Raw genomic sequence first — 111,532 nt, 5'->3', positions numbered from 1 at the left:
GCAGGAAGCAGCGCTCGAGGCGGCCGGCGAGCGCGTCGCCGTCGGGCCGGAGGAGCCCGTCGGTCTGCTCGGCGGCGGTCCAGAACCGGGGCAGCTCGACCAGGGCCAGGGGGTTGCCGTGCGTTTCCGCGACGATCCGGTCGCGCACGCGAGCGTCCAGCGGGCCTTGGAAAACCGAGTCCAGCAGCGTGCCGGCCGCCGCTTCGCCGAGGCCGCGGACGGTCAGCTCCGGCAGCCCGGCCAGGCCGGGGTCCCCCTCGGGCTCGCGGACGGCGGCGACCAGGGCGATCGGCTCGGCCAAGAGCCGCCGCGCGACGAACGCGAGGGTCTGCGCGGACACCTGGTCGAGCCACTGCGCGTCGTCGACCAGGCACAGCAGGGGCCGCTCTTCGGCAACGGCGCCGAGCAGGGTCAGCACCGCCAGGCCGACCAGGAACCGGTCCGGCGGGGCGCCCGCGGTCAAGCCGAACGCCGTGCCGAGCGCGGCCCGCTGCGGCGCCGGCAGGTGCTCGAGCCGGTCGAGGAAGGGCGCGCAGAGCTGCTGGAGCCCGGCGTAGGGCAGCTCCCGCTCGGACTCGACACCGGCCGTCCGCGCGACCCGGCAGCCGGTCGCCCGCGCCGCGACGTGGTCCAGCAGCGCGGTCTTGCCGATGCCCGCCTCGCCGCGCAGCACCAGGACCCCGCTGTGTCCCGCCCGCGCGGCGGCGAGCACGCCGTCCAGCGCGGCGAGCTCCTCACCGCGGCCCAGCAGCTCCGGCTCCCGACCAGACACCCCGGAACCCTAGCGCCACCCCCGGGGCACCGGCCCGGGGAACACCAGGGTGTCTCCCGGGGGCGAACGCACCCCCGGGAGACGACTGTGGTGGCGAGCGGTGAACCCGCCGCCACCCGGAAAAGGAGTCCGATCATGGACATGAAGCTCGAAGTCGTGGTCCTGCCCGTCACCGACGTCGACCGCACCAAGCACTTCTACAAGGCACTCGGCTGGCGCGAAGACGCCGACATCGAGTTCGGTACCTCGCGCGTCGTGCAGCTGACCCCGCCGGGATCGCCGGCGTCGGTCCACTTCGGCACCGGCATCACCGACGCCGCCCCCGGCTCGGTGCGCGGCACCTACCTCGTCGTCGACGACATCGAGACCGCCCGCAAAGAGCTCGCGGAGCTCGGCGTCGACGTCAGCGAGGTCTTCCACCGCGACGACACCGGCGCCTTCGCCCCCGGCGCACACCCCGCCCACGGCACCTACGCGTCGTTCGCGTCGTTCAGCGACCCGGACGGCAACACCTGGCTGCTGCAGGAGATCACCACCCGCTTCCCCGGCCGCGTCTCCGGCGCGACCTACGGCTCGGCGCAGCAGCTGGAAAAGGCCCTGCGCGAGGCCGCGGCCGCACACGGCGAGCACGAGAAGGAAACCGGCCGGTACGACGAGGAATGGCCGGTCTGGTACGCCCAGTACATGACCGACCACCAGGACGCCTGACCCGATCGGGGTGAACACACCGCGGCGGCGCGTGCTCCCACGGGACGGGTATCCCGTCCGCATGCGCGTGAAATCCGGCCGACCGGGTACCGAGTGACCATGACGACTTCACCGTTCGACCAGGCCCGGACACGGGCAAGCAGGACATCGCCGCCGCCGATCCCGGCCCGGGGGCGCCGGACACCGCCGAAGGGTTCGGTCCCGGCGACACCGGGCCGGACGTGATCATTCCGGCGGACGAGGACGCGGCGGACGAGCCGCGCTGAAACCAAGCGCCCGGAATCAGGGCGCCGCGCGGCTCGGTAGGCCGCGATCTTGATCCGCGGGTGCACCAGGTCGACGGTGAACGCCGAAGCAGGCCGGCAGCGGCGCGTCCGTCCGGCAGGGACCGGTGAGGTAGACGAACTCGTCGTCCGGGTCATGAGGGCTCGGGAGCCGCCGGTGGCGGCGTGCCTGAAGACTCCGTGCGGTCGCTTCCCCAGGTTCGGCACACCGTAGTGGATCATGCCCGCGGGCCTGTACCGCCGTCGGCACGCGGGTGGTGCGCGATCGGCGACCGGGATGCCGAAGACCCAGGTCACTCCGAGCCGAGGTCGTCGCGGTCGGCTGGCTTCACCTTGGTGCCGATGAGCTGGACAGGCCGCTCCGGCGCACGAGGCGTCGGGCGTGGTCACCGCCGTCGGCAGCGGAGACGGCGCCGTCAGCTGTCACGCTCTCTTCTCCAGGATTCTCGAAACCTCTTGCATCGACGCCGCCACGACGCGGATGTCGGGTACCGCGCGAGCACGGTTGATGGCCGCCTTGAGCAGGAGGTTCCGCTCGACAGGATCCACGGCGTGCTCGGCGAGCGTCGCCAGGCGCGTGAACCCCGGAACACCGTCCGGCACATCAGCAGTCCGCACCTCCTCCCACAGTCCGCGTCGTACTGCTTCCGGCGCGAATCGCAGCAAACCGGCCGCGACGTCGGTGCGGACGAGACCGGCGTCGAGGTGAAACCCGGGGAGGATGGTGTCATCGTCCCGCCGCGCCAGATCGGCCTCGTCGGCCGTGCTCAGCGCATCGGCGATCAGTTGTCCGACGAGGTCAGCCGGCGCCACCGCGGCTGCCTGCACGAAGGCAGCGGAGCGCGCAGCAGGGTCGGGTACGTCGGCGAGCTTGTCGAGCGCGTACTCGAGCAACGCGTCGCGGCGCGAGGAGACACGAGCGGCGATCGCCAGCACTGCCTGTACCCCGGCCGTGGCGTTTCGGATCGAGTCCACCTCGGCAAGCACGGTGCTGGGGTCCTCGTCGTCGGTCAGGAGCTGGGTGAGGACGCCGACACGGTCTTCAGGACTCGAGATCGCGGCGGCTGTGTCGCGGATGCGGGCCAGGCAGCGGTCGTGTGCCGGCCGGGGCAGGTGCGGCAGCAAGTTGAACAGTCCGACCGACAGGAGTTGTGGGTTGCTCACCGAGTCGAGGTGCGCGGACGCCTCGTCAAGCGTCCAGACCGCCGATTGGAGCAGCGGGCTCACGAGGTCAACCGGTACGTCGCCGGCGACGGCGGTACGGCCGGCGAGGAAGAGGGTGCCGAAGATTTCGAACAGGAGTGGCTCGGCGTCCGGCCGCAACGTGGGTGTCGCATCGACCAGTCCGGCGGCGTGGTCCAGCTCGGCGACGAGATCTTCCGTGTAGGCGTTCATGTCGCCGTGCTCTCGCTGGGCGGCGGACCATCCCGACGCCGGCATCAGCAGGGCGCGCAGCTCGGCCCGGCGGCCGGCTGCGCGCAGGTGGGCCGGGCAGCGGCGAAGGCCGTAACCTCCGTGGAGGCGGGCGAAGTCGCCGGGGCGTTCGCGGAACGCCGTGAGGTAGTGATCGGCAAGCTCGCCATGGGTGGCGGCGACGCGTTCGGCCAGCTCGTCGCGCAGGTCCAGCACCGCGTCGGGCAGGCCCCCGGTGGCCGGCTCGGAGAGGAACTCGCCGAAACTGCGATGCGCCGGTGAGAACCGGCGGCCACCGCCCGTGCGGTCGACGCGGAGAAACGCGCGGTACCGCAGATCGCACAACCGTCGTACGTGCGGTGCCGGCACCTTCGTCACGTCAGTGATCATGTGTGCGGAGATCGGCTCGGCGGCCGCACCCACCATTCCCAGGACCGGTAAGTCAGCGTCGGCCCATGTCGGGACGGACCGGTGCCGGACGAGGCTGTGCGCGAAGTAATACGACAACTTGTCCGGGAGCTGATCGAGGCGGTCGAGGTCGACGTCGCCCGTCCGGATGTCGGCCAGCAGGTAGCGCAGGTGGATCCACACACCTTCGCAGCGCTCGATCAACATGGCGGCGAACTCGTCGGACGTCGCCTCGTGCCGTCTCAGCAGTTCACCGATGTACGGCATGCCGGCGACGTGTCTCAAGTACGCGTTCATGTCGGCGAGGTTGCGCGGATCGTCGGCAGCGATACGCACCACCCTCGATTCGGCATCCACCAACGTGATGGGCGTCCCGGACCGCAGCAAGGCAACGATGTAGACGCCCGGTGGCGGCCGGGCCGGCAACCCCAGCGGCACTGGCATGCTCGGAGGTTCTTCCTCATCCAGCCCGTCGACGACGAGCGTGAGGTCGTGCCCGTCCGCTGTCGCCTTGCCCGCCGCGAGCCGAAGCAGCTTGGCGAAGTACTCGGGCTCCGCCGCCCATTCGGGCACCCGCGTGCGATCGAGGTCCGGAAGCATGAACGCACGCTCGATCTCCGGGAAGAGGTCGAGCTCGGTGATGAGCTGGGCACTCAAGTTCAGCAGTGCAGCCCGCCGAGAGGCCCCACCTTCCAGCTTCGTGAAGTGCCCGACGTGGTGCGGGTGTTTCGCGAGTTCCGTGGCGAAACTCGTCTTGCCCAGCCCAGCGGCCGCCTCGACGACGAGGTAGCCGGCCTCGCACGCACTCCGGAATGCGGCGAGTTCGTCGAACAGCCAGGCGCGGCCGGTGAAGTCCTCGATCGACAGCGTGGTGAAATCCTGGGTGGCCAGCCGCAGCGACGTCCCGTCGAGCGCGGTGACATGGGTGATCACCGACCCGTAGTTGCTCCCGCCGAACGCGGCGGCGCCCGGGCCGGACGCCGTCGTCTGCGGGGAGCGGGGAAACACGGCTGCCTATTCGGTTTCACTTCGGACGTCGGTCTCCACGTCGGCGACGTCGCCGCCAGCCGCGACCGACCCCGGGCCGGTGGCGCCGACACCGTCGCCGCCGGCCGAGCCGGCGGTCGGCTTACCGCGGACCTTCGTCGTGACCTTGCCGGTCAGGTCTCCTCCGCCCGCGACCGCTCCCGCTCCGGAGGCCAAAACCCGCGGAGAAGCCCCCGAGTCGCTCAGGACATAAACGGCGGTGGTGACCACGACCAACACGCCGAGCACCGCCCACCACACCCAGCCCCACCCGTCGGTGAGCACGTTGACCACGATCGCGGTTGCAGTGCCGAGCACGACAGACGACGCGGCCGCGACGATCGTCCGGGTCTTGCGGGTGCGCGCCATCCTCGTCCTTCCACTACTAGATCAGGATGTAGTTGAGCTGTTCGCAGATCCTGGCCAGCGGTTCGTCGAGGCTCGGGTGGGCGAGCGGCAGCAGGAGATCAGGCGCGCTCGGGATACACGACGCCCCCGGCGGATCCCACAGGCACAGAGCAGGCTCACCCGCGTCCATGGACGATCGAAACCACAGACCATCGATGTCGGGCAGGGCTTCACGGATCGTGCGGGCCCAAGCCTGCGACAGCGGCTTGTTCGCGCCGACCCAGATGTCTTGGGAAGCTCCCACCCTCGTGGGCCACAGCCCGGTAAGGTCGAGCAGGCGCACGGCTCGCCGCGGCCGGAAAACGGCCACGTGCGGGGAACGACCGCGTCTGTCCACGATCGATGTGACCTGGAATGTCTCGGCGATCGACGTTTGCAAGCTGAGGCTGAAGTACAGGACGCCGTGCTCCGGAAAAGTGCCCACTTGACTGTCCGGGGTGATCGGGTGTGGATCGAACTCGCCGTGCGGCAAGGGCCCGACATAGCGGAAGGTGTTCCACCGCTGTACGTGCGCACCTCGCGCCGTGAAGATCCGGACCAGGCGCGTCTTCCGCGAAACCGTCACAATGTCCTGATCCGCCCGCAAGGACGACTTGATCACCGCCGAGGCAGGGGGCTGGGGAAGACGGCCCATGGCCCTACCTCCCCTGCTTGCCGACACCGACGACGGAATTCTAGAACCAGACGGTCCACGGTCGCCTGCGGCGCCTCGTCCACGTGGTGCCACGATGAGCTGTTCATCAGCAACGCTCGGCCGGTCAGCGGCCGGGCCCAAGATCTCGCCCACCTGGCTGCCGTTCACGTAGTAGTGAGTGTGATGTCAGCGCAGGTGATAGCGGCACGAGACAACCGCTCTCGGACAGCTGTCCGGACATGATGTCTTGACAGATCGTCCGAGACGCTAAGAAGTCTGTAATGTCTTGTTGTATGGCAGGGCAGGCCCGGTGACCGCGGTGCTGTGGGTGGTGCTCGGCACAGTTGCCGGCGGCTGGCTCACCGTCCGGCTCGACGGTCTCGGCGCCCGGCTGACCGCCGACATCGGCGCCGCGGTCCTGCTGGCTCGCATCACGCTCGGAGCGATGCAGACGTGGCGGGCTCGGCCGACCGAGTGATTCGCCCCGCGGGCGGTGCCGGACAGATGTCACCGCGGCAACGTCCGCTTCTGCCGACGAGCGAGTACGTCACTTCGCGATCGCTATTCACTGAGCATGCGAAGTGCCGGCGTTGGTGCAGCCGCGGCAGCTTTCTCGCCGACGTCGAGCCCCAGTCCGACATTAAGGAGAAGTGCCAGGCGAAAGGCGGTTTCCTCCGCCGACCAACTGCACAGACGCTGCAGAGCGTCGCTCGAGGGCGGCACTGTGAGCAGCGGAAGCTCGTGATCGTGACGGGCAAATCCGCGACGCGCGTCGTCCAGCGAATAGCGCCAGTCGAGGGGCACGTAAGCCAGGTCGCGCCGCAGGTGGACTAGCACAGATTGGCCGCTCACGACCTCGATCAACACCGAATCCGGCTCGAGCGCCTCCTCGACTCGCACGCGGATCTGGACATCGGGGTCGGCGCCGTCCCGTCGTTCCACGGCGGCGCGGGCATCCGGTGACGCACGGACGAACATCGGGTGCTCCATCTCGCGTCCTTCCAGCTTGGCGAACCAGGAAGGCGGAGTCGCGATGCGCACGACCGCTTCGTGGGCCGCATCAGCCGCTTCCTCGGAAGTTCCTTCTCCCTCGGTCACTTCGGAGGCTTCCGCCTCACCAGGTGTTTCAAACTCCACTGGTTGGCGGGCTCGGAGAGCTTTGCGGACTCTGTCGATGGCGACGCCGGCCTCGGCCGACGCTGGTGTCGTGGCCAAGATTCGTTCCAACCAGGACAGTTCCTCGTCCACGGTATCCTCAGCTGTGCCCAGATGGGCGATCTGCCTTTGGCGCTCGGCCGCGCACCGGTCGATCACGGCGAGGGCCCGCGGGAGATCGACCTGCGTGACGTCGTCTCCTTGCTCGCGACGAGAGGCAACTGCATGTTGGAGGACCTGACGGCACAGAATGGCCTGATCCGCCAAGCGACGCGGTACGTTGATCCAGTGGAAGGCGTCGCGGATCGGTTCTTCGCCGTACTCGCCGTGCGCCAGCCTCACAAGAGCGGTCACGAAGGCACTCGCGCGTTCTTCGACGGTCGCCGCTTCCGCAGAATTCAGCGCTTTGGCAAGGTCCGACGCCGATTTCGTTTGCCCGTGGTAGAGGGCGGACCAAGCTGCGGCTCCGAGATGCACTGGAGTGGCGTTGTCCGGCACCAGCGGAGCCTCCCGCCATACTGCCCGCCACACCGTATCCGCCCGCAAGCCATCGCCCATCAGCGTGAAACACTCGGCTAGCCAGAGCCGGAACTCCAGCTGCGGATCGAGCTGGATCGCCTTCTCGATGTGCTCTGCGGCTTGTACGTACCGGCCCGATGCGCGTGCCGCCATGCCGAAGAGAGCCAGGCGCCATGCGTTGTCATTGACCGTCACGTCCGCAGGGATGTCGGCTTCGTCCAGGATCAAGGTCGCGCGGTCGCCGTCGCCGATGTTGATCGCGGCCACCGCCTGAGCGAGGGATGCCTGGTAGTTTCCCGGTGCCAAAGCATGTGCCCGGGCAATGACCGCGGCAGCGGCATAACCCCCCGACGCCGTGCTGAGCCGATCCCCGAGGTTCATCCAGCCGGTTGGCGAGGCAGGATTGAGCATCACATACCGGGCTGCGTGACCGACCGCTGCCCAGAGGTGGAACGGACGCCGGGCACTCACCTTCTCCGATAAGCGATACTCTGCGTTGGCCTGCACCAGGAGCGCCCACTGGTTCTCCGACGTCAGCAGCGAATCCTTCTCAGCGTCGGCACAAAGAACAAGAGCTTCCTCGAGCTGGGGCTCCGCTTCCTTTGGCGGAAGCGTCCACGTGGCGTACACCAGGGCGTCGGCGAGCTCCCGTTGCCGGTCGGCTTCGTGCGGCCGCAGACCCAGGGCCTCGCGGAACCAGCGGACTGCCTGTTCGCCCAGGTCAGCCGCCAACGCCCAACGCCCCGCCTCCGTGGCGGCATCGGCCGCTGCCTCGTCGCCACCCTGGGGAAGGTCGAGCCGGCACGTGGTCTCGTAAACCAGTTCCGCACGCCGCAATGCCACGGACGCGTTGGAGGCGGAAACGTCGGCGAGCAGCGCACGAGCGTCGTCGGTGCGGTCCTCGTCCAGGAGCCGTGCCGCGAACTCCAGTGTCAACTCGGACGGGAGTTCGTCGACAAGCGCTCGCAGCCGATCACGCAGCCCAGCCAAGCTCGCGACTCCACGCGCGAGAGCAGGAAGAACGGGGAGAACGGTCATCGGGCCGTCGGTGTTGTCCGCCGCGCCGTGCCCGTCTCCGCGCGCCGCCAGCTCGGCAGCGCAGTCCAGGTTCTCCGCAGCGCCACTCAGCGCGAGCTCCCAGCCGGACGGCGGGGCCGGAATCAAATCACGAATTCCGAGGACACGGTCCAAGTAGGACGAGGCCGCCAGCAGTCGGTACCGCAACTCGACCGTCCTGCTGGGCGCCGCTTCCTGAATCGCCAGCTCGGCCCGGCGAAGGACGTCGACGGCGGACTGGTCTCTGACGCGAGCCAGCACCCGAGCCCCGAGAATGCCCAGCGCGGCCCGCTGCTCGGGCGCCAACGTCCGACTCTCGAGACACCATTCTACGATGTCCAGTAACTGTGTAGGCGCAAAGGAATTGAGCTGCGCGGTGTTACTGAGGGCGAGCACCGCGGACAACCACCTGTCTTGGTACCACGCTGCGCCGGTGGCGAGAGAAAACGAGTGCCTGCCCAGGCGCATCACCTCGGACCAGGCACCCTGAGAAAGAGCATCAACGGCCGTGCGCAGCCAGAGGTCGGTTCCGGCATCGCGGTCACGAGCGAGCGTTCCCTCCAAGTCAAGCCGTCGCGTGTCCCAGCTGCTCTCCCCATAGCGGGCTTCCCACGCGGCATGTGCCTCCAACGCGGCCAGAGTCGAGGCCGCCTGCTCCAGGTTCCGCCTCAGCCGATCCACGTCCAATACCCGCCGAGCCAGGTCTTCTAATGCCGAATAGGCGGGTTCTGGTCCATCGTCCAGAAGCGCGGCGACGTCGTCCACCACCGACGCGACGTTGCGCAGGCGCCGGCGCAGCTCACCGGCGAGGTCCTTCGTGAAGGAAGTGCTCATGTCACACCAAACCGGCTCGGAGAAGCAGCCATCGTGTCCTCACTCGAAGACTCCGCATGCGCCTGGGATCCGGAGAGGCCGCCCTGTCGAGTCGCGGAGTTGACAGTGGCGTGCCCCGAAGTCCACCTGGGTGCCGGCTTCGCCAGGCGCACCTCTCCGTCTTGGGTTGTCGTCACACTCACGCTGCCGAACGCAGCCACGTCGAGCAGTGGTCCGTCGACACGCTCTTCCTCATCCAACTGTCGAGGGGGCTGATCGGCGATCTGCGCCCGGTAGAGCTGCACAGCCCGCTCCACCGTCTCTCCGCGTGATAGCGCATTGCAGAGCCAGACGGACAGACTGACCACGTGTTCCATGCTCGTCGCGTGCTCGGCCAGCACCAGCGCCTGGATCGAGTTCCCCAGCAGGCACAGCCAGTCAGCATCGGCAGGGATCGCCGGCGTCGGTCGGTCTTGCAATTGGAGGACCAGCACCCGGCACCCGGACTGTTCGAGTACTTTGCTGAGAACCTGGAGCTGCACGCCACTTGGCTGCTGGCCGAAGTAGCCGCGGAACGTCAGGGCATCCACGCCGTGCTGGGTGCCCACGTAGTGGATGAGGTGCCACGGGCCTTCCGCAAGGACATCGACGAGGTCGGACAGTTTCTTGTCGTGCACGATCTTGATGCGCTGGTCCGTGACCTCCAGCCCGACCTCGGTGAGGCCCTGCTTGATCGCGTCCGCGACGGACTCGGAGCGTCCACCGAGTACGTTCACCACCACGAGGACGCGGAACTCGTCAGGCACGGGCGGCGGGTCGGACGGCGGCACGTCGACGTAGCGGGCGAAGGTCAACCGCGGGTCGGCTGCGACACGCAGCCTTTCGCCGCCAGCGGTCTTTTCGGCAGCGAATTCCCAGGGGATTCGCGCGAGCGGATTTCTCGATTGCACGCGAAGCCGGAGAATGGGCAGATTCGCCCCCTTGCTGATTTTTTCCTGCAGTAGCTCGTAAACCTCCTTGGGCAACAGCAACCGGTGGAGCACTCTTCCCACGAGCTCCACATGTGGCGGACTGCTCAAGTAGTGACGCCGCGACCACTGGTCCACAGCATCGAGAACCTCCTCGCCGAGGTCCGCCACCGCCCGCGGGTACCCTTGAAGTGGTTCGGCGACCATTCTGAGCATCCAGCCGGTCTGAGGGGGTACGGAGGCATCACCCCCGAGTAGCTCTATGTCGATCGAACCGGCCGGCGGCCCGAACGGCTCGTATCGCTTTCCCTGCGGATCCCGGCCATGCTCTTTGAGGTGAATCCCGAGCAGCCGTACCCAGCCCTGCGCATTGGGTCCGGGTGCATCGAACGCGCCGCGGACTTCCCCGGCGACACCGAGCACGTCAGAGATCAGGATGGCAAAACCACCAGGAGCGTCGCTTCCCCGTCCACGCTTGAGGCGAGCGTAGCCGACGACAAGGCCGCAGCCGTTCAGCAATGGACCGCCGGAAAACCCGTGATCGACAGCCTCGCTCGTCAAAGCGAGGTAACGATGCTCTTCCTGATCTCGGTTGGACGAGTAACCCGCCTTCACACGCCGAACTTGATAGCTGACCACATCGCCAGCCGGATAGCCCGCGAGGACCAGCGTCGAGGATTGCGCAGGCACAGCGGCATCCATAAGGACGGCAGGCAGGTCATCACCCGCAGCTCCGAGTTCGAGCACGGCGAGGTCCGGCCAAGGCTGCAGTCCGGCCGAGGTGGTTCCCGGCTTCTCCGGCCAGCTGCAGCGAATCCAGGCTGGGATCCGGCGACCAAGATGATCGACTACTTCGAGGTCGCCCGGGTCGTCGTCAGGCCATCCCCCGTCAGGCCGCGTGCGCCGGAGCACCTTTTCGACGACGTGGAGACACGTGAGTGCCAGGCGAGGCCCGATGACGAACGCGGTGCCGCGGTAGGTGCCAGCCAGCACCTGCAAGACACTGCGCTCCAGCGCGTCGACATAGTCGGCTCGGACCTCTGCCATATCGCCTCAGTTCACCGCCGGCGCGGCGCCAGCCGCACTGTCCCCAGCGGAGTTCGCTTCCCACTCCAAAGTCACCGTGAGGGTGGCCTCGCCACCGGACCTGACGAGTAGCGCCACCAACCCTCCTGCCTCTGCCTTGACGGTGAAGGCCATCTCCACGGAGAACTTCTCTGGCCGTACGGCGCGCACGGCATGCGCGACCGAGCCGGCCACCGTCTTCACAGCCGCGAGAACGCGGTCCAGGTTCCCGAACTCGAAGCCGGCAACCTGTTGCCTGCTTGCTTCGGCGCGGGCCTCTACCCACAGCTCCACCGGCTCCGGAAGCAACATTCCCTCTGCGTCCCGAGTGAGGACGACTTTGACTTCCTCAGTGTCGTCGGCCATCGGTATGTCCTCGTTTCGGTTTCGAGTCAGCCACGCAACGGTGATTTTCCTGCACGTAGCCAGCCACTGGAAGCTGCGAGGGCGGAGACTGCTCCGCGGTGCGTCGCATCCGGCACCTCCCGGCTTCCGGAGATAGCCTTCAAGTCGGCTTAAGGTAAGAAGTTGTTACAGCAATCGAGGTGACAGGTTGACAACGAAGAGTGCTGGTGCCCGTTGATCACGATGTAGGGCACCAGCCAGATTGCGGCGTGACCCCTACGCGCACCGATCAATCACGTGCCGTCAAGGATCCCATTTCATCGCGCGGAAGTGGACCGCAGAGTACGCAACGCGTCCGAAGCCAGTGATTCTGATCCGAGTCATACCATTCGCATCACAAATGCAATCGCGACACTGATGAAGCGGGCCACTCGCAGCAAAGACGAGCCAAGCACGGGTCATTCTGATCGAGAGCGGCTTCGCCTGCACCGGTACCCGCCGCACCACGACACGGCGGCCTCAGTGGGGCCACTTCCCGGCCCAGGCCGTGTCGGCGCTCGCCGACCAGTAGTTTGTCCATCAATTGGGCCGTCGAGCGTGGATTGAAGCCGAGGTCGGGCGGCGGGAGTTCACGCCTCTCCGCGGGCGTGCCCAACCCCATGATGACCTGATCTAAACCGCCATTGAACGCGTGCGCGGCGCTGCGGGTGGTGAAGATGGGCAGAGCCTTCCAGCACGTCGAACGACTCAGAGGACACCGAACACCCAATACGCCGGCGCGGTATCCCTCCCGGTCATGACGGCACGCCCGGGCGGAGTCCTTCACGATCGCGTCCCTTCGGCGGCGTCCTGGGGTGCGAGCGGAAAGACGTCGGCGTCGAAGAACCGGGCGAACGGCAATGTCGCCAGGATCTCCGCCACCTGCGCCTGGTCGGCGGCGACGACCTCGACGAACGTCGCCCGCCGTGCCGGGGATACGTAGTGGGCGCCGATCTTTCCCTGTGAGCGCAACACTTCCAGCTGCTGGTGCTCGACCTCTCTCAGCGCGGCGAATTCCGCGAGGTCGGTGTCGTCCCGGAGGGTTCCGACCACCATGAACGTCTGTCCCGTGGCGAGGTTCGCGGGCATGGTTCTCCTTCCGAGGGCGCTTCGTGCACCCTGATGTCTCGTCGTGACATCACCGTAGCACTGATGTCGCGACAAGACATCACCTGCAGTACGCTGGCGCCATGCCCCGGTGGGAAGCAGGCAGCGAGGAGCGGATGAAGCAGGCCGCCATGGAGCTGTTCGAGGAACAAGGCTTCGAGGCCACCACCGCGGTCCAGATCGCCGAACGCGCCCGCGTCACCACGCGGACGTTCTTCCGCTACTTCCCCGACAAGGAAGAGATCCTCTTCGCCGACGCGGAGCTGCTCTACGCGGCACTCATCCAGGAACTCCGGCAGACGCCCGACCTCGAACAGCCACTGCTGGCCGTGGTCCGGACCTTGGCCGGGTTCGGCTGGGAGGAACTCGGCTCACGGGACGTCCTGCGCCGGCGAAGCCGGATGATCGCGGCGAACCCGAGGTTGCTGGAGCGCGATCTGATCAAGCAACACCAGCTGGCCGAAGGATTCCGCCGGGCACTCCGCGAGCGTGGCGTCGATCCCGACACCGCGGAGCTGGCGGCCGGCACGGGAAGCCACATCTTCCGTACCGCCTACCGCAAGTGGCTGGAAAGCAGCGACAACACCGACCTGAAGACGATCACCGACGCCGTGACGTCTCTGCTCACCGACATCATGCCCGCGGGCCGGCCGCCACGCAGACGCGCGCCGATCACTCCGCCGGCGAAGCAGGTCCACTAGACGCCGTCTGCCGCCGCGGCGTTGGCCCGGTCGATCGCCGGCATGTGCTCCTCCGCCCAGGCACGCAGGGCCGCCAGCGGCACTTCGAGGGAGTGGCCCAGGTCGGTGAGGCGGTAGTGCACCTTCGGCGGAACCGTCGGCTCCACGCGGCGCTCCACCAGGCCGTCGCGGGTGAGGCTCTGCAGCGTCACCGACAGCATCTTCTGCGAGACGCCGGGCATCCGCCGTTGCAGCTCGGCGAACCGCACCTCGCCCGGGCCGGCCTCGGCCAGCACCTTGACCGCCATCGACGTCCACTTCGTGCCGATGCGGTCGAGCAGCTGCCGGGTCGGGCAGGCGGGGTCGAAGAGGTCGCCGTGCGCGCCCTTCGGCGAGGGGGTCACCTGGAGCTCACCACCTGTCGGGAAAGTGCCGTCTTGGCCGGGCCGAGCCGGTTACCTAGCCTCATCTGGTAACCAATGGTAACCGCCGAGGAGGCAACGGTGCACGAGCAGCGGGTCAGGGCGAACGGCATCGACATCGCCGTGGCCGTCACCGGGCACGGACCGGCTTTCCTGCTGCTGCACGGCTTCCCGCACACCTGGCGGCTGTGGTCCGCGGTCATCCCGCACCTGGCCCGCCACCACCGGGTCATCGCTCCGGACCTGCGCGGGCTGGGTGCGACCACCCGCACCGAAGACGGGTACGACGCCGGCACCCTCGCCGCCGATGCCGAAGCGCTCCTCGACGCCTTGGGCGAGCCGGAGGCGACCGTCGTGGGTATCGACGCGGGCGCCCCTCCCGCATTCCTGCTCGCCATGCGGCGCCCCGAGCGGGTCCGCCGGCTCGTCCTCATGGAGTCGCTGCTCGGGCGCCTGCCCGGCGCCGAGGACTTCCTCGCCGGCGGGCCGCCGTGGTGGTTCGGGTTCCACGCCGTCCCCGGCCTCGCCGAAACCGTCCTCGCCGGGCACGAGGCCGGCTACATCGGCTGGTTCCTCGACGCCGGCACCCGCGGCCGCGGCGTGCCACCCGCGATCCGGGACCACTTCACCGCGGCGTACACCGGACGCGATGCCCTGCGCAGCGCCTTCGGCCACTACCGGGCCATGCCCGAAAGCGCCGCACAGATCGCGCACGCCGCCGCAACCGGCCGGCTCACCGTGCCCACCGTGGCGATCGGCGCCCACCCGGTCGGCGACACCCTCGCCCGCCAGCTGCGCCCGGTGACCGACGACCTCACGGCGCACCTCATCGAAGACTGCGGCCACATCATCCCGCTGGACCGACCCGACGCCCTGGTGGAGCGGCTGTGTTTCGACACCGGCCGGTCCGGGTAATACTGCTCTCGTAACGCAACCAGTTTCGGGGTGAGAGCGGTGAAGGCAGCCCGGTCGCGGTGTCCGATCAACCTGTCGCTGGAGATCTTCGGCGACCGGTGGACGCTGCTCGTCCTGCGTGACGTCGTTTTCGGCGGGGCGCGGCACTTCCGCGAGCTGCTCGGCGGTGAGGAACGGATCTCGTCGAACGTGCTGGCCGACCGGCTGGCCGTGCTCGTCGAGAACGGGCTGCTCACGCGGGCCGGGGACGCGTCGCACAAGCAGAAGGTCACCTACAGCCTGACCGAACGCGCGATCGACCTCGTCCCGGTGCTCGTGCAGCTCAGCGCGTGGGGGGTCCGGCACCTGCCCGTGGCCGATGCCTACGCGGCCCGCGCCGAAGTGCTCATCGCCGGCGGTCCTCCGCTGTGGGAAGCCTTCATGGACGAACTGCGCGAGATTCACCTCGGCACCCGCCGCGGGGAGACGCCGGACGGCCCGAGCGTCGCCGAGCGCCTCGATGCCGCCTACGCGGCTTCCGCGGCCGACCGAACGGAGTGACGATGGAAACCCGGCTCGACGAACGGTTCAGCGATCCCGGCACCGAGGCCACCGGCTGGGCCGAAACCACGCGGGCGCTGGAAGAGGCCCAGATCAGCTGGCTCACGACCGTCCGCGCCGACGGCCGGCCGCACGTGACACCGCTGGTCGCGGTGTGGCTGGACGGGGCGGTCCACTTCAGCACCGGCGCCACCGAGCAGAAGTACCGCAACCTCACGGCGAACCCGAACGTCGTGCTGACCACGGGCCGCAACGCCTGGGACGACGCTCTCGACGTGGTCGTCGAGGGCGTGGCCCGCCGCGTCACCGACCGCCCGACGCTCGACCGGCTCGCCGCGGCGTGGCGGCGGAAGTGGGACGGCAGCTGGATCTACGAGGCGACCGACACCGGCTTCCGGCAGGGCGGCCACGACGACGTCGCGGTCTTCGCCGTCGAACCGGCGAAGGTCCTGGCCTTCGGCCGGCGGCGGACGAACCCCTCGGAGACGTCGATGCTGTCCACTGTGGAGTTCACCCACACGAGCCACCGGCGCTGACGGTCGAGGCTTCCGATCGGCATCGGCGGTGTTGGTCGTCGGGCGCGGACAGCGCGAGTCGCCGTGGGTCGCCGCCGCCGAAGCGATCCCGACGGTGGCGGGAGGCCGGCCCCGGCCGGAGGGATCAGCCCGCGGCGGCGGCCATGATCCGGCGGACCCGGTCGCGCAGCAGTGCGTGTGTCCGGTCGTGGTGGTTGCGGGGGTGCCAGGCCATGCCGAGCACCACTTCCGGCACCGCCACCGGGATCGGGAACGTCCGCAGGCCCAGCGTTTCCAGCATCGGGCGGCCCAGCTTGGCCGGGGTCACGCAGACGACGTCGGTGCCGCGCGCCACGTGCAGCGCGCCGGCGAAGCTCGGCAGGACGGCGATCACCCGGCGGCTCAGTCCGAGCTCGGCCAGCCGCTCGTCGATCGGGCCGTGCGCGCGGCCCCGGCGTGAGACCACGATGTGGTCGGCCGCGGCGAACCTCTTCGGGGTGACCGTCTTGACCTTGCCCAGGGGGTGTTCGGGGCGGATCGCGCCGACGAGCGTTTCGGTGACGAGGGTTTCCGAGTGGATTTCGGGGTCGCCCGGGCGCAGCGTCCCGATCTCCAGGTCCACGAGTCCTTCGCGCAGCGCCGGGGTGTCCTGGAGGTGTTCCGGTCGTAGCCGCAGGGAAATCCCCGGTGCCTCGGCCCGCAGGTCGTCGATGAGGGACGGGATGAACGTCGTGGACAGCATGTCGGTGACCTGGAGGTCGAACGTGCGCACCGCGGTCCGCGGATCGGCGGCGGTCGACGGGCCGAACAGTGCGCGGGCCCGGGCGGCGACCGCGTGCACCTCCCCGCGCAGCTCGAGCGCGCGCGGGGTCGGCACGAGATCGCGGCCGGCCCGGACGAGCAGCGGGTCGTCGAACGCGCGCCGCAGCCGGGCGAGCGTGCGGCTCATCGCCGGGGCCGACGTGTGCAGGCGCTCCGCCGCCTTCGTCACGCTGCTTTCGGTGAGCAGTGCGTCCAGTGCCTCGATGAGGTTGAGGTCGTAGTCCACCGGCCGATTATCACAGGTGGAATGAGTACGTATCAACGTTGCACTGGAGTTAACCGGCGGCCGTCCTTACCGTCGAATTCGGAAGACGAAGGAGGACAGCGATGCGAGCTGTGGTGATCGGCGGCGGGATCGTGGGACTGACGAGCGGTCTCGCCTTGCGCCGCAAGGGAATCGACGTGGTGGTCCACGAGCACGCGCCGGAGGTCCGCGCGGCCGGGGCTGGACTGGGATTGTGGGCCAACGCGCTGGCGGTGTTCGACGAACTCGGCGTCGGCGACCAGGTGCGGGCCATCGGCAAACCCGGGGAGATGTACTTCCACGACACGGCCGGGCGGCTGCTCGAGACGCCCGAGTTCGGCGTCGAGGACCACCGCTTCCTGCTGGTGCACCGGGCGGAGCTCACCGACCTGCTCGCCGACGCCGTCGGCCGGGACCGCATCCGCCTCGCCACCGGGTTCGCCGCATACGAAGAGCACGCCGGCCACGTCACCGTCCGGCTGACCGACGGCAGCGAGGACACCGCCGACGTGCTCGTCGGGGCGGACGGCGCGTACTCGGCGGTGCGCGCGCAGCTGGTGCCGGGGACGCCGGCGGAGGAACACCCCGGGCACCACGCGTGGCGCGCCGTGCTCCCGGATCCGGGTCTCGGCCTGACCGGGAACCGGGTGATCCTCGGCGGCGAACGCTGCCGCGGCGGGTGGGTGCGCACCCACGACGGCGGCGTCTACTGGCTGGTGAACCAGTTCGACACGCCGGAACCGACCGGCACCCGCAAGGAGCAGGCCCTGGCCCGGGCCGCGCACCTGGACGACGGCGAGCACGGCGGGATCCTCGCCCAGCTCATCCGCGCCACGCCCGAAGAATCGATCCTGCACAACCGGATCATGATCGTGCCGCCGTTGCCGCACTGGGCGTCCGGGCGTGTCGTGCTCGCCGGGGACGCGGCGCACGCGATGTCGCCGCACATCACCGCCGGGGCGACGCTGGGCATCGAGGACGCCGCGCTGCTCGGCCGCCTGCTCGCCCCGGGCGGCGACGTGCCCGCGGCGCTGGGCGCCTACGAAGCGGACCGGATCCCCCGGTACGCCCGTGCCGCGGAACTCTCGGCGGCCGTGGAGCACGCCCCCACGCCGCAAGGGTTCGCGCGGCACTACGCCGCGTTCAGCCACTGGATGCTCACCTCGTCCGCCGGGAACCCGGTGCCGGCATGAGGTTCACGGTGGAGGTGGACGTGCCGGTGCCGATGCGCGACGGCGTCACGCTCGCCACCAACGTGTGGCTCCCGGACGGGCCCGGGCGGTTCCCGGCGCTGCTGGTCCGCACGCCCTACGGCAAGGATGACGCCGGACTGTACGGCAATCCGAAGCTCCCCGACGTGTTCGCCCTCGTCGAAGCGGGGTACGCCGTGGTGGCGCAGGACGTCCGGGGCACGTCCCGCTCCCCCGGGACGTTCGTGCCGCACGCCCACGAGGGCCCGGACAGCGTCGACACCCTCGCCTGGCTGGCCGCGCAGCCGTGGTGTGACGGTGCGATCGGCATGTGGGGCGGGTCGTACCTGGGGTTCAGCCAGTGGCAGGCCGCCGCGCGGAACGTTCCGGCGCTGCGGGCGATCGCGCCGGTGATGACCTCCGCCGATCCGTACGCGGCGCCGTGGCGCTCCCCCGGCGGCGCGCTGTCCCAGGACGCGGTCCTGACCTGGGCCACCCTCTCGGCCCTGCGCACCCTGCAGCGGGGACGCGACGAAGGGCGCGGTGACGCCGGGACACTGCTGTCCGGCCTGGCCGAGCCGCGGTCGCTGCACGAGCCGTTGCCGATCGCCGACCGCGCCGCGGTGGCCCGATCGCTGCCCTGGCTCGGCGACGTGCTCGCCCACCCGGAACGGGACGCCTTCTGGCAGGAGATCGCGGCGACCGACCACGGCGAGCGGATCACCGTCCCGGCGCTCCACATCGGAGGGTGGTACGACGTGTTCATCCATGAAACCGTGCGGTCGTACCGGATGCTGCGCCGCCGCGCCGGCAGCGCCGCCGCCCGCGACGGCCAGCGGCTGATCATCGGCCCCTGGTCCCACCCCGACGGCACCGACCTCGGCACCTACCCCGACCGGTCGTTCGGGCTCGCCGGCAGCATCAAGACCGCCGGCGTCACCGAAGCGCACCTGCGGTTCTTCGACCGCTGGGTCCGCGGCCGCGAGCTGCCCGGCGACCCCCACCGGGTCCGGATCTTCGTCATGGGAACCGACGAATGGCGCGACGAGCCGGACTGGCCGCTGCCGGACACCCGCTACACCGACTTCTTCCTCGACGGCGGCGGACGCGCCAACACCGCCGGCGGCGACGGTGTCCTGACGTCCGACGCCCCGGCCGGGAACGCCACCGACACGTTTCGCTACGACCCGCGCGATCCGGTGCCCAGCCTGGGCGGCACCGTGCTCGCCGCCGCGCCGGGGGCCTACCCCGGACCGGCCGATCAGGCCGCGGTCGAAGCGCGCGAGGACGTCCTGTGCTTCACCACCCCGGTGATCGAGCGCCCGGTCGAGGTCGTCGGGCACGTCACCCTGGTGCTGCACATCCGATCGTCCACACCGGACACCGACTTCACCGGCAAGCTCGTCGACGTGCACCCCGACGGCCGGGCGATCCTGCTGTGCGAAGGCATCCAGCGCGTCCGCTACCGCGAGTCCCTCACCGAACCGGTGCTCCTCGCGCCGGGCACGGACGCCGAACTGACTCTCGACCTGGGCGTCACGGCGAACGTCTTCCGGCCGGGGCACCGCATCCGGCTCGAGGTGGCCGGCAGCAACTTCCCCCGCTACGACCGCAACACCAACACCGGCGCGGCGATCGCCACCGACGGCGCCGACGACGTGGTGGTCGCCGTCAACCACGTCCACCACGGCCCCGCGCACCCCAGCCGGCTGGTCCTGCCGGTGGTCGAACGCCCATGAACGCCCTGCAGGAACTCCTCGACCGCGCGGCCATCGCCGACGTCGTCGCCAATCTCGCCCACGCCCAGGACGACCGCGACTGGGCCACCTTCCGGCGGCTGTTCGCCGACGAGGTGACGCTGGACCTGTCGACGCACTACCACGGCCGCCCGCCGACGACCGTGACCGCCGATGCCCTGGCCGAACTGGCCCGCGCGACCCTGGAGGGTTTCGACAGCACCCACCACACCGCCACCGACCTCGTCGTGGACTCGTCCGGCGACGACGCGACGTGCCGCGCGCACGTGGTCGCCTACCACCACGTCCCCGCCGAGCCCGGGCGTCGTCGACCACTGCACGATGCGCGGCCGCTGGGAGCTGGAGCTGCGCAAGCTCGGCGGGCGGTGGCTCATCTGCCACTGGACCGTCCTGCGCACCGCGCCCTGGGACGGCTCCCCCGACGTCTACGCCCTCGCCGCCGCCCGCCGCTCTTGATCGCCCCCGAGGAGGACCGCCGATGTTCTACGAGATCCGCACCGAGCACGCCCGCCCCGGCCGCGGCCGCGAACTCGCCCGCTACCTGGACGAGACCGTCATCCCCCTCCACCGGGAACGGGGGATGGAGGTGGTGGGCTCGTTCACCGTGGCCGGCGACGAGGACGCCGTCGTCTGGATCCGGCGCTTCGCCGGCGACGCCGACCGCGAACGTATCCTGGACGCCGTCCACCGGGATCCCCGGTGCGCGGCCCTGGCCGAGACCGTCGCCGCGCTGACCGGGGAGCCCGCGTCCACGGTGCGCCTGGTACCGACCGCCGGGTCCCTGCTCCGCTGAACATCCTTATCCGGAAAGGAAAAACCGTGGCCGAGTACCGGCTTCCCGCGACGCGGGAGACCACAGTGGACGTCCTCGACCGGGCCACCCCGCCCGTGCTGACCGTCGATCCGGGCGACTCCGTCCTGGTCGAATCGCTCGACGCCGCCGGCTACCTGGACCGGCGGGTCGATGGCCCGGCGAGGTACCCGCAGCGGCGCGGGCACTGCCTGACCGGGCCGATCGCGGTGCGCGGCGCCGAGCCGGGCATGGTCCTGGGTGTGCACTTCAGGTCGATCACGCCCGGCGACTGGGGCTGGACCACCGCCGGGGTGAAGGACACCGCGCTCAACCGCAGGCTCGGCGTCGCCGACGGCCCGGCGACGGCGCTGACGTGGGACATCGACGGCGACACCGCGACCAGCAACCTCGGCCACACCGTCGGCATCGCGCCCTTCCTCGGTGTCGTCGGCGTGCCCCCGGCCGAGCCGGGACCGCACTCGACCATCCCGCCGCGGGCGCTCGGCGGCGGCAACCTGGACTGCCGGGACCTCGTCGCCGGGTCGACGTTGTACCTGCCGCTGACCGTGTCCGGCGCGCTGCTGCACCTGGGCGACGGGCACGCGGCCCAGGGCCACGGCGAAGTCGGGGGAACGGCGATCGAGTGCCCGATGACCACCGAGGTGACCCTCACGCTGGCGGCGGACGCGGCGGTCCCGGGCATCCACGCCGAAACCCCCGAGGGCCGGGTCACCTTCGGCTTCGGGGCCGGCCTCGACGAGGCGATGGCCGACGCGCTGGCCACCATGGTGACCTGGCTGCAGCAGCTTCACGACCTCGACCGGGCCACCGCGCTCGCGCTGGCCTCACCGGTCGTCGACCTGCGGATCACCCAGGTCGCCAACGAGACGTGGGGCGTGCACGCCGTCCTCCCGCACGACGCGATCCGCTGAGGGGCATCCGGTTCACAGTCCGCGCGCGACCGGCAGCCCCGGCCGGTCGCCCGCCGGCTGGAACCGGGTCAGGCGCAGGCTGTTCGAGACGACCAGGCAGCTCGACAACGCCATCGCCGCGCCCGCGATCATCGGGTTCAGCAGGCCCGCCGCCGCCAGCGGCAACGCGGCGACGTTGTAGGCCAGCGCCCAGAACAGGTTCGCCTTGATCGTCCCCAACGTCCGGCGCGACAGCCGGATCGCGTCGACCGCGGCCATCAGGTCACCGCGGACGAGCGTGAGGTCACCGGCTTCGATCGCGGCGTCGGTTCCGGTGCCCATCGCCAGCCCGAGGTCGGCCGAGGCGAGCGCGGCCGCGTCGTTGACGCCGTCGCCGATCATCGCCACCACGTGGCCCCGCCCCTTGAGGTCGGTGATCACGTCGACCTTCTGCTCCGGGGAGACGTCCGCGATGACCTCGGTGATCCCCGCCTCGCGGGCGATCGCCTGCGCCACGGCCTCGTTGTCGCCGGTGAGCAGGATCGGCGTCAGCCCGAGCCGCCGCAGCTGGAAGATCGCCGCCGACGACGTCGGTTTCACCGTGTCGGCCACCACGAGCACGGCGTGCGCGAAACCGTCCCACGCCAGGATCACCGCGGTGTGCCCGGCCTGCTCGGCCTTCTGCTTCACCGCCAGCAGCGACTTCGGCAGCCGCACCGAAAGGCGGTGCATCAGCTCGGGCCGGCCGACGACGACGCGGTGCCCGTCGACCCGGCCCAGCACCCCGTACCCGGCGACGTTGCGGAACTCCCGCACCTCCCCCACCGAACCGAACCGGCGGAGCGCGGCGGACACCACGGCGTCGGCGATCGGGTGCTCGGAGGCGTTTTCGAGCGCTCCGGCCAGCTGCAACGCCAGGTCCGAGGGGACGCCGTCGACCGTGCGGACGGCGACCAGGCTCATCTTGCCCGTGGTCACGGTGCCGGTCTTGTCGAGCACGACGGTGTCGACGCGGCGGGTCGACTCCAGCATCTCCGGCCCTTTGACCAGGACGCCGAGCTGGGCGCCGCGGCCGGTGCCGACCAGCAGCGCCGTCGGCGTCGCCAGGCCGAGCGCACACGGGCAGGCGATGATCAGCACCGCGACCGCGGCGGTGAACGCCACCGCGGTGTCCGCGCCCGTCCCGAGCCAGAACCCCAGGGTGGCCAGGGAAAGCGCCATGACCACGGGGACGAACACGGCGGACACGCGGTCGGCCAGCCGCTGCACGTCGGCCTTGCCGCTCTGGGCGCGTTCGACCATCGCCGCGATCCGGGCCAGCCGGGTGTCCGCACCGACGCGCGTCGCCCGCACGACCAGGCGGCCGCTCATGCTGACCGTGGCGCCGACGACGGGGGTGCCGGCGGACACCTCGACCGGGACGGCCTCCCCGGTCACCAAGCTCAGGTCGACGGCGGAGTCGCCTTCCTCGACGACGCCGTCGGTGGCGATCTTTTCGCCGGGCCGGACCACGAACCGCTCGCCGACCCGCAGCTGCTCGATCGGAATCCGCTCTTCACGGCCGTCTCGCAGCACCGACACCGACTTCGCGCCGAGGTCCAGCAGCGCGCGCAGGGCCGCGCCGGCCCGGCGCCGGGACCGGGACTCGAAGAACCGGCCCGCGAGGATGAACAGGGTGACGCCGGTGGCGACCTCGAAGTAGATGCCGTCGAGGTTGTGGTCGGCGGCCAGGGTCAGTGCGAACTCGTGCCGCATCCCGATCACGCCCGCGCCGCCGAAGAACAGCGCGTAGAGCGACCAGAGGAAGGCCGCGGCGACCCCCATCGACACCAGCGTGTCCATGGTCGCGGTGGCGTGGCGCAGGTTGGTCCACGCCGCGCGGTGCAGCGGCCACGCACCCCAGACGACGACCGGAGTGGCCAGCACCAGCGACACCCATTGCCACGCGGGGAACTGCAGCGCGGGCACCATCGCGAGGACGATCACCGGCACGCTCAGGACGGCCGAGCCGAGCAGCCGCTGCCGCAGCAGATCCGGTGCCGCCGCAGCGGGCTCGGCGGCCTCCGGTTCCGGCGGGGCGGGCGGCCGCGCGGTGTACCCGGCGGCCTCGATCGCGCGGACGATGTCGTCGACGGTCAGCGCCGCCGGCACCGAGACCAGCGCTTTTTCGGTGGCGTAGTTGACCGACGCCTCGACACCGTCCAGCCGATTGAGCTTGCGCTCGATCCGCGCCGCGCACGACCCGCAGGTCATGCCGCCGATGACGAGTTCGATCTCCGTGCCCGGCACGACCGGCACCGGCGGGGCCGGAGCGGGGCGCACAGCAGGCGAGGCGGACGCTACGGGGTGCCGGGCAGGTGCATGGAGGGCGTGGATGGGGCGGGTGACGGGCTCGGGCCGACGAGGCTGCCCAGCAGCCACGCCAGGCCGAACACCAGTCCCAGCACCAGCACGAACCCGCTCACCTTGGCCGAAGTCGGCATGACGGCCTCTCTCGTTCATCGGACGAGCTGGTAGCCCGCGACCTGGACGGCGCCCTCGACCTGCCCCAGCGCCAGCACGCCCTCGCTGGTCACCAGGACGCGGCCCGAGCTCAGGTCGACCTCGACGTCACGGACCCCCGGCAGGTCGCCGACCTCCTCCTTGACCGACGCGACGCAGTGTCCGCACGTCATTCCCGTCACCACGTATGTGCTCTGGGTCATCGTCACACCTTCCGGGCCCGTGGCCGTCTCCTGACGAGGCAGTGGCCTCGTTGCAGCAGAGGTCGGCCCGGACGGCGGAATGGTTCCCGTGATTTCTTTTTGAACCATCCCGGCTCGAGCCGCGTAGTAGCCGGTGTGAGGCCACAGTCATCGGATGACGCCGACATCACCCACTGGGCCCGGCTCGCCGGCCGCGGCGATCGGGTTGCGCTCGAGCGGTTCCTGCGGGCGACCCAGCCGCACGTCTGGCGGTTCGTCGCCGGCCTGAGCGACCCCCAGTCCGCCGACGACCTGACCCAGGAAACCTACCTGCGCGCGCTGGGCAGCCTCGGCCGCTTCCGCGCGGAATCCTCGGCGCGGACGTGGCTGCTGAGCATCGCCCGCCGCGTCGTGGCCGACCACATCCGCGCCGCCCAGGCCCGCCCCCGCCCGGCGACCCTGGCCGACTGGCGGGTCGACGCGGGCCGGACCACCGAACGCACCGCGTTCGAAGAACGCGTCCTGCTCGACCACCTCGTCGCCGCCCTCGAACCCGACCGGCGGGACGCGTTCGTGCTCACCCAGACCCTGGGACTGTCCTATGCGGACGCCGCCGAGATCATCGGCTGCCCGGTCGGCACGGTCCGCTCCCGGGTCGCCCGGGCCCGCGACGACCTCGCGGCGGCGATGCGCGACACGACCGTGCGGCGGACCGCCGCCGGGTGAGTCACCCCTCCCGCTCCCCGGAACCGCCGAACGAACGCAGCCGCAGGCTGTTGGACACCACCAGCACCGAGGACAGCGACATGGCCGCGCCGGCGATGAGGGGGTTGAGCAGGCCGAGGGCCGCCAGCGGCAGTGCGGCCACGTTGTAGCCGAACGCCCAGGCCAGGTTGCCGCGGATGATCCGCAACGTCCGGTCGGCGAGCCGGATCGCGTCCGGCACCACCCGCAGGTCCTCGCGCACCAGCACCAGGTCGGCCGAGCGCAACGCGATGTCGCTGCCGCGGGCCATCGCCATCCCGAGGTCGGCGGTGGCCAGGGCCGGGGCGTCGTTGATGCCGTCGCCCACCATCGCGACCCGGGCGCCGGTGGCCCGTAGCTCCTCGATCGCGCGGGCCTTGTCCGCGGGCAGGACCCCGGCGCGGACCTCGTCGACGCCGATCTCGGCCGCCACCGCCTGCGCCGCGACCTCGTGGTCGCCGGTGAGCAGCACCGTCCGCAGGCCCTGGGCGCGCAACGCGGCGACCGCGGCCGCGGCGGACGGCTTGACGACGTCGCGGACCTCGATCAGCCCGAGGGGTTCGCCGTCGACCGCGACCAGCACCGGCACGGCCACCCCGGCGGGCGTCCCGAACTCCGAGGGGATGCCTCGTTCGCCGAACAGCCGCGGGCTGCCGACGAGGACGACGTGACCGTCCACAGTGGCCTCGGCGCCCAGACCGGGAAGAGCGGTGAACTCGGAAATTCCGGGAAGCGACGGGAGTTCGGCTCGGGCGGCGCCGACGATGGCGGCCGCGATCGCGTGCTCGGAACCCGACTCGACCGCGCCGGCGAACCACAGCAGGTCGCCTCGGGTGCGGCCGGGCGCCGGGCGGCACGCGGTGACGGTCATCCGGCCGGTGGTCACCGTGCCGGTCTTGTCCAGCACGACGGTGTCGACCTTCCGGCTCGCTTCGAGGGCGTCCGGGCCCTTGATCAGGATGCCCAGCTGCGCGCCGCGGCCGACTCCGGCCAGCAACGCCGTCGGCGTCGCCAGGCCCAGTGCGCACGGGCAGGCGATGATCAGCACCGACACCGCCGCGGTGAAGGCGGCCCGGCCCGGGTGCCCGGTGAGCAGCCACGCGCCGAGGGTCGAAGCCGCCAGGACGAGGACGACGGGGACGAACACCGCGCAGATCCGGTCGACCAGCCGCTGCACGGACGCCTTGCGCGCTTGGGCGTGCTCGGCGAGCGCGGTCATCTGCGCGAGCTGGGTGTGGGTGCCCACGGCCGTCGCGCGGACCACCAGCCGTCCTTCGCGGTTCACCGACGCGCCGATCACGCGGTCACCCGGGGCCACCTCCGCGGGCACCGGCTCCCCCGTGACCGCGCTGACGTCCACAGTGGATCGTCCACTTTCGACGATGCCGTCGGCGGCGAACGCCTCCCCCGGCTTCACCACGAACCGGTCGCCGACGGCCAGCTCCCCCACCGGGACCAGCGCCTCGACGCCGTCGCGCAGGACGCGCACCTCCTTGGCGGCGAGGGCGTCGAGCGCGGCCAGCAGCCCGGCGGCGGTGCGCCGGGACCGGCTCTCGAAGTAGCGCCCGGCCAGCAGGAACGTCGTCACGCCCGCGGCGACGTCGAGGTAGATCGCGTCCGCGCCGGCCGCGGTCGGGCCGAACCCGACCCAGTACCCCGGTTCGTGGTCGCCGAACACCGTCGCCCAGGCCGACCAGCCGAAGGACGCCAGCACCCCGAGCGACACCAGGGTGTCCATATTGGACGACCGGTGCCGCAGGTTCCGCAGCGCCGCCCGGTGGAACGGCAGCGCCGCCCAGAACACCACCGGCACCGCGAGCGCGAGGCACAGCCACGGCCAGCCGGGGAACCGCAGCGACGGCACCAGCGCCAGGGTGATCGACAGGTTGCCCAGGGGCACGGCCAGCAACGCCGCGACGAACAGCCGCCGACGCAGGTCACGCACCCGGGTCAGGGTGAGGTCCTCGTCGTCCTCGCCACGGACGCGCGCGCCGTAACCCGCCTTGCGGATGCGCTCGACCAGCAGGTCGTCGCCGACGGCGGCGGGGGCCTGCACGGTGGCGCGCTCGGTCGCGTAGTTGACCGACGCCCGGACGCCGTCGACTTTGTTCAGGGTGCGTTCGACCCGCGCCGAGCAGGCGGCACAGGTCATTCCGGTCACGGCCAGCTCGACCGTCCGGGCCTCCCCGGCGACCGGGGTGGTGGTGGACATGCGGGTTCTCCTCAGTTTCTGCGGGCCGCGAGCTCGGCGAGCATCGCGTTGTAGGCGTCGAAGTCGCCCTCGCCGTGACGGTCGGCGCGGCGGGCCTTGCGTTCGTCGTCGCGCGCCCACTGCACGAGCAGCGCGACGACCAGCACCACCATCGGGATTTCCCCGCTCGCCCAGGCGATCCCGCCGCCGAGCCGCTGATCGGCCAGGAGGTCGCCGGCCCACGGCAGGGCGAGGTAGTGGTAGTAGGTGGCGGCGATCAGGGTCTGCTTGCTCATCAGGAGCACGCCGAAGAAGGCGTGGAACGGCATCACCGCGAAGAGCATCCCGAGCCGGGCCAGGTGCGGCAGCGGCCGCGGCGTCCGGTCGGCGCCGACCGCGACCCACGCGAACAAGTAGCCCGTCCCCAGGAAGTGCAGCTTCATCAGCTGGTGCGCCCAGTGGTAGAGCATCGCCTGGCCGAACAGGTCCGAGAAGTACAGCGCGTAGAACGATCCGGTGAACAGGATCGCCGCGACCGCCGGGTGTGCGAAGAAGCGCGTGACCGGGGCGTGCAGCAGCGCGACCACCCACTCGCGGGCACCGGGGACGTCGCCGCGGGCCGGAAGGGCGCGCAGGGCGCGCAGGGCGAGCGTGACCGGCCCGCCGAGCACCAGCAGCACCGGTGCGAACATGTTCAGCGCCATGTGCGTCACCATGTGCAGGCTGAACGTCCCCGGCGCGTAGACCCCGAGGCCGGACGACGTGCCGGCCACGACGATCGCCCACCCGGCGAGCCAGGCCGCCACGCGGCCGGGCGGCCAGTGGTCACCGCGGCGCCGCAGCCGCCGGGCGCCGAGCAGGTACGCCGTCACCGCGATGACGGCGAGCGGGGCGAACAGGAGGTCCGGCCGCCAGTCCCCGAGCAGCCGGGCCAGGGTCTGGGGCGCGTCGAGGTCGTAGCCGAGGACGGTTTCCTGCACGGTCGCCGGGTGGTTCACGAACGACGGCGGCACGAGCAGGGTCAGCGCCGCCGAGCCGCCGGTGCCCAGGGCCAGCAGGAGCAGTTCCGCCACGGCCGGCCGGAAACCAGTCCGGCGCCGGCGCCACGCGGCGATGCCGAACCCGGCGGCGAGCAGCAGGACGGTCTCGACCGCGAGGACGAGCCCGTAGCGGCTCACCAGCCCGTCGGGGCGGGCGAGCGCGAAGCCGGAAACCACGCCCGACACGGCCGTCACCACGAAGCAGGTCAGCGACAGGCGGTGGTAGCGCCGCAGGACGAGATCCGCGGGTCCGCGGCGAAGCCGGGCCAGCAGGGCCACCGACGCACCGAGCCACGCGCTCGCGGCGAGCACGTGCCAGACCATCGCGTTGGTCGCGATGTCGTGCCCGGCGCCGACGGAGACGTGTCCCACGGCCACCAGGGGCAGCAACCCCACTCCGGCGACCGCTGCCGCGGCGACGACCGTGCGCCAGGCCATCGCCGGCCACGCCAGCGCCGTCGCCACCGCCGCCGCGGCCACGACGCACAGCCAGGCCTTCGGTTCTTCGGTGGCGCTGAAGGTCGGCAGGAACACCTCGGGCCGCAGGACGCGGGACACCGGCAGGCCCGCGGCGACCGCCGTCGAGAACGGCACCGCGACCACCGCGGCGGCCAGCCAGCAGGCCGCACAGCCCGCGGCGAACCGGCTCGCCCCGAAGGCGTCCGCCGACAACGAGCCGCCCCGGCGGCCCGGCGCCACGAACGCGGCGAACACCAGGCCGCCGAAGCAGCCGGCCGCGGCCGCGTCGGCGGCGAACCGGACGACCGCGAACCCGTAGGTGGTCAGCGGCCCCGGATCGGCGTTGCCCAAGGGCGCGTAAACATCGCCCGCGGTGGCGACGACGAGCAGCACCAGGGCGAGCCCGGCCACCACCGCCGTCACGACCGCGGCGCGGAACCGGGACGTCGTCACCCCTCAGCCGTCGGACCGGACCCGGCCGCGGTTCCCGCGGGTGAGCCAGCCCACAGTCCACTGAGGACGATCAGGCCATGGTCAGCAGCATCAGCGCCATGCCCAGCGCCATCACACCGTTCGCGCCGCTGCCGAGGCTGCGCAGCGGCGGCCGGGACACCCGCGCCTCGTCGATCGCCCGGGCCAGGAACACCAGCCCGGCCACGGCGAACACGACCACGAGCACCAGCGCGACGGTCGTGACGTCCGCGGGCGTGCTCCCGGCGGCGCCGGACACGGCCATCGCCATCCCGGCGTGGCCCGGCATCTCCATCGTCCCGCCGGGCCCGGCCATCCCGGCCATCGCCCGCGGCATCACGAACACCATCCACGCCATCGCCGCCATCATCACGACGTGGTAGAGCGCCGCCCGGCGGCCGCCGTGGTCCCCGTGTGCCGCCCCGGTGACCACGGTGACGGCGAACCACAGCGCCGCGAGGGCGAAGAACACCGTCTGCGGCCAGCGGGCGAAGCTCATCGTCGCCGGCCACGCCATCGCGACCATCGCCACGCACATCACGACGTGCAGCACGTCGCCGGCGCGCTCCCCCGCGGTCCGGTCCTGCAGGCACCGGTAGGCGCAGAACGCCCCGGTCAGCGCGAACAGGGCCGTCACGATCCAGCGCAGGCCTTCCGCGGTGATCATGCCGCCACCTTCCGCCGCCGGGCCTCGAGCAGGCCGTCCACGATGAGGAAACCCAGCAGCGACAGGCCGAACAGCGGCAGGTAGTAGCCGACGACGGCGACCACGACCAGCGCCGGGGCCAGCGCCCGCCCCGGGATCTTCCGCCACGTGGCCCGGGCCGGTGGCCGTCCGGCGCGGGCTTCCCCGCGCGTCGGCCGGCGCAGCCACCACATCCGGTAGCCCCAGCCGATCACCGCGATCAGCGCGACCGCCAGCAGCGTCAGCACGATCTGGTTCCAGATGCCGAAGAGGAAGCCCATGTGGGCGTCGATCCCCCATTTGCTCAGTTTCGCCGCGAGGTTGTAGTCGGCGAACCGCAGCGTGTCGGTGACGGTCCCGGTCGCCGGGTCGACAGCCATCGAATCGGCCCGCGTCGGCCAGCTGCGGCCCGTCTGCGCCACGACGTAACCCTTGCCGGGCCCGGCCGGCGGCCGCACTTCGACCGGCCCGGTCAGCCCGGCCTGCACCGTCGCTTCGCGAGCGCCGTCGAAACCGATGTCCCGGCCGCTCGACGCGGGCACGGTCGCGGACACCGACGGAGTGGTCCAGTCCAGCTGCGTACGCAACTCGCTGATGCTGTTCCCGGCGTACTCCGACCACGTCAGGCCGGTGGCCGAGAGGAACAGCAGCCCGATCGCCAGGACCAAACCGGTCCGGCCGTGCCAGGTCAGCAATTTGGCGCGCCGGCTGGCGGCGGCGGCCCGCTTGCGGCGGACCCGCCCGAACCAGAGCGCGAGCCCGGCCAGCACGACCACCCAGAGCCAGCTGGCCGCGAGTTCGCTGTACAGCCGCCCGAAATCGCCGAGGTGGAGGCTGCGGTGCAGGACGTCGATCCAGGCGCGCACCGGCATCGCCTGGCCGGAGCCGTAGGTTTCCAGCTGGCCGCGGACGTCCCCGGTGTGCGGGTCGACGAAGACCGTCCAGTGGAAGCTGGGTTCGAGGCCGGGGCGGTCGAAGATCACCTGGGTCGTGTCGGTCGGGGTGGGGCCGGGACGGACGCCGGTGAGGGTGCCGTCGGGCACGAGGGCTTTCGCCGTCGCGGCCTGCTGGTCCAGCGGAATCGTGGTGGCCGCGGCCGGGACGTGCAGTTCGTGGTCGTAGACGGCTTGTTCCGCCTGGGGCGCCCAGACGTAGGCGAGCCCGGTGATCGCGGCGATGAGCAGGAACGGCCCGACGAAGACGCCCGCGTAGAAGTGCAGGCGCAGCAGCAGCGGCCGGATCCCGGCCCAGCCGAGCCGAGGTTCGGCCGGGCTTTCCCGCTCCGGCGTGAGCTGTTCCGCGTTCTGGTCGATCGACATCGAGCTCCCTTCAGCCACCGCCCTGGTGAAAGAGTCGGCCCGGGAGCGCCGCTGGTTCCCGGCAACCGGGTGACCCGGCTCACCGCCCCCAGCTCTGGGGAGCCACGGGCCAGCCCGGCGGCGATTTCTTGTCGGGAACTTCGCCCGGCGGGCAGCCGACCACTGGTGCGCGGGGATCACGCGGCCGGGGCCGCTCCGCGCACCAGGGCCGGCGGCGCCAGGGGTTCTTCACTCCTGAGGCTCCCGGATCGCCGCCGGCCCGCTCAGCCCGCCGGGGCGAGCACCGCGTCCAGGACGCCGGATTTCACGTCGGCGACGAGCACCGCCAGCTGTGCGCGGCTCATCTCGATCCGCTGCCCGAAGTCGTCGGTGATCACCACCTCGCGTTCCGCGGGCGCACCGTCGGCCAGGAACAGCTCCGGGCACCCGCAGTTGCACTGGCCGCAGAACGTCGCGACGTGCCGCAGGCCGGAACCAAGCTCGGACATGGTGATCAGCTCCTCGTCGATCGATCCCCTCACCCGGTAGTCGGCCGGCAGACGCCTTCGGTTCCCGCCGATCTCAGGCCGCGTGGCGACCGGTGGGCCGCTGCGGGAACCGGCGCCGCTGCGGCCGGTCGCCGGATCCGAGCTCGGGAGCGTCCGAGGCGCTCGTGCCCGCACCGCCCGGCGCCGGGAGGCGGTCGGCCGATGGGGGTGCGGTCTGCCGCGTGTGCTGCCTGCGCACCGCGAACAGCAACGCGACCCCCACGACCACCAGCCCGTGCGACGCCACCCGGTCGAACGCCACCTGCCCGGTCGACAGATCGACCCCCGACACGAGACCGAGCACCACCACGAACCCACCCAGCGCGGGCAGCAACCCCGAAGCGGTCGCCGGGCGCAGCGCGGCCCACAGCAATCCGATCCCGACCGCGACGTTCCAGGCCGCGCTCTCGTTGCCCAGGTGCACCGCCGCGGCGAGGCCGCCATGACCCGCGTGGCCGACGTCCGCGCCCAGCAGCTCGGCCAGCCCGAGGCCGCTCTGCACCAGGGCCACCAGGCCCAGCGCCAGCCGCAGGCCCCACCGCTGCGGCTGCGGCGCGGGCACCTCGGCCAGGATGCGGGCCGTCAGGTCGGGGACCTGTGGCGCTTCCCGGACCAGGGTCAGGCGGCGCAACGCCATCGCGCGCTCCTGCCAGGCCCGGCACTCCGGGCACCCGGCCAGGTGCCGGTCGAGCAGTTCGTCCGGCACCGCCGGCTGCTCGCCGTCGATCCGGGCCGAAATCGATTCGCGCAGTTCGGAGCAGTCCACACCCCAATAGTCGCCCACCGGGCGGTCCCGGTTCCCGCGGGTGTCGGCTACCGTGTCCGATCGTGACTTCCGGCAGGGACCGAGACGACGAGCGGATCACCGCGCTCGCCTTGGCCGCCGTCCGCGGCGACCAGGGTGCCTTCGAGGCGTGGGTGCGGGCGACGCAGGCCGACGTGTGGCGGTTCGTGGCGCACCTCAGCGACGCGACCACCGCCGACGACCTCACCCAGGAGACCTACGTCCGCGCCGTCACGGCGCTGGCCCGGTTCGCCGGCCGCTCCTCCTCCCGCACCTGGCTGCTGTCCATCGCCCGCCGCGTCGTCGTCGACCACTTCCGCGCCCGCTCGGTCCGCCCGCGCTCGTCCGGCCAGGAGTGGGAAGCCGCCGCCGAAGCCGAGTCCGCCCGCCGCACCGGCCGCGGGTTCGAGGACCTCGTCGAGCTGGGCCTGCTCCTCGACGACCTCGACCCGCAGCGCCGGGAGGCCATCGTGCTCACCCAGGTCCTCGGGTACTCCTACGCCGAAGCCGCCGAGATCTGCGACTGTCCGATCGGGACGGTCCGGTCCCGGGTCGCCCGCGCCCGCGAAGACCTCCTCGCCGCCCGGGACGAACGGGACAACGCCGTCTGAGCCCGTTCTGCGCCACCCGCGGTCCGGAGCCGGGGAACCCGGAAGGCCGGTGGTGGCAAAGAGGGGCATGACATCGTTGCGTACCGTGGGAGACAGCGATCCGCCGGTGGCCGGGTTGCTGCGCAGCAAATTTCGAAGCACCTTGACATCGACAGTTACGACACAGGAACGGCACGCACGCACCTGACAAGTTCTCCCCCTTAACCCAGTGCGGCAACCACACTTAGATGATCTTGACCGACACGAACATCGTGCCATTTCGAAATACGCCTCCATAAGCAAGTTCGAGAAGTGCGGCGCCGGTCGGCGACCTAGCATCCACATCACGATAAACTACCCGAACGCGTGAACCCCGAGCCGCACTCGCGTTCGAATCGACGTCCGTTGCGAAAACGATCTCCTGGAGCTCTCCGCTCAAGTCATCGAAGTCGTCAGAATTCATTAGTTGAGAGAACTAACTTTGCACACCTTGAGCGCGCACCTACTGTTCCCAAACGGTCCCTTGGTGTATCTTTCTTGCGACGCGTCACATGATCACAAATGAACTTACTGGCCCCATTGCCGCCCTGGAAGGTGTGATGAGGTACGAGCAGCGCCCCGGGCACTGGACGATTTTCGCGATCGACGTCGAGGGCTACGGCGACCAGCGACGAACCGCACCGCACCGCTTGGCGTTGCGCGACGGGCTGCACCGCGCGCTGAGCAGAGCGTTCGACGACTCTGGCGTCCCCGGGGCGGACTTGCGGCGCGAAGACTGCGGGGACGGCGTGTTCGTCCTCGCCCCACCGGAGATCCCAAAAGGACCCTTCGTCGAGTTTTTGCCCACCGCTCTCGCCGTGGCGCTGCACCGGCACAACCGGACGCACCACCCCAGCGAGCGGATCCGACTCCGGATGGCGCTGCACGCGGGCGAGGTGGCCTACGACGATCACGGCGTCACCGGGACTGCGATCAACCAGACGTTCCGGCTACTAGAGGCCCCGCCACTGAAGGAGGCACTCAAGGCGTCCCGCGGTGTGCTGGCGCTGATCACGTCGGCGTGGTTCTTCGACGAGGTCGTCCGACACAGCAATAGCCTCGACTCGACGACGTTCCGGTCGGTTCAAGTAACAGTAAAGGAGACTCGCACGACCGGCTGGATCTCACTGCCCGACCGGCCGTACCCACCCGACACCAGCCTGGTAGCCAAGGATCCCACCCACGCACCGGCCACCAGTTCCGACACCGATTACGATCAAATTCGACGCCGCTACCTCGAGTTATTGCGCGATTTCAAACCTGCTGACGCCAGCCATCAAGTCGGCGATTCCCACCCAGATTCGCACGATAGCTCAATACCTACTGATAAACTTATCCTCGCACATCAGACGGATCCATCTTTCCGATCAGATCAACTCAACGACACGCACGGTCTCACCCAGATCTCGGCCACCGTCAGGGAAATTCTCGCCTCGACAGGACTGCAGGACTCGAGCACCAAAGTAGATCTTCCCTTCCGCAACCCTGAGATTAGCCGAGTCAAGCTATGGTTGCGTCGACTACTCGTCGAGTCGCCACGGCGCGGCAAACCGCCGGAGAGATCCAGTGATACGGGCATTGCGTCCGCAACCAACAACGTAAATACGGTACTGAACCTTCTTGGCCCGCCCCCAGAGCCGACTTCGCCGACCCGAGAACCGGTGCCGTCGGGTCCCGTCCCGCAAGGTGTCTCATGACCGCCTCGTCCCGTCGCTCCCACGAATCCACCTGGGAAAGCCTTACACCCTGGGAAAAGGCGGCCGAGTGGCATTCCAAGGCGCCTCAAATCGCAGACGAAGTAATGGCGCTAGCCAGAGAGCAGGCATGCCATCAACGACAGATGGAAATAGACGCTGCCCACCACAAGAGAGTTATTGCCACCCGGATTTGGATAGCTCAACTAGTCGCATTAGGGGTGAGTGTACTAAATTTTGTAATCATCTCCCTGTTGGCGTGGCACTCTATCGACACAGGAAACTTCGCACCAACCTTAACGATGCTGGGCGCCAGCGCAGGTCTTACGGCAGGAACGTACGGCGTCGGCCGATCGATCGCGGGAAGGGCGTTGGCTGCCGCAGACTCGAAAGCATCTAACGAGTAAAGCCATTATCCCTAGGGAAACCTAGCGCAACACATAAAGAGAGACCGATTCGAGGTTCAGCCAGCTCAAATTCTCAGACCTGACTTACCTCAAGGTCAGTCATGGCCATCATGAGACCGACAACCGGTCTTATGTCGGCCAGCGACCGGGGTCGGACGCGGAGCTGGTGGCCGGGAACGCCGAGCAGTTCGGCGTGTTGTTCGATCGGTACGCGGGGGTGCTGCACCGGTACTGCGCCGGCCGGGTCGGGGCGAGGTGGCGGAGGACGTCGTCGCCGACGTGTTCGGCGTGGCGTTCAAGCAGCGGGACCGGTACGACGCCGGCCGGGTGAACGCCCTGCCCTGGTTGTACGGGATCGCCACCAACCTGGTGCGGCGCCGGTGGCGGCAGGAGGTCGCGCGGTACCGCGCCATGGCGAAGGTGGTGCCGCCCCTGGCCAGTGGTGACGAGCCCGCGCAGCGGGCCGTCGAGCGCACCGATGCCGCCGAGTACGTGCGGCTGATCACTTCGGCTCTCGAACAGATGCCGAGCGCGTCGACGTCCAGGACGGCGAACAGGCTGAGCGGAACGCCGTTGTGCTCGGGCCACGGCGTGCCGGGGTCCAGCAACGCCGGACCGCCCCACCTGCCCAGGCCGGCCGCTGGGCGGCCCGGCTGCACCGGACGCAGCCCGAAGCCGGGTTCCGCCAGAGCGGCGACCTGGGTCCCGACGTGCTCGCCCAAGTGCTCGACGCACAGTTCCCGCACCCTCGCGCAGGCTTCCGCGAAGCTCACCGGCGCACCCTCCGGCGGTAGCGGATCAGGCTCGCGACGACCAGGGCGAACAGGACCAGCGCGAGGCCGCCCACCACGAAGGAGATGACGGCGGTGGTGCGGGTGTCGCCGTTGCGCTCGGGGTCTCCGGGATCGTAGTTGATCTCGAATCGGTCCCCGACGTGGGCGTTGTAGGGAATGGCCCGTTCGGTGTGGTAGGTCCGGGCGCCGACGGTGAAAACCGCGTCGCCGGTGCTGCAGGCGTTGTCCGCTGTCGCGGTGTGGCAGGCGACGACCGTCGCGGTGGCGGACGCGGGCTCGCTGGGCGCCTGCTGCCACTTGACCACGCCGATCGCGAGCAGAGCCACCGCGAGACCGCCGGACAGCACCGCGCCGACGACGAAGGCCGGCCAGTTGAAGCGTTCGGGCCTGCGCCGGGACGGCCCCGGGCGACGCTTGCGGCTCTGGTTCACCGGTCCACGATGTCATGACCCGCTCGCTCCCGGCGGCGCTCCCCCGGGTGGCGTAATCCGTCAGTTTCTGCCCGGAGTGCGCCGCGTCGGTGTTAACTTCCGTCCGTCATCCGCTGCCCGAGCGAGGTGTTCGAGTCACAGTGACACTGCACACGGACAAGTTCGCCGCCTACCTGCGCATGCTGAAAGACCGCAGCGGGCTGGGCTATGAACGGCTCGGCAAGCAGGCCGGGGCCAGTGGCTCCAGCCTGCACCGGTACTGCTCCGGCAAGAGCGTCCCCGCCGACTACCGCGTCGTCCACTCGTTCGGCAAGGTCTGCGGCGCCTCCCCGGCGGAACTGCGGGAACTGCACCAGCTGTGGGCCCTGGCCGACGCCGGCCGCGTCGACGAAGCCGAGCAGGCCGGGACCGGTGAGGACGCCGCGCCGCCACGCCGGCGGCGCGCCTACGCCGCGATCGCCATCGCGGTCGTGGTGCTGCTGGCGGCCGGTCTGGTCTGGCTCACCGCCGACGCGTCCCCGCCGGCGCCCGGCCGGTACGCCGACCGGACGCTGTTCTCCCCGGGGTGCCAGCCGCCGGTCAGCATGGGGCAGCACGACGAATGCGTCACCGAGGTGCAGAACCTGCTGGTCGCGGCCCAGGGGCGGCTCTCGGTCGACGGCTCGTTCGGACCGGAGACGCTGCGCCGGGTCACCGCGTTCCAGGTGCTGGCGGGCCTGCCCGCCCGCGGGGTGGTCGACGAGGCCACCAAGACCGCGTTGTACGACCGCCGGACCAGCATGGCGACCTGGCCGGCGGCCATGGTGGAGCAGCGGGTCCGGGCCGTGTTCACCGAAGCGCCGGACACCGCGGTCGCCATCGCGCGCTGTGCCTCGTTCCTCGATCCGCTCTGGGTGCTGCCGAACACGAACGGCAGCCGCAATTGGGGCGTCTTCCAAATCTCCGACGTCCGCCTGCTGGAGCTGGGCGGCTCGCCGCGGCAGGCGTTCGACCCCGTCTGGAACATCGACGCGGCGCACCGCCTGTGGAGCGTGCGCCACGACTTCCACGACTGGCCGGCCTGTTCGGCGGCGCTGACGGACCCGAAGCCGCACTGAGCACGGCCGGGCGCCGGGAATCCCCAGGTCTCCCGGCGTCCGGCCGCCGGATCAGACGGTGCCGTTCTCCCACCACCACGACCGGCCGAGGTCGGCCCGGCTGTCGACGTGCTGGTGGTCGGTGTTGTAGGTCTCCAGTCCGGAGAACCCGCACGTCTCGGCCTTCTGGTAGACGGTCTTGTTGGCCACGCCCGGCACGTTCAGGTCGGCCGCGGTGCCGTACAGGTGCATGCTGTCGCTCGCGCCGCCGATCTCCGCGTTGTGCGCGATGCTGCGGAACCCGGAGTTCACCGTGATCGGCTTGTTCCCGAGCTTCTTGCGCAGCGCCTCCAGCTTGTACATGCAGCGCCGGGCGTTCTCCTTGGCGGTGGCCGCGCTGACCTTGCCGCCGTTGAAGGTGCCGCTGTCGCGGTCGGTGAACTCGCTGAAGTTGAAGTGGACGGTCGACCCGTCGCTCTGCTCCAGCGCGTTGAGCGCGGCCTGGGTGGCCGGACCGACCTGGGCGTCCGCGCCGAGGCCGTAGGCCGACTGGAACCGGCGGACGGCCGCCGCGGTGCCGGGCCCGAACTCGCCGTCGATCGAGACGCGGCTCTGGGCGGCGTGGTCGGCCGCCCAGCCGGCGACCCGGATCTGGAGCTCGGTGACGTCGGCGCCGGTGCTGCCCTCCTTCAGCGTGCGGGACCACGGGTAGGCCTGGGCGGTGCCGGTCAGCAGCAGCGGGCTCACGGCGGCGGCCGCGCCGAGCACCACCGCGCCGCGGAGCACCGAACGGCGGCTCATGGGAAGACTCATTCTCGTCCTTTCCTAGCGGGGATTCAGCGGTTGGCGAGCTGGTCGAGGTCGGCCTGGGTGCCGTTGAAGACGTCGCCGGTGGCCGGCGCGGGGATGCCGGCGGGGATGGCCGCGTCGGTGTACTGCCACATCAGCCAGGTCTTCGAGCCGGCGGGCAGGGCCGGCTGCGTGACGGACTGCCGGTAGTCCGCGAGCTGCATCGGGTAGGCCGAAAACGCCGTGGTGCCGCCCAGGCACGCGTCCAGGAACGACTTCTGGGTGTAGATGATCGGGGTCCGGCCGAACGCCGCCTGGACCTTGTCCAGCCACGCCTTGGCGTCGGCGACGGTGACGTGCGGCGGGCAGCCGCCGGAACCGTCGTCCTTCCACTCCAGGTCGAACACGGGCGGCAGGTCACCGGCGCGCTTGCCGGTGTACCCGGTGGCCTTCACGGCGGCGATGAACCGGTCGGCCTGCGCGCCGCCGGTGCCGGCCGTGGTGCCCGTGTAGAAGTGGTACGGCCCCACGGCCAGGCCGGCGTTGCGCGCGGCGGGCAGGTCGGTGGCCAGGTAGTCGTCGGTGACGTTGAGGCCGCGCGTCGCTTTGACGGTCGCGAACTCGACTCCGGACGCCTTGACCGCGGCCCAGTCGATCGGCGCGCCCCCGGGGTGCTGGTACTTGGCCGTGTCGACGCCGTCGATCGGGTGCCCGGCGGGCTTCGGCGGCGTGCAGTAGGTGTTGCGCCCGGACCAGTCGGTGACCTTCGCCCAGGTGGTGGGCCCGGCGATGCCGTCAGCACTGGCGTTGACGCAGTGCTGGAACTGGATCACCCGGGTGCGGGTGCCGTCGCCGAACTGCCCGTCGATCGTCAGCGGCTGGTAGTGCCCCGGCTCCATGGCGAGGTTGAGCCGGCACTGCAGTTCCTCGACGTCGGTGCCGCTGGAGCCGCTCTGCAGGGTCGGGCGGGCCGTGGACAGGCCGCACACGACGCTCTGCGCGGCGCCGGCGGTCCCCTGGGTGGCGCACTGGCGCGGCCTCGTGGCCCAGGAGTTGAGCGCGGCCCAGGTGTTCGGCCCGATCCGGCCGTCCACGCTCAGGGCGGCGCACTTCTGGAAGACGCGGACCCGCGCGTCGGTCGCCGGGCCGAAGGAGCCGTCCGCGCCGATGGGCGTGTACCGGCTCGCCTTGGTCGCCAGGTTCAGTTCGCACTGCGCCTCGGCGACCGCGGCGCCGGTCGCCCCTTGTTCCAGGGTGGGCCGGCTGGTGGTGTGCCCGCACACCGCAACGGGTTCGGCCGCGACCGCGGCTGCGGCGGGGACCACCAGCAGCACCGCGACGGCCAGAGCGAGTCTTTGCATGGCGAGAAGGCTGGCAGCGGCCGGGCCGCCGATCGCCCTCCGGCGGCCGACCCGGGACGCCGGGACGGTCCCACCCCGCCGGACCAGCGGGAACGCCACTCCCCTGGGACGCGGCGGGGACGCCGGGCCGGCTCAGCCCCGCGGCACGCCGAGGAGTCGACCGGCCGCCGCGACGCCTGCGTACTTCACCTCGGACTGCCGTCGCGGCGGTCCCCGAGTTCGGGGGCGACGGGCGCCCGGGCCGGCGCGGAAATCCTCGCCGGCCGCGTCGCCCGGGACACGCGACGCGGTCCCCGCCGGGCGGCGGGCCACCTGGCCTCCCGCCGCCGCGGCAAGCGACCCCCTCGGAGACGAACCCCGTCAACGCCCGTCGTTGAGCTCCCCGATGCTGCGGCGCACGGCGGCACGCAACGCCGGCTCGCGAGTGTCGGCGGCACTGGCCGTCGCCACGTGACCGCCGGTGACCGGGCCGGCCACCGGGAAGACGCGCTCCTCGCCGGGCAGGGGCACGCCCGGGCAGGTGACCGAGCCCGGCCGGGAGTTCGCCGTCAGGAAGACGTTGACCATGCCGTCGACGCACGGGTTGCCGCCCAGGGCGTACTGGCCGTGGAACGCGGCGTCGTCGACCGACACCAGCGGGACCCCGGCGGCGCGGACCGCCGAACGTGCCTGCTCGTACCCGGTCTGCGGGTCGAACTCACCCTGGACCACCAGCACGTTCGCCGCCGCCTCGGGCGGCAGCCCGGCCAGGGCCTGCCGAGGCCGGTCGGACCAGAACCCGCACGGCTCGGTCAGCCCGTAGGCCCAGCCGAAGATCGGGTACTGCGGGCCCTGCCGGTCGGACAGGCGCCGGTACCAGCCGGCCGACTTGGTCGGCTGGTCTCCGCACGCCACCGCGTAGCGCGTCCCGGAAACCTTGCGGTAGTCCGGTTCCGCCGCCGCCAGCCCGGCGGCGACGTCGGCGCTGGTCAGCTGGGCCAGGCGCTTGCCGAACACGGCCGTCGACCAGGTGTCCAGCTGCCCGGCGAGGGCGGCCGGGGGCTGGACCGGCTTGCCGTCCAGCTCCCCCGCGCCGGCGACGAGCACAGCGGCGACGAGGATCCAGCGGATTTCGTTGCCGTTGCCGACGAACAGGGCGTCGAACTGGTCCGGGGCGACGCCGTGCCCGGCGTAGAACCCGCGCAGCCGCTCGATCTTCTGCTTCACCTCGGCCGGCGAAGCACCCAGCTGATCGGGGAACTGCCGGGCCAGCCACGGGACGAAGACCTCGTCGGTCTGCCGCTGCCCGATCTTCGGGAACGCCTCGAAGTCGGCCTGGAGCCGGCCTTCGAAGTCGACGCTGGAGTCGAGCACCACCTTGCCCGCGCGGGCCGGGAACAACGACGCGTACTTGGCGCCGAGCCAGGTGCCGTAGGAGTACCCGAGGTAGTTCAGCTTCTCGTCCCCGAGCAGGGTCCGGATCAGGTCCATGTCGTGCGCGGTCTGCCACGTCGTGACGAACGGCGCGACCGCGTCGCTCTGGCAGGCTTCCGCGATCGCCCGCGGTGTCTTCTGGTGCTCGGCGATGCTCGCCGCCGAGCGGTCCCGCGCGTCGAGCGGCCCCTGCGGCAGCCGTCCCGCCGGGACCTGGCAGACGAACCCGGCGTCGGTGGTCCCTTCGTGCCCGGTGCCGCGCGGGTCCATGCCGATGATGTCGTACCGCTCGTTCACGCTCGGCTCGAGGCCGGCCAGCGCACCCGCGAGGGAACTGCCCTGCCCGCCGGGGCCACCCGGGTTCACCAGCAGTGCGCCGAGGCGCTCGCCCGTTGCCGCGACGCGGCTGACGGACACGCTCAGGTCCACTCCGGAATCCGGGTTCGCCCAGTCCCGCGGCACGGTGATCACCGCGCATTCGGCCGGCTTCGCCCCGGCGGTGACCGGGAACGGGCACGCTCCCCAGGTCACCTGCTGTTCGGTGTAGCGGTCCGGCGTGGCCGCGGCGGCGGTGCCCGCGGGAACCGCCGCCGCCAGCACGACGGTGACCAGAAACCGGCTCGCTGTCTTGTTTTTCACGTGACGCCCCTCGTCCGGGTGAATGATCAACCCGGAGTATGGCGCGCATTCCCGGCGCCGGGATCAACCAAAAGTACGAGGACCGGCCCGCACCACGAGGGTCCGCGCCACCAGGTCGCCGATCCGCTGCCGCCGCCGGGAAACCGCGATGCTGACGACGGCCACCAGCCCGAGCAGCAACCCGTCGACCGTCATCAGCAGCCACCGGATCACGTAGGCACGCGCCCTGGGCGGCCCGCCGCGCAGGGTTTCCACCCGCAGCCCCATGACGAGCATGCCCGGCGTGACCCCGCCGCGGCGCAACGGGATCCAGATCTGGATCACCGCGTCACAGGCGTAGTTCACCGCGAAGAACGTGATGACCGGACCCCACAGGATCACCTTCGGCGGCACCCACCCCCACTGCAGCAAGGGAATCACGACGAGGCCGGCCGCGAGCGCGGCGAACACCCCCACCCCGGTGGCGAGCGCCTGGTCCAGCCCCGCTTGCACCACCCGGCGTCCCGCCATCCGCAGCCGCTCCGGCAGTTCTCCGGGCGCGTCCCGCCCACCGGCCGAGGTCATCCCAGCAACCCGCGCTGCCACGCCCAGACGGCGATCTCCGTGCGGTTCCGGAGTTCGAGCTTGCGCTGCACGCTCGCCAGGTGCGTCTTGACCGTCGAGAGGGAGACGCGCAGGTCGTCGGCGATCTCCGCGTTGGTCCGGCCGCGGGCGACCGCGAGCACCACATCGGACTCGCGGTCGGTCAGCAGGCCCGGTGTCCCCTGCGCGCGCTGCCGCGCCTTCTCGGTGAACCGGGCCAGCAGGCGCACGGTCACCGACGGCGACACCATCGCCTCGCCGCCGGCCGCCGCGCGGACCGCGTCCACCAGCAGCTGCGGGCCGGCGTCCTTGAGCAGGAACCCGCTGGCGCCGCCGAGCAGGGCGGCGTAGACGTTTTCGTCCGCGTCGTAGGTCGTCACCACCACCACGCGCAGCGGTTGCGCGACGCCCGGCCCGGCCAGCAGTTCGGTGGCCCGCAGACCGTCCACTTTGGGCATCCGGATGTCCATCAGCGTGACGTCCGGCCGCAGCTGCCGCGCCAGCCGGACGGCGGTCTCCCCGTCGGCGGCTTCGGCGATCACCTCGATGTCCGGCGCGGCGTCCAGCACCAGCCGGAACCCGGTGCGCACCAGCACCTGGTCGTCGGCGACGAGCACCCGGATGGTCATCAGAGCCCCCTCGGCAAGGCGTCGAAGGGCGCGTCCTCGCCGGCGAGCGGGAGCCGCGCCACGACCCGCCAGCGCGCCCCGGGCTCCGGCCCCGCGGTCAGGCTGCCGCCGAGCATGGCCAGCCGCTCGGTCATGCCGATGATCCCGAACCCGCCGGGTGCGGCCCGGCCCGGCGCGGCGACCCCGTCGTTGCGCACCTCGAGCACGAGCTCGTCGCCCTCGACGCGAGCGGAGACGACCACCTCGGTCGCGGCCGGCGCGTGCCGGCGGGCGTTGGTCAGCGCTTCGGTCACGACGCGGTGGACGGTCGTGGCCACCTGGGCCGGCACCGGCAGCTGGTCCAGTTCTTCGGCGACGTCCACGCGAGCCGAGGAGCCGGCGGCCGCGCGCACCGCGTCGCCGAGCGCGGCACCGGACAGCAGGGGCACGTCGCGGGTGTCCCGCAGCATCCCGACCAGCCGGCGCGCGGCGGCCAGTGCCGCACCGCCGGCTTCCTCGATCTCGCGGTAGACCGCCGCGTGCCCGCCGACGTCCGCGTTCGCCTCGGCGATCGCCCGGGCGGCCTGCACGCGGACGACGATCCCGCTGACGTGGTGGGACACCAGGTCGTGCAGTTCCCTGGCCAGCTGCAGGCGTTCCTGGCCGCGCACCCGGTCCAGCGCGGCCCGCTGCCGGGCGTCGGCCGCCCGCAGGATCAACCCGACGCCGAGGCAGGCGCCCCAGTACGCCGCGGCCGCCACCGCCAGCAGCGTCTCCGGCTCGCCGGCGCCGTAGCGGAGCAGCGGTGCGGCGATCATCACCGCCCCGAGGGCCGGCGCCAGCGCGGCCGCGTGCCTCGGTTCGAGCTTGCGGCCGGCGGCGGCCGTGAGCAGCCCGGCGGCCACGATCTCGGCGAACGGCGGCTGGCTCCGGGCGTGCGCGGTGACCACCACGACCGTGCTGAGCGCCGACAGCGCGGCGACGACGCTCCCCAGCACGCCGACGTGGCGGGGGAAGCGCCGCCGCAGCACGGCCAGCACCGGGATGGCCGTCCCCGTGGAAGCCAGGAGCCCGGTGAGCGGCGCCGCCCAGCCCCCGCTGCCGCCGGGGACGCGCAGCACCAGCACCACGTCGGCGACGATCGCCGCGACCAGCACGGCGAGCTCGGTGCCGAGCATGCCGCGCCGGGCCCGTGCCCCCGCTCTGCGCATGGCCGTCATGATCTCGCGCCCCGGCTCAGCCCGCGCGCCGAACCCCGGCGAGGTAGCGGTTGGACGGCGTCAGGTAGCTGAGCACCGTCGCGACGACGGCCACCCCGCAGCTCAGGTAGCCCGCCCACGACGGTTCGGTGGTGAGCAGCGACGCCGCCTGCAGCAGGGTGAAGACGGTCAGCGTGACGCGCGCCCAGTTGCGGCCGGCCTTGAGCTTGAAGGACAGCCACAGGTAGACCAGCGCGATGACCACGGCGATGGCGACCGGAACGGCCTGCGCGACCAGCGTGAGCCGGTCGAGCTGCTCCGGCGCCAGCGTGGGGTTGGTCCGCCGCAGAGCCGCCGCGATCTCGTCGCGCGCGCTGAGGACGAGCAGCCCGCCGGCGATCGCGGACACGGTGGACACCAGGAAGCCGAAGAAGGCGGCGATGATCGTGCTGGGCGGGTTTTCCCGCGCGGTTTCGGTAGTCATACCGGGAAGCTAGGACGCACCGCGCCCCGATACCGGCTGAGGCGAGCCCGTCTCGTACTTTCGGCCGAGGCACTCGTCCGCTCCGCCCGACCGGCCACGTTCCGCGAGACTGCAGTGCGACTGCAGTGCCCGCTGCCAGGCTCCCCGGCGACAGCAGGTCGATCTTGACGAGGGGACACGCACGATGACGGGCAAGACGTGGATCAGGGGAATCGCGGTGGCCGTGGCCGCGGCGGCGTTGCCGGTGGTTCTGGCCGGCCAGGCCGGCGCGACGACGACCGCGTTCCCCAACGACTCGTGGGACATCAGCAACGACGTCTCCCCGCTCGGGCTGAGTTCCGGCGGGGTCATCTGGAGCAATCGGAGCGCCGTCCTGCAGGGCAGCGTGCAGGATTTCGGCGGCAACTTCGCCACCAGGGTCTACTTCACCGCGTACGCCGGTGACACGAAGGTCGACGGCGACGGGCGCACCGCGGGCCCCGGCAAGACGGTGCCGTTCAACTTCTCCGTCGGCGATCCCGACCGGGTCGGCGGGTTCGACCGCCTCTCCATCCAGGTGTGCGAGCTCGGCGCGGACGGGCCGCAACTCTGCAGCCCCGGCGTCAACCTGCACCGGGACGACCTGGGCGAACGCCGGGTCTGGCGCCCGTAGCCTGCGCCCACCCGGTGTACCGAGCCGAGCGAAGGAAGAAATCGCCATGAAAACCCGGACCATTCTCGCCGGCGCGCTGCTGAGCGCCGCGGCCGTGGTGACGACCGCGGCGCCCGCCAGCGCGGCGACGAACCCGTACACCGCGGCCGAAGTCTGCGGCAGCGGCTACCGCGTCATCTCCTCGAAGCCGGCCAAAACCGACGCCGGACGCGAGTACGGCGGTGTCTACCTGCTCTACAAGTCCGGCGGCTACAACTGCGTCGTGACCATCAAGTGGACGTCCATCGGGGTGGCCAGCGACACGATGGCCGCGCTGTACCGGGATTCCGAGGACCACAGCCGGAACCTGATCGACCAGGGGAACTTCAAGTACTACGCGGTCGTGCGCGGCTACGCGCCCGACTGCATCAGCTACGCGGGCTGGGTCGGCGACGCCGTCGCCACCAGCGGGTGGGGTTGGTGCGACTGAACGCTCACGCGGCAGATTCGCCGTCATGAGCGATCCGAATCCCCGGTACGAAGGCCGCCGGGTGCTGAGGGTCTTGGGGGTCGGTGCGGCCGGGGCCGTTCTCGCTGCCTGCGGGAGCGGGTCCGGCGGCGCACCGCCCGGCTCCGGCGCCGGAAACTGAAAGTTTCAGCGGGAAAAGCCTCCTCCGCGGCAGTTGTGTTAGCGTTCACATTCCACCGTCACTGCCGATGGGGGTTTCCGTTGCCGCACGCGCAAGCACGCCGAACCAAGCGCTCACCGGGTCCTTTGTGGACGGTCTGCGCACTGATCGCCGCCCTCTTCTCCCTCGCGACGCCGTCGAGCGCCGCCGCCGCGCCGGCGCCGATCACCAAGCCGCCGATGGGCTGGAACTCCTGGAACTCCTTCGCCGGGGCGATCGACCACACCGTCATCGAGCAGCAGGCGGACGCGCTCGTGTCCTCCGGCATGAAGGACGCGGGCTACGAGTACGTCAACATCGACGACGGCTGGTGGACCGGCAGCCGCGACGCGAGCGGCAACATCACCGTCGACACCGCCAAGTGGCCCGGCGGGATGTCCGCCATCACCGCCTACATCCACAGCAAGGGCCTGAAGGCGGGCATCTACACCGACGCCGGCCGCAACGGCTGCGGCTACTACTACCCCACCGGACACCCCGCCTACCCCGGCACCGGCGCCGAAGGCCACTACGACCAGGACTTCCTCCAGTTCTCCCGCTGGGGCTTCGACTACGTGAAGGTGGACTGGTGCGGCGGCAACGCCGAAGGGCTCAACGCCCGCACCGCCTACACCCAGATCAGCGACTCCATCTCGCGCGCCACCGCCCAGACCGGGCGCCCGATGACCTTCTCCGTCTGCGAATGGGGCGGCAACCAGCCCTGGAACTGGGCGCCCGGCATCGCCAACCTGTGGCGGACCAGCGGCGACATCATCTACTGGGGCGAGCGCCCGTCGATGTCGAAGATGCTGGCCAACTTCGACGCCGCACAGCACCCGAGCGCGCAGAGTCCCGGCCACTACAACGATCCCGACATGCTCATCGCCGGCCTGCCCGGCTTCTCCGACGCGCAGAACCGCACCCACCTGAGCCTGTGGGCGATCTCCGGCGCGCCGCTGATCGCGGGCAACAAGCCCAGCGACATGAGCGCGGCCACCCGCGCGACGCTGACCAACCGCGAGATGATCGCCATCGACCAGGACTCGCTCGGCCGGCAGGGCACCAAGGTCGCCGAGGACGCCTCGGGCCTGCAGGTCTACCAGAAGGTGCTGTCCGGCACCGGCCGCCGGGCCGTCGTCCTGCTCAACCGCACCGGCTCGGCCGCCACCATCACCGCCCGGTGGTCGGCACTGGGCCTGTCGGGCTCGGCGGTCGTCCGCGACGTCTGGGCCGGCACCGACCGCGGCACCTTCACTTCGAGCTACGCCACCACCGTCGGCGCCGGCGAAGCGGCCCTGCTCACCGTCACCGGCACCGACGGCACACCCCCGGCGGGCGGCGGGCCGATCACCGGCAAGCAGTCCGGCCGCTGCCTCGACGTGCCCAACGCGACCACCGCCAACGGCACCCAGCTGCAACTGCTGGACTGCCAGGGCGGCCCGGGCCAGACCTGGACCCGGACGGCGAGCCGCCAGCTGACGGTCTACGGCAACAAGTGCCTCGACGCATCCGGCCAGGGCACCGCCAACGGGACGGCCGTGGTCATCTGGGACTGCAACGGCCAGGCCAACCAGCAGTGGACGGTCAACGCGAACGGCACGATCACCGGCGTCCAGTCCAACCTCTGCCTGGACGCCAGCGGCCAGGGCACCGCGAACGGCACCAAGGTCCTCCTCTGGGCGTGCAACGGCCAGGCGAACCAGCAGTGGACCGCGCCCACGGCGTGAGCGTCACCACTGAACCGGCTCGGACACAGCACTCCGCACGAGAACCTCCGTCCGCCACGGCACCGGGGACACGGAACCCCGGTGCCGGGCGGCGCCCGGCCTCCTCCCTAGCCACCTTCCTCATCGCCACCGACGACCGCCAGGTCCTCCAACGTCCACGGCAGACTTGGCTTGCCCTCGACCGTCACGCCGTACATACGCAGCTCGTCGAGAGTGGTGGTATCACCATTGGCCTTCAAGATCCGCTCGACCTTGTCCCAGACATCGGCCCGCCCACGGCAGAAGGCGACGAGATAGTGGTCCAGCGCCTTGTCGTACCGGTTCTGCCGCACCTGCCGGTCGGCCAGGATGACTCGAGCGTCCACGTTCCCCGACGTCCAGTTCGGACTCGATCATCGCGAGCGCTTCGTCGAAGTGCTTCTCCCTGATCAACGCGACCAGCAGCCGCGGATCCGTCCGGCGCAGCAGTCCCGTCGACTGCACCTCCCGCAGCAGCACCAACGCTTCGGACGTGCGATCGAACTCGAGCAGCAACTCCGCGGCTTGCAGCCGTGCGGCGGGGTAGCCGTGGCAAGCCGCCTGCTCGAACCAGTACACCGCACCACCGAACTCCCGCAAGGGCATCTCCCCCAGGAATTTCGCGGTGTTGGTGGATTCCTGCAACGACGCGTTCGCCGCCGCGGCTCTTCTCGCGGCCAATGCGAATCCCTCGGCCAGCCACTTCATCGCCGTGCCCGGGTCCGCTCCGTGGCGAGCCGAATACGCCTCGAGCGCGGCTACGGCGGCATCACCACCCAAGAAGTCCGCCACCGGCAGTGCCGTGTCCGGGTGAGCCGAATCCACTACACCGAGGTACCACCGCACCGCCTCGTGAATCGTCTCCGGCCTGTCGGGACGACACAGTGCGACGGCGATCCGAGCCGCCGCCTGCGGCGATCCCGCACCGCGGGCCCGCCGGTAGTAGTCGGCAACGGCAGCCACCTCAAAGAGGAACGCGGCTTGTTCCGCGGCCGACACCCACGACTCGTCGTGTCCGCGTGCTGCGGCCTCGGCGTAGCATTCCATCGCTCGACGGCGAAGGCCGCGCTCCACATGAACTTTGGCGACTTCGGCGAGCGCCTGCGGTCCACCTTGGCGGGCAGCATGCGGGGCGTGCGCCAGTGCCGTATCGCTGAGGCCGGCGCGCGCGTACATCCTGGCTGCGTGGATGCGCGCACCCGCGACGTTCAGCTCGATCGCTCGGTCGCACCAGCGCAGCGCCTCCTCGATCTCACCACGGCCGAGCAGCAGATCCGCCCCGACCAGGTAGGCATCGGCATCGCCGGCTTGCGCGTGCTCCCACAGCCACCGGACAGCCCGTGCTTCGTCGACGTATTCGGTAACGAGCTCAGCGATTCCGGGCAAGGTGTTCAACCCTGTCGCCTACCTCAGCACGCTGAGGAAGCTGCTTCATGCCCGCCCAGGCGAAGAGCCCGGCGGCGACCGCCATGGCCCCGCACAGCGGCCAGATGCCGCTGCCGAGCCGAGTCCAGGCGAACACCCCGAACGCAACTGCGCATCATGTCGGCGAGTTCGCGGCGCGCGCGGCCGAGGTTGCGCCGTCACGCACAAGCTTGAAAAACTGCGCCGCTTCGCGAAGGAGGCCCCGGCGCCGGCACTCGCGCCCCATCGGGATCAAGCTGCTCGGTGCCGAAAACGCGAACAGTGCGGACCACAGATGCCGGGCCGGTAGTGCATGCTTTCCCGCCTCGGTGACGAACTCGCACTCCAGGTAGTCGTTGAGCCGGTACATCTGCTCCGTCACGCTCGCGTCGGAGCCATCGCCGGAGCGCGCCAGGAGCATCCCGGTGTCGCCGACTCCACAGGCCGTCAGCTGGTCGATCGCCTCCTCGAACCAGCTCTCGCTCAGCCGGGCCCGCTCCCACGCCGGCAGGTACTCCGCGGCTCCGGCTTTCACCAGCTGAGCCCGCATCCACGGGCCGTGGCCGATGATCCTGGCGTCGATGAGGCACTGCATGATCGCTCTGGCGGCCGGGCTGGCCATCGAGAACCGAACGGCCCGGCCACACCGCCGACTTCCTCATCAGCGCGCGCCGGCAGCGCGCCGGCCGTCGCGTCGTCCACCGAGTCCGACGCTTCACAAGGGATGAAGAGCGTCCTCGGCACGCAACCGCGGCTTCAGCACGTCGTCGCGCATCGGGTGCTGACCGGGCGGCGCGGTCCCTCAGGAACCCCCGCCGACCTGGGCTGCGCAGTGGACGTCACGCGCGGGCCGCTCCCCCGTCGCCAGGAAGTTCGTCACCGCTGTGTTCGCACACTGGTTCAGACCCAGGTACACGCCGTGGCCGCCCTGGTCGGCCGTCACCATCCGGGCGCGCTCGCCGAATGCCTTGCGCAGCTTGAGGGCGTTCACCGACGGCGTTGCCGGGTCGCGGTCGTTCTGCACCATCAGGACGTTCGACGGGCCGTGGCCGGTGATTCGCACCGGCTGCTCCTTCGGGGGTGCCCAGTAGGCGCACGCCGAGATGTTCGCCGTGGCCGCTCCGAGCAAGGGGTAGCGGATGCGGTCGACCGCCACGTTGACCTGGTACGTCGCCACCGATCGCGGCCACGGCGAATCGCCGCAGATCACTGCGAAGCGGGAGGCGAAGAGGTTCTCGACCGAGCCCCACACGGGCGCCGGTTTCGGTGGCCGGCCCTGGTCGAGGGCCTGCCAGTCCGCGGCCAGCGGGGTCAGGTCCGTCGCGTACAGGCCGCTGAACGTCAAGCCGCGGAAGACCGAGCCCGTCACCTCCGCCACCGGGGTGCGGTCCAAGCGCGCCGCCAGCTCGTGGAACTTGGCCGTCACCTCCGCCGGCGTGCGGCCGAGGCCGTACTCCGGGTGCGCCGCGGCGAACTTCGCGAAGTCCGGGAAGCGGTCTTCCATGCCCCGGGCGAACGCGCGCATCGCCGTGATGTCGTAGCCGTCCGGGCCGAGATTGCTGTCCAGCACGATGCGGTCGCTGCGGCCCGGGAACATCGTCGTGTACACCGCGCCCAGGTACGTGCCGTAGGACGCGCCGAGGTAGGACAGCCTGGACTCGCCGAGCGCGGCCCGGATGCGGTCCATGTCCCGCGCGGTGTTCGCGGTGGTGACGTGGGGCAGCATCGGGCCGGTGGCGGCGTCCCGGCACTGCTGTGCCTCGGTTTTCGCCAGCTTCGCCTGCTTCACGACGTCGGCCGGGCCGTCGGCGTAGGGCAGGTTGCCGACCGCCAGCTGCTCCGGCGTCAGGTCGCACGTCACCGGCGTGCTGCGCCCGACGCCCCGCGGGTCGAACCCGATGACGTCGTAGGCGTCCAGCACGCTCTCCGGCAGCTTCAGGTACTTCAGCAGCTGCGGGTAGTCCAGGCCCTCGCCGCCGGGGCCGCCCGGGTTGGTGAACAGCACGCCGCGGCGCTTTTCCGGGTGCTTGCTCGGCATGCGCGACACGGCGAGGTCGATCGTGCGGCCGCCCGGGTCGCCGTAGTCCAGCGGCACCTTCATCGTCGTGCACTGCAGGTCCGGGACCGGGAAGGCGCCGGCCGGGCACGGTCCCCAGGCCGGGCCGGTCGCGGCGGACGCCGGGGCCACGGCCGTCGCGCCGAGCAGGGCGACCGCGGTGGTGAGCAGGGTCTTGCGCAACATCGGTGTTCCTTTCGTCCGGCCGCGGTTCAGCGGCGCGGTTCCCAGCGGAAGAGCCGCGCGGCCAGCGCGACGGCGACGACGACCCAGGCGAGCGTCGGCGCGAAGAGCACGAGCGAATCGGCGAGCGGGACGCCGCCGTTCCAGGCGTTCAGCACCAGCTCGGTCGCCGAGCCACCGGGCAGCAGGCGCTTGAGCAACGTCAGGTCGCCGGTGCCGGTGAGGCCGACCCAGCCCGACACGGCGAGCACGCCGATGCTGATCGGCAACGTCGTGACCTGCGCGTGCTCGGGCGAGTTCGTCAGCCCCGCCGTGGCCAGACCCAGCGCCAGCATCATGACCACGGTGGCCACCACGGCGGCGGTCAGCAGCAGCGGGTTCGCCGGCTTCCCGGCGACCCCGGCCAGCACGCCGAGGATGACCGCGATCTGCAGCACGGAAAGCGCGGTGATCGGCAGCAGCAGTCCGCCGAGGATGCCGGCGTCCCCCGCCGCGGTGGAGCGCAATCGCTTGAGGAACAGGTTCTGGCGGCGGGAGGCCAGCGTGGTCACCGACGTCGTGTAAAGGCCGATCCCGGCGACGAAGAACAGCGCCAGCGTCGCGATGTAGCCGATGCTGCCCCCCTCGGTGAACAGGTCGCGCTTGGCGACGAAGAACGCGCTCAGCGCGGCCGGCAGCACCAGGGCGGTGACCAGCACCAGGCGGTTGCGGAAGATCTGGATCAGCTCGCCGCGAGCGATCGTGAGCATGGGAATCCTTCTCTCAGGAGTGTTCGATGGCGCGGAAGACGTCGTCGAGCCGGGTCGGCCCGGCCGCCAGGTCCTGCAGTTCGACGGCGTGGTCCTCGGCCCAGCCGAGCAGCGTGTGCAGGTCCTTCTGGAGGCCGAAGGTCTCGACGAGGAACTTGCCGTCGCCGCCCCGCGAAGCCAGCAGCGGCGGCGCCGGCGCGTGCGGCGGCAGTCCGAAGTGGATGGTCGCGGGCAGGGTCCGGGTCAGCTCGGCGACCGTGCCCTCGCGGTGGAAGGCACCCTGGTGCATCAGGCCGATGCGGTCGGCGCGCTGCTGGGCTTCCTCGAGGTAGTGAGTCGTCAGCACGACGGTCGAGCCGTCCTCGCGCAGCCGGTCCACCGCGTCCCAGAGCGCGTCGCGGGACTGGATGTCCAGGCCGGTGGTCGGTTCGTCGAGGAAAACCAGCTCGGGGGTGCCGTACACGGCGGTGGCGAAGTCCAGCCGCCGCTTCTCGCCGCCCGAGAGCTGCCCCACCTTGGTCCCGGCCTTGCCGGTGAGGCCGACGACGCCGAGCACGCGCCCGACGTCGTCGGTGCGTTCGGTGAGCCGCCCGACCAGGCCGACGGTCTCGCGCACCGTCAGGTCCGGCGAGAACCCGCTCTCCTGCAGCATGATCCCCATCCGCGGGCGGACGGCGGCGCGGTCGCGGGGGTCCTTTCCGAACACCCGCACGGCACCCGAGGTCGGCGTGCGGTGCCCTTCGACCGTTTCCAGGGTCGAGGTCTTCCCGGCGCCGTTGGTGCCGAGCAAGGCGTACAGCTCTCCGCGTTCCACTTGGAACGAAAGGTCCTTCACGGCGGGGAAGCCGCCGTAGGTGAGGGTGAGACGATCGACGTCGATGACCGGTGTCGTGGACATGCCGCCATTCCAGCGCCGATCGCGGCGGGGCGGCAGTGCGCTCGCGTCACCACCGCACCGTGACATTCCGGCCCCGGAAGCATGACGTGGCGTCACTGGTGGGGCCCCGGGCGGTGCGGCATGCTGGCGGGTACCGCGCCGACCCCGGAGGACCATGACCGAGACCCGCCGGAGGTGGTCCGGCGGAGCCGTGCAGGACCGGCTGCGCCGGCTCAACCTCCTCACGACGGTGCCGCCGCTGGCCTTCGTCGGCGTGCTGCTGCTGGGACTCACCGCCCGGTCGTGGTGGCACGCCGGCATCCAGGTCGTCGGGCTCGTCGCGGCGCTGGCGACGGCCGAACGCTGGACGGCGGGCGACTACCTGCGCGTCGCGCGGCCGAGCCTGGCCGTCACCTCGGTCGTCTGGCTGGCCGGGGCACTGACGGACGACACCGGCGCGTTCTTCGGCGTGTCCATCGTCGGGTCGTTCCTCGTCCCCCCGCTGCGCCGGCACCGGCTCGCGGCCCTCTTCGGGGTCGCCGCGCTGGTCGCGGTCCTGGGCCTGCCCAACCTGCTCGTGCACCCCGGTGACACCGGGCCGCGGCTGGTGCAGTTCGTGGCCGTCCCGGCGATCGCCGTGCTGATCTCCACCGGGTTCATGTTCGCCACCCAGCGGCTGTTCGACCTGGTCGCCGAGCTGGAGCAGTCCCGCGAGCGGGAGGCGGAACTGGCCGTCGCCCGGGAGCGCGTCCGCTTCGCGAGCGACCTGCACGACATCCAGGGGCACACGCTGCACGTGGTGAAGCTCAAGGTGGCGCTGGCGGAGAAGCTCCTGGACGCCGACCCGGACCGCGCGCGGGAGGAGCTGCGCGAGGTGCACACGCTCGTCGGCGACACAATCGTCCAGACCAAGGAGCTCGCCTACGCCCAGCGGCGGCTCAACCTGTCGGCGGAGCTGGAGAACGCGAAGAACCTGTTCGAGGCAGCGGGCATCCACGTGCGCCTCGAACGGGAAGCCGAGCCGGACACGCGCGTCGGCGAGCTGCTCGGTCAGGTGCTGCGCGAGACGACGACGAACATCCTGCGTCACGCCGAGGCCCGGCACGTGCGGATCACGCTCGGCCGCACCGGGATCGCCATCGTCAACGACGGCGCGGGCGAGCCCGGCCCGCTCGGCGGGCTTTCGGCGTTGCGGCACCGGCTGGCGGAGAACGGAGGCGAGCTCGAGGTGTCGCACGAGGACGGCCGGTTCCTGACGGCGGTGGCGTTCCCGGAGCTCGGCGGAGCCGTCCGATGACGACCGTGGTGCTCGCCGACGACGAAGTCCTGCTGCGCAAGGCGCTGGCGGCGCTGCTGCCGCTGGAGGGCGGGATCACCGTGCTCGCCGAAGCCGAAGACGGCGAGCAGGCGGTGGCGGCCACCCTGCGGCACCGCCCCGACGTGCTCGTCATCGACCTCGAAATGCCGGCGGTGGACGGTCTCGGCGCGGTCGCGGAAATCCGGCGGGCCCGCCCGGAGCAGGTCGTCCTCATGCTGACCCGGCACGCCCGCCCCGGCGTCCTGCGGAAGGCGCTGAAGCTGGGCGTCCAGGGGTTCGTCAGCAAGGCCGCGGAACCCGCGCACATCACCGCGGTGATCCAGACCCTGCACGCGGGCAAGCGCTGGATCGACCCCGACGTCTCGGCGCTCGCCGTCGTCGACGACTGCCCGCTGACCGAACGCGAGCTCGACGTCCTGCGCGCGACGCGCGAGGGGTATTCGGTGGCCGAGATCGCGGGCCGGCTGCACCTGGCCGAGGGCACGGTGCGCAACTACTTGTCCAACGCGATGCAGAAGACCCAGACCCGCACCCGCCACGAAGCGGCCCGCTACGCCCACGAGCACGACTGGCTGTGACCGCCGCGGCCGTCACCGGGTCGCGGACGTCGCCGGAGCGAGGGCCCGGCTTCGCCCGGCCGGTCGCGGGCGCGCCCACGGGGTGCGGCCCCAGGGCTTGGCCACCGACAACCACGTCATGAACAAGAACGCCAGGATGTTGAGCCCGGCCCCGTAGGCCAGCCGGCCCGCCACCGGGCTCTCGATCCCGGAACCGGCCGCCGCGATGCTCTGCTCGACCCAGACCCCGAGACCGAACGTGCTGTAGCCGATCACCGCCACCGTGAGGACCAGCTTCACCAGCACCCACCAGAACCGCGTGACCCCCCATTTCGTCACCAGGCCGAGCAGCACGCCTCCGGCCAGTGTGGCGAACGCGGCCGGGATGACCACGAAGTCGTCGATCCGCTCGATCAGCACGTACGACACCCGCCGCACGGCCGCGTCTCCGGTGTAGCCGGCCGTCATCGCGAGCACGACGTTCGCCGCGCCCGCCCCCATCCAGCCGACCGACACCGCCACGTGCAGGAACACCAGCACCTGCCGGAAGCGCTTGCCCACCGTCCACCGCGTCACCCGTCCATCGTGACCGCCGGGACGCCCGGCCGCAGCGCCGGCGAGCAACGATTCCTCAGCTCGTCACGAGGTGCGGCAGCGGGCGCTCGGTGGCCGCGACGCTCGTCACCTTCGCGACGAGCGGGGCGAACGGCCGCGAGGTGAGGACCTTGTCGGCCATCCGGCGCAGCCGCACCCCGAACCGGGTCCGCGGGTACGCGAACGGCACGATCCAGCGCGGCAGCGTCTGGACGTCGTCGACGAGCGGCCGCATCCACTCCTCGTAGGCCACGAGCGCCGGTTCGAGGTCGCCGCCTTCCGCGGCGGCCAGCGACGCGGCGAGGACGTAGCCGCTGACGAGCGCGAGTGACGCACCGCCCCCGCCCATCGGGGTGACGCACCAGGCCGCGTCGCCGGCCAGGCAGACCCGCCCGCGATGCCAGGCCGGCATGCGGATCTGGGTGAGGTTGTCGATGTAGACGTCCTCGGCGGTGTCGAAGGCGTCCAGCACTCGCGGTGCTTCCCAGCCGGCGTCGGCGAAGCGGGCACGGACGCGGCTGAGCGCGCCGGCCCGGTCCAGGCGCGTCAGGTCTTCGGCGCGGGAGAAGGACAGGATGGCCCGCGTGGTGCCGTGGTTGTCCGGCCGCAGGTGCACCTGGCGGCCGCCCACGGCGGTGTACCAGCGCCAGCGGTCGTCGTCGCCGGTGACCCGCGGGATCGTGCCGAACACCATCGCGATCCCGAGGTCCCGGCGTTCGACGCGGTCGCCGAAGAGCCGGTCGCGGGTCGAGGACCGGACGCCTTCGGCGATGACCAGGAGGTCGGCTCGCAGCGTCCGGCCCGACGTGGTGGTCACCGAGACCGCGGCGGCGTCCTCGCCGACCTCGGTGATCGATTCGCCGTAACCGATGTCGACGCCGTCGGGCAGGTGTTCGAGGATCGTCCGGGCGAAATCGCCGCGCAGGACTTCGAGCTCGGCGGTCGCGCCGTCCGGGCCGCCGGTGGGCAGTTCGCCCAGCACCCGCCCGGCGGCGTCGACGAAGACGGTGCCGGTTTCGGTGGTGTTCCGGGCCTTGATCGCCTCCGTCAGGCCCATGCGTGCCAGGACTTCGCGGCCGGCGCCCCGGACGTCCACGTTCTGCCCGCCGTCGCGGAACGCCCCGGCTCGTTCCAGCACGGTCACCTCCCACCCGGTCCGCCGCAGCCAGAAGGCCGCCGACAGACCGGCGATGCTCGCCCCGGAGACCACCGCGTGTCGTGTGCTCATCTCACTCCCGATCAAGGTAGCTTTACTCTGAAGCTACTTCATGGTGAAGGGATCTGCATGGCCACGCCGGATCCGCTGACCGCCGACTGGACCTCGGCCCAGGTCGGCGTGATGCACTCGCTGCGGGACTGGGCAGTCGGCTTCGCCGAGCTCACCCAGCACCTCGCGGCCTGGATGGGCTTGCCGGGGTCGGACGCCAACGCCCTGAGTCAGATCACCTGGGCCGCCGAGACGGGCACCCCGCTGTCCCCCGTGCAGCTGGCCCGGCGGATCGGCATGACGACGGGTGCGACCACGGCCCTGGTGAACCGGCTCGAGGCGGCCGGCCACCTCCGGCGCAGCCGCGAAAGCACCGATCGCCGCCGGGTGACGTTGCGCCCGTCCCCCGCCGCCCGCGAGCGTGCCCGCGAGTTCCTCGCCTTCGCCGGCGTGGAGGTCGCGGCCGTCCTGCAGGCCGCCGACCCGGACGAGCTCCGGATCGTCACCGCGTTCCTGTCCCGGATCACGACGGCTTCGGCCCAGGCGAACCACCGCCTGGGCGGCTCGTCCGGGCGGCGTCATCCGACGGGCGGCCAGGAGCCGCTGGCTCGGTGACACCGGTTTCTTCGCCGAAGCGGCGAGCTATCCGTCTTCGCGCGGGCGGCGCAGCCCGTCCAGCACGAGGGTGATGACACCGTCGGCCTCGGTCCGCCAGCCGGGGCGGTCGTGGGCCGCGCCGATGCCGTGCAGGGCCATCAGCACGGCGCCGGCGTCGACGTCGTCGCGGACGGTGCCGTCCCGCACCGCGGCGGCCACCAGGTCGACGACCGCCTCTTCGAGCGCGCGGCCGCCTTCGGCGAGGGCACCCGATCGGTCGGCCCACAGCGTGGCCAGCGTTCGGGCGAGGCCCGCGTGGGCAGCGATGTGATCGACCATGGTGCGCAGGAAGGTCGCCAGCGCCTCGGCCGGGGGCAGGGTGGCCTGCAACCGGCGGGCGCGCTCGCAAAGCATGGCGACTTCCCCGCGGTAGACCGCCTCGGCCAGCGCCTCCCGGGTGGGGAAGTGCCGGTACAGCGTGCCGGTGCCCACGCCGGCCAGCCGGGCGAAGTCGTCGAAGCGCAGGTCGAAGAAGCCTCCGGCGTCGAAGACTTCCCGAGCCTTGGCGAGCAGGGCCTCGCGCTTGCGCTGGGCGTCGGCCCGCAGCGGCTTGTCGGCAGTCACGCGCTCCCCCGCCGTAGCAACTGGAGATGATCTCCACATCGATGCTACCGCACGAGGTGACCGGGGCGGGTCAAGCCCTTCCGCGCGCGAAGTCGCCGGCCGCGCGGCGGACCCGGGTGGCGGCCTGGGCCAGGCGGACGGCGAACGCGTCGTCCGCCTGGGCCCGGGCGGCGATGGCGGCGGCCAGCTCGGCGACTTCGGGGCCGCCGGGGAGCAGGAGGAGGTCCGCGCCCGCGGCGAGCGCCGCCAGCACCGTCTCGCGCACCGGACGGCCCTTGGTCGTGGCCGGGGTGTCCAGGTCGTCGCTGACGACCAGGCCGGTGAAGCCGAGGTCGCGGCGCAGCACCGCCACCGTCGCCGCCGAGGTCGACGCGGGTTCGGCCGGGTCGATCGCCGGCACCACCACCGGGCCGGTCATGATCGCGCCCACGCCGGCCGCCACCACCCGGCGGAACGGGGTCAGGTTCGCCGGGACGGGCTCTTCCAGCGCCGTGTCGTGCAGGGCCGGGTCCAGGGCGAGCTCGGGGTGGCCGGGGAAGTGCTTCGCCACCGCCAGCACGCCGGCGCTCTGGACGCCCGTCACGAACGCGGCTCCGATGCGCCCGACCTCGTCGTGGCCGAAGGGCAGCGTGCGGCCGGTCAGCCACGGGTTCGGGCCGGAGAGGACGTCGAGCACCGGGGAGAGGAACACGCTGACCCCGAGCGCGCGGGCGGCCCGCGCGACGGCGGCCGCGGCCGCGGCGATCTCCTCGTCGGGCAGCCCGGCCAGGGTGCCGGCGTCCGGGAAGACGGGCACCAGGTCGTGCAGCCGGGCGATCCCCCACGGCTCCTGGTCGACCGCGAACAGCAGCGGCTCCCCGGCGATGTCGTCCAGGTCGGCGGCGAACGCCGCGAAGTCCGCGGCCGACTCGACGGCCCGCCGCTCGGGGGTCATCGCGCGGGCGACGTACTCCTCGCGGGTCTCCCCGATCAGGACCGCCCGCGTACCCCGTCCCACCAGGTCGCGAAGCCACGGTTCGGGCTTCAGCGCACCGGCGACCGGCAGCAGGACGGCATGCGCGTCGCGTTCGAACTCGGTCACGTCCGGCCTCTTCCCGACTTCACTGCGTGGTTGGTTATACGATTAAATTTGAACGGAGAGCAGGATCCGCTGTCAAGCGGTCGTGCGTCACCGGACTCGATCGAGGAGACTGCCGATGGTCACGATGAAGGACGTCGCCCGGGCCGCGGGGGTCTCGCAGGCCGCGGTGTCCTACGCCTACGGCCGGCCCGAGAAGCTCTCGACGGCCCAGCGCGAGTCGATCCTGGCGGCCGCCGCCCGGCTCGGGTACGCCGGGCCCGACGCCGTCGGCGCCAGTCTCCGCTCCGGCCGCAGCGGCGCGATCGGCGTGATGCTGATGGACACCCTCGAGTACGCCTTCACCGACCCCTCCACCCGGTGCCTGCTCGAAGGCATCGTGCGGACGCGCCGCTTCGACGACCTGGGCCTCACGCTCCTGCCGCTCCCCCACGACGGCGGCGGCCAGGCGGCGTTGCGCGGCCTGGTGGACGGGGTGATCGTGCACAGCCTGCCCGACGACCACCCCGCGCTGCTGACCCTCCGGTCGCGCGGCCTCCCGATCGTGGTCGTCGACGCCCCGCGGCTGCCGGACGTCCCGCTCGTCGGCATCCCCGACCGCGCGGCCGCCCGCACCCAGGTCGAGCACCTGCTCGAGCTGGGCCACCGCCGGCTCGGGATCATCGCCGAACGCCTGGTGCCCGACGGCTTCCGCGGGATGGTCGACGCGAGCCGCCGCGCCGCCTGCACCGAACGCGTGGTGCGCGAACGGCTCACCGGCTACCAGGAGGCCGCCGAAGCCGCCGGCCTGGACTTCGAGGGGCTGCCGTTGATGGAGGCCGGCGGCTTCGACCGCACCGCGGGCGTCCCGGCGGCGCACGGCCTCCTGGCCGGCCACGACGTGACGGCGGTGGTGGCCACGTCGGACACGATGGCCATCGCCGTGCTCGAAGCGGCGGCCGAGCGCGGGTTGCGGGTACCCGAGGACGTGTCGGTGGTCGGCTTCGACGACGCGCCGGAGGCCGGATCCCGCGGCCTGACCACCATCCGGCAGCCGATGGTCCGAAAAGGACAGTCGGCCGCCGAGCTGTTGTTCGCCCTGCTGCGCGGCGATCCGAAGCCGGACGACGTGTCCCTGCCCACCGAACTGGTGCGGCGGCGCACCACGGGCCCGCCGGGCCCCAGGCGGCCGTAGCGGGCGGCGCCCCGGCGGGCTAGTTTGGTCGTCGCGATGGTTGAGCACACAGCCGTCTTCCGCAGCGACCCGGGGAGATCGGCATGAGCAGTGACCAGGACTGGCAGCGCGACAAACAGGCGTTCGTCTCCGACCTCCTCGCGCCCGGGCCCCTGGCCCGGCAGTTCGCCGAGCTGACGCGCACCCTGCTCACCGCCCCGACCGTCGAGGACGTCCTGCAGCGCGTGCTCGAAGCCACCACGGCGATGGTCCCGGACGCCGACCTCGCCAGCTTCACGCTCCTCGACGCCGACGGCGGCTTCCACACCCCCGCCGAGACCGACGAGGTCGCCACCGAACTCGACCGGCTGCAGTACCGGTTCCGGGAAGGCCCCTGCGTCGAAGCCGCCGAGCCCGGCGGCCCGGCCGTCGCGATCGCCCCCGACCTCACGGCCGAACCGCGCTGGCCCCGCTGGGCGCCGGCCGCCACGGAACTCGGGATGGGGTCCGTGCTGTCCACCGCCCTCATCAGCGGGCCCCCGGCCGGCGAGTCGAGCGGCGCGCTCAACGTCTACTCCCGCGACCGCCACGGGCTCGACGCCGCCGACCGCGACGTCCTGCTGCTGCTCGCCACCCACGCCTCCCTCGCCCTGGCCGCCACCGACGCCGTGACCCGAGCCGAGCTGCAGGCGGCCCACCTACGCAGAGCCATCGACAGCCGGGACGTGATCGGCCAGGCCAAGGGCATCATCATGGCGCGCCGGGGCGTCTCCGCGGACGACGCGTTCGACGTCCTGCGCCGCACGTCCCAGGACCTCAACGTCAAGCTCGCCGACCTGGCCCGCACGCTCGCCGACCGGCACACCGAGATCGACCTGCCCACCGGCTGAACTCTCCGGCGGGCGGGTTGATCGCCGCGGCCAGCGGGTAGTCCCTGCCCCACACGGACTCGTCTCGACCGACAGGAAGGGCCTCGATGCCTACCGAGCAGCTGGACGACTCGTTGCGGGTGATCGCGCTGGAGGTCGCCGACGACCTCGCCGAGCTGGCGAGGGTGCGTGCCTGGGCCGACCGGTTGCTGCAGGACCTGCCCGAGGACCAGCGCGTCGACGCCCTCATGGTGGTCGACGAGCTGGCCTCGAACGCCCTCCGGCACGGGTCGCCGCCCCGTCAGGTCCGGCTGCTGCGCAAGCGGAACTGGCTCTCGGTGGAGGTCGACGACACCTGCCTCGATCCGGTCTGCCCGCAGCCGCCCTCCGCGGGCGGCGGGCACGGGCTCAAGCTGGTGGCCGGGATGAGCGTGTCCTGGGGTCAGTCGCAGCGGCCCACCGGCAAGACCGTGTGGGCCGAGATCGACCTCACCCCACCGCGCTGAACCGCCACCGGCGAAGGAGCGCCCTCACCAGGCCGCCCCCGGGCGATGGGTCCCGGCGCTCCACTCCTTGCCCTCCGGGTCGAGCACGCGGGCGCGGCGCGTCCCCCACTCGGTGTCCTCCGGCGCGATCACCGCCCGCGCGCCCGCCGCGACGGCGCTGCCGAACCAGCCGTCCACCGATTCGGGCCGGTCGAACCCCAGGTAGAGCCCGTCCCCGGTGCTGCGGCCGAGCAACCGCGGCCGGTCGTAGTCCGCGTCGGCGGTGGCGATCATCAGCACGACCGTTCCGAACCGGACCTCCGCGTGGACGACGCCGCCGCCGGCACCGTCCACACGGGACACGACCGCGAACCCCGTCGCGGTCAGCCAGCCGAGGGCCGCGGCCGCGTCCCGGTAGCTGAGGTACGCGTGCAGACCCGGTGCGTCCATGGTGCCCTTCCCTTCCGATCACTTGCGGATCATCGGGTTCCCGTAGCCGATGACCAGTCCCGTGGTGAACGCGCTGACGCCGAACGTCTTGTTCAGCAGCGCCGCGGCCGGTGCCGTCAACGCCAAGGTGACCCCGGCGGGGGTCGCCGCGCCGACGGTGAACAGGTCGGCGCGGGTCCCGAAGTCGATCCGGCCGCTCACCACACCGCGCCCGAGATCGATGGTGTAGCCGGTCAGGTAAAGGCATTTGCCGCCCGCGCGCAGCAGCAGCCCGCCGAGGTGCTCGATGGTGCCGTCCTGGGGGTTGCCGACGATGGTGAACCCGAAGACCGTCTGGCCGCCCGGGTGGCTCACCCGGGCCAGGACCGGCGAAACCTTGACCCCCAGCGAAGTGAGCGCCTTCGCGGCCGCCGGATCGAGCGTCAGGTCGGTCCGGCCTTTCCCGAAGGGGTACGGGTGGTGGTGCGAGACGCCGTGGGCCGGTTGCGCCGCCTGAGCGGGCGCGGCGGCCACGCCGGCCAGGGCCGCCGCGGCCACGATGGACATCCCGAGCATCCGAACGCGCATGATGACTCCGTTCCCGATGAGGACTGGACACCCGGGATACGAGCCGGGGCCCCGGATCGGATGCAGCCGTGCGGAAGTTTCCCGGCGATCAGGCACGGACGGTCCCCCGCAGCACGCTCGTCCCGTGCTCCTGCTGCCCCAGCGCCTGGGCCGACACGTCGATCACCGGGAACCGGCTCAGGGAAAGCCCCGGCGGGACCGCGACCTCGAGGTCGGCCCCCGCCGTGACACCGAGCGGGACCATCGTCTTCACGCCGTCGTAGAGCCACACCTCGTAGAGGCCCTCCGCGGCCGGCATCCCGGTCAGCCGGACGTTCAGCCGCACCGTCCCGGACCCGTCGTCGACGACCTGCACCTGCCCGCCGGCCCCGGCCGGTGCGCCAGCCTGGCGGCTCAGCGGTACCTCGGCCACCACCCGGCCGGGGTCGCCGCCGGAGGCGGTCACCACCAACGTGACCGCGACCAGAACCGCCGCCACGGCAACGGCCGCGTACCGGAACAGCCGGCGCGCCGGAGTCCGCCGGCCACGGTGCGGGAGCGCATGCACGGTTGCCCGCGGCGAGTCCGCCGGGTCCTGGCCGACCGGCACACTCGTCCCCGGCAAGCCCACCGAGTCCTGGCCGACCGGCACACTCGCCCCCGGCGGGCCCACCGAATCCCGACCAGCCGACACGCTCGCCCGCGGCGAGTCCGCCGGGTCCTGACCGACCGGCACACTCGTCCCCGGCGAGTCCGCCGGGTCCTGACCGACCGGCACACTCGCCCCCGGCGGGCCCACCGAATCCCGACCAGCCGACACGCTCGCCCCCGGCAAGCCCACCGAGTCCTGGCCGACCGGCACACTCGCCCCCGGCAAGCCCACCGAGTCCCGACCAGCCGACACGCCCGCCCCCGGCCAGTCCGCCGGGTCCTGGCCAGCCGACACGGCCGCCCCTGGCGAGCCCGCCGGGTCCTGGCCGGTCTCGGCGGCGATGCGGTGCCAGACGTCGTCGGCCACCGGTGGCAGCGACAGCTCGGCCGCCACTTCCCGGCCCAGTCCGGCGATCGTGCGCAGCGAGTCGTAGTCCGAACGGCACGCCGGGCAGGTGTCGAGGTGAGCGGTGTCGGGGCCGGGGTCACCGAGGGCGAGCAGCGTGAGGCGATCGGGATCCGGGTGCGCCATCGTTCACCTCCTCCGCGCTCGACTCGAGCTGGTCGCGCAGCGCGCGCATGCCGCGGCGCAGGTGGCTTTTCACCGTGCCCAGCGGAAGGTTCGTGCGGTGGGCGATCTGGGTGTGGGTCAGATCGGCGTAGAAGGCCAGGTGCAGCACCAGGCGTTGCGCCTCCGGGAGCCGCGCCAGGCCGTCCGCGACGATCAGCCGGTCGAGCACCCGCTCCGGCGACTCCGCCGCGGCGGTCTCCGGCGGCGCACCGGCCGCGGCCGCTTCGCTGTCCCGGTGTTCTCGTCCGCGCGAACGCAGCAGGTCGACGATCCGGCGGCGGGTGATCCCCAGCAGCCAGACCAGCAGGCCGGCTCGGCCCGGGTCGTAGGTGCTCCGGCCGTTCCAGGCCGAGACGAAGGTCGACTGGACGACGTCGTCCACGTCCGCCGGATCGCGCAGGCTCGCGCGGGCGAGCCGCTGCACGGCGGGCCCGTGCCGGTCGAAGACCGCGCGCAGCGCGCCCGCGTCCCCGGCGGCGAACCGCCGGTCGAGGTCGTCGGGCACGAGCGGCCTGACGGCACCTTCGGTCCTCGGCATCGCCGTCTCCCGGCCGATGGAAGCACCGGCCGCCAGGCGGCGGCTCACGACGCCGGCCTTCGGGGTTTGCGGCTCGTTCGCCGGTAGACGTCGGCGAAGCGGGCGGCGACCTGGGTGATGCCGAACCGGCGCCGGACCGTGTCCCGGCCGGCGGCCGCGGCCGCGCGTGCCCGCACCGGGTCGTCGGCCGCGGCGCGGACGAATGCGCTCAGGTCGTCACCGAAGGCGTCGAGACCGGAGGTGTCGGCCAGCAGGCCGTTGCGGCCGTGGTCGATGTAGTGCCGGAGCCCGCCGCGGCGCGGGCCGAGGACGAGCAGCCCGGCTTCCATCGCTTCCAGGACCGCGATGCCGAACTCCTCCTTGCGGCTGGGGCAGACGTAGAGGTGGGGCGAAGGCGCCGGCAGCAGGCGGGTGAGCCCGTGTTCGAGCAGCCGGACGTCGTCGTTGCCGAGCGCCGCGAGCACGGCCAGGCGGCCCGCCGCCTGCGGGTGCGCCCGGTGCAGGGCGAGGATGCGGTCCAGCACCCGGGTTTCGTCCTCGGTCGGACGGGCGGGGTCGCCCCCGACGAGCACCAGCGCCGTCCGCCGGTACAGGCCGCGGGTGAGCCAGGCTTCGACCAGGAGGTCCTGCTGCTTGACCGGGTGGAGCCGGCCCACCGACAGCACGATCGGCAGGCCGCGGGCGTCCGGCGCGAGCCGGGGCAGCCGGTCGTCCGGCGCGAACAAGGAGTCGGCCAGCTGCTGCTGCCGGGGATCCTCGGTGGCGACCTGGGGCAGCACCGGGATCCCCTCGGCGAGAGACTCCGGTTCCGGGCGCCCGCGCAACGCCGGGAAGTACGCGGGCAGTTCCCCCGGCGGCCGCCCGGGCAGGCCGAGCAGCGTGTCCGCCCGCGCCACCAGCCGGTCGGCCGCGTACACGCGGTGCAGGTCGAACCGCGCGCCGGCCGGGGATTCGGCGCTGGCGGGCCGGTGCCGCTCGGCGAGCGAGCGGTGCGGGTCCGCGGTCAGGGTGAACACGGTCCGGGCGCCGAGCGCGGTGGCGGCGTCGGCGATCGCCAGCGATCCGTCGTCGGCGTACCGGACGTGCACGACATCGGGGTGACAGCCGGACAGCCGCAGCAGCCGCCGCGCCAGGAACGTCAGCGCCGCGCGGTGCCGGGACAGCCCGAGCTGGGCCGGCGCGGTGGGGGCGTCGACCGGGATCCGCAGCACGACGTGCCCGTCGCCGTCGGTCTCGGCCAGCGCGGGGCGGGCGGCGAGGTCGTCGTGCCCGGCCGGGGTCAGGGTGACCACGCGGGCGATGCCGTCGTGCTGGGGCAGGGCCGTGCCGAGGTGCCGCAGGAGCACGGTCAGCCCGCCGCTCGCCCCGGCGCCGGGCTGGTCGAACGAGCCCAGCAGCATCGACTGGGCTACCACCAGCCCCTCGCGACGCGCACGCGGGACCGTCCACAGTGGCGCGTCGGCCGGGGTCGCGCGGCAGACCGCCGCCAGCGCCCGTTCGTAGGGGTCTTCGTCGCGCTCCCGGGTGATCGCCCCGCTGTGCCGCGCGAGGTACCGCCACCCGGCGTGCCGCAGCGCACGGTCGTGCTCGGCGCCCTCGACCACCGCCCCGGCCGGGATACCCCCGACGTCGTGCCGCTCGGCCAGGTCCAGCAGCAGCGCGCGACGGCGTGGCGAGGCCGTGCCGAAGGCGGCGCGGATCGCCATGCCCGCCGCCACCCAGCCGTGCGCGGCGGTCGAGGCGGCGAAGAGGTCCAGGACCACGGACGTGCCCAGGTCGGCGAGCACTCCCTCGGCCTCGGGGACGGCGGCCAGCACGCCGGCGGGTGGCGGCGGATCCGACGCCCGGGCCAAGGCCCGCAACTCGGCCAGCGCGGAATCGGCGTCGCCCGCCGCCGGACCGGCGCCGGCGTACTCGACCAGGGCCGGGACGCCGAACGCCGGGTGGAAGCCGCGGCGGACCTCGTCGACCCGGGTGAGGTCGGTGCCGGGGCGCAGGTCCCGCAGCGCCGTCAACGCGTCGGCGGGGGCGGTGTCGTGGATGATCACGGCAGTACCTCTGGGGACAAGGCCGCCGGATCGGCGACGACGACGGGGAGAACGGGATGCCGGAAGCGCGGATCGTGGTGGTGAGCCCGCCGTTCGCCTCGCACGCCCAGCCGCTCGCCACGGTGGCGGCGGCGCTGGCGGCCGAGGGCGCGGACGTGACGTTCGCGTGCGACCCCGCGTTCGCGGACCTCGCCGCGTTGCGAGGTCTGCGGTTCGAGCCGTTCGGGTTCGGCGACAACGCCAACACCGGCATCGCCGAGCGCACCCGCCAGCAGGCGGCCGGGGCCCGGCGGCTGACCGAGTTCCTCGACGCCACCCGCGCGGGCGCGGTGCCGGCGCTGCTGGCCCAGGCCCGGCACCGCCGGGCGGACATGCTGCCCGACCCCGCCGGCGTCCACGCCGCGCTGCGGCGCCTGGACGACCGGCTGCGTCCGGACTGGTACCTCGTCGACCAGCTGGCCTACGCGGTCACGCTCGCACTCCGGGCGCTGGACCGGCGGTGGGCGGCGTTCTGCCCGGGACACCCCGGTTACGTAGTCGAGGGCCCGGACCGCTTCTTCGGGCTGCCGCCCTACTGGCCGGAGGCGATCACGCCCCCGGCGGCCGAACTGGCGGCGCTGCGGACCGAAGTGGCGGCCAACGACCGCCTGTTCACCGAGCTGTTCACCCGGTTCCTCGCCGAGCACGCTCCCGGCCGGCCGGCCCCGCGCAGTGCGTTCGGCCTGACCTCGCCCGAGGCCGTGCTGTTCAATTACCCCGAGTTGCCGTGGCTGCCGCCGTTGCCGGCCGGGCCGGCGCTGCTGTTCGCCGGGCACTGCAGCGACGTCGGCGAGACGGGGCTCTCGCCCGAGTGGCGGGACCGCGTCGGGCGGCTGACCGACGGCGGGCGGCGGCGGCTCGTCCTCGTCTCGTTCGGCACGTTTCTCTCCGCCCGCGACGACGTGCTCGCCACCGTCGTCCGCGGCGCGGCGCAGGTGCCGGACGTCTCGGTGCTGGTCTCGGCCGGGAACCGCGCCGACCCGCTGCGCACGGCGTTCGCGGACGAGCGCTGGATCGAGGTCTTCGACCACGTCCCGCAGCGGGCGCTGCTGCCGAGCACGTCCCTGGTCGTGCACCACGGCGGCAACAACACGTTCACCGAATGCCTGGCCGCCGGGGTGCCCGCCATCGCGCTGCCGTTCTCCAGCGACCAGTTCGCGGTCGCTCATGATCTCGAACGCATTCCGGCGGGCCGCGTGCTCGATCCGCGCCGCCTGACCCCGGCCGCGGTCACCGAGGCCACGACCGCGGTGCTGTCGTCGGGCGGCCGCGTGCGCGAGGCCGCCGCGCGCCTGCTCGCGTCAGGCGGCCCGCAGACCGCGGCGCGCCGGTTGCTCGAAGCCATGGACCGTCCTCCCGAATGAGTTGCACAATCGATGCAAAGCTAGCTCCGGTTGCCCGCTCTCGCCGTACCCGAGCCGAATTTAGGCAGTTTTGCATCGCATATGAATCGTCATCGCGTGTTGAGACGCCGAGACCGGCAGCGAGTACTGTGATGCAGAATGCGTTCAACCGGAGCCGGGAGAGCCTGTGAGCAGCACACCCGAGGGGCGGTCCCTCACTTCGAGCGAGGTCGCCCGGACCCTCGGCGTCTCGCAGGTGACGCTGCGGACGTGGGAGCAGCGGTACGGCATCGGCGCCTCGGACCGGGAGGAGAACGGCCGGCGGCGGTACACCGCCGAAGACGTCGAGCGGTTGCGGCGGATGCGGGCGCTTCAGGCGCAAGGCACCCGGGCGCGCGAGGCGGCCAGGCTGGTGCTGTCCCGGACCGCGGCCGAGACGACCGTGAAGCAGCGGCGCCGGCGGATCGCCGAAGCCGCCGAACTGCTCGACGTGCCGGCCATGGGCGACCTGGTCGACGACGCGCTCGCCGGCCTGGGGGTGGCGAAATGCTGGACCGAGGTCGTCGCGCCGGTCCTGCGGGCCATCGGGGAACGCTGGGCGCAGGCGGGCGACCGCAACGCGATGGCCGCGGAGTGGGCGCTGGCCGCCGCGGCCTCGGCGGCGCTGGACCGGTTGCGGACGCCGGCGCCCGCGCGGGCCGGCCGGGGCCCCGTCCTGTTCGTCTGCGGGCCGGCGGAGCGCCACGAACTGCCGGTCAAGATGCTCAGCGCGGCCCTCGGCGACGACGGCGCGCCGTCGATGTTCCTCGGCGGCCTGGTGTCGATTGACGTCCTGCGGGTGGTGTCCGGCCGCTACGCGCCGAGCGCCGTGGTGGTGTGGTCGATGACGTCGCCGTCCGCGGACGTGCGGACCCTGCGCACCCTGCACGCCGAGGGCATCCCGGTCCGTCCGGCCGGTCCGGGCTGGCGCGGGCTCCCGACGGTCGGCGAGCCGCTGCCGCCGTCATTCCCCGAGGCGTTGGCGTCCTTCGGCGGCTGAGCGCGGCAGTTCCGCGCGCGGCGGCCGGAAGCGGCTGACCCGCTCCGTGCGGCGCGCCGGCACGTCGTTGGCGATCAGCACCGCCGCCCACGGCAGCGGCACGGAGATCGCGAGGAAGGCCAGGGCCAGCCACCAGACGTGCGCGGTGAGCCCGGCCAGCACCAGGCACGGGATGCGGCAGGCCATCATCACCACGTACTTGCGGCGGCGCCGGGCGAGCTGCTCGTCGGCCGACGGGGCGGCCGTGGTGATCAAGGCGGGACTTCGGCTCACCCCGCACCCCCGAGCCGGACGGACAGCACGGCCAGCGGCCCGACGCCGTTCTGGACGACCGAAAGCAGCACCGCGGGCGGATTCCCGGACCAGTGCACCGCCGCCGCCCACGCCGACCCGGCGAGCAGCAGCCCGCCGAGCAGCACCGCGACGGTGGCCGCGCTGCGCCGCAGCCGCCGGTCGCGGAGGTCGACGATGGTCAGCGCCAATGCCGCGTGGACGACGAGGGCCACCGCCGCACCCAGCGCCGGCCAGTCGAAGGGCAGCCAGGTGAAGCCGGCCGCCGTGGCGGCCGCGGAGCCCGCGGCGGTGATCGCCGCACAGCAACCGGCGAGCCGCGCCCGGGCGACCGGGGCCACCGTCGTCATCGCCGCCCCCGGTCCAGGGCACGGGTTTCGGCCGGCGGGTCCGGCGTGAGCAGCGAGCCGGGCACCGCGTGGCCGGCCGAGCCCAGCTTGTTCATCTTCTTCGGCACGGGTGCGCCCTGGTATTCGAGTGGGGTGGCGGCCAGCGGCTGGTGGATTTCGATGAACTCACCGTGTGGCAGCCGCTTGATGATGCCCGTCTCGACGCCGTGCTCGAGCACCTCGCGGTCGGCGCGCTGGAGGCCGACGCACAGCCGGTAGGTGACGAAGTAGGCCAGCGGCGGTCCGATGAGCAGCCCGATCCGGCCCGCCCACGTCATCGCGTTGAGGGACACGTCGAACTGGACGGCGAGGATGTCGTTGAAGCTGGAGAGAGTGAGCACGAGGAAGAACGTGATCGCCATCGCGCCGATCGACGTGCGGACCGGGACGTCCCGCGGCCGCTGGAGCAGGTTGTGGTGCGCGGTGTCCTTGGACAGCTTCCGCTCGAGGAACGGGTAGCTCAGCAGGGCCGTCACGAGCACGGCGATGCCGATGGCGCCGGCGAAGAAGACCGGCGGCACGGTGTGGTCGCCCAGGTAGAGCTCCCAGGGCGGCCAGACGCGCAGCAGCCCGTCGGCCCAGCCCATGTACCAGTCCGGCTGGGACCCGGCGGAGACCTGGGAAGAGTTGTAGGGACCGAAGTTCCACACCGGGTTGATCTGGAACAGCCCCGACATCAGCGCCAGCACCCCGATGACCAGGGTGAAGAACGCCCCGCCCTTGAGCGCGAAGTACGGCATGATCCGCACCCCGACGACGTTGGTCTCCTTGCGCCGCACCCCCGGGAACTGCGTGTGCTTCTGATACCACACCAACGCCAAGTGCGCCCCGACCAGCGCCAGCATGATCCCCGGCAGCAACAGGATGTGCAGCGTGTACAACCGCGGAATGATCTGATCGCCCGGGAACTCCCCGCCGAACAACGCCCAGTGAATCCACGTCCCGGCCACCGGCACCGACAACACGATGCCCGACAGCGTCGCCCGGATACCGGTACCCGACAGCAAGTCATCCGGCAGCGAATACCCGAAGAAACCCTCGAAGCAGCCCAGGATCAGCAGCAGGCCACCGATCACCCAGTTCGCCTCACGCGGCCGCCGGAACGCCCCGGTGAAGAAGATCCGCAGCATGTGCACGGCCATCGACGCCACGAAGATCAACGCCGCCCAGTGGTGCAGCTGCCGCATGAACAGCCCACCACGCACGTCGAAAGAGATGTCCAGCGTCGTGCGGAACGCCTGCGACATCTCCAGGCCCTGCATGTTCTTGAAACTGCCGTGGTAGACGACCTCCTGCATCGAGGGGTCGAAGAACAGCGTCAGGTACACCCCGGTCAGCAACAGGATGATGAAGCTGTACAACGCGATCTCGCCCAGCAGGAACGACCAGTGGGTCGGGAACACCTTGTTCATCTGGTGCCGCAGGCCCTTGGCCAGCTGATACCGCTGGTCGGCGTTGTTCGCGGCCTCGCCCAGCGCCTTCTCCACCGGGCTCGACCCCTTGGTCGGCGTGGTGAGTGAACTCATCGGCGCCCCGCTCCTCCCGGTCTGTCCCCTGCTTCCGACCGTGACACCGGGAGATCGATACCGCAACGACAGCTCGTCGTTTGCATCGAGTGTGAATCGCTCATCGGCCGTTCGAAGTGCCGGACCGCGGCAGGAATCGTAGGCTCGTCGAAACAGCGCATCTTTTGTGCATCGGGAGGTGGCCTTGGCCAGGGTCTTTCGCTCGGTCGTCCGGTCGGCGGTCGAGGAGGTCTTCGCCTGGCATGCCCGGCCGGGGGCGATCACGCGGCTCACCCCGCCGTGGCAACCGGTGCGCGTCGGCGCGGAGGCGCCCTCCCTGCGTGACGGCACGGCCAGGCTGCTCCTGCCCGGCCGCGTGCCGTGGGTCGCGGCGCACGAAGCGGACGGCTACCGGCCGCCGCACCAGTTCGTGGACCGGCTCGCCTGCCCCGTGCTGCGGTGGCGCCATACGCACCGCTTCGACGCCGACGGCCCCGGCCGGACGGAGGTCACCGACCACGTCGACACCCCGGTGCCCGAAGCGTTCCTGCGCTCGATGGTCGCCTACCGGCACCGCCAGCTGGCCGCCGATCTGGCCGCTCACCGGCGTTACCGGCACGACCCGCTGACGGTCGCGGTGACCGGCGCGAGCGGTCTCGTCGGGACGGCGCTGACCGCGCTGCTGACCACCGGGGGCCACCGGGTCGTCCGGCTGGTGCGGCGGCCCGCGGAAACCCCCGGCGAGCGGACGTGGCAGCCGGAGGCACCCGCGGCCGACCTGCTCGCCGGCGTCGACGCGGTCGTGCACCTGGCCGGCGCCTCGGTCGCCGGCCGGTTCGACGAGAGCCACCGGCGGGCCGTGCGGGAGAGCCGGATCGAGCCGACGCGGGCGCTCGCGGAGCTGGCCGCGCGCACCACCGGCGGCCCGGCGGTGTTCGTCTCGGCGTCCGCGGTCGGCTACTACGGGCCGGACCGCGGCGACGCGGTCCTCACGGAGGAAAGCGAGCGCGGGCAAGGATTCCTGGCCGACGTCGTCGCCGGCTGGGAGGCGGCCACCGAACCGGCGTCGGCGGCCGGGCTGCGCGTGGTCCGGGTCCGCACCGGCCTGGTGCTGAGCCCGCGCGGCGGCCTGCTGCGGCTGCAGTACCCGCTGTTCGCCGCCGGGCTGGGCGGCCCGCTCGGCACGGGGCGGCAGTGGATGCCGTGGATCGGGATCGACGACCTGACCGACGTCTACCTGCGGGCACTGACCGACTCCGTCCTCAGTGGACCGGTGAACGCGGTGAGCCCGCACCCGGTGCGCAACGCGGAGTACACGCACACGCTGGGAACCGTGCTCAGGCGGCCGACGCTGCTCAAGGTGCCGCCGATCGGCCCCCGGCTGCTGCTGGGCGAGGACGGCGCCCGCGAGCTCGCGTTCGCCGACCAGCGCGTGACACCCCACCGGCTGACCGAGGCCGGCCACGAGTTCCGCCACCCCCGCCTCGCCGACGCGCTCGGCCACCTGCTCGGCACCGCGACCATGCCCACGTCCGGCTCCGCCCCCTCGCCCGCCTCCACCTCGCCCGCCTCCCCCTCGCCCGCCTCGCCCGCAGGAGAACCGGTATGACGACGCTGCCCCGGTCCACCCCCGCCCCGCTGGCCCTGGCCGGCTTCCTCGCGGCGGTGACCGCCGTCGCCGTCGTCGGCAGCCTCGCCGCGACCCGGTCACGCGCGGTCTACAGTGGACTCGCCCAGCCGCCCTGGGCGCCCCCGTCCTGGCTGTTCGGTCCCGTGTGGACGGTGCTGTACCTGCTGATCGCCGTGTCCGGCTGGCTGTTCTGGCGAGCCGGCGGCACCCGCCGGGAATTCCGCTGGTACGCGGCCGGGCTGGTGCTGAACGCGGCGTGGACCCCGCTGTTCTTCGCCGCCGGCGCGTACACCCTGGCCTTGGTGGAGATCGTCGTCCTCGACGTCGTCATCGCCGGAACCCTCGTGGTGTTCCGGCGCCGCTCGAAGGCGGCCGCCGCCCTCCAGCTGCCCTACCTGGCGTGGACCCTGTTCGCCACCGCCCTCAACGCGGCGATCGTCGTCCTGAACCCGTAGCTCGTCGTCCGCCTCACCTGGTGGCCGCGAGCACGCGGCGCACCTCGTCCGCGCCCAGCACCACGGGGGAACGCAGCGATCCGACCTCGCCGATCTCGATCTCGACGACGTCGTCCGGGCGCAGCCCGAGGTCGAGGCCCGGCACCACGGACGTGCCCGTCGAGAGCACCGCGCCGTCGGGGAAGTCGTTGTCACGCCACAGGTATTCGACCAGTTCGGCCGGTTCGCGGTTCAGCTGCGAGGTATTGGCTTCGCCGGCGAACACCTCGCGGCCGTCGCGCAGGATGCGCATGCGGAGGTCGAGGGACAGCGGGTCCGGCACCTCCCACACCGGCCGGACCCGCGCCGACACCGCGCACGAACCGGTGTAGATCTTGGCCTGCGGCAGGTACAGCGGGTTCTCGCCTTCGATGCTGCGGGAGCTGACGTCGTCGACCACCAGGTACCCGGCGGTCTCGCCGCCGCTGGTCAGCAGCAGGCCGAGTTCCGGCTCGGGGACGTTGTTGGCGGAGTCGGCGCGGACGGCGATCGGCTCGCCGTCGGTGACCACCCGCCAGGCCGCCGACTTGAAGAACAACTCGGGCCGCTTCGCGCGGTACACCCGGGCGTAGACGTCCTCGTCGGCGCTTTCCTCGCGGCGCGCCTCCTCGGACCGCAGGTAGGTCACCCCGGCCGCCCACACCTCCATCCGCCCGTCCAGCGGCGGCAGCAGGCGCACCCCGGCCACGGGCACCGGCTCCCCCGCGGCCTCGGCCAGCTCGCGGATCTCCGCCACGGGGCGGCGCAGCAGGTCACTCATCGACGCCACCGCGAGCGGCCGCAGCTGCTCCTCGGTGAGCAGGCCGACGCGGATCTCACCGGTTCCGCCGGCGAATCGCACCAGGTGGCTCATCGCACCTCCTCGTCCGGTGTCGAACCTACGGAGTGCGGAGCGCGGCGGTCAATGAGTGCCCGGACGGCTGTCCGGCCATCGCGAGAAACCGGCCACTCCGGCGCTGCGCCGGATACGCCGGGGCGTGGCCACCCCGCCGCGGGCCGGATCGGCGAGCGTCGGGACGAGCACCTGCTCGGGCTGGTCGGGACGCTGCCGTGCGGTCCGGAGAACACCAGGGCGGGCTGGACGGGCCCGTTGCGTTGTGGGGGAGCAACGCAACGGGCCCTGGCGGGAGGGTGCAGCCAAGCCTCAGCGGACGCCGCCTCCGACGCTCTCGATGATGCGGAAGAAGCCCGCCTCCAGGTCGCCGTCGAGGGCGAGGCCGCCGACTTCGCCCTCGTAGCGCGTGCGCCCGGCGACGAGGACGCCCACGCGGTCGCAGATCTGCGCGATCTCGGACAGCTGGTGGCTGGAGATCATGATGGTGACCCCCGCGCCGGACAACGACCGGATCAGCGCGCGCGTCTCGCGGATGCCGATCGGGTCGAGGCCGTTGGTCGGCTCGTCGAGCACGATGAAGCGCGGGCGCACGAGCAGCGCGATCGCGATGCCGAGCCGCCAGCGCATGCCCAGGGAGTACTGGGAAACCCGGCGCTCGCGCACCCCGGTCAGCTGGACCTGGTCCAGGACCGCGCCGATCCAGTCTTCGGAGACCCCGCGCAGCCTGGCGTGGATGCGCAGGTGCTCCCGGGCGTTCAGGTGCGGCCACAGCCCGGGTGCCTCGACCAGCGCGCCGACCTCGGTGAGCAGGCGCCGGTCGTACGGGCGGCCGAACAGCCGGATCTCGCCGCTGGTCGGCCGCTGCAGGCCGAGCACGGTCTTCATCAGCGTGGTCTTGCCGGCGCCGTTGGGTCCGAGCAGCCCGTAGACCTCCCCTTGGCGGACCCGCAGGTCGGCGCCGTCGAGGGCCCGGTGGGCGCCGTAGTGCTTGTGCAGCGCGGAAATCTCGAGAGCGAACACGATCAGACCTCCTTGCGGCTCAGGTGCCGGCAGCCCACCAGCAGCAGCACGGCCAGCAACGCCACCGACAACCCGACGGCCACCGGGATCACCCCGGTGTCGGCCAGCGGGCTGCCCGGGGGCAGCGCGATGCCGTTGGGACTGATGCCGGCCACCGGCAGGATCACCCGCATGGGCCAGGCGACCGGGATGGCGAACCAGAACACCTTGTCCGCGGTCAGCGCGCCGGCGAGCAGCCCGGCGACGCCGACGGTGATGCCGGGGCCGAGCCCCCACAGCACGGTGAACAGCAGGGCCAGCGCGGTGGTGGCCAGCCCGGCCAGCCACGGGAGGTACGCCGCCGCGGCGATCGTGCCCGCCACGGCGCCCAGCTGGCCGTTCAGCACCGCCCCGCCGGCCAGGACCACCAGCAGCACGGTGCTCGACACCAGGCTCAGCACGGCGAGCGCGCCGAACTTGCCGAGGAAGTACTGGCGGCGCGGCACCGCGTAGGACAGCAGCAGCCGCCAGGCGTCACTGTCCGCGCGGACCGCGAGCGTGGCGGTGAGGCCGGCGCTCATCGGCACCAGCGCGCCCCAGAACTCCAGCGTCACCCGGCTGAACACCCCCCACGTCCGGCCGGAGCCGCCTTCGTCGGAGAACAGCGAGCCGAGGTAGAGCGGCACGGCGATCGCGATCGGCGCCAGGATCGTGTACCAGGGCAGGAATCCCCGCCGCATGCGCGCCAGTTCGGTGCCCACGACCGTCCACAGTGCCGGATGGTCCCGCAGTGCCGGTTTCCCGAGCGCGTCCGCGCCGGATGTCATCGCTTCTCCACTTCGCCGTTTTCGTTGACACCTGGTGGGTAGCGCCGAACGCGGCAGCGGTTCACGGCGATTCCGGCGACTGCCACGAACACTGCCAACCGGGGCCTCTCCACCCGGGCGCGTGGCAAGGTCGGTGCGGTGGACTACCAGGTGGAACCGGTCGCCATGGTGCGCGCTCCGCTGCTTCCGGCCGGCGCGTACCCCACGGAACCCGGCGCGCTCGGCCGGGCGATGGCCGATCCGCGGTTCCGGGAGGCGCTCTGGATCGCCAGCCCCTCCCTGGCCTCCGACGCGGACACCCTGTTCCGGGCGGGCGGCACGCTGCCGCCGAAGCGCCGCCGCGCGGTCGTCCGCGCGCTGACCCGCTACCTGATCCGGGCCACCTGCCGCCCGACGCCGTTCGGGGCGTTCGCCGGGGTGGGCCTGGCCCGGTGGGGCGGCAAGCTCGACGTCCGGCTGGGGGCGCCGCGGCGGACCGCGCGGCTGGACCACGGCGCCGTGCTGCGGCTGGCCGAGGCCTTCGAGCGGGACGACCGGGTGCTGGCCGAGGTGCCCGTCGTCGCCGATTGCGCGATCCGCCGCCGCGGCGACCGGATCGTCGTGCCGCGTGCGGACGCCGATCTCTCGCTACGGTGCACCGCCCCGGTCGCCCGCGTGCTGGCGACGGCCGCGACGCCGGTCCCGTTCCGGACGCTGTGGGACGACCTGGCCCGCGCCCACCCGGGTGTCGCCCCGGCGAAACTGCGCGAGTTCCTGACCTCGCTGGTGGCCCAGGGCGTGCTGCAGACGACGTTGCGGCCGCCGACGACGGCGCTCGACCCGCTGGCCCACCTCTGTGCGGTCCTGCCCGCGGCGCACCGCCCGGCGGACCTCGCCGGCGCGCTCGACCGCTACCGCGCGTCTCGCCTGGGCGAAGGCGTGGAGCCGTTGCGGGAGCTCTACGGACTGCTCGGCGTGCGCGCCCGGCAGCACCACGTCCAGGTCGACCTCGGCTGGGAGGTGGCCGGGACGCTGCCCGCCGACCTCGGCGACGAGCTGCGTGTCGCGCTGAGAGCCGCGTTCCGGTTGTGCCCGGCCTTCCCCGACCCGCTGGCGGACTACGCGAAGGCGTTCGAGCGGCGCTACGGCGACCAGGCGGTCCCGCTGCCGGATCTCCTGGACGGCTCCGGCGGTCTCGGGCCGCCTGCCGGGTACACCCGGCCGGCCCCGCCGGACGACCGGAGAACCGCGCCGGTCGTCCCGGAGAGCGTGCCGTTCCTGCGGGCCAAGGTGCACCTGGCGCTCCGGGACCACGAGAGCGAAGTGGTGCTGACCGAGGCGGAGGTCGCCGCGCTGGCCGACCCCGACGGCCTGCCACCCCCGTCGGCCGACCTGTTCGTGGCCGTGGCCGCCCGGGCCGGTGACTGGCTGGCCGTGCTGACCCCGGTGAACGGGGTGGCCCCCGGCGGTCGCTCGTTCGGGCGATTCAGCCAGGTGGACGCCGGTTTCGCGGAACCGGTCCGCGCGCTGGCCGCCCACGAGCGGGCCGCGTCGCCCGGCGTGCTGTTCGCCGATCTCGGCTACGCGCACCCCGACGGCCACCTGACCAATGTCGCCCTGGGCGCCGGCGGCCACCCGCACCGCGTCTCGGCCGGGGGCGCCCCCGGCGACCTGTCACCGGCCGACCTGCTGGTCGAGGTGCGGGACGGACGGCTGCGCCTGCGGTCCGCCCGCGACGGACGGCGAGTGCTGCTGCGCACGGCCAACCTGCTCACCCCGGCGACCGCGCCGAACGCGGTGCGGTTCGCCAGCGAGGTCTCGGAGCAGGGGTACTGGCGGTTCGGCGAGATCTGGGGCGATCTGGCGCACCTGCCGTACCTGCCGCGGCTGCGCATCGGCCGCGTCGTGCTCCAGCCGGCGCGCTGGCTGCTGCCGGACACCGATTTCGCCGCCTGGCGCCGGGCGTGGCCGGTCCCCCGCCACGTCCACGCCGGAGTCGCCGACCACCGGCTGCTGCTGGACCTCGACCAGCCGGACCACCTGGCCGAGCTGGCGGCCCAGCGGGCCCGGGGCGCCTGGTACGTGGAGGAGGCCCTGCCCGCACCGGAGGAAGCCGCCTGCCAGGACGACGCGGGGCGGCCGCACCACCTGGAGGTCGTGGTCTCCCTGCGTGCGGTGGCACCCGCACGGGTCCCGGTGGGCGATCCACCCGTCCCGCTGGCGCCGCTGCGCCATCCGGGCGAGGACGACCGCTGGTACTTCGCGCTCCGCGCCCCGGTCTCGCACCACAACGAGGTGATCCGCGCGGTCGCCGCGGTGCTCGGCGAGTCGTGGTGGTTCGAGCGGACCGAGGATCCCGAGCCCGGGTTGGGCGTCCTGCTGCACGCTCCGGATCCGACCCCGCTCGTGCGCGAACTGGCCGCTCTGGCCCGCCGCGGCCTGGTCGCCGGGTACGCGCTGACGGAGTACCGGGCCACCGGCGACGAAGACCTCAAGATCGCCGACAGCCGCTCGCTGCTGGCGGTACCGGCGGGACTCCCGCGCGAGGAGCGCTGCGCGTTCACGGCGGACGTCACGTTGCGCGCGCTCGGCTTCACGACGGCGGAACTCGCTGAGATCTACGCGTCGGTGTGCCCCGGTGATGTGGCGAGCCGTCGCCGGCTCCATCGCGAAGCGCACCAACGGCGTTCCCGCCTGCGCGCGCTGCTCGCCGGCTCCGATGCCGGGTTGCGCGCTTGGGCTTCGACTGCGGAAGCTCGGTTCGCGGGGTTGCGCAAGCCTGACGGCCGGGCGTTCCTCGTCGACCACGCCCGCCGGTCCGGACTGTCCGGAGTGGACATCGCCGCGCTCGGCCACGGCCTGCGGGAGGTCACCGGCAGGGGCCCGGATGCACGGTGACGACCTCGGGCGCTCCCTGCTCGCCTCGCTGGCCGGGGCGCGAACCACCGGGCGGCCCGCGAGCATGGCCGACGGCCAGGTCGGGCTCGCCGTGGCGCTGGCCGAACTGGCCGCGGCCGAACCGGATGCGGGCTGGGATCGGCACGCCCATGCCCACCTGCGCGCGGCGGTCGAACACCCACCCGCCGGCGCGTCGCTGTTCGGCGGCCTTGCCGGGCTTTCCTTTGCGCTGCAGCTGCTCTCGCGCGACGGGACGAGGTACCGCGGCGCCCTGCGGGATGTCGACCGGTTGCTCGCCGAGCGGCTCGATCTCGGCCGGCCCGGTTCCGTGCTGCCGCATCGCTATGACCTGATCAGCGGGCTCACCGGAGTTGCCGCCGCGTGGCTCGACCGGACCGGCTCACCCCTGCGGCGGCGGCTGCTGACCTGGGTCGTGGCCTGGAGCCGCCGTCCCTTCGCGGGACCGGCCGACCTCGGGATGGCGCACGGCGTCGCCGGGCCGCTCGCGCTGCTGTCCCTCGCGCCCGACCCGCCGCCCGGTGCCGCGGACGCCGCCGCGGCTCTCGTCGGCCGGCTCCGGGCCGGTGTCGTCGCGGACGACTTCGGGTCCGATGTGGACCATCGGCTTCCGGTCAGCGGGGTCCGGCTCTCGCCCGGCTGGTGTTACGGCGGTGCCGGGGTCGCCCGGGCGCTGCAGCTGGCCGGCACCGCTTTCGCCGTCCCGGAATGGCAGGCGCTCGCCCTCGACCTGGCGCGGTCGGCGGCGCGGCGCCCGGGGCGCCCGGGCTGGGAATGGACCCTCTGCCACGGCCGGGCGGGGCTGCTGCACCTGCTCGACCGGATCCACCGCGACCTGCCCGGGCCCGACCCGCTGCTCAGCGCCCGGATCGCCGAGCTGCGCACCGAAGTAGCCGCTCGGTTCACGGTGAACCCGCCGATGGCCACCGGGTTCCTGCGCGGTACCGCCGGCGTCGGGCTGGTGCTGCACGGCCTGGCCCCGGCGGTACCTCAGCGCTGGGCGCGCCTGCTCCTCACCGGGTGATCAGGGGCAGAACACCGTCGGCCGCACCGTCGGGCAGCCGGGGGTGCATAGGATGTGCGTCCCGTCCACCAGGGGCTCGGCTTCCGTCCGGTGTTCTTCGACGTGCACGTCCAGGTCGAACAGTTCGTCCTCGGGCACTGCCGTGGTCATCGGTGCTCTCCTCCCACTCGGATGTCCGCCCGGCGTTCCGCGACGCCGAGCTCCAGCCACCTCTCCACCTCGCCGGCCAGCGGGCCGGTCCGGTGGCCCAGCGAATCGAGTTCGCCGAGCACTTCGCCGGCGGGCCGGCCGTCGAGCAGGGCCCACAGCGCGGCCGCCGGCTCGGACAGCGCGTAGCCCGAACGCGGTCCGGTGACGCCGATCCCGCCGCGGTACCGCACGAGCGAAAAGTACGGGCTGCGCACCGGGCCGGCGCCGTGCAGCACGCAGCGCGGCAGTCCCTCGGCGACGTCTTCGGCCCCGTTGAGGACGGCGCGGGCGTTGAGGTGCCCGGCCAGCCAGAGCCGGCGGCGCACGAGCCGGCGGCCGTCCGCGGGATCGGCCGCCGGCAGGCCGAACGCCTCGCGGTGGTCCAGCACCCAGGCCAGGCCGGGCTGCCGCGCCAGCCGGCGGAACAGGAACTTCGGGGCGAAATAGAGGTCGTCGAGCACGACCAGGGCGGCTTCGGCGGCGTTGCGCACGGCCTCTTCCGACGCGCACAGCGCCGTCAGCAGGTCTTCGGAGCGGAGCGCGCCCACCGCGTCTTCGGTGAGATTTCCCGCCCGTACCGAGAAAAGGGCGAGCAGCACGCGGCGCAGGAGCGTCCGGTCGAGCCGGTCCAGCAGCGCGCGCCCGGGCCCGGTCACCCGCACCGGCTCCCCCAGCACCAGCCGCACCACCGGCTTCCACCGGCTCGGCTCGTCGGCGGACAGGGCGTGCCGGTCGGTCGGATCGGCCGCGGCGGCCGCGAGTTCGGCCGCGTACTGCGCGATCCGCGGGGGCTCGACGACGGTGACGTCCAGGTCGGCGGCGGCCGCGACCCAGGCGGGCAGCTCGACCGGTTCCGCCGCGAGCACCAGGACGTCCAGGTCGGAGTGGACGTTGCCGAGACCGGCGGCCTGGCTGCCGGTCAGCACCACGGCGAGCGGCACCCCGGCCGGCAGGTCGTCGCACAACCGGTTCACCCGGTCCCGCTCCTCGCGGGTGAAGCCGCCGGTCACGCCGGCACTTCCTCGGCGAATCCGAGCCCGCGCAGCCCGGCGAGCACCGCCTCGACCGCTTCCGGGAGCGACCGCGACGACACCGTCAGCCAGCCGTGTTCCCGCGCGGCGGCGGCGTACCGCTCCTGCGCCCGCCGTTGGAACCGGACGAACGTCGGGCCAGGTTCGGCGCCGGTCAGACCGTAGTGCTCGACGAAGCCGAACGTCCCGTTCTTCCGGCGGCGGGCCTCTTCCGGGTCACCGGTGAGGAAGACGCCGAGGGACGGTTCGGCCCACCGGCCGAGCAACCGGCCGAGTTCCGCGCCGACCGGGTCGGGCCGGCCCGCGGTTTCGGCTTCGGCGAGCAGCAGGGCCTTGGTCGCGATCTTCAGGCCGTGCCCGTCCTGGATCACCACTTCGCCCCGGGCCAGCGCCGGCTCGACGACCAGGTCCCGGGCCAGCAGCTGCGCGGCGGTTTCGAGGAGTGCGGCCGCGAGCAGCGACCGCGGCCGGTTCCCGGTCACCCGCACCGCGTCGAGTTCCCCTACCCGACCGACACCTTCGGCGCCGAAGTAGTCCGAGTCCTTGGCGGGCAACCGGTCGAGGGCGTCCGTCCCCGCGTAGAGACACCGGATGAGCGTGCCGTAGAGCCCGCCGAGCAGCCGGGCGCCGGGACCGGATTCGGCCGAGCGCAGGAAATCCTGCCACGACACCACGGAGACCTCGCGCCCTTCGGCGCGCAGCCGCCGGGCGAGGGCGGCGGCCAGCGTGGACTTGCCGATGCCGTCCATTCCGAGCAAGGAAATGTCGAATCCCCTGGGCACGATCCCGACAGTACGCGCTCGTCCGGCGCCTCCGGCGGCGTCGCGGAAGGCTGGCAGGGTCTGCCAATCCGGCCGCCGGATCAGCGTTGCGCGAGGAGGACCAGGAGGGGCGGCAGCACGGCCAGCACGAGCACCGCCGCCAGGTTCGTGCGCCGGTACTGCGCGAGCAGCGCGGCGAACTCGCGCAGGAAGGCGCTGGGCACGAAGTAGGACGCGGTCCGCGCGCCGACGACGTTCAGCCGCAGCCCGAGCCGCCGGGACAGCACCGCCGTGCGGAACACGTGGTAGTTGTTGGTGACGGCCAGCACGGCACCGGCGCGGTCGTGCGCGGCGAGCACGGCGACGCTGTAGCGGAGGTTCTGCTCCGTCGTGGCGGCCTGGTCCTCCAGCAGAATCCGTTCCGCGGGCACCCCGGCCGCGCGGAGGTAGGCACTCATCGCCGCGGCCTCCGAAACCGTCTCGCCGGGCCCCTGCCCGCCCGAGACGACGATCACCGCGTCCGGTGCGGCCGCCCCGCGCAGGCATTCGGCGGCCCGGTCGAGGCGGCTCGCCAGCAGCGGCGGCACGCGATCCCCGAGCAGTCCCGAGCCGAGCACGATGATCGCGTCCGCTCGCACCCGGCGGCCGATCCGGCCGTACAGCGCGGAATACGCGAGCAGCGCCACGAACAGGAAAGCGAAGTAGCCGGCGACGAGCACCAGCGAAAGCGCGGCCGCCACGATCCACGGCCCGGCCCCGGCCGCGACGGCGACCGCGGCGAGCGTGAAGACCCCGAGCAGCGCGATCCCCGCCAGCAGGGACAGCAGGTTGGCGACGCTGTGGCGCTCGCGACGCCACATCACCACGCCGTTCGCCAACAGCGCCCACGGCAGCACGAGCACGGCGAGGGCCGCGAGCGCGGCCACGATCACGAAGACGACGGTCTGCGGCCAGCCGGCCCCGGACAGCCTGCCGAGCAGCCAGAAGCCGCCCAGGACGACGGCGATGCCGAGCCAGATGGCATTTCCCAGGCGCCGGGGTTCCCGGCGCACCCGGAAACCGAAAACGAGCACGGCCGCCGCCGCGGCGATTCCCAGAACCATGATCCTCCGTCGACGTGGGCAGGCGATCATTATGCCCGTGCGCGCCGATCCGCCGCCGAGGAGGTGCGGCCGGGAATGGCCGGGAAATTCCCGGAGACCTTTTCTCCGGTCCCGCCGGAACCGCCGCGCCCGTCAGATCCGGATGGAGCGGGGACCGACCAGCATCGCTTTCCGGTCGGTCATGCGGGACCTCAGTTCGGACCGCCCGGAGACCCCCAGCTGCTCGTACAACCGCCGGAGCCGGCGGTACATGGACCGCTCCGAGCAGTAGAACTGCTGCGCGATCGACGAGATGCTGCTGGTGCCGCACAGCATCCGCATCAGCCGGCCGGCCTCCTCGGGGTCGAGGGTTTCCGCCTCCCCCGGCTCGCCCGGGGCCACCGGGGGCTCGGCGAGCTGCAGCCGCGAGGCCGGCCGGACGGCTCCGTCGCAGGCGGCGAAGACCGCACCGATCTGCTTGTCGGCCGGGAGCCGGATGTTCAGGACGCCGCTGGCGCCGTTGTCGATGGCGCGGAACGTCTGGTGCCCGTCGAGGTCGTTGACGACGGCGATGATCGGCCGCAGGCAGTGCCCGCGCCGCAGGGACCGCACGACGGCGACGTCCGGCTCGCTCGCCGCGGGCACCAGCACCGGTGTCCCGTCGGGCGGCAGCACCGCCAATACCGCGGGCTCGACGAATTCGAGCCGGATACCGGCCGCCCACCAGCCGTCACGATGGACATCCAGCGTGGGAGACAATCCGGAGTGCGCTTTGACCACCAGTTCGCGCAACGGATCCACCACAGGCCCCCATCCTGTTAGGCGTCAACCAAACCACCGTCCAACATAGCACTTCGTGTTCGCACTCCAAGTGGCATCCGAGTGAACCGGTACACGCTTTCACAATTGCGGATCTTTTCTGCGGGCACGCCGGGAAGGACCGGTTCGCCGCGCAGCAGCCGTTTCCGCGCGACGGACCGTCCTAACTGGACCGACCGTGGTGGCCGGTGACCGGGAACCGTCGTGGTTCAGCCCTTTCCGCACAAGCCGAGGCCGGTGCTCAACAGGGCGCCCAGGCTCACCTGGCCGCCTTGGCTGCCTTCCTTGCGCAGCGCGCCGATTCCCGGCACACCGGCCTCTTCGGCCTTGTCGTTGAGCGCGTAGGCTTTCCCGTCCGCGCCGACGAACACGACCTGGTCGGCCCCGCGGCATTCGAGGGTGCCCCGGTCGACGGTCAACGGCCACAGGTAGCCGAAGTTGGCCTGGGTCACCGGTTGCCGGTTCGAGGTGGGCGGCGGGAGCGGGACGGCGGTGGTCGACTCGGGATCGCGCGCACCCGCGCCGCACGCGGTGAGGACGAGGACCGAAGCGAGCACGCCGGCGGAACACCGGCCGAAACGGGACATGAACGGCGACCTCATGATTTCGTCGGTTCGAGGGATTGCAGGAGGGCGACGTAGCCGTCCTCGAGGGTGGGCGCCACGAGTTCCGCACCCGGAGGCGGGGTGCCGACGAGGCGGTACACGGTGCCGGCCGGACCGGACACCGCGTTCACCACGGTGCCGCCGGACGGTGGTTTTTCGCTCTGCAGCTGGAAAGTCCGGTCCGTGGCCGCGTCGGTCAGGCCGGCGGTCGTGCCGTGGTAGCGGACGCGGCCCCGGTCGAGCACGCAGACGCGGGGACAGGTCTGGGCCACGTCGTCGAGGATGTGCGTGGAAAGGATCATGATCCGGTCGCCGCCGAGACCCGCCAGCAACGCCCGGAACCGCATGCGTTCCTGCGGGTCGAGCCCGGCGGTCGGTTCGTCGACGATGACCAGCCGCGGATCCCCGAGCAGGGCCTGGGCGATCCCGAGCCGGCGCTTCATGCCGCCGGAGAACCCGCCGATCCGGCGGTCGCGGTGTTCGTCGAGCCCGACCTGGCCGAGCAGGTCGTCGACCTGCGCGTGCCGGACGCCCTTGTCGTCGACCCCCTTCAGCAGGGCGAGGTAGTCGAGGAACTCCCGCGCGGTGAGGTCCGGGTAGAGCGCCAGTTCCTGGGGCAGGTAGCCGAGCATGCGCTTCACCGCCGTCCGGCCCGCCGACGTCGCCAGGTCGTGTTCGCCGACCAGGACCCGGCCCGACGTCGGGCGCAGGATGCCGGTGAGGACGCGCATCAGCGTGGTCTTGCCGGCGCCGTTGGGGCCGAGCAGGCCGGTCATCCCCTCGCCGATCCGCAGGTCCACCCCCGCCAGCGCGGTCTGCCCGCGGCGGTAGACCTTGCCGAGGTCCTCGATCACGATGTTCACCGGGTCGCTCCGTCCTGGGTGAGGTGGCCGTCGGCCCGCCAAACCGTCAGCAGCCTGGCCGCGAAGAAGAACACCGCCGCCGAGGTGAGCACCAGCACGACGTTGAGCACGGCCGCGCCGGAGCCGGGTGCCGGGCTCAGCACGCCGTCCAGCCCGCGGCCGGCCCAGATCCGGCGCGCGCCGAGCCACGCGACGGCCGGGTAGCCCCCGAGCGGCGAAAGCACGGTGCCGGTCGGCGAGGGCACGGGCACGAACGACGGGGACAGCTGGGTGGCCCAGAACCAGAGCGCCACCACCAGCACCCGGGCGACGACGACGGGCATCAGCAGCCCGAGCAGGCCGGCGAACGTGGTCATCGCCAGTGCGGCGGGCAGCAGCACGGTGAGCACGCCGAGCACCGCGTGCGCCAGGGGCGCCCCGCTCCCCGACCGGACGCTCACCGCGGCACCGATCAGGACGACGACGGCGGCCACCGGCACGAGCGCCACCGCCAGCGCGCCGGCGAGCACGCCGGCCAGCCGCGTGGTCCCGCCGCCGGGCGTGGTGTCCAGGACTTCGGCGAGGCCGGGCCTGCTGTGCTGGCTGAGCCGCCCGGCGAGGGCGACGCCGAGGCCGGCGGTGGCGAAGGTGTTGACGACGAGCACGGTGGTGCCGATCCGGCCGGCCGGATCACCCTGCCCGGCGACCGCGGGCGACGACAGGGCCAGCAGGACGGCCAGTGCGGTGAGCGGCAGCAGCGCCAGCCACAGGACACGGCCGCGCGCGGCCATGCGCGCCTCGTAGCGGATCGAACCCTGCACCGCGCACCACATCGCGGTCATTCCCGGCCCCCTTGGAGCAGCCCCCGGCCGTCGGCCAGGAGGCGCGCCGCCGGAACGGCGACCGCGACGGCCACCACGAGCAAGGCGACGATCCGGACCACCGGGGCCGCGAACACCCGCTCGAACACGAAGAGCTCGGCGAACCACGCCGTCAGCACCACTGTGGACGCACCGGCCACCGAGCGCATCCGGGCCACGGACCAGGTGCCGACCGCGGCGAGCAGGACGCTGAAGGCGCCCACCGTCCCGAACCGGGTGACCGCGCCCGGGTCCGGCAGGAGGGCGGCCGCGAGGGCCAGCGCCCCCAGCGCCGTGGCCACGCCCAGCAGGGCGAGCCGGCGGGCGAACGTCGTGCGCAGCGGGGTCGGGAGGCTCAGGTGGAGCTCGGCCGCGCGTTCCCCGCCGGCGATCGCGGCGGCCCCCAGGCCGGTGACCAGCGGGGGAACGGCCTGGGCGACCCAGGTGCCGGTGAACCCGGCGCCGCGCAGGCCCAGCCCGGTGCCGAGCAGGACGGCGGCCAGCAGCGGCGGTGCGGCCAGGACGTGGCGCCCGGCCCGCTTCACCTCGTACCGCCACAGGTCTGCGTTGTGCATGCCCGGTACGTAGCGGGCAGCGGCCGGGAGGTTCACGCGAGTTCCCGCCGGCCTTCCGGCAGCCGCAGCCGGCGGGCGGCCAGCACGAACAGCAGCAGCACGAGCGCGAGCGTCCAGGGGGTCGTGCCCCAGATCTGCGAGGCCACCGCGCCGACGCGCTCGGCGAGGCCGCCCCGCGCGAGGGTCGTCAGCGAGCCGAGGCACCACGCGGCCACCCCGGCCGCCGCCCCCACGCCCGACGACCACCGGACCGCGCCGGCCACGGCGATGGCCGAGGCGAGGAGCGACTGCCCCAGCCAACCGGTGACCAGGTCGAACACCCCGCCGCCGATGCCCGCGGCGTGCACGGCGACCGAGCCGGCCAGCGCGAGCAGCAGGTCGGCGGTCAGCACCAGCACCAGCCGGGCGGTGAACACCGTGACCGGGGACGTGGGGACCGCGAACAGCAGCTCCCCGCGCGGATCGCCGCGCCGGGACACGGTGGCGAGCGAGCCGAGCAGCGCGACCAGGACGACCGCGGCCGCGAAGTACCGGGACGCCAGCAGGGCGTCCGGGGTGATCAGCGCGATCACCACGGCCGCGGCGAGACCGCCGACGCTGAGCGGCAGCAGCGAACGCGGCATCAGCCGCAGCTGCCACCGGACCAGCAACCCGGTCGTGCGCCAGGACCGCCGGTGCTCGACCGGCCGCGGCGCCGGCTGTGACATCGGCTGTGACACCGGCGGCGACACCGGCCGCAGCTGCGGCAGCAGTACGTCGAACGCGGGCGGGTGGGCGTCCGGGGCCAGGGCGGCCGCGGCCTCGCGGGTGGCCGCGGAGAGGCCCCGCCAGGAGTCCCAGCGCAGGTGGCACGCGGCGCACGTGGCGAGGTGGCCGTCCGGCCGCGCGGCCCCGCGCAGTTCTTCGTCGGTGAGGTGGCTCATGGTGTGCTCCTGCGGACCGGTGACGGGCTGAGCCGGGCGCCCAGCTGCCGCCGTGCGTGCGACATCCTGCTTTTGACGGTGCCGACCGGGATGCCCAGCGCGGCCGCCACTTCCGGGTAGGACAAATCTTCGACGAGCACCAGTACGAGCACCTCGCGCAGGTGCTCCGGCAGTTCGGTGACCGCCGCGGCGAGCGCCGACCGCTCCGCGCCGGCCAGCACCCGGTCTTCGACGCCGGGAGCGGCGTCCGGGACCGCGGCGGCCTCGTCGAGGTCGACCTCCACCACCGACGCGCGCCGCAGGCGGTTGTGCGCCTGGCGGCGGGCGACGCCGTACAGCCATCCCCGCACCGACGATTCGGCGCGGAAGCTGCCCGCCGACTGCCACACTGCCAGCCAGGTCTCCTGCAGGATCTCCTCGGCGACCCCGGCGTCGGACGTCAAGCGGCGCAGCAGGCGGAACATCCCGCCGCTGTGCCGTTCGTAGAGGTGGCGAAGAGCACGCTGGTCGCCGCCTGCGACGGAGGACATGAGCTGCTCATCCGACCACACGTAGACATGTGTAGCAGCCGGCCGTCCCGCGGTTCACGACTCACACGATCGGGTGAGCCGCCACCCCGGCTGCCCGACCGCCTCGTGACTGCCAGTTGTCCCGCCCGGCCTTGAGGCCGGTGTCGGCCTTCTGCGTTGCTTGACGTGACGGGCCCCGGCCAAGGAGGCCCGTCCCCCAGGGGAAATCTCGCCCGGTGCGCGGACCCGCGCGCCGGTTCCGACCAAGGAGGAACCATGCCGACTATCGAGACCACCGCTCCGGCGATCGGCGACGTCGACCTGTTCGACCTCGACCTGGAGGTCGGCGTCGAGAAGATGAGCGTCACGCCGGCGATCACGAGCATCTCGCTGTGCACCCCCGGCTGCACCAGCCCGGGCGGCGGCAGCAACTGCAGCTTCTGCTGCTGATCCCACCGGCGCCGGGCCGGGGACGCCCGGCCCGGCGCCGCCGGCGCTCGCCGACTCGTCCGACCAGTCCGTCCGCACGGGGGGAGCCCGATGGATCCGCTGTTCCGCGCCTGGCCCGCCTTCCTGGTCCGGTCGCCGTTGCTCGCCGAAGCCCCGCGGGTCACCGCGGACACCCACGCCGGCATCGTGGCGGCCGCGGCCGCCGACCCGCTGCTGACCGAGGCGATCGAGCTCGCCAGTCCCAGCCTGGCCGCCGTGCTCGCCCGCGTCGCCGGCGGCGGAACGGCGGGCCTGAAACCGAAACAGCTCCGCCGCGCCGCCCTGTCCGTGCTGCGGTACGACATCCGGATGCGCACGCGGCCGACGCCGTTCGGGCTGTTCGCCGGCGTTTCCTGCGGTGAGTTCGGCTCTCCGGTCCTGCGCCGCGGGACCACCCACCGGCACCGCACCCACGTCGACATGAGCTGGCTGCTGCGGATCGTGCACCGCGCCGAAGCGGACCCGGACGTGCTGTCCGGGCTGCGCGTGCGCGCCCACCAGGCGCTGACCGGCCGCGGTGACCGCGTGCTCCTGGAGACGCCGTCGGGGCTGGGTGCCGCGCCCGGGCAGACCACCCGGACGATCGTGTCCGCGCGCCGCTCGCCCGTGGTTTCGGCCGCGCTGCGGGAGGCCGCCGCGCCGATCCCGGCCGCCGAGCTCGTCAGCCGGCTCGCCCGCCGGTTCTCCGACGGCGCCGAAGCGCCGGTGTGGCAGCTCGTGCGCGTGCTCGTCGAGCAGGAGCTGCTGCTCACGGACCTGCGGCCGCCGCTGGACGGCACCGATCCGCTGAACCACGTGCTCGACCGGCTGCCGGACGGCGACCTGCGCGCCCGGCTGCAGGAGCTCGACCGGCTGCGCGGGAAGTACGACACCCTGGCCCCCGGCGAAGGCGGCGCCGAACTCACCGGGCTGCTCGCCGCGGCCGGGCAGATCGAGGACTTCGAGACGCCGCTGCATGTCGACACGCGCGTCGACCTGCAACTCGGGCTGTCCGACGAGGTCCGCACCGAGGTCGAGCGGGCCGCCGAAGTGCTGTGGCGGCTGTCCCCGCCCCGGCTGGGCATGCGCCCGCTGCGCGGGTTCCACGGCCGCTTCCTCGAGCGCTACGGCGCCGACCGCCTGGTCCCGGTGCTCGAACTGCTCGACGCGACCCGCTCGCTGGGCGCCCCGGCCGGGTACGAGTGGCCGGAAAGCGAAGCCGCCCCCGAGGAACCGCGGGAGCCGTCGAGCACCCGGCGCGACCGCTTGATCAGCGAGCTGGCGATGGGGGCGCTGCGGTCGGGCTCCCGCGAAGCCGTCCTCACCGACGATCTCGTCCGCGAACTCGCGTACGACGAAGCGGACCCGGCCGACCTGCCCAACTCGTGCGAGCTCTACGTCCACGTCGTCGACCAGGCCGGCGGCGGCTTCCGGGTGGTCGTCTCCCCCAGCCCCGGCTCGCACCACGCGGGCGCGACGGCCGGCCGCTTCCACGACCTGCTGCCCGAGTGGCGCGACGGGGCCCAGCCGGTGCACGTCGACGGCGCGGTGCGCACCGACCTCGCGTTCATGCCCCGCTCGGGCCGGGCCGCCAACCTCGCCCACACCCGGCCGGGCACCGGGCGCCGGATCACCGCCGGCCTGCCGGACGCGCCGGGCACCGAGGAGATCCCGCTCGGCGAGGTCGCGGTCGGCGCCACCTTGGAACGGCTCTACGCGGTGCACGTCCCCACCGGGCGCGAGCTGGTGCCCGTGCTGGCGAACATGGTGAGCCCGGCCGTGCAGGCCCCGAACGCGATCCGCCTCCTGTTCGAGCTCGGGCTGGAGGGGCAGCGGCTGTGGGAACCGTGGAACTGGGGCCCGATGGCGAACGCGCCGTTCCTCCCCCGGATCCGCTACCGCCGCACGATCCTGGCGCCGGCGACCTGGCGGCTGGACGGGCTGCGCGGGGCGGCCGGCTTCGACCGCGCCGTCGCCGAGTGGCGGGCGCGGTGGCAGGTTCCCGACCGGGTCCTGGTCGTCAGCACCGACCAGCGCCTGCTGCTGGACCTCGGCGACCCGTGGCACCGCCGGCTCCTGGAGGACGAGCTGGCCCGCAACCCCGAGCTGGTGGCGCAGGAGGTCGCCGGCGGCGACGAGGCGGTCGGGGACGGGCACCTGCGCGAGATCGTGGTGTCCCTCGTCCCGCGGCCCGCGCGGGCCCGGCCGCCGCACGTGGCGCACGTCGCCGCCCGGCCCGGGCCGCCGCCGCTGGCGAGCGACTGGCTGTACCTGCTGGTCCGCGGCTCGTGCCGGGTCCAGGACGACCTGCTGCGGGACGAGGTGCCCCGGCTGGTGCAGCTGGCCACCGCGGCGGGCGCGGACCGCTGGTTCTTCATCCGCTACACCGACGCCGACGGCCACCACCTGCGCCTGCGCTTCCACGGCGAGCCGGCCCGGCTGTGGTCGGAGCTGCTGCCCGAGGCGAGCGAGCTGCTGGCCGGGTGGCAGCGGGCGGGCCTGGCCGGCGCCCACCGGATCGAGCAGTACGAACCCGAGCTGGAGCGCTACGGCGGCGCCGACGCCCAGGCCGCCGCCGAGCGGCTGTTCGGCGAGGACAGTGTCGCGGCCATCGCCTTGCTGCGATTGGCCAAGCAGGGGGCCTTCTCCCTGGACGCCCTCGGCGCGATCTCCGTCGCCGCGCTGGCCCACGCGTTCGGCGCGCCGTCGCCGGGCGCCCCGTGGGTGACCGACACCGGCGAAGCGGCCGAGTCGTGGCTGTCGATCACCGGCAGCCGGCGTGACCTGCCCGCGGAGTACCGGAAGGACCAGGCGCGGTGGCAGCGCCGGATCGACCCGGCGGGCGGCTGGGCAGGTCTCGGCGACGCCGGGGCCCCGGTGCTGGCCGCGCTGAGCCGGCGCGACGCGGCCGCCCGCGACTACGGCCGGCTCGTCCGGGAGCTCGTCGCCGACGGCCGCTGCGCGGCTCCGGAGGCCCGGATCGCCGGCAGCCTGCTGCACATGACGTGCAACCGGCTCTTCGGCGGGTCTTCCGGCCGGGAGGCGAAGGTGCTCGGCATCGCCCGCGGGGCCGTGCAGGACAACGCGAACCGGCGGAGGAACCGGCCATGACGACGTCCACAGTAGACACCGAAGAAGCCGTCCGGCTGGTCGCGGACCGGCTCGCCGACCCCGGCGCCGTCGCCGCCGTCGCCGACCGGCCGGACAACGTCGAGCCCGTCTACGGCGCCCGGATGTGGGTCCCGGTGACCCTCGCCGCCGGGCTGCCGGGCATCGCGTTGCTGTACGCCGAACTCGCGGCGGCCGACGACCGCTGGTTCGAGGTGGCGCACCGGCACGTCGCCCGGGCCGCCGAGCTGATGGCGGCACAGCCGTCGAACGGGCTCTACGCCGGCCCCGCGGCGCTGCTCGCCGCCGTGCAGCGGCTGAGCCCGAACTACGCCACGCTGCGCCGGAAGCTGACCGCCTGGGTGGCGGCCGACCAGCGGGCCCGGCTGCAAGCCTGCGCGGCGCGCACGGACCCCGGTGTCTCGTGGTCGCACTACGACGTCGTCAACGGCCTGTCCGGGACCGCGCGGCTGCTGCTGGACGCCGGCGAGACCGGCGTCGTGGAAGAGACCCTGCGGTACCTGACCGGGCTGACCGAGCCGATCACCGTGGCCGGGGTGACGGTGCCCGGCTGGTGGATCCCGCCCGAGCTGCAGCCGGTCGCCGAGGACGCCCGGCAGTACCCGCGCGGCGACTTCAACCTCGGGCTGGCGCACGGGATCCCGGGTCCGCTCGCGCTGTTCGCCGCCGCCCTCGAACGCGGGGTGGAGGTGCCCGGCCAGCGCGAGGCGATGCGGCGCATCGGCTCCTGGCTGCTCGCCCGGCGCCGGACCGACGACCACGGCGCGTACTGGCCGTGCCGGCTCGCCTGGGACGACGAAACCGGGACCGCGCCCGCCGCGGCGTTCACCCGGTCGGCGTGGTGCTACGGCGCTCCCGGCGTCGCCGCCGCCCTGCACCGGGCCGGGGGCGCGCTCGGCGAGCCGGGCTGGTGCGACGCCGCCGTCGGTGCGCTGCGCGCGGTGCTGGCCCGGGACGAGCGCGAATGGCGGCTCGACGGCCCCACCGTCTGCCACGGCTACGCCGGGCTGCTGCAGGTGGTGCGCCGCGTCGGCACCGCGTCGGGCGACCCGGTGCTGCTCGACGGCTGCGCCCGGCTGACCACCCGGGTCCTGTCGTTCGCCGACCCGGACGCCGCGTTCGTCTTCCCGCACCTCGTCCCGGACTCGCCGCGGGGCTGGCAGGACGCCATCGCGCACCGGCGCCTGGACGTCGCCGGGATGCTCGAAGGCGCGGCCGGCGTGGCCTGCGCCCTGCTGCCCGCGGCCGGTGCGTGGGACACCGCCCTGATGCTGGCCTGAGGAGGTCGCGATGCCCGGTCCGCCGGAGAAACTCCTGCTCGGCGTGAGCGGCTCGGTCGCCGTGCTGAGCCTGCCCGCCTACCTGCACGCCTTCCGCGCCGCGGGGGTGCACCAGATCGTCGCGGTGCTCACCCCGGCCGCGGAGCGCTTCCTGCCCGCGACCGCGCTTTCCGTGCTGTGCGACCGCGTCTGCACCGAAGCCGACCCGGCGGGCGGGCACGTCGCCCTCGGGCGGTGGGCCGATCACGCGCTGGTCCTGCCGGCCACCGCGAACCTGCTCGGCACGGTCGCGCACGGCCTGGCCCCCACCCTGCTCACCACCACGGTGCTGGCCGCGGACTGCCCGGTCACCTTCGCCCCGGCGATGAACCCGGTCATGTGGCAGCGCCCGGCCGTCCAGCGGAACGTGGCGCAGCTGCGCGCGGACGGCCACGACGTCGTCGACCCGATCCCGGGCACCGCCTACGAAGTGGCGAGCCGCGCGATCGTGCCGAGCATCGTGGTGCCCCCGGCCGACGTCCTGCTGGACCGGCTCCGCACCGTGGCGGAGATGTCGGCGTGACGCCCGCGTTCGACGTCCGGGACCTGGAAGTCCGCTACGGCGGGCGGTACGCCGTCGACGGCGTTTCGCTGGGCGCGCGCCCCGGGGAGATCGTCGCGCTGCTCGGCCCGAACGGGGCCGGGAAGTCCACCCTCCTCAAGGCCCTGTCCACGGCGGTGGCGCCGGACCGCGGGCGGATCGAGGTGTTCGGGCACGACGTGACGGCCGAGCCGGTCGCCGCGCGGCGCCGGATCGGCATGGTGTTCCAGGAGCAGACCCTGGACACCGACCTGCCGGTGGAGCGCAACCTCTGGTTCCACGCCCGCCTCTTCGGCCTGTCCCGGGCGCGGGCCCGGGCCCGCATCGGCGAGGTGCTGGACCGGTTCGGCCTCGCCGACCGGCGGCGGGACCCGGTCGAGGAGCTCTCCGGCGGGCTCGCGCGGCGGCTGGAGATCGCCCGGGCGCTGCTGCACTCCCCCGGGCTGCTGCTCCTCGACGAGCCGACCACCGGCCTCGACCCCGAGGTCCGGCGCGCGGTGTGGGCGGACCTGGCGCGGTTGCGCGACGACGAGCGGGTGACCGTGCTGTACGCGACCCACTACCTCGCCGAGGCCGAGCTCGCCGACAGCGTCGCGATCCTCCACAACGGACGGAAGGTCCGCAGCGGCGCTCCCGCGGTCCTCAAGGAGGAGCTGGCCGCCACCGCGCTGCTGCTGTCCACTTCGGACGATCCGGCGGCGGCCGCCGAGCTCGTCCGCGCCGGGTTCGACGCCGCGGCCGGGCCGGACGGGGTGCTGGTGCGGTGCGCGCGGCCGGAGCGGCGGATCGCCGAGGTCGTCCGCGCCGTGACCGTCCCGGTCACCGAGGTGGCGCTGCGGGAGCCCTCGCTGGACGACGTCTACTTCGCCACCACCGAGGCCTGAAGGCGGGAACCATGACTCTGCAGGACGTGCCCGTGCGCGCCACGACGGCGCCCGAGCCCGCGGCCGCGCCGTGGACGGAGATCGGCCGCGCGCTGGCGGTGGTCGCCGGCCGCGACCTCTACCGCCAGTTCCGCCACCCCGGCTCGCTGGTGGCCCAGGCCGTGCAGGTGGTGTTCTTCCTGCTCGTCTACGCGGTCGGGTTCGACGGGATGATCGCCGCGGTCGACGGCGTCCCGTTCAGCGCGTACGTCTTCCCGGGGATCATCGCCATCCAGGTCGTCACGCTCGGGGTGAGCTCGGGCTTGAGCTACGCCTTCGACCGGGAGTACGGCGCGCTGCGGGAGATGCTCGTGGCACCGGTGCCGCGGCTGTGCTTGCCGCTCGGCAAGGTCCTCGCGACGGCGGTGACGGCCGGGGCGCAGAGCGCGATCATGCTGGCCTTCGCGCCGGTGGTGGACCTGCGGCTGACGCCGTGGTCCTACCTCGCCGGGGTGGCGGCCTTCACCGCCACCGGCGCGGCGTTCGGCGTGTTCGGCGCGTTCCTGGCGACGGTGATCACCCGCGTCCAGACCCTGCAGTCGGCGGTCCAGCTGGCGATGTACCCGCTGCTGTTCCTGTCCGGCTCGGTGTTCCGGCCGGACAGCGGGCCGGCCTGGCTGTCCGCCGCGCTGAAGGTCAACCCGATGACGTATGCCGTCGACGGCGTCCGGCAGCTGCTGGTCTCCTCGAGCGGGGCCTTGCCGTGGTGGCTGGACGTGGCCGTCGTCGGGGGCCTGACGCTGGTCTTCGGGGTGGTCCTGCGGCTGCGGGTGGGCCGGTGAGCGCGCCGGAGTGGCTCGAAGCGCACCTCGAGTGGTTCGATCCGCGCGTCTGGAACGAACAGCTCCCGGCCCGGCCGTTCCCCGCCGGCCCGCTCCTCGAACTCCTCCTGCTGTGCGAGCGCGTCCCCGGCCTCGCCGTCACCGGGCCCGCCCTCGAACTGGCGGACCGGCTGACGTCGGCCCCGGAGTTCCGCGCCGGGCTGTACCGGGGGGACGCCCACTTCACCTACCACGTCTGGGTGCTGGTGCTGATGCACCGCCTCGGCGTCCCGCGGCCGCGGCTGCTGTCGGCCGCGCAGGCCCTGCTCGACAGCGGGATCCGGCCCACCCTGGACGGGGTGGCGGCGCTGGAACTGCGGTACGTGACCGATCTGGGCGGGCTGGCGAACCCCGGGCTGCCACCGGTGAGCGAGCTCTACGACCGCTGGCGGGCGGGCCAGCACTTCGACCCGTTCCGGCTGACGGCGAACGAGTGCTACGCGCTGACCCACGCGGTCTTCTACGCGACGGCGTTCGGCGACGCATCGCTGCCAGAGGCCCCGGAGCCGGCGAGGACGGCCCGCCTGCTGCTGGCGGCCTGCCTGGCCGACGACGACCTCGACCTGGGCGCGGAACTGTTCCACGCGGCCCTCCTGGCCGGCGGCCCGGACGCCCTCGGCCCGGCCCGCCACCGGCTGGCCACGGCGGCCAGGGAGGACGGAGCGGTGGCCGGGCCCGTCCACGACCCGGCGGTCTTGGCGCGGCTGACGGGCCGGAAGGCCGAGGCGTACCTGTTCGGGACGTGCTACCACACGACGATCGTCACGGAACTCGCCCTCGCCGCCCCTTGGAGCGGCCCGCCCGAACCGCGCGGGGTGGAGATGGAGCCGGCCGAGGAGCTGGTCATCGCCCTTCGCCGCAACGACTTGGGAAGGACGGCCAGGGTGCTGCAACAGGCGGCCGACTCGGGTCGGCGGGGACAGGTGATCACGGCGGCGGCCCACCGGCTGCGGGCCCAACGCCAACCTGATGGCGGCTTCGGCATCCCGGCGGACGCCGTCCTGACGGCCTCGTGCCTCGCGGCACTCGAGGCTTGCGAACGGGCGGGGCTGCCGGGGTTCGAGCCGCCGGATCTGGTCGCGGCCGGCTCGCTCGAAGGCGAGCCCCGCTGATCGCGTTGGTCGAGCCGCCGGATCTGGTCGCGGCCGGCTCGCCCGCCTCGGTCGAAGGCGAGCCCCGCTGACCGTGGTTGCGAGTTCTGCCAACCGGGCAGATTTTCGGTCACTCGCGGGCCTGCACTGGCCGCGGCGCCCGGACCCGGCCGGCCCAGCGGGCCGAACTCCACCCCCCAGCGAACATCACCCGATCGGGTGGCCGACCGGCCCCAGGCCCTTCGCCCCTGGCCGGACCGGCCCCAGCCGGGCCAGACTGGGGGTAAGTCACCCGGTGGAGCCTGCGCGGCGATATCGGGTGGCCCAGGTCCGCGGCCGGTTCAAACCAGAGCCTCCGCAGACCGCTTCACGACGAGCCCGGCCGGGCGACGCCGTCGGGCTAAGACCGGCAGAACACGGCGTCCGGCGTCCGGCCCGAGCCGATCCGGCCCGTGTAGGCGACACCGGCGACGTACTCCCCCGGTGCGCACTGGCCCTTGTAGTTCCCGGTCGCGAAGTCGCCGCCGGGGTCGCCGGCAGGGCGGTTGTCGCCCCGGTCGAACCACACCGTTCGGCCCGTGCGGCCCAGCGGGGTCGCCGACCGGCCGCACAACACCGCCGAGAACGCCGCGCCCTGGACGCTGTACCCGACGACCGCCGAGTCGGGCGGGCACTGCGTCTTCGTGTAGCCGGATGCCCAGTCGGTGTCGACGAACGCCTCGTCGCGGACCACGACGTACCCGGTGGGCGCCGGGAGGGCTCCGGTGCACAGGCCGCGGTTGCCGGTGTGGGCCAGGCCCGCGAGCCGCCGGCCGTCGGGGCAGGCGCCCTTGCGGGCGCCCGGGTTCCAGTCCGGCAGCGCGCGCACCTGGCGTGACTCCTGGAAGTCGCCGTAGTCGAGGTTCAGCATCGACCAGCGCGCCGCGTCGTCCGGGATCGGCCCGGTCCGGGACGGCGCGGCGATCAGCCGCCGCCACGCGGGGCCGCGCCAGTCCGTGCCGTCGAGCACGTCGATGCGGTGCCCCGCGGCGTCGTACTCGAGCAGGGCCCAGCCGTCACCGGAGCCGTTGGCCTGGAACCCGACCGCGGGCCAGTAGGCGAAGTCGGTGTCCGTCTCGGCCAGGTAGTTCACGAAGTTCTCGAAGAACGCGCGCGACGCCGGGTCGGTGGTGTTGCGGCCCTCGCCGAATTCGCTGATCCACAGCGGCGCGGTGTAGTGCTTGCCGGTGTCGGCCGAGACGAAGAACGCCTGCCGGTACAGGGTGTCCCGCAGGTCCTGGAGCGAGAGGTCGCGGTAGCGTGGGTCGTGCGTCTCGCCGATGCCGGTCGCGCCGGAGTGGTTGGGCCCGGTGTAGCCGTAGAAGTGCGCCGAATAGACGAGCTTGCCCGAGTCGACGAGCGTGTGCGACAGCGTCCGGGCGGGTTCGAGGGTCGGGCGGCCGTGCGGGAAGCCGTCGATCGGCAGCCCGGTCCAGTTGATGCCCTCGACGAAGATCAGCAGGTCGCGGTTCGCCTCGGTGAGGATGCGGTCGGCGACCTGCTGGCTCGCGCGCTGCCAGTCGGTGCCGTTGCCCCAGCCCCAGTTGGGGTCGTCGAAGGTGGTGCGGCGGACCTCGTTGTAGAGGTCGGCGCCGACGACGCGCTTGTTCGCGGCGTAGCGGCGCGCCATGAACAGCCAGTCGTCCTGCCACTGCTGCTCGGTCTGCGCGGTGTTCCAGCGTTCGTTGCCGTCGAGCCCGCAGCACCAGCGCGAGGTCGTGGTGTGGTTGTTGAGGATGACGGCGAACCCGCGCGCGGTCAGCCGGTCGACGACGCGGTCGTAGACCTGCAGCGGGGTGAGGCCGCGCAGGTCCGGGTTGGCGGCCAGGTCCGGGACCGGCCGGGTGTCGTGGAGCATCGCGTTGGAGAACTGCAGCCGGACGCTGTTGAGGCCGAGCTGCGCGAGCCCGTCGATCACCGTGTCGATCGACGCGCGGTCGAGCCCGAGCGGGGTCTGGTAGGCGAGCTCGCCGGCGTGGTGGTTCGCCGGATCGGTCACGTCGCCGGAGCCGGTCCACGTGCCGCTCGCGCCGTGCCAGTTGGCGGCCTTCAGCTTGAAGCGGTCGCCGTGCGCGTCGACGATGTACCGGCCGCGGGTGCTGAGCGGCCCGGTCCAGGACGGCGGGCCCGGCTCGGCGGCCCGCGCGAGGGGCACGACGACGCCGGCGGTGGCGAGCAGGACGGTGAGCAGCACACCAAAGATCCTCACGCGAGTGAGTCAACCAACTCGCGGCCCGCCGGGTAAGGGCCATAAGGAGGTGATCGGGCGGCCGAGCCGCCGGCCCGCTCACCGTGGCGGCCGGCCCGATCCGTCCACAGTGGAGTCTCGCGGTCGGCGCGCCCGTGGGACAGGGGCCGGCGTGTCCGGTTCAGGGGGTCGGGGTGCGGTCACCCAGCCAGGCTCGGGCGGCGGCCAGGTAGTCCCGCGTCACGGCGGTGTCGGGCGCCCACGCCTCGAAGCCGTGGGGTGCGCCGGGGACCACGTGCAGCGTGGCGTCGACCCCCGCCTCGCGCAGCCGGTGGGCGTACGCGGCGGACTCGTCGTGGAGCAGGTCGATGTCGCCCACGCCGATCCACGCCGGGGGCAGCCCGGCGAGGTCTTCGCGGCGGGCCGGTACGGCGTAGGACGGCACGTCCGGGGCGCCCGGTTCGGTGCCGAGGTAGGACCGCCAGCCGAAGCGGTTGAGGCGGTTGTCCCAGCCGCGGTGGTTGCGGTCGTCGAGCTCGCGGCGGGCGGCGGTGCGGTCGTCGAGCATCGGGCACAGCAGCCACTGCGCGTGCGGCCGCTCGCCGCGGTCGCAGAGGCGCTGGACCAGCGCGGCCGCGAGCGCGCCACCGGCGCTCTGCCCGCCGACGACGACCCCGTCCGGCCCGCCGGTCTGGTCGCGGGCCCAGGTCCAGGCCGCGTGGCAGTCGTCGAGCGCGGCCGGGTACGGCGCGTCCGGGGCGAGCCGGTACTCCACGGACACCACCGTGATGCCGAGCTCCCGCGCCGTTTCCCCGCAGAGCCGGTCGTCCTGCGCCGCACGGCCGACGACGAAGCCGCCGCCGTGGATCCACAGGAGGGTGCGCCCGGGCCGCGCGACCCGCGGGCGGTGCACCCGCCACCCCGGCGTGCTTTCGACGTCCACGCCCGCCACCTCGACCGGCTGGATCTGCGCGGTCGCGGCGCGAATCCGCGGCAGCACCCCGGCTTCCTCCAGCGGCACGCGCGGGAGCCGGTCGGCTCGAGGACGGAGTTCGGGAGCGATCTCGGCGAGTTTCACCGCACTGCCCCGATCGTGGTCTGCGTCGTCGTGATCATGGCCTCACATTAGCGCGCAAACCCGCCTGGTGATGGCGTTCCCCCAACTTGGGTACCCCTATGTTTCCTTCTGACAGAGGGGAAAATGCCTTGCTGTACCGGTTGTCTTGTCTATCCGAATTGGAGTGTTTGACTGTCCACTGAGGACTGCATACGCGCGCGCGAGGAAAATCGGCCAGTCCCCGGCGGCTGCTTCGGTACCCTGACGCGCATGCCGACCTACCGCGTGCTCGTCCGGGGGAAGTTCGACCGGCCGAGCGAGGCCGTCCGCGAAAAACTGCTGGCCAACGCCACCGACGACGACCTCTCCGGCCTGTCGTTCGGCGAACCGGGCACGCTGACCTACAGCCGGCACCTGGGCGGGTTCGGTTTCCGGGTCCTGGTCGAGGTCGCCGCGGGGGCCGGGGCTGCGCAGCGGGCGCACGACGACGCCGAACTGCGGGCGATGGACCTGCTCGACCGCGAGGGCTATCCCTACCGTGGCCTCACGGTGAGCTCGACCAGCCTGGACGACGTCCGGACCGCGCGCCGCTGAGGCCGGCCGGAAAGCGGGTGGCGGGCCGGACCTGCCACCCACGGTCCGGGTACCACCATCCCCGGTCTCCCGTCGTGCGGGGCGGCGATGAGCACGCCTGATCGTCACTTCAGGACGATCGCCGGGGCTCACTCCCGGCGGGCCACCCAGGCCGCGATCTGCGCCCGGTTCCCGAAGCCCAGCTTGGCCAGGATGTGCTGGATGTGCGTCTCGGCGGTGCGCGGCGAGATGACCAGCGCGGCCGCGATCTCGCGGCTGGTCAGCCCTCGGGCGACGAGCTGCGCGACCTCCCCTTCGCGACCGGACAGCGGCGACGGCTGCTTCGCCTGCGGCGCCCGCAGGTCCAGGGCGAAGCGGTCAGCCTCGTCGCCGGCCATGGCGCGGCCGGTGGCGAACGCCTTTTCGAACCGGGCGTTGCCGAGGGCGGCGCGGGTGTTCGCGATGTGCGTGCCGTGCGGGATGGCGACCGCGAACTCGGGTGCCGTGCCGATCCGCTCCCAGTTCGCCGCCGCGATGCCGAACAACGTGGCGGCCCGCGCGTGCTCGCCCGCCCGGTCGGCGATCCAGGCCAGTGTGTCGAGCCGGTAGGCGCGGCCCTGCAGGTCGCCGAGGCGCACGTCGAGCCGGAGCGCTTCGGTGGCCGCCCGGGCCGCCGCCGCGGCGTCGCCGAACTCGACCTCCACGACCGCTTCCCCGAACAAGGACATCGCGCGGTAGAACAGCTCGTCCTCGCCGGTGAGCTCGCGCATGCGGCGCAGCGCGCCGTGCGCGGCCTCGAGGTTGCGGTCGCGGTAGGCCACCGAAACGCCGTGGATGAACAGCGGGTGCAGTTCGTCGCGCACCAGTCCGTGCTCGCGGAAGGCCGCGGCGGTCTCGGCCGCGAGCCCCGCCGAGCCCGGCCGGTTGGTCAACATCGCCACGAAACTGCGCACGTGCAGGACGCGCGCGTGCAGCACGGGGTCGTCGTCGAAGGCTTCGGCCTCGGCCACCAGCCGCACCGCGTCGCCGACGTCGCCCAGCCACAGCGTGTACAGCGCGCACACGCACAACGCCCGGCCGCGGTCGGGGTGCCCGGGCGCGGCCAGCGCGAGCGCGCGGGTGAGCCAGCTCTTCGCTTCGGCGGCCAGCCCGCGCAGCAGCCAGTATTCGGACGGACGCGCGGCGATCCGCAGGGCGACGCCCGCTTCGTCCGAAGTGGACAGTGACCGGTCCAGTGCGGCCCGCAGGTTCGCGTGGTCGCGGGTCAGGCCGGCGAGCAGGCGCTGCTGCCGGCCGCTCACCCACCCGGCTTCGGCGCGCGCGGTCAGCCGGTCGAACCACTCCGCGTGCCGCCGCGCCACCCGCTCGCGCTCGCCCGACCGCTCCAGGCGTTCCTGCCCGTACTCCCGCAGGGACTCCAGCAGCCGGTAGCGGACCACGTCGTCGTCCTGCCGCCGGACGAGCACCGACTTGTCGAGCAGGCCGTCGACCAGCTCGAGCACCTCGTCCGGCGGGACGTCGCACACGTACGCGGCCGCGTCGAGGTCGAAGGATCCGGCGAAGACCGACGCTCGCGCCCAGACCTCCTTCTCCGCCGGCGAGCACAGCTCGTGGCTCCAGTCGATCGCGGACCGCAGCGTCTGCTGCCGTTCCGGCGCGCCGGGCAGGCCGGATTTCAGCAGGCCGAGCCGGTCGGCCAGCCGATCGGCGATCTGCCGCGGAGACAGCGAGCGGATCCGGGCCGCGGCGAGCTCGATCGCCAGCGGCAGCCCGTCGAGGCGCGCACACAGCTCGTCCAGGACGCGCTCGGAGTCCGGGCCGGCGGGCAGGGCGGCGGGCCAGATCCGGGCGGCGCGGTCGCGGAAGAGCCGCACGGCGTCGGCCGCTTCCAGGGGCGGCACCGGCAGCACCTGCTCGCCGGGGACCGCCAGCGACTGCCGGCTGGTGGCCAGGACGACGACGTGCGGACACTCGGCCAGCAGCGTGGCGGCGAACTCCGCGCAGGCGCCGACGACGTGCTCGCAGTTGTCCAGCACCAGCAGCACCGTCCGCGGCCAGAGGTGGTCGACGACCAGCCGGTCCGGAGCCAGGCCCGGCCGCCCGTGCAGCCCGAGCCGATCCGCGACGACGTTCGCCACCAGCGCCCCATCGCGCACCTCGGCGAGCCCGGCGAACACGACACCGCCGGGAAAACCGGCGGCGACGTCCGCCGCCACCCGCACCGCGAGCCGGGTCTTGCCGACCCCGCCGGGGCCGGTGAGCGTCACCAGCCGCGCGTCACCGAGCAGCCGGCGGACTTCCGCACCCTCCCGCCGTCGGCCGACGTAGCTGGTCAGCTCGGCCGGCAGGGCGGGCTCGGGCGTGGACGTCAGTGGGCACCTCGCAGTCGGGAACTCGATCAATCTAACCGAGCCACCGGCACCGGGCGACCGCGTACGTAGCCGCGCGGCGGCAATACCGGATTTCCCCGATGCGGCGTGCGGGCCGAGGCGGTGATGATCACCGGCGTCCGGCTCGAGGAGGCTCGAAATGCCCTGGAAGCGCCACAGTGTTTTGGCAGTTGCGCTTAGGGTCGCGGCGGGTGCTTCGCCGTTCCGCGACCGCACCCCGGCCCCCGGCCGCAGGCGGCACCGGTGACCCGCGCGGCCGCGCCTGGCCGCCGGCCCCACGACCGCACCCCGCTCCCCGGCCACAGGCGGCACCAGTGACCCGCGCCGCCGTCGAAGCCCCCGCCTGGACCTGGCCGGTGGCCCGCCTGATGACCGACGCCGTGCTCGCCGAGCTCCGGCGGGCCGTGCCCGGGTACCCGACCGCCCGGGACGGCCGGGCCTGGCGGTTCGTGGCCGTCAACCTGCACCGGACGCTCACCGGGGACGACGCCGGCTGGGACGGTGCCGATGCGGACCTGTTCCGGAAGCTGGGCGCCGCCGAGTTCGCCGCGGGGCACGATGCCCAGCGTGTGGTCCGGGCCTGCAGTGCCGGGAGCCGCCGTGCGCTGGCCGCGCTGGGCAAGCCGCCCTCCGCCGTCGTCTGCGCTTGCGCGGAGGCGCTTTTCTCCGGCGTCGAAGCCCTTTCCCGGCTGACGAGCGCCGGTTACGCCCGGGCCCGCGACGCCGGTGACCCCGGCGGCAAGCTGCTGCTCGACGCGATCCTCATCGGTGCCGCGGACCTCGAGGCCCTGTCCTGGGCCGCCCGGTGGCCCCTTCCGGAGCACGTCGTCCTCGTCGCCCTGGACCCGGGCGCGGCCGCTCCCGGCGCGCCCGTGCTCGCCGACCTGGATGCCCCGGAACCGCGGCTGCTGCTCCCGGACGGCACCGCACCCGGCCCCTTCGGCGCCCGGGCCGCCGTCGGGCCGCGGGTGCCCCTGGCCGACGCGGCGAAGTCGCTGCACTGGGCCCGCCGCACCCTGGAGCTGGTCCACGACGGCGTCCTGCCCGACCGGCCGGTCACCCACTGGGCGGACCACCTGACCACCCACTGGCTGCTGGCCGACGCCTTCCTCACCACGACCCTGGCCGACCGGGCGCTCGCCCCGCTCGACGCGCTCACCCCCACCCAGCGCACCAAGGCGGCCGACACGCTCCTCGCCCTCGTCAGCACCGGCGGCAGCGCCCCCGAGATCGCGCGGCTGCTCGGCGTGCACCCCCAGACCGTCCGCCACCGCCTGCGCCTGCTCACCGACCTCTTCGGCAGCCGGCTGTCCGACCCGGCCGAACGCCTCACCCTCGAGATCGCCCTGCGCGCGAGGAAACTCGCCGGCGAATAGGCTCGACGGCATGACCGACACCGAACCGGGCGCCTGAGCCGATGGCCCGGATCCTCGTCACCGGCGCCACCCAGGGTCTGGGCCGCCTCACCGCCGAAGAGCTGCTCGCCGACGGCCACCACGTCCTCGCCCACGGGCGGGGCGCCGGGCGGCTGGACGACCTCGCCGCCCGTGGCGCCGACGTCGTCCTCGGCGACCTCGCCGACGCCGGGGAGACCCGGGACGTCGCCGAGCAGGTGAACCGCCTCGGGCCGGTGGACACCGTGATCCACAACGCCGGCGTCATGACCGGCGCCACGATCCTTCCGGTCAACGTCGTCGCGCCCTACCTGCTCACCGCCCTCGTCGGCCCGCCCGGGCGCCTGGTCTACCTCAGCAGCGGCATGCACCGCGGCGGCCGGGCCGAACTGGCCGGCCTCGACTGGTCCGGGGCGCGTCCGACCGGGTCCTATTCGGACAGCAAGCTGCTGGTCACCACGCTCGCCGCCGCCGTCGCGCGCCGGTGGGCGCGGGTGTTCAGCAACGCCGTCGACCCCGGCTGGGTCCCGACCCGGATGGGCGGCGCGGGCGCCCCCGACGACCTGCGCGAAGGAGCCATGACCCAGGTCTGGCTCGCGACCTCCGACGATCCGGAGGCCCGCACCAGCGGCGGCTACTGGCACCACCGGCGGCACGCCGACCGGCATCCGGCGGCCGCCGGCCGGGAGTTCCAGGACCGGCTCCTCGACGCGCTCGCCGGGCACACCGGCGTTCCGTTCCCCTGACGCGCCGATTCCCGGACCCCGGGCGGCGAGCATTCCGGAAACGCGCGTGAATGCGTTACGATGACGGCGAGGCGAATCGACACCGAGGGGGCTTGCCGGTGCCCGGCATCATCGATTTCTCCGTCCGGTTTCCGAGCGGCGTGCTGAAGGTCCCGGATCTGCAGTCCGCGTCCGGGGTGCCGCTGCCGGAAATCCTCGAAATCACGCACACCGAAACCATTCCGGTCCTCGGCGAGCACGAACAGGCGTGGGAGCTCGCGGTGGACGCCGGCCGGGAGGTGCTCGACCGCAGCGGGGTCGAGCCGGGTGACGTCGGGTACGTGCTCTACGCCGGGTCCGGCGAATGGGACGTCCCCTTCTGGTCGCCGGCCGCCAAGGTGGCCGAGGAACTGGACATCCGGCGGGCGCACTGCTTCGAGGTCGCCAACTTCTGCAACGCCACCATGACCGCGGTCCAGCTCGCGGCCGACAAGATCGCCCTCGGCCGGGCCGAGCACGTCCTGGTGCTGTCCGGTGACCGGCTCGCCGGGCTCGTCGACCACGCCGACCCCGACTCGAAACCGCTGTTCAACTTCGGCGACGCGCCCGCGGCCATCCTGCTCGGCGCGCACGGCGCCCGGTTCGAGGTCGTGCACTCCGCGATGCGGACCGACCCCGCCTGGGCCGACTACTACCGTGGGGAAATCCTCGACGACCGGATCTACATGCGCCGCCGCGGGCACCGGAAAGGGCTCGGCGACGCCTACGTCCGCCATTTCGTCGAACTCGTTTCCGAAACCCTCGGCGAACTCGAGCTGCCGCTCGGGGAAATCGCGTTCCTGCTGATGAACCAGGGCGACCGCGGCATGCACGAACGCCTGCTCGGCACGCTCGGCATTCCGCGGGAGAAATCGGTGTTCAACTACGACCGGCTCGGGCACATGGGCGGGTCGGACCCGTTCATCGCCCTGCGCGGCCTGCTCGACGAGCACCGCCTCACCGAGGGGGACACGGTGCTCGTCGCCAGCAGCGGCATGGGGTTCAGCTGGGGCGTGACCGCGCTGCGCTACGGCAGCTGACGCCGCAGCTCGTCGAGGTGGTCGAAGCCGGCGAGGACGGTCTTCGTGTCGAGGCCGAAGTCGACCAGGCAGGCCACCTCGTCGACGCCGGTCTCCGCCAGCCGCCGCGCGATGCCGAGCGCCTTGGGAACGGTGCCGAGCAGGCCGCCGTCGTCGAAGTACCGCCGGAACGAGTGCTCGACCAGGAAGTCCAGCTCGTCCGGCGGCAGCTTGGCCGGGTCGACCCGGCGCTTGCCGTCGAGCCGCGAACCCAGGATCAGGCCGAGCGAGCTGCGGATGTACTCGCTCAGGGCGGGGCGGACCTGGTCGCGCACGCGGTCTTCGTCGGTGCCGAGGAAGGTGTGCACCATCAGTACGACGTGCCCGGGCCAGCCGTCGGCGTCCGGCCGCTGCGCCACCGCCTCCCGGTACGCGGCGATCTTCTCCGCCAGCTGCCCGACGTCCTGGCCGAGCAGGTGCGTGAGCAGCCCGGCCCCCAGCGCGCCGGCCGCGCGGAACGTGTCCACCGAGCCGCCGCTGGTCAGCCAGATCGGCAGGTTCGCCTGCACCGGGCGCGGATACGTGCGGAACCGCTGGAGGGTGCCGGCGCCGTCCTTGCCGGCCATTTCCTCGCCGCGCCACAGCGCGCGCACCTGCTCGGCGTAGTCGACGACCAGCCGGCGGCGGTCGGGGTAGGCGTCCGGGTTGAGGACGAAGTCCGACGCGTGCCACCCCGAGGCGAACGACAGCCCGACCCGGCCGCCGGAGATGTTGTCGACCACCGCCCACTCTTCGGCGATGCGGGCCGGGTGGTGCAGCGGCGCGACGACGCTGCCGGCGCGGATCGCCACCCGCTCGGTCACCGCGGCCACCGCGGCCCCGGTCACCGCCGGGTTCGGGTAGAGCCCGCCGAAGGGGTGGAAGTGCCGTTCCGGCGTCCACACCGCGGCGAAATCGTTGCGGTCGGCGAACTTCGCGCCTTCCAGGAGCAGTTCGTAGCGGTCACCGGACTCGGCGGTGCTGTCGTTGGCGAAGTAGAACAGGCTGAAGTCCACCGGGAAATCCCCTCCAGAACGGTCAGTTGTCGGTTGCCGGGGCGGCCGGGCCGAGAGGCACCGCCGCCCGGTCCGCGGCGGTGGCGCCGGCCCAGCGGACGACGGCGGGCGCGGCCAGCCCGGCCAGCAGCATCACCGCACCGAAGGCCAGCCAGCCCGGCGCGCCGCCGCCGATGATGAGCACGGTCACCGCGAACGGCGCCACGGTCGACCCGAGCTGGGTCGACATGCCGAACAGGCCTTGGTACTGGCCCTGGGCGTGGTCGGGGGCCAGGCCGTAGGCCAGCGACCAGGCACCGGCGCTGTGCAGCATCTCCCCCAGCACGTGCGCCAGCGCACCGGAGACGAGCACCAGCACCGCGGCCCACACCGGCAGCCCGGCGGCGAACGCGTAGAGCCCGCAGGTGACGGCGAGGACGAAACCCGCGCGCCGCAACGACTTCGCGCCGCCGTCCGGCTTCTCCGCGCCCTTGCTGACCCGGACCTGCAGCAGCACGACGCATACAGTGTTGAGCACCAGCAGCGCGGAGAACAGCGACGACGGCGCCGCCGTGCGGCGGGCGATCCACAGCGGCAGCGCGACCGTCAGCAGCGGGCCGTTCATGATCAGCACGGCGTTGATCAGCGCGAACGCCGCGTACGGCCGGTCGCGCAGCACCCGCAGGCGCGGCCCGCCGGCCGGCTGGGCCACCGGCTCGACGCTCGGCACCCGCAGGTAGCAGAGCCCGGCGACGGCGAACAGCACCCCGGCGAGCAGGAGCAGCACGACGTACCCCGTGTGCGAGTCGAAGTACAGGCCGATCCCGCCGAGCACCGCGCCCGCGGAGACGCCGATGTTCGCGATGGAGCGGAAGTACGACCACGCCCGCACCCGGTCCTCCGGCGGGACCACGGCCGCCACCAGCGTGCCGCGTGAGGCGTCGGTCGCGGACTCGCCCATCAGCACCAGGCAGGCGGTCACCGTGAGCCAGGCGAAGCTGCCGACGAACGCGTACCCGCACGCGGTGACGCCGAGGGCGCACAGGGCGATGACCGTGGCGTTGCGCGGGCCGAGCAGGTCGGCCGCGTGCCCGGCGGGCACCGCGACGACCATCCCGGCCAGCGCGCCGATGGTCAGGGCCAGCCCGACCTGCGCCGCGGCGAGGCCCAGCGAGCCGGTGAAGTACAGGACGCTGACGGACATGATGATGCCGTGCGCGGTCGTCTTGGCCAGGTTGCTGACGCTGATCACGCGCACGACGCCCGCGGGCGGCACGAGCTCGGCCAGCGCCGCGCGCAGCCGGGTCCCGGCCGTCACCGGCCGCTCGGCTCGAGCTCGAAACCGGTGAACGCGGGCTGCGCGCGCAGCGCCGGCCGGTCGATCTTGCCGTTGGCGTTGAGCGGCAGCGCGGCCAGGTGCACCAGCCGCCGCGGCACCATGTGCAGCGGGACGTGCTTGCGCAGCCACCGCCGCAGCTCCCCGGCCGGCTGCTCGTCGCCGGTGTAGAACCCGACGAGCACGGTCTCGCCGCCGGCCGGGCGGGCGAGCACCACGGCCTGGCCGATCCCCTCGTGGCGGCGCAGCGCGGCCTCGATCTCGCCGAGTTCGACGCGGTAGCCGCGCACCTTCACCTGGTTGTCGAGCCGGCCCAGGTGCACCAGCCCGCCTTCCTCGAACCGGACGCGGTCCCCGGTGCGGTAGTAGTGCTGCGGGGTCAGGCCACCGCCTTCGTAGGGTGTCGTGCCGTCCGGGCCGTGGGCCAGGAAGCGCCCGGTGTCGTCGGCCGGGTCGAGGTAGCCGTCGAACCGCTGCGGCCCCCGCACGCACAGCTCGCCCTCTTCGGCGAGCTGCCCGTCGTCACCGAGCACCACGTGGTCGAGGAAGTCGTAGACCGGGCCGATCGGCACCGTGTCGTTCGACGTCGGCGGCCAGCTCAGCGGGTCGAGGCCGAGCCGGAACTCGGTGCAGGCGACGGTCAGCTCGGTCGGGCCGTAGACGTTCGTGATCACCGCGTCGGGCGCCACGGCCTGCCAGCTCTCGGCCTGGTCGTAGGTGAGCGGCTCGCCGATGAACACGCTGTGCCGGACCCCGGTCGCCCGGCCCTTGGGCAGGGTGCCGAGCTCGTCGCCGACCGAGACCACCGACGGGACCGAGAACCAGTGCGTGATCGCCCGGTCCACCAGGTAGTCGACCGGGCTGAGCAGCTCCGCCTTGCCCGGCACGACCAGGGTCGCACCGCCGGCCCAGGTGACGAACAGGTCGTACACCGACGGGTCGAAGGTCAGGTCGAAGGTGTGCGACATCCGGCAGCCCGGGCCCACCGCGAAGCGCTCGACGTTGTGCCGGACGTAGGGCACCACGTTGCGGTGGCGGATCGGCACACCCTTCGGCCGCCCGGTGGAGCCGGAGGTGAACAGCAGGTAGGCGACGGCGCCGTCGTCGGCCGGGTGCGCCGGCAGCGGTGGTTCCCCCGCCCCGGCGAGCACGTCGGCGTCCGAGGGGGCCAGCACGGCCGGGACGGCATCCCCGAGGCCGGCCAGTTGCGGGGCGCCCGACTCGTCGGCGATCAGCACGTCCGGACGGGCCAGTTCGCACACCGTCCGGTTGCGCCGCACCGGATAGCCCGGGTTCAGCGGCAGGACGGCGGCGCCGAGCCGCTGGGCGGCCAGGTACCCCGCGAATGTCGTCACGGTGTGCGCGGCCAGCAGCGCCACCCGGGCCGGCGGACCGCCGTGCTCGGCCACCATCCGGGCCGCCAGCCCGAGCGCGCACCGGTGCAGCTGCGCGTAGGTCAGTTCGGTGGTGCCGATTTCGACCGCCACGGCGTCGGGCGTGCGGGCGGCGGTGCCGGCGAAGATCTCGTAGAGGGTCACGCCGTCACCGCCACATCGGTCAGCGAAGGCGCGGTGACCTTCATCGTCGACGGTGGTTCCGTGCGCCGCGGGACCAGGTGCAGCCGCTGGACGCCCTCCTCGGCCGGAGCCAGGGCGGCCTGGCAGCCGCAGGGGTCTTCGGCGTAGCCGGCGAACCGGTAGGCGATCTCCATCATCCGGTTCCGCGCGGTCGGCTTGAAGTCGGCGACCAGGTGCGCCCCGGCGCGCGCGGCCTGGTCGGCGAGCCAGCCCAGCACCACCGCGCCGACGCCGAACGAGACCACCCGGCACGAGGTCGCGAGCAGCTTGAGGTGCCACGCCCCGGCGTCCTTGGCCACCAGCAGCACCCCGACCGCGCCGTGCGGGCCGAACCGGTCGGCGAGCGTGGTCACCAGGACCTCGTGGCGCTCGTCGGAGAGCAGGCCGCGCAGCACGGCGTCCGGGTAGTGCACGCCGGTGGCGTTCATCTGGCTGGTGCGCAGGGTCAGTTCCTCGACGCGGGAGAGCTCCTCCTCACCCGCCCGGCGGATCCCGAGCTCCAGGTCCAGCGAGCGCAGGAAGTCCTCGTCGGGCCCGTCGAAGCGGTCGCGGGCGGCGTCGCGGCGGAAGGAGGCCTGGTACATCGTGCGGCGCCGCCGCGCATCGACCGTGACGGTGGCCGGGCTGAACTCCGGCCGGCCGAGCAGCTCCGGCACGTCGGTGGCGTCGTAGCAGCGCACCTCGGGCAGGTGGTGGGCGACCTCCGCGCGTTCGACCGGCTGGTCGTCGACGAAGGCGATGGTGCCGAGCGCGAACTTCAGCTCGCCGGCGATCTCGCGCACCGAGCCGGACTTGCGGCCCCAGCCGATCTTCGGCAGCACGAAGTACTCGGCCAGGCCGAGCGCCTCCAGCCGCTCCCAGGCATGGTCGTGGTCGTTGCGGCTGGCCACCGATTGCAGGATGCCGCGCGCGTCCAGCTCGCGCACCACCGCGCGGACCTCCTCGGCCACGCCGACCTCGGCGTCCTCCAGCAGGGTGCCTCGCCACAACGTGTTGTCGAGGTCCCAGACCAGGCACTTCACCGTAGTCACGGCTGTTCCCTTCCCGCTCAGACCCGCCACAGCGACACCGCCCACGCGGCCACCGGACTGTTGTTCAACACCAGCACGTGTTCCCCCGCCGAGACCTCGCCCGAGCGGAGCAGGCCGTCGAGGTTGAGCACGACGTCCATCGCGCCGACGTGCCCGTAGCCGGCCAGGTTCCGGGCGCACACCGGGTGGATCGGCAGGCCCAGCAGGGTTTCGTAGAAGTCGTACGCACTCGCGGTCACGTTCTGCATCAGCGTGGCGGCGACCCCGTCCTTGCCCAGGCCCGCGTCGGCGAGCACCTCGTCGACCAGCCGGCTCAGCCGCAGCCTGCTGTGCATGGCGAGCTCGAACCGGTAGCGGTCGGGCGAGGAGCACTCTTCGCGCCACTCGTACCAGGGCGCCTGCTTGTAGTCGACGCGGAACAGGTCGTGGAAGCTGCCGTCGGTCTCCTGCCGGTGCGCCACCAGCTCCGGCCGCCCGCCGCGGACCACCGTCATGGCGTAGGCGCCGTCCCCGATCACGGTGACCGGGTAGCGGACGCGGTCGGCGCCGGCCGGGCGGCTCGCGTGCGTGATCAGGACGCTCTGCTTCGCCGGATCCGCCAGCAGCAGGTCCCGGGCCAAGGCCCAGGCCACGCTCGAGCCCGCGCACCCGAGCCCGTCGACGGTGAAGGAGAACGTCTTCTGCAGCCCGCAGCCGTCCTGGACCCGGCCGACGTCCGAGCCCAGCAGGACGTCCGGCGCCCGCGGGCCGACCATGACGAGCACGTCGGGCTCGCCCGGTGTCTCCTTGAGCAGTTCCTGGCACGCCCGGGTCGCGTACTCCGCCGTGTCGGCCTCCGGGAAGACCCCGACCCGCGACACCCCGCTGGCCGTGGCGAACTCGGCTTCCTCGGCCGGCAGGGAGTCCAGTTCGGACAGTGCCGTCACGTCGGTGAAGTCCTCGGGCAGGACACAGTGGACGGTGCCGATCCCGATCATGTCCGCTCCCGTCATGCCCACGTCCGCAGGGCTTCTTCGGCCAGCACGAGCTCGCTGATCTCGTTGCTGCCCTCGATGATTTCCATCAGCTTCGCGTCCCGGTAGGCGCGCGCGACCGGGTGCCCGTCGCGGGCGCCGGCCGAGCCCAGCAGCTGCACGGCGGTGGCCGCGCCCGCCGCCGCTCCCGGCGCGGCGGCGGGCGTGGCCAGCACGGCGGCGCCGCCGAGGTCCGGGTCG

General features: G+C 72.7%; 108 protein-coding genes and 2 pseudogenes (1 of these 110 cut by a window edge). 43 read left to right on the top strand and 67 right to left on the bottom strand.

The window, feature by feature from the left end; genetic code table 11:
- A protein-coding gene (locus tag ACWEF6_RS00550) for a helix-turn-helix transcriptional regulator (protein ID WP_449680906.1) crosses the window boundary here: on the bottom strand, positions 1-772 show its beginning. 1,937 nt of this gene lie to the left of the window's left edge; the window shows 772 of its 2,709 coding nt (coding positions 1-772); it begins with the start codon at positions 770-772; its stop codon lies off the left edge, out of view.
- A 135-nt stretch (positions 773-907) separates the two neighbouring features.
- Between ACWEF6_RS00550 and ACWEF6_RS00545 the strand changes: the two genes are divergently transcribed.
- Positions 908-1,480 (top strand): VOC family protein, encoded by a 573-nt coding sequence (locus ACWEF6_RS00545; RefSeq protein WP_449680905.1) that lies wholly within the window; start codon positions 908-910, stop codon positions 1,478-1,480.
- Positions 1,481-2,187: 707 nt separating this feature from the next.
- Here ACWEF6_RS00545 and ACWEF6_RS00540 read toward each other — a convergent pair.
- The 3 genes from ACWEF6_RS00540 to ACWEF6_RS00530 all read right to left on the bottom strand — a co-directional run bounded on the left by ACWEF6_RS00540 (position 2,188) and on the right by ACWEF6_RS00530 (position 5,653).
- Entirely contained in the window at positions 2,188-4,518 is a 2,331-nt protein-coding gene (locus ACWEF6_RS00540) for a hypothetical protein (protein WP_449680904.1), read from the bottom strand.
- Positions 4,519-4,599: 81 nt separating this feature from the next.
- On the bottom strand, positions 4,600-4,980 hold the full coding sequence (locus ACWEF6_RS00535) for a hypothetical protein (protein WP_449680903.1): 381 nt from the start codon (positions 4,978-4,980) through the stop codon (positions 4,600-4,602).
- Positions 4,981-4,996: 16 nt separating this feature from the next.
- Complete coding sequence (locus tag ACWEF6_RS00530; RefSeq protein ID WP_449680902.1) at positions 4,997-5,653, bottom strand: RES family NAD+ phosphorylase; 657 nt, start codon at positions 5,651-5,653, stop codon at positions 4,997-4,999.
- A gap of 310 nt (positions 5,654-5,963) precedes the next feature.
- Between ACWEF6_RS00530 and ACWEF6_RS00525 the strand changes: the two genes are divergently transcribed.
- A complete protein-coding gene (locus ACWEF6_RS00525; protein WP_449680901.1) occupies positions 5,964-6,131 on the top strand; it encodes a hypothetical protein in 168 nt (55 codons plus the stop codon).
- An 83-nt stretch (positions 6,132-6,214) separates the two neighbouring features.
- Here the strand turns inward: ACWEF6_RS00525 and ACWEF6_RS00520 are convergent, their stop codons facing one another.
- The 4 genes from ACWEF6_RS00520 to ACWEF6_RS00505 form a co-directional block, all read right to left on the bottom strand.
- A complete protein-coding gene (locus ACWEF6_RS00520; RefSeq protein WP_449680900.1) occupies positions 6,215-9,217 on the bottom strand; it encodes a hypothetical protein in 3,003 nt (1,000 codons plus the stop codon).
- Entirely contained in the window at positions 9,214-11,211 is a 1,998-nt protein-coding gene (locus ACWEF6_RS00515; RefSeq protein ID WP_449680899.1) for a S1 family peptidase, read from the bottom strand. The genes ACWEF6_RS00520 and ACWEF6_RS00515 overlap by 4 nt, the downstream gene beginning before the upstream one ends.
- Before the next feature lie 6 nt (positions 11,212-11,217).
- Positions 11,218-11,595, bottom strand: a complete 378-nt coding sequence (locus ACWEF6_RS00510) for a CU044_2847 family protein (RefSeq protein ID WP_449680898.1) — start codon at positions 11,593-11,595, stop codon at positions 11,218-11,220.
- Positions 11,596-12,396: 801 nt separating this feature from the next.
- Positions 12,397-12,702 carry a muconolactone Delta-isomerase family protein gene (locus tag ACWEF6_RS00505; RefSeq protein WP_449680897.1) on the bottom strand — a complete coding sequence of 102 codons (306 nt, stop codon included), beginning with the start codon at positions 12,700-12,702 and terminating at the stop codon, positions 12,397-12,399.
- 101 nt (positions 12,703-12,803) lie between these two features.
- On the opposite strand from ACWEF6_RS00505, the gene ACWEF6_RS00500 reads away from it, so the two are divergent.
- Positions 12,804-13,421: a TetR family transcriptional regulator gene (locus tag ACWEF6_RS00500; RefSeq protein WP_449680896.1), complete on the top strand. Its 618-nt coding sequence runs from the start codon at positions 12,804-12,806 to the stop codon at positions 13,419-13,421.
- Here ACWEF6_RS00500 and ACWEF6_RS00495 read toward each other — a convergent pair.
- Complete coding sequence (locus ACWEF6_RS00495) at positions 13,418-13,804, bottom strand: winged helix-turn-helix transcriptional regulator (protein WP_449680895.1); 387 nt, start codon at positions 13,802-13,804, stop codon at positions 13,418-13,420. The genes ACWEF6_RS00500 and ACWEF6_RS00495 overlap by 4 nt on opposite strands.
- Before the next feature lie 99 nt (positions 13,805-13,903).
- On the opposite strand from ACWEF6_RS00495, the gene ACWEF6_RS00490 reads away from it, so the two are divergent.
- From ACWEF6_RS00490 to ACWEF6_RS00480, 3 genes are read left to right on the top strand one after another with little or no spacing between them, the layout of a single operon-like run.
- Positions 13,904-14,737 (top strand): alpha/beta fold hydrolase, encoded by an 834-nt coding sequence (locus tag ACWEF6_RS00490; RefSeq protein ID WP_449680894.1) that lies wholly within the window; start codon positions 13,904-13,906, stop codon positions 14,735-14,737.
- 39 nt (positions 14,738-14,776) lie between these two features.
- On the top strand, positions 14,777-15,277 hold the full coding sequence (locus tag ACWEF6_RS00485) for a winged helix-turn-helix transcriptional regulator (protein ID WP_449680893.1): 501 nt from the start codon (positions 14,777-14,779) through the stop codon (positions 15,275-15,277).
- A 2-nt stretch (positions 15,278-15,279) separates the two neighbouring features.
- The gene (locus ACWEF6_RS00480; protein ID WP_449680892.1) at positions 15,280-15,813 is read left to right on the top strand and encodes a pyridoxamine 5'-phosphate oxidase family protein; all 534 of its coding nucleotides are present in this window, start codon (positions 15,280-15,282) and stop codon (positions 15,811-15,813) included.
- A 124-nt stretch (positions 15,814-15,937) separates the two neighbouring features.
- On the opposite strand, the gene ACWEF6_RS00475 is transcribed toward ACWEF6_RS00480, so the two are convergent.
- Positions 15,938-16,840, bottom strand: coding sequence for a LysR family transcriptional regulator (locus ACWEF6_RS00475; protein ID WP_449680891.1), 903 nt, complete (start codon positions 16,838-16,840; stop codon positions 15,938-15,940).
- A 101-nt stretch (positions 16,841-16,941) separates the two neighbouring features.
- Here ACWEF6_RS00475 and ACWEF6_RS00470 point away from each other — a divergent pair, with 101 nt between their 5' ends.
- The 6 genes and pseudogenes from ACWEF6_RS00470 to ACWEF6_RS00445 all read left to right on the top strand — a co-directional run bounded on the left by ACWEF6_RS00470 (position 16,942) and on the right by ACWEF6_RS00445 (position 21,530).
- Entirely contained in the window at positions 16,942-18,051 is a 1,110-nt protein-coding gene (locus tag ACWEF6_RS00470; protein ID WP_449680890.1) for an FAD-dependent monooxygenase, read from the top strand.
- Positions 18,048-19,787, top strand: coding sequence for a CocE/NonD family hydrolase (locus ACWEF6_RS00465; RefSeq protein ID WP_449680889.1), 1,740 nt, complete (start codon positions 18,048-18,050; stop codon positions 19,785-19,787). The genes ACWEF6_RS00470 and ACWEF6_RS00465 overlap by 4 nt, the downstream gene beginning before the upstream one ends.
- Positions 19,784-20,047, top strand: a pseudogene (locus tag ACWEF6_RS00460) (nuclear transport factor 2 family protein); the annotation flags it as partial. The gene ACWEF6_RS00465 and the pseudogene ACWEF6_RS00460, both read left to right, overlap by 4 nt.
- Positions 20,048-20,126: 79 nt before the next feature.
- A complete protein-coding gene (locus tag ACWEF6_RS00455; RefSeq protein ID WP_449680888.1) occupies positions 20,127-20,261 on the top strand; it encodes a hypothetical protein in 135 nt (44 codons plus the stop codon).
- A 22-nt stretch (positions 20,262-20,283) separates the two neighbouring features.
- Entirely contained in the window at positions 20,284-20,598 is a 315-nt protein-coding gene (locus tag ACWEF6_RS00450) for an NIPSNAP family protein (RefSeq protein WP_449680887.1), read from the top strand.
- Positions 20,599-20,624: 26 nt separating this feature from the next.
- Entirely contained in the window at positions 20,625-21,530 is a 906-nt protein-coding gene (locus ACWEF6_RS00445; protein WP_449680886.1) for an acetamidase/formamidase family protein, read from the top strand.
- Between the two features lie 12 nt (positions 21,531-21,542).
- Here the strand turns inward: ACWEF6_RS00445 and ACWEF6_RS00440 are convergent, their stop codons facing one another.
- From ACWEF6_RS00440 to ACWEF6_RS00430, 3 genes are all read right to left on the bottom strand, one after another.
- Entirely contained in the window at positions 21,543-23,762 is a 2,220-nt protein-coding gene (locus ACWEF6_RS00440) for a heavy metal translocating P-type ATPase (protein ID WP_449681028.1), read from the bottom strand.
- Between the two features lie 86 nt (positions 23,763-23,848).
- Complete coding sequence (locus ACWEF6_RS00435) at positions 23,849-23,992, bottom strand: hypothetical protein (protein ID WP_449680885.1); 144 nt, start codon at positions 23,990-23,992, stop codon at positions 23,849-23,851.
- A 15-nt stretch (positions 23,993-24,007) separates the two neighbouring features.
- Positions 24,008-24,214 carry a heavy-metal-associated domain-containing protein gene (locus ACWEF6_RS00430; protein ID WP_449680884.1) on the bottom strand — a complete coding sequence of 69 codons (207 nt, stop codon included), beginning with the start codon at positions 24,212-24,214 and terminating at the stop codon, positions 24,008-24,010.
- Positions 24,215-24,349: 135 nt separating this feature from the next.
- Here ACWEF6_RS00430 and ACWEF6_RS00425 point away from each other — a divergent pair, with 135 nt between their 5' ends.
- Positions 24,350-24,919, top strand: a complete 570-nt coding sequence (locus tag ACWEF6_RS00425; protein WP_449680883.1) for a sigma-70 family RNA polymerase sigma factor — start codon at positions 24,350-24,352, stop codon at positions 24,917-24,919.
- Between the two features lies 1 nt (position 24,920).
- On the opposite strand, the gene ACWEF6_RS00420 is transcribed toward ACWEF6_RS00425, so the two are convergent.
- From ACWEF6_RS00420 to ACWEF6_RS00395, 6 genes are all read right to left on the bottom strand, one after another.
- On the bottom strand, positions 24,921-27,149 hold the full coding sequence (locus ACWEF6_RS00420) for a heavy metal translocating P-type ATPase (protein WP_449680882.1): 2,229 nt from the start codon (positions 27,147-27,149) through the stop codon (positions 24,921-24,923).
- Positions 27,150-27,160: 11 nt separating this feature from the next.
- Positions 27,161-29,080, bottom strand: coding sequence for a cytochrome c oxidase assembly protein (locus ACWEF6_RS00415; RefSeq protein WP_449680881.1), 1,920 nt, complete (start codon positions 29,078-29,080; stop codon positions 27,161-27,163).
- A gap of 70 nt (positions 29,081-29,150) precedes the next feature.
- A complete protein-coding gene (locus ACWEF6_RS00410; RefSeq protein ID WP_449680880.1) occupies positions 29,151-29,765 on the bottom strand; it encodes a DUF5134 domain-containing protein in 615 nt (204 codons plus the stop codon).
- On the bottom strand, positions 29,762-31,102 hold the full coding sequence (locus tag ACWEF6_RS00405; protein WP_449680879.1) for a PepSY-associated TM helix domain-containing protein: 1,341 nt from the start codon (positions 31,100-31,102) through the stop codon (positions 29,762-29,764). The genes ACWEF6_RS00410 and ACWEF6_RS00405 overlap by 4 nt, the downstream gene beginning before the upstream one ends.
- 263 nt (positions 31,103-31,365) lie before the next feature.
- Positions 31,366-31,590, bottom strand: a complete 225-nt coding sequence (locus ACWEF6_RS00400) for a hypothetical protein (protein WP_449680878.1) — start codon at positions 31,588-31,590, stop codon at positions 31,366-31,368.
- Positions 31,591-31,663: 73 nt separating this feature from the next.
- Positions 31,664-32,413: a zf-HC2 domain-containing protein gene (locus ACWEF6_RS00395; RefSeq protein ID WP_449680877.1), complete on the bottom strand. Its 750-nt coding sequence runs from the start codon at positions 32,411-32,413 to the stop codon at positions 31,664-31,666.
- A 44-nt stretch (positions 32,414-32,457) separates the two neighbouring features.
- On the opposite strand from ACWEF6_RS00395, the gene sigC reads away from it, so the two are divergent.
- The 3 genes and pseudogenes from sigC to ACWEF6_RS00380 form a co-directional block, all read left to right on the top strand.
- Positions 32,458-33,024 carry an RNA polymerase sigma factor SigC gene (gene sigC / locus ACWEF6_RS00390; RefSeq protein WP_449680876.1) on the top strand — a complete coding sequence of 189 codons (567 nt, stop codon included), beginning with the start codon at positions 32,458-32,460 and terminating at the stop codon, positions 33,022-33,024.
- A gap of 578 nt (positions 33,025-33,602) precedes the next feature.
- On the top strand, positions 33,603-34,739 hold the full coding sequence (locus ACWEF6_RS00385; protein ID WP_449680875.1) for a hypothetical protein: 1,137 nt from the start codon (positions 33,603-33,605) through the stop codon (positions 34,737-34,739).
- Between the two features lie 605 nt (positions 34,740-35,344).
- Positions 35,345-36,004 (top strand): annotated as a pseudogene (locus ACWEF6_RS00380) (RNA polymerase sigma factor); the annotation flags it as partial.
- Here the strand turns inward: ACWEF6_RS00380 and ACWEF6_RS00375 are convergent.
- On the bottom strand, positions 35,913-36,368 hold the full coding sequence (locus tag ACWEF6_RS00375; protein ID WP_449680874.1) for a hypothetical protein: 456 nt from the start codon (positions 36,366-36,368) through the stop codon (positions 35,913-35,915). The pseudogene ACWEF6_RS00380 and the gene ACWEF6_RS00375 overlap by 92 nt on opposite strands.
- A gap of 140 nt (positions 36,369-36,508) precedes the next feature.
- On the opposite strand from ACWEF6_RS00375, the gene ACWEF6_RS00370 reads away from it, so the two are divergent.
- The gene (locus tag ACWEF6_RS00370; RefSeq protein WP_449680873.1) at positions 36,509-37,465 is read left to right on the top strand and encodes a helix-turn-helix domain-containing protein; all 957 of its coding nucleotides are present in this window, start codon (positions 36,509-36,511) and stop codon (positions 37,463-37,465) included.
- 51 nt (positions 37,466-37,516) lie between these two features.
- On the opposite strand, the gene ACWEF6_RS00365 is transcribed toward ACWEF6_RS00370, so the two are convergent.
- The 7 genes from ACWEF6_RS00365 to ACWEF6_RS00335 all read right to left on the bottom strand — a co-directional run bounded on the left by ACWEF6_RS00365 (position 37,517) and on the right by ACWEF6_RS00335 (position 44,519).
- Positions 37,517-38,245 (bottom strand): D-Ala-D-Ala carboxypeptidase family metallohydrolase, encoded by a 729-nt coding sequence (locus ACWEF6_RS00365; protein WP_449680872.1) that lies wholly within the window; start codon positions 38,243-38,245, stop codon positions 37,517-37,519.
- 35 nt (positions 38,246-38,280) lie between these two features.
- Positions 38,281-39,594, bottom strand: a complete 1,314-nt coding sequence (locus ACWEF6_RS00360; RefSeq protein ID WP_449680871.1) for a GH25 family lysozyme — start codon at positions 39,592-39,594, stop codon at positions 38,281-38,283.
- A gap of 360 nt (positions 39,595-39,954) precedes the next feature.
- Complete coding sequence (locus ACWEF6_RS00355; RefSeq protein WP_449680870.1) at positions 39,955-41,646, bottom strand: alpha/beta fold hydrolase; 1,692 nt, start codon at positions 41,644-41,646, stop codon at positions 39,955-39,957.
- A 63-nt stretch (positions 41,647-41,709) separates the two neighbouring features.
- A complete protein-coding gene (locus ACWEF6_RS00350) occupies positions 41,710-42,210 on the bottom strand; it encodes an RDD family protein (protein ID WP_449680869.1) in 501 nt (166 codons plus the stop codon).
- Positions 42,207-42,857: a response regulator transcription factor gene (locus ACWEF6_RS00345; RefSeq protein ID WP_310970117.1), complete on the bottom strand. Its 651-nt coding sequence runs from the start codon at positions 42,855-42,857 to the stop codon at positions 42,207-42,209. The genes ACWEF6_RS00350 and ACWEF6_RS00345 overlap by 4 nt, the downstream gene beginning before the upstream one ends.
- Complete coding sequence (locus ACWEF6_RS00340; RefSeq protein ID WP_449680868.1) at positions 42,857-44,047, bottom strand: sensor histidine kinase; 1,191 nt, start codon at positions 44,045-44,047, stop codon at positions 42,857-42,859. The genes ACWEF6_RS00345 and ACWEF6_RS00340 overlap by 1 nt, the downstream gene beginning before the upstream one ends.
- Before the next feature lie 25 nt (positions 44,048-44,072).
- Positions 44,073-44,519, bottom strand: coding sequence for a hypothetical protein (locus ACWEF6_RS00335; RefSeq protein WP_449680867.1), 447 nt, complete (start codon positions 44,517-44,519; stop codon positions 44,073-44,075).
- 184 nt (positions 44,520-44,703) lie between these two features.
- On the opposite strand from ACWEF6_RS00335, the gene ACWEF6_RS00330 reads away from it, so the two are divergent.
- The 3 genes from ACWEF6_RS00330 to ACWEF6_RS00320 all read left to right on the top strand — a co-directional run bounded on the left by ACWEF6_RS00330 (position 44,704) and on the right by ACWEF6_RS00320 (position 47,545).
- A complete protein-coding gene (locus tag ACWEF6_RS00330; RefSeq protein WP_449680866.1) occupies positions 44,704-45,171 on the top strand; it encodes a hypothetical protein in 468 nt (155 codons plus the stop codon).
- A gap of 46 nt (positions 45,172-45,217) precedes the next feature.
- Entirely contained in the window at positions 45,218-45,640 is a 423-nt protein-coding gene (locus ACWEF6_RS00325; RefSeq protein ID WP_449680865.1) for a hypothetical protein, read from the top strand.
- Between the two features lie 285 nt (positions 45,641-45,925).
- Positions 45,926-47,545: a glycoside hydrolase family 27 protein gene (locus tag ACWEF6_RS00320; protein ID WP_449680864.1), complete on the top strand. Its 1,620-nt coding sequence runs from the start codon at positions 45,926-45,928 to the stop codon at positions 47,543-47,545.
- Positions 47,546-47,767: 222 nt separating this feature from the next.
- Here ACWEF6_RS00320 and ACWEF6_RS00315 read toward each other — a convergent pair whose 3' ends face one another.
- The 5 genes from ACWEF6_RS00315 to ACWEF6_RS00295 all read right to left on the bottom strand — a co-directional run bounded on the left by ACWEF6_RS00315 (position 47,768) and on the right by ACWEF6_RS00295 (position 52,853).
- Positions 47,768-48,958 carry a tetratricopeptide repeat protein gene (locus ACWEF6_RS00315; protein ID WP_449680863.1) on the bottom strand — a complete coding sequence of 397 codons (1,191 nt, stop codon included), beginning with the start codon at positions 48,956-48,958 and terminating at the stop codon, positions 47,768-47,770.
- Positions 48,959-49,103: 145 nt separating this feature from the next.
- Complete coding sequence (locus tag ACWEF6_RS00310) at positions 49,104-49,589, bottom strand: hypothetical protein (RefSeq protein WP_449680862.1); 486 nt, start codon at positions 49,587-49,589, stop codon at positions 49,104-49,106.
- 180 nt (positions 49,590-49,769) lie between these two features.
- Positions 49,770-51,206 carry an alpha/beta hydrolase gene (locus tag ACWEF6_RS00305; RefSeq protein ID WP_449681027.1) on the bottom strand — a complete coding sequence of 479 codons (1,437 nt, stop codon included), beginning with the start codon at positions 51,204-51,206 and terminating at the stop codon, positions 49,770-49,772.
- A gap of 29 nt (positions 51,207-51,235) precedes the next feature.
- Positions 51,236-51,955, bottom strand: coding sequence for an ABC transporter permease (locus ACWEF6_RS00300; protein WP_449680861.1), 720 nt, complete (start codon positions 51,953-51,955; stop codon positions 51,236-51,238).
- A gap of 13 nt (positions 51,956-51,968) precedes the next feature.
- On the bottom strand, positions 51,969-52,853 hold the full coding sequence (locus ACWEF6_RS00295; protein WP_449680860.1) for an ABC transporter ATP-binding protein: 885 nt from the start codon (positions 52,851-52,853) through the stop codon (positions 51,969-51,971).
- A 154-nt stretch (positions 52,854-53,007) separates the two neighbouring features.
- On the opposite strand from ACWEF6_RS00295, the gene ACWEF6_RS00290 reads away from it, so the two are divergent.
- Complete coding sequence (locus ACWEF6_RS00290; RefSeq protein ID WP_449680859.1) at positions 53,008-54,129, top strand: sensor histidine kinase; 1,122 nt, start codon at positions 53,008-53,010, stop codon at positions 54,127-54,129.
- Complete coding sequence (locus ACWEF6_RS00285) at positions 54,126-54,728, top strand: response regulator (RefSeq protein ID WP_449680858.1); 603 nt, start codon at positions 54,126-54,128, stop codon at positions 54,726-54,728. Before ACWEF6_RS00290 ends, ACWEF6_RS00285 begins: the two co-directional genes overlap by 4 nt.
- Positions 54,729-54,740: 12 nt before the next feature.
- On the opposite strand, the gene ACWEF6_RS00280 is transcribed toward ACWEF6_RS00285, so the two are convergent.
- Positions 54,741-55,283 (bottom strand): hypothetical protein, encoded by a 543-nt coding sequence (locus ACWEF6_RS00280; RefSeq protein ID WP_449680857.1) that lies wholly within the window; start codon positions 55,281-55,283, stop codon positions 54,741-54,743.
- Positions 55,284-55,338: 55 nt separating this feature from the next.
- Positions 55,339-56,529, bottom strand: coding sequence for an FAD-dependent monooxygenase (locus ACWEF6_RS00275; protein ID WP_449680856.1), 1,191 nt, complete (start codon positions 56,527-56,529; stop codon positions 55,339-55,341).
- Between the two features lie 57 nt (positions 56,530-56,586).
- On the opposite strand from ACWEF6_RS00275, the gene ACWEF6_RS00270 reads away from it, so the two are divergent.
- A complete protein-coding gene (locus tag ACWEF6_RS00270; RefSeq protein WP_449680855.1) occupies positions 56,587-57,123 on the top strand; it encodes a MarR family winged helix-turn-helix transcriptional regulator in 537 nt (178 codons plus the stop codon).
- A 27-nt stretch (positions 57,124-57,150) separates the two neighbouring features.
- Here ACWEF6_RS00270 and ACWEF6_RS00265 read toward each other — a convergent pair whose 3' ends face one another.
- Both ACWEF6_RS00265 and ACWEF6_RS00260 read right to left on the bottom strand, forming a co-directional pair.
- A complete protein-coding gene (locus tag ACWEF6_RS00265) occupies positions 57,151-57,729 on the bottom strand; it encodes a TetR/AcrR family transcriptional regulator (protein WP_449680854.1) in 579 nt (192 codons plus the stop codon).
- A 70-nt stretch (positions 57,730-57,799) separates the two neighbouring features.
- Positions 57,800-58,810 (bottom strand): glycoside hydrolase family 3 N-terminal domain-containing protein, encoded by a 1,011-nt coding sequence (locus ACWEF6_RS00260; RefSeq protein ID WP_449680853.1) that lies wholly within the window; start codon positions 58,808-58,810, stop codon positions 57,800-57,802.
- Between the two features lie 115 nt (positions 58,811-58,925).
- Here ACWEF6_RS00260 and ACWEF6_RS00255 point away from each other — a divergent pair, with 115 nt between their 5' ends.
- From ACWEF6_RS00255 to ACWEF6_RS00245, 3 genes are all read left to right on the top strand, one after another.
- Positions 58,926-59,981 (top strand): LacI family DNA-binding transcriptional regulator, encoded by a 1,056-nt coding sequence (locus ACWEF6_RS00255; protein ID WP_449680852.1) that lies wholly within the window; start codon positions 58,926-58,928, stop codon positions 59,979-59,981.
- 83 nt (positions 59,982-60,064) lie between these two features.
- Entirely contained in the window at positions 60,065-60,850 is a 786-nt protein-coding gene (locus ACWEF6_RS00250) for a GAF and ANTAR domain-containing protein (RefSeq protein ID WP_449680851.1), read from the top strand.
- A gap of 86 nt (positions 60,851-60,936) precedes the next feature.
- Positions 60,937-61,335 carry an ATP-binding protein gene (locus tag ACWEF6_RS00245; protein ID WP_449680850.1) on the top strand — a complete coding sequence of 133 codons (399 nt, stop codon included), beginning with the start codon at positions 60,937-60,939 and terminating at the stop codon, positions 61,333-61,335.
- Positions 61,336-61,359: 24 nt separating this feature from the next.
- Here the strand turns inward: ACWEF6_RS00245 and ACWEF6_RS00240 are convergent, their stop codons facing one another.
- From ACWEF6_RS00240 to ACWEF6_RS00220, 5 genes are all read right to left on the bottom strand, one after another.
- Entirely contained in the window at positions 61,360-61,764 is a 405-nt protein-coding gene (locus ACWEF6_RS00240) for a VOC family protein (RefSeq protein ID WP_449680849.1), read from the bottom strand.
- Positions 61,765-61,782: 18 nt separating this feature from the next.
- Positions 61,783-62,331 carry a hypothetical protein gene (locus ACWEF6_RS00235; protein WP_449680848.1) on the bottom strand — a complete coding sequence of 183 codons (549 nt, stop codon included), beginning with the start codon at positions 62,329-62,331 and terminating at the stop codon, positions 61,783-61,785.
- A gap of 88 nt (positions 62,332-62,419) precedes the next feature.
- The gene (locus tag ACWEF6_RS00230) at positions 62,420-63,493 is read right to left on the bottom strand and encodes a hypothetical protein (protein WP_449680847.1); all 1,074 of its coding nucleotides are present in this window, start codon (positions 63,491-63,493) and stop codon (positions 62,420-62,422) included.
- A complete protein-coding gene (locus ACWEF6_RS00225) occupies positions 63,447-64,070 on the bottom strand; it encodes an RNA polymerase sigma factor (RefSeq protein WP_449680846.1) in 624 nt (207 codons plus the stop codon). The genes ACWEF6_RS00230 and ACWEF6_RS00225 overlap by 47 nt, the downstream gene beginning before the upstream one ends.
- A gap of 44 nt (positions 64,071-64,114) precedes the next feature.
- Entirely contained in the window at positions 64,115-66,118 is a 2,004-nt protein-coding gene (locus tag ACWEF6_RS00220; protein ID WP_449680845.1) for a glycosyltransferase, read from the bottom strand.
- Between the two features lie 56 nt (positions 66,119-66,174).
- Between ACWEF6_RS00220 and ACWEF6_RS00215 the strand changes: the two genes are divergently transcribed.
- The gene (locus ACWEF6_RS00215) at positions 66,175-67,521 is read left to right on the top strand and encodes a glycosyltransferase (protein WP_449680844.1); all 1,347 of its coding nucleotides are present in this window, start codon (positions 66,175-66,177) and stop codon (positions 67,519-67,521) included.
- Positions 67,522-67,687: 166 nt separating this feature from the next.
- A complete protein-coding gene (locus tag ACWEF6_RS00210; RefSeq protein WP_449680843.1) occupies positions 67,688-68,539 on the top strand; it encodes a MerR family transcriptional regulator in 852 nt (283 codons plus the stop codon).
- Here ACWEF6_RS00210 and ACWEF6_RS00205 read toward each other — a convergent pair.
- From ACWEF6_RS00205 to qcrB, 3 genes are read right to left on the bottom strand one after another with little or no spacing between them, the layout of a single operon-like run.
- Positions 68,504-68,812 (bottom strand): DUF3099 domain-containing protein, encoded by a 309-nt coding sequence (locus ACWEF6_RS00205; RefSeq protein WP_449680842.1) that lies wholly within the window; start codon positions 68,810-68,812, stop codon positions 68,504-68,506. The two genes, ACWEF6_RS00210 and ACWEF6_RS00205, sit on opposite strands and share 36 nt — an antisense overlap.
- Positions 68,809-69,180, bottom strand: coding sequence for a hypothetical protein (locus ACWEF6_RS00200; protein ID WP_449680841.1), 372 nt, complete (start codon positions 69,178-69,180; stop codon positions 68,809-68,811). Before ACWEF6_RS00200 ends, ACWEF6_RS00205 begins: the two co-directional genes overlap by 4 nt.
- Complete coding sequence (gene qcrB / locus ACWEF6_RS00195; RefSeq protein WP_449680840.1) at positions 69,177-70,745, bottom strand: cytochrome bc1 complex cytochrome b subunit; 1,569 nt, start codon at positions 70,743-70,745, stop codon at positions 69,177-69,179. Before qcrB ends, ACWEF6_RS00200 begins: the two co-directional genes overlap by 4 nt.
- Before the next feature lie 184 nt (positions 70,746-70,929).
- Between qcrB and ACWEF6_RS00190 the strand changes: the two genes are divergently transcribed.
- Both ACWEF6_RS00190 and ACWEF6_RS00185 read left to right on the top strand, forming a co-directional pair.
- Positions 70,930-72,333: a TIGR01777 family oxidoreductase gene (locus ACWEF6_RS00190; RefSeq protein WP_449680839.1), complete on the top strand. Its 1,404-nt coding sequence runs from the start codon at positions 70,930-70,932 to the stop codon at positions 72,331-72,333.
- Positions 72,330-72,809 (top strand): TspO/MBR family protein, encoded by a 480-nt coding sequence (locus ACWEF6_RS00185; RefSeq protein WP_449680838.1) that lies wholly within the window; start codon positions 72,330-72,332, stop codon positions 72,807-72,809. Before ACWEF6_RS00190 ends, ACWEF6_RS00185 begins: the two co-directional genes overlap by 4 nt.
- A gap of 13 nt (positions 72,810-72,822) precedes the next feature.
- Here the strand turns inward: ACWEF6_RS00185 and ACWEF6_RS00180 are convergent, their stop codons facing one another.
- From ACWEF6_RS00180 to ACWEF6_RS00170, 3 genes are all read right to left on the bottom strand, one after another.
- Positions 72,823-73,701 carry a fumarylacetoacetate hydrolase family protein gene (locus tag ACWEF6_RS00180; protein WP_449680837.1) on the bottom strand — a complete coding sequence of 293 codons (879 nt, stop codon included), beginning with the start codon at positions 73,699-73,701 and terminating at the stop codon, positions 72,823-72,825.
- Positions 73,702-73,992: 291 nt separating this feature from the next.
- On the bottom strand, positions 73,993-74,703 hold the full coding sequence (locus tag ACWEF6_RS00175; protein ID WP_449680836.1) for an ABC transporter ATP-binding protein: 711 nt from the start codon (positions 74,701-74,703) through the stop codon (positions 73,993-73,995).
- Positions 74,704-74,705: 2 nt separating this feature from the next.
- The gene (locus ACWEF6_RS00170; RefSeq protein ID WP_449680835.1) at positions 74,706-75,509 is read right to left on the bottom strand and encodes an ABC transporter permease; all 804 of its coding nucleotides are present in this window, start codon (positions 75,507-75,509) and stop codon (positions 74,706-74,708) included.
- Between the two features lie 138 nt (positions 75,510-75,647).
- Here ACWEF6_RS00170 and ACWEF6_RS00165 point away from each other — a divergent pair, with 138 nt between their 5' ends.
- Both ACWEF6_RS00165 and ACWEF6_RS00160 read left to right on the top strand, forming a co-directional pair.
- Positions 75,648-78,386, top strand: coding sequence for a lantibiotic dehydratase (locus ACWEF6_RS00165; RefSeq protein ID WP_449680834.1), 2,739 nt, complete (start codon positions 75,648-75,650; stop codon positions 78,384-78,386).
- A complete protein-coding gene (locus tag ACWEF6_RS00160; RefSeq protein ID WP_449680833.1) occupies positions 78,376-79,428 on the top strand; it encodes a lanthionine synthetase LanC family protein in 1,053 nt (350 codons plus the stop codon). Before ACWEF6_RS00165 ends, ACWEF6_RS00160 begins: the two co-directional genes overlap by 11 nt.
- Here the strand turns inward: ACWEF6_RS00160 and ACWEF6_RS00155 are convergent, their stop codons facing one another.
- The 11 genes from ACWEF6_RS00155 to ACWEF6_RS00105 form a co-directional block, all read right to left on the bottom strand.
- Complete coding sequence (locus ACWEF6_RS00155) at positions 79,429-79,578, bottom strand: gallidermin family lantibiotic (protein ID WP_449680832.1); 150 nt, start codon at positions 79,576-79,578, stop codon at positions 79,429-79,431.
- Positions 79,575-80,627, bottom strand: a complete 1,053-nt coding sequence (locus tag ACWEF6_RS00150; protein ID WP_449680831.1) for a nucleotidyltransferase domain-containing protein — start codon at positions 80,625-80,627, stop codon at positions 79,575-79,577. The genes ACWEF6_RS00155 and ACWEF6_RS00150 overlap by 4 nt, the downstream gene beginning before the upstream one ends.
- Positions 80,624-81,430 (bottom strand): hypothetical protein, encoded by an 807-nt coding sequence (locus tag ACWEF6_RS00145; RefSeq protein ID WP_449680830.1) that lies wholly within the window; start codon positions 81,428-81,430, stop codon positions 80,624-80,626. The genes ACWEF6_RS00150 and ACWEF6_RS00145 overlap by 4 nt, the downstream gene beginning before the upstream one ends.
- A gap of 80 nt (positions 81,431-81,510) precedes the next feature.
- Positions 81,511-82,512 (bottom strand): YdcF family protein, encoded by a 1,002-nt coding sequence (locus ACWEF6_RS00140; RefSeq protein WP_449680829.1) that lies wholly within the window; start codon positions 82,510-82,512, stop codon positions 81,511-81,513.
- A gap of 132 nt (positions 82,513-82,644) precedes the next feature.
- Positions 82,645-83,283, bottom strand: a complete 639-nt coding sequence (locus tag ACWEF6_RS00135) for a hypothetical protein (protein WP_449680828.1) — start codon at positions 83,281-83,283, stop codon at positions 82,645-82,647.
- A gap of 236 nt (positions 83,284-83,519) precedes the next feature.
- A complete protein-coding gene (locus ACWEF6_RS00130) occupies positions 83,520-83,897 on the bottom strand; it encodes a DUF2511 domain-containing protein (RefSeq protein ID WP_449680827.1) in 378 nt (125 codons plus the stop codon).
- Positions 83,898-83,908: 11 nt separating this feature from the next.
- Positions 83,909-84,778 carry an ABC transporter ATP-binding protein gene (locus tag ACWEF6_RS00125; protein WP_449680826.1) on the bottom strand — a complete coding sequence of 290 codons (870 nt, stop codon included), beginning with the start codon at positions 84,776-84,778 and terminating at the stop codon, positions 83,909-83,911.
- Positions 84,775-85,599 (bottom strand): hypothetical protein, encoded by an 825-nt coding sequence (locus tag ACWEF6_RS00120; RefSeq protein ID WP_449680825.1) that lies wholly within the window; start codon positions 85,597-85,599, stop codon positions 84,775-84,777. The genes ACWEF6_RS00125 and ACWEF6_RS00120 overlap by 4 nt, the downstream gene beginning before the upstream one ends.
- Complete coding sequence (locus ACWEF6_RS00115) at positions 85,596-86,192, bottom strand: hypothetical protein (RefSeq protein ID WP_449680824.1); 597 nt, start codon at positions 86,190-86,192, stop codon at positions 85,596-85,598. The genes ACWEF6_RS00120 and ACWEF6_RS00115 overlap by 4 nt, the downstream gene beginning before the upstream one ends.
- A gap of 32 nt (positions 86,193-86,224) precedes the next feature.
- Positions 86,225-87,115, bottom strand: coding sequence for a hypothetical protein (locus ACWEF6_RS00110; RefSeq protein ID WP_449680823.1), 891 nt, complete (start codon positions 87,113-87,115; stop codon positions 86,225-86,227).
- A complete protein-coding gene (locus tag ACWEF6_RS00105; RefSeq protein ID WP_449680822.1) occupies positions 87,112-87,645 on the bottom strand; it encodes an RNA polymerase sigma factor in 534 nt (177 codons plus the stop codon). The genes ACWEF6_RS00110 and ACWEF6_RS00105 overlap by 4 nt, the downstream gene beginning before the upstream one ends.
- A 255-nt stretch (positions 87,646-87,900) precedes the next feature.
- Between ACWEF6_RS00105 and ACWEF6_RS00100 the strand changes: the two genes are divergently transcribed.
- From ACWEF6_RS00100 to ACWEF6_RS00070, 7 genes are all read left to right on the top strand, one after another.
- Entirely contained in the window at positions 87,901-88,074 is a 174-nt protein-coding gene (locus tag ACWEF6_RS00100; RefSeq protein WP_449680821.1) for a gallidermin/nisin family lantibiotic, read from the top strand.
- Positions 88,075-88,164: 90 nt separating this feature from the next.
- Complete coding sequence (locus ACWEF6_RS00095) at positions 88,165-91,203, top strand: lantibiotic dehydratase (protein WP_449680820.1); 3,039 nt, start codon at positions 88,165-88,167, stop codon at positions 91,201-91,203.
- A complete protein-coding gene (locus ACWEF6_RS00090; protein ID WP_449680819.1) occupies positions 91,200-92,501 on the top strand; it encodes a lanthionine synthetase C family protein in 1,302 nt (433 codons plus the stop codon). Before ACWEF6_RS00095 ends, ACWEF6_RS00090 begins: the two co-directional genes overlap by 4 nt.
- 10 nt (positions 92,502-92,511) lie before the next feature.
- Entirely contained in the window at positions 92,512-93,063 is a 552-nt protein-coding gene (locus ACWEF6_RS00085; RefSeq protein WP_449680818.1) for a flavoprotein, read from the top strand.
- Positions 93,060-93,965: an ABC transporter ATP-binding protein gene (locus ACWEF6_RS00080; RefSeq protein WP_449680817.1), complete on the top strand. Its 906-nt coding sequence runs from the start codon at positions 93,060-93,062 to the stop codon at positions 93,963-93,965. Before ACWEF6_RS00085 ends, ACWEF6_RS00080 begins: the two co-directional genes overlap by 4 nt.
- An 11-nt stretch (positions 93,966-93,976) precedes the next feature.
- Positions 93,977-94,786: an ABC transporter permease gene (locus ACWEF6_RS00075; protein ID WP_449680816.1), complete on the top strand. Its 810-nt coding sequence runs from the start codon at positions 93,977-93,979 to the stop codon at positions 94,784-94,786.
- The gene (locus ACWEF6_RS00070; RefSeq protein ID WP_449680815.1) at positions 94,783-95,937 is read left to right on the top strand and encodes a DUF6895 family protein; all 1,155 of its coding nucleotides are present in this window, start codon (positions 94,783-94,785) and stop codon (positions 95,935-95,937) included. Before ACWEF6_RS00075 ends, ACWEF6_RS00070 begins: the two co-directional genes overlap by 4 nt.
- 379 nt (positions 95,938-96,316) lie before the next feature.
- Here the strand turns inward: ACWEF6_RS00070 and ACWEF6_RS00065 are convergent, their stop codons facing one another.
- Both ACWEF6_RS00065 and ACWEF6_RS00060 read right to left on the bottom strand, forming a co-directional pair.
- The gene (locus tag ACWEF6_RS00065; RefSeq protein ID WP_449680814.1) at positions 96,317-98,164 is read right to left on the bottom strand and encodes a glycoside hydrolase family 5 protein; all 1,848 of its coding nucleotides are present in this window, start codon (positions 98,162-98,164) and stop codon (positions 96,317-96,319) included.
- 160 nt (positions 98,165-98,324) lie between these two features.
- The gene (locus ACWEF6_RS00060) at positions 98,325-99,221 is read right to left on the bottom strand and encodes an alpha/beta hydrolase (RefSeq protein ID WP_449680813.1); all 897 of its coding nucleotides are present in this window, start codon (positions 99,219-99,221) and stop codon (positions 98,325-98,327) included.
- 249 nt (positions 99,222-99,470) lie between these two features.
- Here ACWEF6_RS00060 and ACWEF6_RS00055 point away from each other — a divergent pair, with 249 nt between their 5' ends.
- Positions 99,471-99,794, top strand: coding sequence for a DUF6204 family protein (locus ACWEF6_RS00055; protein ID WP_449680812.1), 324 nt, complete (start codon positions 99,471-99,473; stop codon positions 99,792-99,794).
- A gap of 128 nt (positions 99,795-99,922) precedes the next feature.
- On the opposite strand, the gene ACWEF6_RS00050 is transcribed toward ACWEF6_RS00055, so the two are convergent.
- A complete protein-coding gene (locus ACWEF6_RS00050; RefSeq protein WP_449680811.1) occupies positions 99,923-102,175 on the bottom strand; it encodes an ATP-binding protein in 2,253 nt (750 codons plus the stop codon).
- A gap of 302 nt (positions 102,176-102,477) precedes the next feature.
- On the opposite strand from ACWEF6_RS00050, the gene ACWEF6_RS00045 reads away from it, so the two are divergent.
- From ACWEF6_RS00045 to ACWEF6_RS00035, 3 genes are all read left to right on the top strand, one after another.
- Complete coding sequence (locus ACWEF6_RS00045) at positions 102,478-103,539, top strand: PucR family transcriptional regulator (RefSeq protein WP_449680810.1); 1,062 nt, start codon at positions 102,478-102,480, stop codon at positions 103,537-103,539.
- A gap of 41 nt (positions 103,540-103,580) precedes the next feature.
- Positions 103,581-104,303: an SDR family NAD(P)-dependent oxidoreductase gene (locus ACWEF6_RS00040; RefSeq protein ID WP_449680809.1), complete on the top strand. Its 723-nt coding sequence runs from the start codon at positions 103,581-103,583 to the stop codon at positions 104,301-104,303.
- 98 nt (positions 104,304-104,401) lie between these two features.
- Positions 104,402-105,361 carry a 3-oxoacyl-ACP synthase III family protein gene (locus ACWEF6_RS00035; RefSeq protein ID WP_449680808.1) on the top strand — a complete coding sequence of 320 codons (960 nt, stop codon included), beginning with the start codon at positions 104,402-104,404 and terminating at the stop codon, positions 105,359-105,361.
- Here the strand turns inward: ACWEF6_RS00035 and ACWEF6_RS00030 are convergent.
- The 6 genes from ACWEF6_RS00030 to ACWEF6_RS00005 all read right to left on the bottom strand — a co-directional run.
- Positions 105,349-106,395: a MupA/Atu3671 family FMN-dependent luciferase-like monooxygenase gene (locus ACWEF6_RS00030; RefSeq protein ID WP_449680807.1), complete on the bottom strand. Its 1,047-nt coding sequence runs from the start codon at positions 106,393-106,395 to the stop codon at positions 105,349-105,351. The genes ACWEF6_RS00035 and ACWEF6_RS00030 overlap by 13 nt on opposite strands.
- 22 nt (positions 106,396-106,417) lie before the next feature.
- The gene (locus ACWEF6_RS00025; protein WP_449680806.1) at positions 106,418-107,692 is read right to left on the bottom strand and encodes an MFS transporter; all 1,275 of its coding nucleotides are present in this window, start codon (positions 107,690-107,692) and stop codon (positions 106,418-106,420) included.
- Positions 107,689-109,248, bottom strand: a complete 1,560-nt coding sequence (locus tag ACWEF6_RS00020; RefSeq protein WP_449680805.1) for an amino acid adenylation domain-containing protein — start codon at positions 109,246-109,248, stop codon at positions 107,689-107,691. Before ACWEF6_RS00020 ends, ACWEF6_RS00025 begins: the two co-directional genes overlap by 4 nt.
- Complete coding sequence (locus tag ACWEF6_RS00015; RefSeq protein WP_449681026.1) at positions 109,245-110,309, bottom strand: HAD-IIIC family phosphatase; 1,065 nt, start codon at positions 110,307-110,309, stop codon at positions 109,245-109,247. The genes ACWEF6_RS00020 and ACWEF6_RS00015 overlap by 4 nt, the downstream gene beginning before the upstream one ends.
- Before the next feature lie 26 nt (positions 110,310-110,335).
- Positions 110,336-111,310, bottom strand: coding sequence for a 3-oxoacyl-[acyl-carrier-protein] synthase III C-terminal domain-containing protein (locus ACWEF6_RS00010; protein ID WP_449680804.1), 975 nt, complete (start codon positions 111,308-111,310; stop codon positions 110,336-110,338).
- Positions 111,307-111,532, bottom strand: a 226-nt coding sequence (locus ACWEF6_RS00005; RefSeq protein WP_449680803.1) for an acyl-CoA dehydrogenase family protein, incomplete at its 5' end; no start/stop codon positions are given. The genes ACWEF6_RS00005 and ACWEF6_RS00010, both read right to left, overlap by 4 nt.

It is taken from the genome of Amycolatopsis sp. NPDC004772, assembly GCF_053601215.1.
This window is presented reverse-complemented; position numbering and strand designations above follow the sequence as displayed.

Bases quoted from the DNA above. Each gene is read 5' to 3' on its own strand.
- ACWEF6_RS00530 (WP_449680902.1), bottom strand. From the start codon at position 5,653: ATGGGCCGTCTTCCCCAGCCCCCTGCCTCGGCGGTGATCAAGTCGTCC.
- ACWEF6_RS00090 (WP_449680819.1), top strand. From the start codon at position 91,200: ATGACGACGTCCACAGTAGACACCGAAGAAGCCGTCCGGCTGGTCGCG.
- ACWEF6_RS00430 (WP_449680884.1), bottom strand. From the start codon at position 24,214: ATGACCCAGAGCACATACGTGGTGACGGGAATGACGTGCGGACACTGC.
- ACWEF6_RS00110 (WP_449680823.1), bottom strand. From the start codon at position 87,115: ATGAGCCACCTCACCGACGAAGAACTGCGCGGGGCCGCGCGGCCGGAC.
- ACWEF6_RS00200 (WP_449680841.1), bottom strand. From the start codon at position 69,180: ATGACGACGGTGGCCCCGGTCGCCCGGGCGCGGCTCGCCGGTTGCTGT.
- ACWEF6_RS00285 (WP_449680858.1), top strand. From the start codon at position 54,126: ATGACGACCGTGGTGCTCGCCGACGACGAAGTCCTGCTGCGCAAGGCG.
- ACWEF6_RS00075 (WP_449680816.1), top strand. From the start codon at position 93,977: ATGACTCTGCAGGACGTGCCCGTGCGCGCCACGACGGCGCCCGAGCCC.
- ACWEF6_RS00505 (WP_449680897.1), bottom strand. From the start codon at position 12,702: ATGCCCGCGAACCTCGCCACGGGACAGACGTTCATGGTGGTCGGAACC.
- ACWEF6_RS00295 (WP_449680860.1), bottom strand. From the start codon at position 52,853: ATGTCCACGACACCGGTCATCGACGTCGATCGTCTCACCCTCACCTAC.
- ACWEF6_RS00105 (WP_449680822.1), bottom strand. From the start codon at position 87,645: ATGTCCTCCGTCGCAGGCGGCGACCAGCGTGCTCTTCGCCACCTCTAC.
- ACWEF6_RS00360 (WP_449680871.1), bottom strand. From the start codon at position 39,594: ATGCAAAGACTCGCTCTGGCCGTCGCGGTGCTGCTGGTGGTCCCCGCC.
- ACWEF6_RS00250 (WP_449680851.1), top strand. From the start codon at position 60,065: ATGAGCAGTGACCAGGACTGGCAGCGCGACAAACAGGCGTTCGTCTCC.
- ACWEF6_RS00180 (WP_449680837.1), bottom strand. From the start codon at position 73,701: ATGAGCCACCTGGTGCGATTCGCCGGCGGAACCGGTGAGATCCGCGTC.
- ACWEF6_RS00420 (WP_449680882.1), bottom strand. From the start codon at position 27,149: ATGTCCACCACCACCCCGGTCGCCGGGGAGGCCCGGACGGTCGAGCTG.
- ACWEF6_RS00510 (WP_449680898.1), bottom strand. From the start codon at position 11,595: ATGGCCGACGACACTGAGGAAGTCAAAGTCGTCCTCACTCGGGACGCA.
- ACWEF6_RS00440 (WP_449681028.1), bottom strand. From the start codon at position 23,762: ATGACCTGCGGGTCGTGCGCGGCGCGGATCGAGCGCAAGCTCAATCGG.
- ACWEF6_RS00010 (WP_449680804.1), bottom strand. From the start codon at position 111,310: ATGACGGGAGCGGACATGATCGGGATCGGCACCGTCCACTGTGTCCTG.
- ACWEF6_RS00345 (WP_310970117.1), bottom strand. From the start codon at position 42,857: ATGACCATCCGGGTGCTCGTCGCCGACGACCAGGTGCTGGTGCGCACC.
- qcrB (WP_449680840.1), bottom strand. From the start codon at position 70,745: ATGAGTTCACTCACCACGCCGACCAAGGGGTCGAGCCCGGTGGAGAAG.
- ACWEF6_RS00270 (WP_449680855.1), top strand. From the start codon at position 56,587: ATGGCCACGCCGGATCCGCTGACCGCCGACTGGACCTCGGCCCAGGTC.
- ACWEF6_RS00275 (WP_449680856.1), bottom strand. From the start codon at position 56,529: ATGAGCACACGACACGCGGTGGTCTCCGGGGCGAGCATCGCCGGTCTG.
- ACWEF6_RS00170 (WP_449680835.1), bottom strand. From the start codon at position 75,509: ATGACATCCGGCGCGGACGCGCTCGGGAAACCGGCACTGCGGGACCAT.
- ACWEF6_RS00545 (WP_449680905.1), top strand. From the start codon at position 908: ATGGACATGAAGCTCGAAGTCGTGGTCCTGCCCGTCACCGACGTCGAC.
- ACWEF6_RS00450 (WP_449680887.1), top strand. From the start codon at position 20,284: ATGTTCTACGAGATCCGCACCGAGCACGCCCGCCCCGGCCGCGGCCGC.
- ACWEF6_RS00385 (WP_449680875.1), top strand. From the start codon at position 33,603: ATGAGGTACGAGCAGCGCCCCGGGCACTGGACGATTTTCGCGATCGAC.
- ACWEF6_RS00155 (WP_449680832.1), bottom strand. From the start codon at position 79,578: ATGACCACGGCAGTGCCCGAGGACGAACTGTTCGACCTGGACGTGCAC.
- ACWEF6_RS00520 (WP_449680900.1), bottom strand. From the start codon at position 9,217: ATGAGCACTTCCTTCACGAAGGACCTCGCCGGTGAGCTGCGCCGGCGC.
- ACWEF6_RS00480 (WP_449680892.1), top strand. From the start codon at position 15,280: ATGGAAACCCGGCTCGACGAACGGTTCAGCGATCCCGGCACCGAGGCC.
- ACWEF6_RS00515 (WP_449680899.1), bottom strand. From the start codon at position 11,211: ATGGCAGAGGTCCGAGCCGACTATGTCGACGCGCTGGAGCGCAGTGTC.
- ACWEF6_RS00055 (WP_449680812.1), top strand. From the start codon at position 99,471: ATGCCGACCTACCGCGTGCTCGTCCGGGGGAAGTTCGACCGGCCGAGC.
- ACWEF6_RS00235 (WP_449680848.1), bottom strand. From the start codon at position 62,331: ATGCGCGTTCGGATGCTCGGGATGTCCATCGTGGCCGCGGCGGCCCTG.
- ACWEF6_RS00185 (WP_449680838.1), top strand. From the start codon at position 72,330: ATGACGACGCTGCCCCGGTCCACCCCCGCCCCGCTGGCCCTGGCCGGC.
- ACWEF6_RS00405 (WP_449680879.1), bottom strand. From the start codon at position 31,102: ATGTCGATCGACCAGAACGCGGAACAGCTCACGCCGGAGCGGGAAAGC.
- ACWEF6_RS00335 (WP_449680867.1), bottom strand. From the start codon at position 44,519: ATGACTACCGAAACCGCGCGGGAAAACCCGCCCAGCACGATCATCGCC.
- ACWEF6_RS00465 (WP_449680889.1), top strand. From the start codon at position 18,048: ATGAGGTTCACGGTGGAGGTGGACGTGCCGGTGCCGATGCGCGACGGC.
- ACWEF6_RS00340 (WP_449680868.1), bottom strand. From the start codon at position 44,047: ATGCGCAGAGCGGGGGCACGGGCCCGGCGCGGCATGCTCGGCACCGAG.
- ACWEF6_RS00225 (WP_449680846.1), bottom strand. From the start codon at position 64,070: ATGCCGAGGACCGAAGGTGCCGTCAGGCCGCTCGTGCCCGACGACCTC.
- ACWEF6_RS00085 (WP_449680818.1), top strand. From the start codon at position 92,512: ATGCCCGGTCCGCCGGAGAAACTCCTGCTCGGCGTGAGCGGCTCGGTC.
- ACWEF6_RS00215 (WP_449680844.1), top strand. From the start codon at position 66,175: ATGCCGGAAGCGCGGATCGTGGTGGTGAGCCCGCCGTTCGCCTCGCAC.
- ACWEF6_RS00350 (WP_449680869.1), bottom strand. From the start codon at position 42,210: ATGACCTCGGCCGGTGGGCGGGACGCGCCCGGAGAACTGCCGGAGCGG.
- ACWEF6_RS00470 (WP_449680890.1), top strand. From the start codon at position 16,942: ATGCGAGCTGTGGTGATCGGCGGCGGGATCGTGGGACTGACGAGCGGT.
- ACWEF6_RS00500 (WP_449680896.1), top strand. From the start codon at position 12,804: ATGCCCCGGTGGGAAGCAGGCAGCGAGGAGCGGATGAAGCAGGCCGCC.
- ACWEF6_RS00255 (WP_449680852.1), top strand. From the start codon at position 58,926: ATGGTCACGATGAAGGACGTCGCCCGGGCCGCGGGGGTCTCGCAGGCC.
- ACWEF6_RS00400 (WP_449680878.1), bottom strand. From the start codon at position 31,590: ATGTCCGAGCTTGGTTCCGGCCTGCGGCACGTCGCGACGTTCTGCGGC.
- ACWEF6_RS00230 (WP_449680847.1), bottom strand. From the start codon at position 63,493: ATGGCGCACCCGGATCCCGATCGCCTCACGCTGCTCGCCCTCGGTGAC.
- ACWEF6_RS00120 (WP_449680825.1), bottom strand. From the start codon at position 85,599: ATGACCGCGATGTGGTGCGCGGTGCAGGGTTCGATCCGCTACGAGGCG.
- ACWEF6_RS00130 (WP_449680827.1), bottom strand. From the start codon at position 83,897: ATGTCCCGTTTCGGCCGGTGTTCCGCCGGCGTGCTCGCTTCGGTCCTC.
- ACWEF6_RS00040 (WP_449680809.1), top strand. From the start codon at position 103,581: ATGGCCCGGATCCTCGTCACCGGCGCCACCCAGGGTCTGGGCCGCCTC.
- ACWEF6_RS00330 (WP_449680866.1), top strand. From the start codon at position 44,704: ATGACGGGCAAGACGTGGATCAGGGGAATCGCGGTGGCCGTGGCCGCG.
- ACWEF6_RS00410 (WP_449680880.1), bottom strand. From the start codon at position 29,765: ATGATCACCGCGGAAGGCCTGCGCTGGATCGTGACGGCCCTGTTCGCG.
- ACWEF6_RS00455 (WP_449680888.1), top strand. From the start codon at position 20,127: ATGCGCGGCCGCTGGGAGCTGGAGCTGCGCAAGCTCGGCGGGCGGTGG.
- ACWEF6_RS00325 (WP_449680865.1), top strand. From the start codon at position 45,218: ATGAAAACCCGGACCATTCTCGCCGGCGCGCTGCTGAGCGCCGCGGCC.
- ACWEF6_RS00310 (WP_449680862.1), bottom strand. From the start codon at position 49,589: ATGGCCAGCCCGGCCGCCAGAGCGATCATGCAGTGCCTCATCGACGCC.
- ACWEF6_RS00290 (WP_449680859.1), top strand. From the start codon at position 53,008: ATGACCGAGACCCGCCGGAGGTGGTCCGGCGGAGCCGTGCAGGACCGG.
- ACWEF6_RS00245 (WP_449680850.1), top strand. From the start codon at position 60,937: ATGCCTACCGAGCAGCTGGACGACTCGTTGCGGGTGATCGCGCTGGAG.
- ACWEF6_RS00160 (WP_449680833.1), top strand. From the start codon at position 78,376: ATGCACGGTGACGACCTCGGGCGCTCCCTGCTCGCCTCGCTGGCCGGG.
- ACWEF6_RS00300 (WP_449680861.1), bottom strand. From the start codon at position 51,955: ATGCTCACGATCGCTCGCGGCGAGCTGATCCAGATCTTCCGCAACCGC.
- ACWEF6_RS00115 (WP_449680824.1), bottom strand. From the start codon at position 86,192: ATGCACAACGCAGACCTGTGGCGGTACGAGGTGAAGCGGGCCGGGCGC.
- ACWEF6_RS00435 (WP_449680885.1), bottom strand. From the start codon at position 23,992: ATGCCGACTTCGGCCAAGGTGAGCGGGTTCGTGCTGGTGCTGGGACTG.
- ACWEF6_RS00095 (WP_449680820.1), top strand. From the start codon at position 88,165: ATGGATCCGCTGTTCCGCGCCTGGCCCGCCTTCCTGGTCCGGTCGCCG.
- ACWEF6_RS00365 (WP_449680872.1), bottom strand. From the start codon at position 38,245: ATGAGCCGCCGTTCGGTGCTCCGCGGCGCGGTGGTGCTCGGCGCGGCC.
- ACWEF6_RS00140 (WP_449680829.1), bottom strand. From the start codon at position 82,512: ATGGTTCTGGGAATCGCCGCGGCGGCGGCCGTGCTCGTTTTCGGTTTC.
- ACWEF6_RS00100 (WP_449680821.1), top strand. From the start codon at position 87,901: ATGCCGACTATCGAGACCACCGCTCCGGCGATCGGCGACGTCGACCTG.
- ACWEF6_RS00240 (WP_449680849.1), bottom strand. From the start codon at position 61,764: ATGGACGCACCGGGTCTGCACGCGTACCTCAGCTACCGGGACGCGGCC.
- ACWEF6_RS00535 (WP_449680903.1), bottom strand. From the start codon at position 4,980: ATGGCGCGCACCCGCAAGACCCGGACGATCGTCGCGGCCGCGTCGTCT.